This is a genomic window from Pseudomonas sp. W17 (genome assembly GCF_040268305.1).
In the GTDB taxonomy this organism is placed as follows: Bacteria; Pseudomonadota; Gammaproteobacteria; order Pseudomonadales; family Pseudomonadaceae; genus Aquipseudomonas; species Aquipseudomonas protegens.
On the sequence record NZ_CP158490.1, the window covers coordinates 409169 to 524511 of the forward strand.

The 115343-nt window shown below is 63.4% G+C and carries 96 protein-coding genes and 1 pseudogene (2 of these 97 running past the window's edge); 58 read left to right on the forward strand and 39 right to left on the reverse strand.

The genetic code is table 11. The features are described 5' to 3' along the window. Together mutY and ABCR88_RS01875 are read right to left on the reverse strand one after the other, a co-directional pair. Positions 1 to 727, reverse strand: partial view of an A/G-specific adenine glycosylase gene (mutY, locus tag ABCR88_RS01870; protein WP_350404046.1) — the 5' portion only. Its footprint begins 341 nt before the window's first position; only the first 727 of its 1068 coding nucleotides appear in the window; the start codon lies at positions 725 to 727; its stop codon lies off the left edge, out of view. Next, on the reverse strand, positions 724 to 2949 hold the full coding sequence (locus ABCR88_RS01875; RefSeq protein ID WP_325985435.1) for an AsmA family protein: 2226 nt from the start codon (positions 2947 to 2949) through the stop codon (positions 724 to 726). The genes mutY and ABCR88_RS01875 overlap by 4 nt, the downstream gene beginning before the upstream one ends. Before the next feature lie 343 nt (positions 2950 to 3292). Between ABCR88_RS01875 and ABCR88_RS01880 the strand changes: the two genes are divergently transcribed. From ABCR88_RS01880 to ABCR88_RS01910, 7 genes are all read left to right on the forward strand, one after another. Next, positions 3293 to 4954, forward strand: a complete 1662-nt coding sequence (locus ABCR88_RS01880; RefSeq protein WP_350404048.1) for an OFA family MFS transporter — start codon at positions 3293 to 3295, stop codon at positions 4952 to 4954. A gap of 237 nt (positions 4955 to 5191) precedes the next feature. Further along, on the forward strand, positions 5192 to 5785 hold the full coding sequence (gene hisB, locus ABCR88_RS01885) for an imidazoleglycerol-phosphate dehydratase HisB (RefSeq protein WP_011058736.1): 594 nt from the start codon (positions 5192 to 5194) through the stop codon (positions 5783 to 5785). Next, positions 5785 to 6423: an imidazole glycerol phosphate synthase subunit HisH gene (gene hisH, locus ABCR88_RS01890; RefSeq protein WP_019093880.1), complete on the forward strand. Its 639-nt coding sequence runs from the start codon at positions 5785 to 5787 to the stop codon at positions 6421 to 6423. Before hisB ends, hisH begins: the two co-directional genes overlap by 1 nt. Beyond that, positions 6424 to 6684 (forward strand): DUF2164 domain-containing protein, encoded by a 261-nt coding sequence (locus ABCR88_RS01895; RefSeq protein WP_011058738.1) that lies wholly within the window; start codon positions 6424 to 6426, stop codon positions 6682 to 6684. Between the two features lie 42 nt (positions 6685 to 6726). Then, a complete protein-coding gene (gene hisA / locus ABCR88_RS01900; RefSeq protein ID WP_007921811.1) occupies positions 6727 to 7464 on the forward strand; it encodes a 1-(5-phosphoribosyl)-5-[(5-phosphoribosylamino)methylideneamino]imidazole-4-carboxamide isomerase in 738 nt (245 codons plus the stop codon). A gap of 9 nt (positions 7465 to 7473) precedes the next feature. Continuing rightward, positions 7474 to 8244, forward strand: coding sequence for an imidazole glycerol phosphate synthase subunit HisF (hisF, locus tag ABCR88_RS01905; protein WP_011058740.1), 771 nt, complete (start codon positions 7474 to 7476; stop codon positions 8242 to 8244). 63 nt (positions 8245 to 8307) lie between these two features. After that, entirely contained in the window at positions 8308 to 9063 is a 756-nt protein-coding gene (locus ABCR88_RS01910; RefSeq protein ID WP_232643956.1) for an ABC transporter substrate-binding protein, read from the forward strand. Positions 9064 to 9101: 38 nt separating this feature from the next. Here ABCR88_RS01910 and ABCR88_RS01915 read toward each other — a convergent pair whose 3' ends face one another. From ABCR88_RS01915 to gpmI, 5 genes are all read right to left on the reverse strand, one after another. Further along, entirely contained in the window at positions 9102 to 9908 is an 807-nt protein-coding gene (locus ABCR88_RS01915) for a divergent polysaccharide deacetylase family protein (RefSeq protein ID WP_350404049.1), read from the reverse strand. A 115-nt stretch (positions 9909 to 10023) separates the two neighbouring features. Beyond that, positions 10024 to 11334, reverse strand: coding sequence for a S41 family peptidase (locus tag ABCR88_RS01920; RefSeq protein WP_011058743.1), 1311 nt, complete (start codon positions 11332 to 11334; stop codon positions 10024 to 10026). A 31-nt stretch (positions 11335 to 11365) separates the two neighbouring features. Further along, positions 11366 to 12652: a murein hydrolase activator EnvC gene (locus ABCR88_RS01925; RefSeq protein WP_350404050.1), complete on the reverse strand. Its 1287-nt coding sequence runs from the start codon at positions 12650 to 12652 to the stop codon at positions 11366 to 11368. A 174-nt stretch (positions 12653 to 12826) separates the two neighbouring features. Beyond that, a complete protein-coding gene (locus tag ABCR88_RS01930; protein ID WP_350404051.1) occupies positions 12827 to 13741 on the reverse strand; it encodes a DUF1460 domain-containing protein in 915 nt (304 codons plus the stop codon). Positions 13742 to 13906: 165 nt separating this feature from the next. Then, positions 13907 to 15448 (reverse strand): 2,3-bisphosphoglycerate-independent phosphoglycerate mutase, encoded by a 1542-nt coding sequence (gene gpmI, locus ABCR88_RS01935; protein WP_350404052.1) that lies wholly within the window; start codon positions 15446 to 15448, stop codon positions 13907 to 13909. 164 nt (positions 15449 to 15612) lie between these two features. Between gpmI and ABCR88_RS01940 the strand changes: the two genes are divergently transcribed. The 3 genes from ABCR88_RS01940 (at position 15613) to secB (ending at position 16943) form a co-directional block, all read left to right on the forward strand. After that, positions 15613 to 16026: a rhodanese-like domain-containing protein gene (locus tag ABCR88_RS01940; RefSeq protein ID WP_011058747.1), complete on the forward strand. Its 414-nt coding sequence runs from the start codon at positions 15613 to 15615 to the stop codon at positions 16024 to 16026. Then, positions 16026 to 16280, forward strand: a complete 255-nt coding sequence (grxC, locus tag ABCR88_RS01945) for a glutaredoxin 3 (protein WP_011058748.1) — start codon at positions 16026 to 16028, stop codon at positions 16278 to 16280. The genes ABCR88_RS01940 and grxC overlap by 1 nt, the downstream gene beginning before the upstream one ends. A 183-nt stretch (positions 16281 to 16463) precedes the next feature. Next, entirely contained in the window at positions 16464 to 16943 is a 480-nt protein-coding gene (secB, locus tag ABCR88_RS01950; protein ID WP_011058749.1) for a protein-export chaperone SecB, read from the forward strand. A gap of 95 nt (positions 16944 to 17038) precedes the next feature. Here secB and trmL read toward each other — a convergent pair whose 3' ends face one another. Next, positions 17039 to 17494, reverse strand: a complete 456-nt coding sequence (gene trmL / locus ABCR88_RS01955; protein ID WP_350404053.1) for a tRNA (uridine(34)/cytosine(34)/5-carboxymethylaminomethyluridine(34)-2'-O)-methyltransferase TrmL — start codon at positions 17492 to 17494, stop codon at positions 17039 to 17041. Between trmL and ABCR88_RS01960 the strand changes: the two genes are divergently transcribed. Then, positions 17493 to 17933, forward strand: coding sequence for a hypothetical protein (locus ABCR88_RS01960; RefSeq protein ID WP_325985438.1), 441 nt, complete (start codon positions 17493 to 17495; stop codon positions 17931 to 17933). The genes trmL and ABCR88_RS01960 overlap by 2 nt on opposite strands. Positions 17934 to 18698: 765 nt before the next feature. On the opposite strand, the gene ntrC is transcribed toward ABCR88_RS01960, so the two are convergent. Continuing rightward, entirely contained in the window at positions 18699 to 20135 is a 1437-nt protein-coding gene (gene ntrC, locus ABCR88_RS01965; protein WP_047283560.1) for a nitrogen regulation protein NR(I), read from the reverse strand. Next, entirely contained in the window at positions 20132 to 21217 is a 1086-nt protein-coding gene (gene glnL, locus ABCR88_RS01970) for a nitrogen regulation protein NR(II) (RefSeq protein WP_011058753.1), read from the reverse strand. Before glnL ends, ntrC begins: the two co-directional genes overlap by 4 nt. A gap of 371 nt (positions 21218 to 21588) precedes the next feature. On the opposite strand from glnL, the gene ABCR88_RS01975 reads away from it, so the two are divergent. After that, a complete protein-coding gene (locus tag ABCR88_RS01975; protein WP_325985439.1) occupies positions 21589 to 22683 on the forward strand; it encodes a trifunctional transcriptional activator/DNA repair protein Ada/methylated-DNA--[protein]-cysteine S-methyltransferase in 1095 nt (364 codons plus the stop codon). On the opposite strand, the gene ABCR88_RS01980 is transcribed toward ABCR88_RS01975, so the two are convergent. Both ABCR88_RS01980 and ABCR88_RS01985 read right to left on the reverse strand, forming a co-directional pair. Next, positions 22666 to 24078 (reverse strand): MFS transporter, encoded by a 1413-nt coding sequence (locus ABCR88_RS01980; RefSeq protein WP_123577325.1) that lies wholly within the window; start codon positions 24076 to 24078, stop codon positions 22666 to 22668. The genes ABCR88_RS01975 and ABCR88_RS01980 overlap by 18 nt on opposite strands. A gap of 157 nt (positions 24079 to 24235) precedes the next feature. Then, positions 24236 to 25135: a LysR family transcriptional regulator gene (locus ABCR88_RS01985; RefSeq protein WP_011058756.1), complete on the reverse strand. Its 900-nt coding sequence runs from the start codon at positions 25133 to 25135 to the stop codon at positions 24236 to 24238. A gap of 110 nt (positions 25136 to 25245) precedes the next feature. On the opposite strand from ABCR88_RS01985, the gene ABCR88_RS01990 reads away from it, so the two are divergent. Continuing rightward, entirely contained in the window at positions 25246 to 26967 is a 1722-nt protein-coding gene (locus ABCR88_RS01990) for an acyl-CoA dehydrogenase family protein (RefSeq protein ID WP_194237454.1), read from the forward strand. Between the two features lie 35 nt (positions 26968 to 27002). Beyond that, positions 27003 to 28190, forward strand: a complete 1188-nt coding sequence (locus ABCR88_RS01995; RefSeq protein WP_015633836.1) for a CaiB/BaiF CoA-transferase family protein — start codon at positions 27003 to 27005, stop codon at positions 28188 to 28190. A 3-nt stretch (positions 28191 to 28193) separates the two neighbouring features. On the opposite strand, the gene ABCR88_RS02000 is transcribed toward ABCR88_RS01995, so the two are convergent. From ABCR88_RS02000 to glnA, 3 genes are all read right to left on the reverse strand, one after another. Continuing rightward, complete coding sequence (locus ABCR88_RS02000) at positions 28194 to 28700, reverse strand: DUF4124 domain-containing protein (RefSeq protein WP_015633837.1); 507 nt, start codon at positions 28698 to 28700, stop codon at positions 28194 to 28196. Between the two features lie 68 nt (positions 28701 to 28768). Then, complete coding sequence (locus ABCR88_RS02005) at positions 28769 to 29323, reverse strand: chorismate mutase (protein ID WP_041115297.1); 555 nt, start codon at positions 29321 to 29323, stop codon at positions 28769 to 28771. A 136-nt stretch (positions 29324 to 29459) separates the two neighbouring features. Next, positions 29460 to 30866, reverse strand: a complete 1407-nt coding sequence (gene glnA / locus ABCR88_RS02010) for a glutamate--ammonia ligase (RefSeq protein ID WP_011058761.1) — start codon at positions 30864 to 30866, stop codon at positions 29460 to 29462. A gap of 331 nt (positions 30867 to 31197) precedes the next feature. Between glnA and thiI the strand changes: the two genes are divergently transcribed. Next, the gene (gene thiI / locus ABCR88_RS02015; protein ID WP_350404054.1) at positions 31198 to 32652 is read left to right on the forward strand and encodes a tRNA uracil 4-sulfurtransferase ThiI; all 1455 of its coding nucleotides are present in this window, start codon (positions 31198 to 31200) and stop codon (positions 32650 to 32652) included. 139 nt (positions 32653 to 32791) lie between these two features. Then, positions 32792 to 34612, forward strand: a complete 1821-nt coding sequence (gene typA, locus ABCR88_RS02020; protein ID WP_019093868.1) for a translational GTPase TypA — start codon at positions 32792 to 32794, stop codon at positions 34610 to 34612. Positions 34613 to 34881: 269 nt separating this feature from the next. Here typA and ABCR88_RS02025 read toward each other — a convergent pair whose 3' ends face one another. After that, entirely contained in the window at positions 34882 to 35322 is a 441-nt protein-coding gene (locus ABCR88_RS02025) for a YkgJ family cysteine cluster protein (RefSeq protein ID WP_123473150.1), read from the reverse strand. 269 nt (positions 35323 to 35591) lie between these two features. On the opposite strand from ABCR88_RS02025, the gene ABCR88_RS02030 reads away from it, so the two are divergent. From ABCR88_RS02030 to ABCR88_RS02050, 5 genes are all read left to right on the forward strand, one after another. Next, positions 35592 to 38042: a glycogen/starch/alpha-glucan phosphorylase gene (locus ABCR88_RS02030; RefSeq protein ID WP_041115300.1), complete on the forward strand. Its 2451-nt coding sequence runs from the start codon at positions 35592 to 35594 to the stop codon at positions 38040 to 38042. A 205-nt stretch (positions 38043 to 38247) separates the two neighbouring features. Continuing rightward, positions 38248 to 41880, forward strand: coding sequence for a DUF2339 domain-containing protein (locus tag ABCR88_RS02035; protein WP_350404055.1), 3633 nt, complete (start codon positions 38248 to 38250; stop codon positions 41878 to 41880). Continuing rightward, a complete protein-coding gene (locus ABCR88_RS02040) occupies positions 41877 to 43250 on the forward strand; it encodes a DUF3999 domain-containing protein (RefSeq protein WP_350404056.1) in 1374 nt (457 codons plus the stop codon). The genes ABCR88_RS02035 and ABCR88_RS02040 overlap by 4 nt, the downstream gene beginning before the upstream one ends. Before the next feature lie 186 nt (positions 43251 to 43436). Beyond that, positions 43437 to 44447, forward strand: coding sequence for a class 1 fructose-bisphosphatase (locus tag ABCR88_RS02045; protein ID WP_011058768.1), 1011 nt, complete (start codon positions 43437 to 43439; stop codon positions 44445 to 44447). A 3-nt stretch (positions 44448 to 44450) separates the two neighbouring features. Continuing rightward, a complete protein-coding gene (locus tag ABCR88_RS02050) occupies positions 44451 to 45053 on the forward strand; it encodes a DUF924 family protein (protein WP_337154561.1) in 603 nt (200 codons plus the stop codon). 35 nt (positions 45054 to 45088) lie between these two features. Here ABCR88_RS02050 and ABCR88_RS02055 read toward each other — a convergent pair whose 3' ends face one another. Next, entirely contained in the window at positions 45089 to 46981 is a 1893-nt protein-coding gene (locus tag ABCR88_RS02055; RefSeq protein ID WP_026022877.1) for a methyl-accepting chemotaxis protein, read from the reverse strand. A gap of 282 nt (positions 46982 to 47263) precedes the next feature. Between ABCR88_RS02055 and ABCR88_RS02060 the strand changes: the two genes are divergently transcribed. After that, the gene (locus ABCR88_RS02060; RefSeq protein ID WP_011058771.1) at positions 47264 to 47518 is read left to right on the forward strand and encodes a hypothetical protein; all 255 of its coding nucleotides are present in this window, start codon (positions 47264 to 47266) and stop codon (positions 47516 to 47518) included. Positions 47519 to 47553: 35 nt separating this feature from the next. After that, complete coding sequence (locus ABCR88_RS02065; RefSeq protein ID WP_011058772.1) at positions 47554 to 48123, forward strand: lipocalin family protein; 570 nt, start codon at positions 47554 to 47556, stop codon at positions 48121 to 48123. Between the two features lie 81 nt (positions 48124 to 48204). Here ABCR88_RS02065 and ABCR88_RS02070 read toward each other — a convergent pair whose 3' ends face one another. Then, complete coding sequence (locus tag ABCR88_RS02070; protein WP_011058773.1) at positions 48205 to 49569, reverse strand: formimidoylglutamate deiminase; 1365 nt, start codon at positions 49567 to 49569, stop codon at positions 48205 to 48207. A gap of 107 nt (positions 49570 to 49676) precedes the next feature. Between ABCR88_RS02070 and hutC the strand changes: the two genes are divergently transcribed. The 19 genes from hutC to ABCR88_RS02165 all read left to right on the forward strand — a co-directional run bounded on the left by hutC (position 49677) and on the right by ABCR88_RS02165 (position 73500). Next, a complete protein-coding gene (gene hutC, locus ABCR88_RS02075) occupies positions 49677 to 50426 on the forward strand; it encodes a histidine utilization repressor (RefSeq protein ID WP_232643970.1) in 750 nt (249 codons plus the stop codon). Continuing rightward, positions 50423 to 50995, forward strand: coding sequence for a HutD family protein (locus ABCR88_RS02080; RefSeq protein ID WP_011058775.1), 573 nt, complete (start codon positions 50423 to 50425; stop codon positions 50993 to 50995). Before hutC ends, ABCR88_RS02080 begins: the two co-directional genes overlap by 4 nt. Positions 50996 to 51399: 404 nt before the next feature. Beyond that, positions 51400 to 53082: a urocanate hydratase gene (gene hutU, locus ABCR88_RS02085; protein ID WP_350404058.1), complete on the forward strand. Its 1683-nt coding sequence runs from the start codon at positions 51400 to 51402 to the stop codon at positions 53080 to 53082. A gap of 129 nt (positions 53083 to 53211) precedes the next feature. Continuing rightward, on the forward strand, positions 53212 to 54681 hold the full coding sequence (locus ABCR88_RS02090) for a cytosine permease (RefSeq protein ID WP_011058777.1): 1470 nt from the start codon (positions 53212 to 53214) through the stop codon (positions 54679 to 54681). 75 nt (positions 54682 to 54756) lie between these two features. Beyond that, a complete protein-coding gene (locus ABCR88_RS02095; RefSeq protein WP_011058778.1) occupies positions 54757 to 55722 on the forward strand; it encodes an ABC transporter substrate-binding protein in 966 nt (321 codons plus the stop codon). Between the two features lie 71 nt (positions 55723 to 55793). After that, on the forward strand, positions 55794 to 56645 hold the full coding sequence (locus ABCR88_RS02100; RefSeq protein WP_011058779.1) for a proline/glycine betaine ABC transporter permease: 852 nt from the start codon (positions 55794 to 55796) through the stop codon (positions 56643 to 56645). Then, the gene (locus ABCR88_RS02105; RefSeq protein WP_011058780.1) at positions 56642 to 57472 is read left to right on the forward strand and encodes a glycine betaine/L-proline ABC transporter ATP-binding protein; all 831 of its coding nucleotides are present in this window, start codon (positions 56642 to 56644) and stop codon (positions 57470 to 57472) included. Before ABCR88_RS02100 ends, ABCR88_RS02105 begins: the two co-directional genes overlap by 4 nt. Before the next feature lie 80 nt (positions 57473 to 57552). Then, positions 57553 to 59076, forward strand: a complete 1524-nt coding sequence (hutH, locus tag ABCR88_RS02110) for a histidine ammonia-lyase (protein ID WP_350404059.1) — start codon at positions 57553 to 57555, stop codon at positions 59074 to 59076. A gap of 117 nt (positions 59077 to 59193) precedes the next feature. Next, complete coding sequence (hutH, locus tag ABCR88_RS02115) at positions 59194 to 60732, forward strand: histidine ammonia-lyase (RefSeq protein WP_019095429.1); 1539 nt, start codon at positions 59194 to 59196, stop codon at positions 60730 to 60732. Between the two features lie 156 nt (positions 60733 to 60888). Then, positions 60889 to 62301, forward strand: coding sequence for an amino acid permease (locus tag ABCR88_RS02120; protein WP_350404060.1), 1413 nt, complete (start codon positions 60889 to 60891; stop codon positions 62299 to 62301). Between the two features lie 10 nt (positions 62302 to 62311). Further along, positions 62312 to 63517 (forward strand): imidazolonepropionase, encoded by a 1206-nt coding sequence (gene hutI, locus ABCR88_RS02125; RefSeq protein WP_019095428.1) that lies wholly within the window; start codon positions 62312 to 62314, stop codon positions 63515 to 63517. Positions 63518 to 63527: 10 nt separating this feature from the next. Continuing rightward, on the forward strand, positions 63528 to 64328 hold the full coding sequence (gene hutG, locus ABCR88_RS02130; protein ID WP_350404061.1) for an N-formylglutamate deformylase: 801 nt from the start codon (positions 63528 to 63530) through the stop codon (positions 64326 to 64328). A 201-nt stretch (positions 64329 to 64529) separates the two neighbouring features. Further along, positions 64530 to 65501 carry a prolyl aminopeptidase gene (pip, locus tag ABCR88_RS02135; protein ID WP_011058786.1) on the forward strand — a complete coding sequence of 324 codons (972 nt, stop codon included), beginning with the start codon at positions 64530 to 64532 and terminating at the stop codon, positions 65499 to 65501. Continuing rightward, complete coding sequence (gene dtd / locus ABCR88_RS02140) at positions 65498 to 65935, forward strand: D-aminoacyl-tRNA deacylase (RefSeq protein WP_015633852.1); 438 nt, start codon at positions 65498 to 65500, stop codon at positions 65933 to 65935. Before pip ends, dtd begins: the two co-directional genes overlap by 4 nt. A 276-nt stretch (positions 65936 to 66211) precedes the next feature. Next, positions 66212 to 68044, forward strand: a complete 1833-nt coding sequence (locus ABCR88_RS02145; RefSeq protein ID WP_011058788.1) for a glucan biosynthesis protein G — start codon at positions 66212 to 66214, stop codon at positions 68042 to 68044. Next, the gene (gene mdoH / locus ABCR88_RS02150; protein ID WP_350404062.1) at positions 68037 to 70607 is read left to right on the forward strand and encodes a glucans biosynthesis glucosyltransferase MdoH; all 2571 of its coding nucleotides are present in this window, start codon (positions 68037 to 68039) and stop codon (positions 70605 to 70607) included. Before ABCR88_RS02145 ends, mdoH begins: the two co-directional genes overlap by 8 nt. Before the next feature lie 259 nt (positions 70608 to 70866). Next, complete coding sequence (locus ABCR88_RS02155; RefSeq protein WP_019095754.1) at positions 70867 to 71664, forward strand: transporter substrate-binding domain-containing protein; 798 nt, start codon at positions 70867 to 70869, stop codon at positions 71662 to 71664. Between the two features lie 146 nt (positions 71665 to 71810). Continuing rightward, entirely contained in the window at positions 71811 to 72773 is a 963-nt protein-coding gene (locus ABCR88_RS02160; protein ID WP_011058791.1) for an amino acid ABC transporter permease, read from the forward strand. Continuing rightward, positions 72766 to 73500 carry an amino acid ABC transporter ATP-binding protein gene (locus ABCR88_RS02165; protein ID WP_011058792.1) on the forward strand — a complete coding sequence of 245 codons (735 nt, stop codon included), beginning with the start codon at positions 72766 to 72768 and terminating at the stop codon, positions 73498 to 73500. Before ABCR88_RS02160 ends, ABCR88_RS02165 begins: the two co-directional genes overlap by 8 nt. 46 nt (positions 73501 to 73546) lie before the next feature. Here the strand turns inward: ABCR88_RS02165 and ABCR88_RS02170 are convergent, their stop codons facing one another. The 10 genes from ABCR88_RS02170 to ubiE all read right to left on the reverse strand — a co-directional run bounded on the left by ABCR88_RS02170 (position 73547) and on the right by ubiE (position 81673). Beyond that, complete coding sequence (locus ABCR88_RS02170) at positions 73547 to 75463, reverse strand: methyl-accepting chemotaxis protein (protein ID WP_236185270.1); 1917 nt, start codon at positions 75461 to 75463, stop codon at positions 73547 to 73549. A gap of 137 nt (positions 75464 to 75600) precedes the next feature. Beyond that, on the reverse strand, positions 75601 to 76308 hold the full coding sequence (locus ABCR88_RS02175; protein WP_041115318.1) for a 16S rRNA (uracil(1498)-N(3))-methyltransferase: 708 nt from the start codon (positions 76306 to 76308) through the stop codon (positions 75601 to 75603). Further along, positions 76305 to 77099 carry a twin-arginine translocase subunit TatC gene (gene tatC, locus ABCR88_RS02180; protein WP_011058795.1) on the reverse strand — a complete coding sequence of 265 codons (795 nt, stop codon included), beginning with the start codon at positions 77097 to 77099 and terminating at the stop codon, positions 76305 to 76307. The genes ABCR88_RS02175 and tatC overlap by 4 nt, the downstream gene beginning before the upstream one ends. Beyond that, entirely contained in the window at positions 77096 to 77554 is a 459-nt protein-coding gene (gene tatB, locus ABCR88_RS02185; RefSeq protein WP_041115320.1) for a Sec-independent protein translocase protein TatB, read from the reverse strand. The genes tatC and tatB overlap by 4 nt, the downstream gene beginning before the upstream one ends. 10 nt (positions 77555 to 77564) lie before the next feature. Then, entirely contained in the window at positions 77565 to 77846 is a 282-nt protein-coding gene (locus ABCR88_RS02190) for a twin-arginine translocase TatA/TatE family subunit (RefSeq protein WP_011058797.1), read from the reverse strand. A 25-nt stretch (positions 77847 to 77871) separates the two neighbouring features. After that, positions 77872 to 78204, reverse strand: a complete 333-nt coding sequence (locus ABCR88_RS02195; protein ID WP_011058798.1) for a phosphoribosyl-ATP diphosphatase — start codon at positions 78202 to 78204, stop codon at positions 77872 to 77874. Position 78205: 1 nt separating this feature from the next. Continuing rightward, a complete protein-coding gene (gene hisI, locus ABCR88_RS02200) occupies positions 78206 to 78598 on the reverse strand; it encodes a phosphoribosyl-AMP cyclohydrolase (RefSeq protein ID WP_041115322.1) in 393 nt (130 codons plus the stop codon). A gap of 80 nt (positions 78599 to 78678) precedes the next feature. After that, positions 78679 to 80283, reverse strand: coding sequence for a ubiquinone biosynthesis regulatory protein kinase UbiB (gene ubiB, locus ABCR88_RS02205; RefSeq protein ID WP_041115324.1), 1605 nt, complete (start codon positions 80281 to 80283; stop codon positions 78679 to 78681). Next, the gene (locus tag ABCR88_RS02210) at positions 80280 to 80903 is read right to left on the reverse strand and encodes an SCP2 sterol-binding domain-containing protein (protein ID WP_041115326.1); all 624 of its coding nucleotides are present in this window, start codon (positions 80901 to 80903) and stop codon (positions 80280 to 80282) included. The genes ubiB and ABCR88_RS02210 overlap by 4 nt, the downstream gene beginning before the upstream one ends. Continuing rightward, positions 80903 to 81673 (reverse strand): bifunctional demethylmenaquinone methyltransferase/2-methoxy-6-polyprenyl-1,4-benzoquinol methylase UbiE, encoded by a 771-nt coding sequence (gene ubiE, locus ABCR88_RS02215; protein WP_011058802.1) that lies wholly within the window; start codon positions 81671 to 81673, stop codon positions 80903 to 80905. Before ubiE ends, ABCR88_RS02210 begins: the two co-directional genes overlap by 1 nt. 155 nt (positions 81674 to 81828) lie before the next feature. Between ubiE and ABCR88_RS02220 the strand changes: the two genes are divergently transcribed. From ABCR88_RS02220 to ABCR88_RS02230, 3 genes are all read left to right on the forward strand, one after another. Further along, positions 81829 to 82104: a polyhydroxyalkanoic acid system family protein gene (locus ABCR88_RS02220; RefSeq protein ID WP_011058803.1), complete on the forward strand. Its 276-nt coding sequence runs from the start codon at positions 81829 to 81831 to the stop codon at positions 82102 to 82104. A gap of 123 nt (positions 82105 to 82227) precedes the next feature. Then, on the forward strand, positions 82228 to 82650 hold the full coding sequence (locus tag ABCR88_RS02225) for a phasin family protein (RefSeq protein WP_011058804.1): 423 nt from the start codon (positions 82228 to 82230) through the stop codon (positions 82648 to 82650). Positions 82651 to 82660: 10 nt separating this feature from the next. Further along, positions 82661 to 83533 carry a phasin family protein gene (locus ABCR88_RS02230; protein ID WP_041115328.1) on the forward strand — a complete coding sequence of 291 codons (873 nt, stop codon included), beginning with the start codon at positions 82661 to 82663 and terminating at the stop codon, positions 83531 to 83533. Between the two features lie 59 nt (positions 83534 to 83592). On the opposite strand, the gene ABCR88_RS02235 is transcribed toward ABCR88_RS02230, so the two are convergent. The 10 genes from ABCR88_RS02235 to ABCR88_RS02280 form a co-directional block, all read right to left on the reverse strand. Beyond that, positions 83593 to 84213, reverse strand: a complete 621-nt coding sequence (locus ABCR88_RS02235; protein ID WP_011058806.1) for a TetR/AcrR family transcriptional regulator — start codon at positions 84211 to 84213, stop codon at positions 83593 to 83595. Between the two features lie 65 nt (positions 84214 to 84278). Then, positions 84279 to 85961: a class II poly(R)-hydroxyalkanoic acid synthase gene (phaC, locus tag ABCR88_RS02240; RefSeq protein WP_011058807.1), complete on the reverse strand. Its 1683-nt coding sequence runs from the start codon at positions 85959 to 85961 to the stop codon at positions 84279 to 84281. A 108-nt stretch (positions 85962 to 86069) separates the two neighbouring features. Beyond that, on the reverse strand, positions 86070 to 86930 hold the full coding sequence (gene phaZ, locus ABCR88_RS02245) for a poly(3-hydroxyalkanoate) depolymerase (protein WP_011058808.1): 861 nt from the start codon (positions 86928 to 86930) through the stop codon (positions 86070 to 86072). Between the two features lie 130 nt (positions 86931 to 87060). Further along, the gene (gene phaC, locus ABCR88_RS02250) at positions 87061 to 88740 is read right to left on the reverse strand and encodes a class II poly(R)-hydroxyalkanoic acid synthase (protein ID WP_015633859.1); all 1680 of its coding nucleotides are present in this window, start codon (positions 88738 to 88740) and stop codon (positions 87061 to 87063) included. A 257-nt stretch (positions 88741 to 88997) separates the two neighbouring features. Continuing rightward, a complete protein-coding gene (locus ABCR88_RS02255; RefSeq protein WP_011058810.1) occupies positions 88998 to 89375 on the reverse strand; it encodes a DUF971 domain-containing protein in 378 nt (125 codons plus the stop codon). A 91-nt stretch (positions 89376 to 89466) separates the two neighbouring features. Continuing rightward, a complete protein-coding gene (gene hslU / locus ABCR88_RS02260) occupies positions 89467 to 90807 on the reverse strand; it encodes an ATP-dependent protease ATPase subunit HslU (RefSeq protein WP_011058811.1) in 1341 nt (446 codons plus the stop codon). A gap of 57 nt (positions 90808 to 90864) precedes the next feature. Next, positions 90865 to 91395 carry an ATP-dependent protease subunit HslV gene (hslV, locus tag ABCR88_RS02265; RefSeq protein WP_003186641.1) on the reverse strand — a complete coding sequence of 177 codons (531 nt, stop codon included), beginning with the start codon at positions 91393 to 91395 and terminating at the stop codon, positions 90865 to 90867. Positions 91396 to 91594: 199 nt separating this feature from the next. After that, positions 91595 to 92302, reverse strand: a complete 708-nt coding sequence (locus tag ABCR88_RS02270) for an SPOR domain-containing protein (protein ID WP_011058812.1) — start codon at positions 92300 to 92302, stop codon at positions 91595 to 91597. 1 nt (position 92303) lies between these two features. Beyond that, entirely contained in the window at positions 92304 to 94040 is a 1737-nt protein-coding gene (argS, locus tag ABCR88_RS02275; RefSeq protein WP_011058813.1) for an arginine--tRNA ligase, read from the reverse strand. Between the two features lie 255 nt (positions 94041 to 94295). Next, positions 94296 to 96515 (reverse strand): primosomal protein N', encoded by a 2220-nt coding sequence (locus ABCR88_RS02280; protein WP_041115330.1) that lies wholly within the window; start codon positions 96513 to 96515, stop codon positions 94296 to 94298. A gap of 299 nt (positions 96516 to 96814) precedes the next feature. Here ABCR88_RS02280 and rpmE point away from each other — a divergent pair, with 299 nt between their 5' ends. From rpmE to ABCR88_RS02295, 3 genes are all read left to right on the forward strand, one after another. Beyond that, the gene (gene rpmE / locus ABCR88_RS02285) at positions 96815 to 97036 is read left to right on the forward strand and encodes a 50S ribosomal protein L31 (RefSeq protein ID WP_011058815.1); all 222 of its coding nucleotides are present in this window, start codon (positions 96815 to 96817) and stop codon (positions 97034 to 97036) included. Between the two features lie 41 nt (positions 97037 to 97077). Beyond that, the gene (locus ABCR88_RS02290; RefSeq protein ID WP_350404064.1) at positions 97078 to 97857 is read left to right on the forward strand and encodes a thermonuclease family protein; all 780 of its coding nucleotides are present in this window, start codon (positions 97078 to 97080) and stop codon (positions 97855 to 97857) included. A gap of 187 nt (positions 97858 to 98044) precedes the next feature. Continuing rightward, the gene (locus tag ABCR88_RS02295; RefSeq protein ID WP_011058817.1) at positions 98045 to 99313 is read left to right on the forward strand and encodes a malic enzyme-like NAD(P)-binding protein; all 1269 of its coding nucleotides are present in this window, start codon (positions 98045 to 98047) and stop codon (positions 99311 to 99313) included. Positions 99314 to 99434: 121 nt separating this feature from the next. On the opposite strand, the gene ABCR88_RS02300 is transcribed toward ABCR88_RS02295, so the two are convergent. Further along, the gene (locus ABCR88_RS02300) at positions 99435 to 101870 is read right to left on the reverse strand and encodes a penicillin-binding protein 1A (RefSeq protein WP_011058818.1); all 2436 of its coding nucleotides are present in this window, start codon (positions 101868 to 101870) and stop codon (positions 99435 to 99437) included. A 216-nt stretch (positions 101871 to 102086) separates the two neighbouring features. Between ABCR88_RS02300 and pilM the strand changes: the two genes are divergently transcribed. The 10 genes and pseudogenes from pilM to ABCR88_RS02350 all read left to right on the forward strand — a co-directional run. Next, positions 102087 to 103148, forward strand: coding sequence for a type IV pilus assembly protein PilM (pilM, locus tag ABCR88_RS02305; RefSeq protein WP_350404066.1), 1062 nt, complete (start codon positions 102087 to 102089; stop codon positions 103146 to 103148). Next, positions 103148 to 103714: a PilN domain-containing protein gene (locus ABCR88_RS02310; RefSeq protein WP_041115337.1), complete on the forward strand. Its 567-nt coding sequence runs from the start codon at positions 103148 to 103150 to the stop codon at positions 103712 to 103714. The genes pilM and ABCR88_RS02310 overlap by 1 nt, the downstream gene beginning before the upstream one ends. Next, positions 103711 to 104334, forward strand: coding sequence for a type 4a pilus biogenesis protein PilO (gene pilO / locus ABCR88_RS02315; protein WP_041115339.1), 624 nt, complete (start codon positions 103711 to 103713; stop codon positions 104332 to 104334). Before ABCR88_RS02310 ends, pilO begins: the two co-directional genes overlap by 4 nt. Further along, entirely contained in the window at positions 104331 to 104861 is a 531-nt protein-coding gene (locus tag ABCR88_RS02320) for a pilus assembly protein PilP (protein ID WP_041115341.1), read from the forward strand. The genes pilO and ABCR88_RS02320 overlap by 4 nt, the downstream gene beginning before the upstream one ends. 89 nt (positions 104862 to 104950) lie before the next feature. Further along, positions 104951 to 106627: pseudogene (locus ABCR88_RS02325) on the forward strand (type IV pilus secretin PilQ family protein); the annotation flags it as partial. 4 nt (positions 106628 to 106631) lie between these two features. Continuing rightward, the gene (gene aroK, locus ABCR88_RS02330) at positions 106632 to 107150 is read left to right on the forward strand and encodes a shikimate kinase AroK (RefSeq protein WP_011058824.1); all 519 of its coding nucleotides are present in this window, start codon (positions 106632 to 106634) and stop codon (positions 107148 to 107150) included. Positions 107151 to 107295: 145 nt separating this feature from the next. After that, on the forward strand, positions 107296 to 108396 hold the full coding sequence (gene aroB, locus ABCR88_RS02335; protein WP_011058825.1) for a 3-dehydroquinate synthase: 1101 nt from the start codon (positions 107296 to 107298) through the stop codon (positions 108394 to 108396). A gap of 10 nt (positions 108397 to 108406) precedes the next feature. Next, positions 108407 to 109987 (forward strand): AAA family ATPase, encoded by a 1581-nt coding sequence (locus tag ABCR88_RS02340; protein WP_053156027.1) that lies wholly within the window; start codon positions 108407 to 108409, stop codon positions 109985 to 109987. Between the two features lie 348 nt (positions 109988 to 110335). Continuing rightward, the gene (gene gltB / locus ABCR88_RS02345) at positions 110336 to 114784 is read left to right on the forward strand and encodes a glutamate synthase large subunit (protein WP_011058827.1); all 4449 of its coding nucleotides are present in this window, start codon (positions 110336 to 110338) and stop codon (positions 114782 to 114784) included. Positions 114785 to 114817: 33 nt separating this feature from the next. Next, positions 114818 to 115343: the start of an FAD-dependent oxidoreductase gene (locus ABCR88_RS02350; RefSeq protein WP_011058828.1), read on the forward strand. Its footprint extends 893 nt past the window's final position; 526 of the gene's 1419 nt are visible here — the first part of the coding sequence; it begins with the start codon at positions 114818 to 114820; the stop codon falls past the right edge of the window.

Genomic DNA, 115343 nt, shown 5'->3' on the forward strand with positions numbered 1-115343 from the left:
CTTCGCGATTGGCCAGCATCGGCATCAGGGTGCGCTTCTGCGGCACTTCCTTGCGTGGCTTGGGAATCGGGTAGCGAGTCTCCAGGCCGAGCATGTGGGCTTCGCAGCCGCGCTCCAGGGGGCACAGCAGGCAGCTGGGCTTGCTCCGGGTACAGAGGGTCGCGCCCAGGTCCATCATCGCCTGGGTGTAGTGGTTGACCCGGCTGTGGGGGGTGAAGCGCTCGGCGGCGGCCCACAACTGCCTGGCCACCTTGGGTTCGCCGGGGTAGCCCTCCTGGGCGGTGAAGCGTGCCAGCACCCGCTTGACGTTGCCGTCGAGGATCGGCGCCCGCAGGCCCATGCCGATGCTGGCGATGGCGCCAGCGGTGGAGAGGCCGATGCCCGGCAGCTCGGTGAGCTTTTCCACGTCCCTGGGGAACTCGCCGCCGTATTCGGCCATGACGATCTTCGCGGTCTTCTGCAGGTTGCGCGCCCGGGTGTAGTAGCCCAGGCCGGTCCACAGGTGCAGCACTTCGTCTTCCGGGGCTTCGGCCAGGGCCTGCACCGTGGGCAGCGAGGCCATGAAGCGGTCGAAGTAGTTGAGCACGGTGCTGACCTGGGTCTGTTGCAGCATGATCTCCGAGACCCACACCCGATACGGGTTGATGTCCTGCTGCCAGGGCAGGTCATGGCGGCCGTGGCGGTCGTACCAGTCCAGCACCGCCGTTGAAAAGGCCTCGGCTCTCATCGCTTGAACAGCCCCTTGAGCGCGTTCTTCAGTTCCGGGCTGACCTTGTCCCCCAGTTTCTCGTCGATCTTTTGCTGCAGGCGGTCACCGGCCAGCTTGGCTGCTACCTGGCCCAGGCCGTCCTTGTCCAGGCGGCAGGCCTTGGCCCCCAGCTCCAGCGGGCCGCGGCAGCGCAGCGGCAGCTCGATGCCGGTAAAGCGCTCGCCCACCTGGCAGGCCGGGTCCGGGTTATCCCGCAGGTCGCCTTCGACAATGATGCCGACCCGGTAGTCCATGCCCAGCACTCGCAGGTCGATGTCGCCGTTGCCGTTCACCGTCATGCCGGGGATGCGCACTTTCAGGTCCGGGTTGCTGGCCACGCCATTGCGCAGTGTCAGGTTGCCCTTGAGCTCCTGGAAGGGCGTGTCCTTGCCCCGTGGCGTGCTGCTGAGGTTCTTGCGGTTGAGCACGGCGATGCCCTGGCACAGCTGCTGTTCGATATTGGCGTTGAGTAGCACGCCGTTGTTGATGACGAAGCTGGCGGTGCCGTTGAGGCTGTCGATCAATGCCTTCTGGCTGTTGCCGCTGCCGCTGAGGTTGCTGTTCAGGGTCACCAGGCCCTTGACCGGAGGATTCTGGCCCTGGCTTTCGAGGATGCGTTCCACCGGCACCCGGTTGATCTTGGTCTGCAAGCTCAACTGCGGTGTGCTCTGGCGCACATCGAGGTTGCCGCTGGCATCGAAGCTGCCGTTGTACAGCTCGCCGCGCAGGCTGGAAAGCTTGAGCAGGCCACCCTGGCCGGAGGCCTTGAGTGCGGCATTCTGGATCGGCAGCTTGTCCAGGGTCAGTTGGCCGAAGCTCAGGTCGGCATCGACGTCGAGTTTGCTCAGGCGTTCCACCGGCAGCAGGCGGTCGGTGCTCCAGGCGCCCTTGGTCGGTGCGTTGGGCAGCGGGGTGCTGCCGGCTCCGGCCATGGCATCGGCTTCGCTGCTCTGCACTTCGGCCTTGCGTGCCGATGCCGCGCTGTTGGCTTCGGCGGACTTGGGCGGCAGGTAGCGGTCGACATTGAAGGTGTCAGCCTTGAGCTGGGCGCGCAGGGATTGCTTGTCGAAGTCCTCGATGGCCAGGCGGCCGCTGAAGGTGCTGTCGTCGAGCTTCAGGTTCAGGTCTTCCAGTGCCAGGCTGGTGGGCGTGCCTTGCAGGCGGCTGACCAGCTCGACCTTGCTCAGGCTGCCTTCACCCATGGCGGGCAGGGTCTGGCCGATGCTGTCGACGAATCTCGCCAGGTCGAACTGGGCAATGGAGATGCCGCCGCTGATCTGCGGGGTCTTGTCCAGGTCGTTGACCTTGAGCTCACCCAGGGCGCGCAACTGATTGAGAGAGACCTTCAGGCCGGTCCACTGGGCAACGTTGGCGGCCTGGTCCAGCAGCAGCTGGCCCTGGGCTGCGAAGGTCAGGGTCTTGCCTTGCAACGGGTCGCCGGCGGCTTCGCCGGACAGGCGCATGTCTTCGAACTGGTAGCGCTGCAGGGCGCGGTCGAAGCGCAGTTCGCCATTGAGTTCGGTGCGCACGCGCACTGCGGGTTGGCTGCTGGCGAGGAAGGCCGTGAGCTTGACCGGGGTGTTGGTGGCTTCGTGAATCGGCCCGGTACTCAGCTGGATGCTTTCGGCGGTGAACTGCTTGTCGGTCTGTTCATCGTTGTACTCAACCCGGGCGTTGTTCACGGTCAGGCTGTCGATGTCCAGGCGGATCGGCTGCGCGGGTTTGTCCGCGCCGGCTGGTGGTTGGCTGGCTTCGCCGGTGCTGGCGGCCGGAGTCTCGGCCTGCTTGTCGGTCGGTGCGGCCTTGCCAATGTCCTGCCAGTTGCCGTGGCCGTCCTTGTTGCGGGTCAGGCGCAGGTTCAGGCCTTCGACACGCACATCGCTCATCTGCACTTCGCGGCGCAGCAGCGGCAACACCCGGACCGACAGGCCGAGCATCTGCAGGTCGGCGAAAGGTTGGGTCGGGTTGGCCAGGGTGGCCACGCCGGCATCGTGCAGTTCCAGGCCCAGCCAGGGGAACAGGCTCCAGCCGATGTCGCCATTGAGCGTCAGCTCGATGTGGGCCTTGTCGCGGGCAATCTGGCGAATCTCGTCTTTGTAGTCGTTGGGATCAAATAGGTGGGTCAAGGCGAAGCCGAGAGCCACGATGATCAGCAACAGCCCGAGAATTACCAGACCCAGGATTTTGCCGAACGCTTTCATGGGCGAGTCCTTGTATGTCGAATTCAAAATTTAGCGAGGGAGTATAACGCTCTGAACCTGACGACTGGTCACCCATTGCAGTTAGAGGTTTTTTCGTCGTGGCGGCCATTTTTTTGCCGGTGGCCTGGCCTGCGGGCGAAGCAGTTGCGGGAAAAAAGGTAATGTCAGTTTGGTTTTTTAGTTTGTCGCAAATGGTAACCTCTCGCGGTTCGTTCGCCCTTGTGCGACTTAATGTCGCGTCTGCCCAAATGGAGCTTTACTCAATAAAACGACCGCGCCCGCGTGCCAAGGTCGTCGCAGAAGAGTGGCCGATGAACAATTCTAATAATTGGGGGAAACATCCATGAGCACTAGCAAAGCGGCGGCCAGTCCGTCCGCTCAGCCAGCGTTCTTGTCCAAAGAACGCATCATCGCCAAGCCCGGTTTCAACCGCTGGCTGGTTCCACCGGCCGCTCTGGCCATCCACCTGTGCATCGGCATGGCCTATGGCTTTTCGGTGTTCTGGCTGCCGCTGTCCAAGGCCCTGGGCGTCAGTGCGCCCGTGGCTTGCGAGCCCGGCATGGGCTTCATCGCGCAGATCTTTTCGTCCCAGTGTGACTGGCCGATCTCCATGCTCGGCTGGATCTACACCCTGTTCTTCATCTTCCTGGGGTGCTCGGCGGCGATCTGGGGCGGCTGGCTGGAACATGCCGGCCCGCGCAAGGCCGGTGTGGTTTCGGCACTGTGCTGGTGCGGCGGCCTGCTGATCTCGGCGCTGGGGATCTACACCCACCAGATCTGGCTGATGTGGATAGGCTCCGGGGTCATCGGCGGTATTGGCCTGGGCCTGGGCTACATTTCCCCGGTGTCGACCCTGATCAAGTGGTTCCCGGACAAGCGCGGCATGGCCACCGGCATGGCGATCATGGGCTTTGGCGGTGGCGCCATGGTGGGCGCGCCCCTGGCGGCAGCCCTGATGAGCTACTTCGCCACGCCTACCAGCGTCGGCGTGTGGCAGAGCTTTTTGGTGATGGCCGCGATCTACTTCGTGTTCATGATCGGCGGCGCCCTGGCCTATCGGGTTCCGCCGACCGGCTGGAAACCTGAAGGTTGGACTGCGCCGGCGAAGAAAGCCGCCAATGCGATGATCACCCACCGCCATGTGCACGTGAACGTGGCCTGGAAGACTCCGCAGTTCCGCCTGGTCTGGCTGGTGCTGTGCCTCAACGTATCGGCCGGTATCGGCATCCTCGGCATGGCCTCGCCCCTGCTGCAGGAAGTGTTTGCCGGCAAGCTGCTGGGCAATGGCCTGACCTTCAGCCAGCTGGACGCCGGGCAACTGGCGCAGATTGCCGCGATTGCCGCCGGCTTCACCGGTTTGCTGAGCCTGTTCAACATCGGCGGGCGGTTCTTCTGGGCGTCGTTCTCCGACTACCTGGGGCGCAAGAACACCTACTTCGTGTTCTTCGCCCTGGGCTTTGCCCTCTACGCGCTGATTCCGAACCTCGGCCACCTGGGCAACATCGCCCTGTTCGTGGCGGCGTTCTGCATCATCCTGTCGATGTACGGCGGTGGTTTCGCCACAGTTCCGGCCTACCTGGCGGACCTGTTCGGGACACAAATGGTGGGTGCGATCCACGGTCGCCTGCTGACTGCCTGGGCAGCGGCGGGAGTGCTGGGCCCGGTGCTGGTGAACTACCTGCGTGAGTATCAGTTGAACATCGGCGTCGAACGCGCCGCAGCTTATGACATCACCCTGTACATCCTCGCCGGCCTGCTGGTGCTGGGCTTCCTGTGCAACCTGCTGGTGCGCCCGGTGGCCGACAAGTACTTCATGACCGACGAGCAACTGGCGGCCGAGCAGGCCCTGGGCCACGACAAGGGTGCTGACAGCAGTGTCGTGCTGGAGTGGAAAGCTTCGTCCGCCAGCCAGCCGCTGGTGATCGCTGCCTGGCTGGTCGTGGGCATTCCATTGGCCTGGGGGGTTTGGGTGACTCTGCAGAAGACCGCAGTGCTGTTCCATTAAGGGCTTGGCCGGCAAGCCAGCTCCTGCGTAGGAGCCGGCTTGCCGGCGAGCAAGGCGCCTCGGTCTGCAAGGCCTGGCGCCTTCAGCGGTGAGCTGTTTTCTATAGTTGTCATGACAGGTACAGCCCCGCAGCCATTGGCTGGCGCCCGTCAGGATATTGTCCATCGTGTTTCTGTTTAGCCGCCGTGGGGCCTATACTATTCGCCTTTTTCGCCCAATGATTTTGCGGAGCTGGTGATGGCCGAACGTAAGGCATCTGTCGAGCGCGACACTCTGGAAACCCAGATCAAAGCCTCGATCAACCTGGATGGCACCGGAAAGGCCCGATTCGATATCGGCGTGCCCTTCCTTGAGCACATGCTGGACCAGATCGCCCGGCACGGGCTGATCGACCTGGACATCGAAAGCAAGGGCGACCTGCATATCGACGACCACCACACCGTGGAGGATGTCGGTATCACCCTCGGCCAGGCGTTCAGCAAGGCCATCGGCGACAAGAAAGGCATCCGTCGCTACGGCCATGCCTATGTGCCGCTGGATGAAGCCCTGTCCCGCGTGGTGATCGACTTCTCCGGCCGCCCTGGCCTGCAGATGCATGTGCCGTTCACCCGCGCCACCGTCGGTGGTTTCGATGTCGACCTGTTCCAGGAGTTCTTCCAGGGCTTCGTCAACCACGCCAACGTGACCCTGCACATCGACACCCTGCGCGGCACCAACACTCACCACCAGATCGAGACCGTGTTCAAGGCCTTCGGCCGCGCGCTGCGCATGGCGGTGGAGCTGGACGAGCGCATGGCCGGCCAGATGCCGTCGACCAAGGGCGTGCTGTAATGCAGACCGTCGCCGTCATCGACTACGGCATGGGCAACCTGCACTCGGTGGCCAAGGCCCTGGAGCACGTGGGCGCCGGCAAGGTGCTGATCACCAGCGATGCCAGCGTGATTCGAGAGGCCGACCGGGTCGTGTTCCCCGGAGTGGGCGCGATCCGTGACTGCATGGCCGAGATCCGCCGCCTGGGCTTCGATGCCCTGGTGCGCGAGGTCAGCCAGGACCGTCCGTTCCTCGGTATCTGCGTGGGCATGCAGGCGCTGCTCGACCACAGTGAAGAGAACGAAGGCGTGGACTGCATCGGCCTGTTTCCCGGCCAGGTGAAGTTCTTCGGCAAGGGCCTGATCGAGGATGGCGAGCACCTGAAGGTGCCGCACATGGGCTGGAACGAAGTGAAGCAGGCGGTGGATCACCCGCTGTGGCACAACATTGCGGACCTGGCGCGCTTCTACTTCGTGCACAGCTACTACATCAATGCCGGTAACGCGCGGCAGGTGGTGGGCAGCGGTCACTATGGCGTGGATTTCGCCGCGGCGCTGGCCGACGGCTCGCGTTTCGCCGTGCAGTTCCACCCGGAGAAAAGCCATACCCACGGCCTGCAGCTGCTGCAGAATTTCGCCGCCTGGGACGGTCGCTGGTAAATGGCGATCAAGAAACCCAAGCCGCCGATCCTGAGCCTTACTGCCGAGCAGGAGAGCGAGGCGACGCACAAGATCAAGCGTTTCCTGGAGGATCGGTTCGAGCTCGAGCTGGGCTCGTTCGAAGCAGCGGAGGTTCTTGAACTGTTTACCCGCGAAATTGCTCCGCACTATTACAACCGGGCGATTTTCGATGTGCAGGCGCACCTCAAGGAGAGGTTCGAAAGCATCGAAAGCGACCTGTGGGCGCTCGAGAAAAACTGATTTCCGAGTGAAGCTGAACAATCGAACTTGAAGGTTTGCCAGATGCTGATTATTCCCGCTATCGATCTCAAGGACGGCGCCTGTGTGCGTCTGCGCCAAGGCCGCATGGAAGATTCCACGGTGTTCTCCGATGACCCGGTGAGCATGGCCGCCAAATGGGTTGAAGGCGGTTGCCGTCGTCTGCATCTGGTGGACCTGAACGGTGCCTTCGAAGGCCAGCCGGTCAACGGCGAGGTGGTCACCGCAATCGCCAAGCGCTACCCGAACCTGCCGATCCAGATCGGTGGCGGCATCCGTTCCCTGGAAACCATCGAGCACTACGTCAAGGCTGGCGTGAGCTACGTGATCATCGGCACCAAGGCGGTCAAGGAGCCGGAGTTCGTCGCCGAGGCCTGTCGCGCGTTCCCCGGCAAGGTGATTGTCGGCCTGGACGCCAAGGACGGTTTCGTCGCCACCGACGGCTGGGCTGAAGTCAGCAGCGTGCAAGTGATCGACCTGGCCAAGCGTTTCGAAGCCGACGGCGTGTCCGCCATCGTTTATACCGACATCGCCAAAGACGGCATGATGCAGGGCTGCAACGTGCCGTTCACCGCAGCCCTGGCGGCGGCCACCAAGATCCCGGTGATCGCTTCCGGCGGTATCCACAACCTGGGCGACATCAAGGCCCTGCTGGACGCCAAGGCGCCAGGAATCATCGGCGCCATCACTGGCCGCGCGATCTATGAAGGCACCCTCGATGTCGCAGAAGCCCAGGCTTTCTGCGATTCGTACCAAGGCTGAGGATTCGCCATGGCACTGGCCAAACGCATCATCCCTTGCCTGGACGTGGACAACGGCCGGGTGGTCAAGGGCGTCAAGTTCGAGAACATCCGCGACGCCGGTGACCCGGTGGAAATTGCCCGTCGCTACGACGAGCAGGGTGCCGACGAAATCACTTTCCTCGACATCACCGCCAGCGTCGATGGGCGTGATACCACCCTCCATACCGTCGAACGCATGGCCAGCCAGGTGTTCATCCCGCTGACCGTGGGCGGTGGCGTGCGCACCGTGCAGGACATCCGCAACCTGCTCAATGCCGGCGCGGACAAGGTCTCGATCAACACCGCCGCGGTGTTCAATCCGGAGTTCGTCGGCGAGGCCGCGCAGCACTTCGGCTCCCAGTGCATCGTGGTCGCCATCGACGCCAAGAAAGTCTCCGGCCCGGGCGAAGCCCCGCGCTGGGAAATCTTCACCCATGGCGGGCGCAAGCCCACCGGGCTGGACGCAGTGGAATGGGCGAAGAAGATGGAAGGCCTGGGTGCCGGCGAGATCCTGCTCACCAGCATGGATCAGGACGGCATGAAAAACGGCTTCGACCTGGGCGTGACCCGGGCCATCAGCGATGCCCTGGGGATTCCGGTGATCGCCTCCGGCGGTGTCGGCAACCTCCAGCATCTGGCCGACGGCATCATCGAAGGCCATGCCAGCGCGGTGCTGGCGGCGAGTATTTTCCACTTCGGCGAGTACACGGTTCCCGAGGCCAAGGCCTACATGGCCCAGCGCGGGATTGTTGTGCGATAGCCACTGGACAGCATGGCGGGCTCACGGCACTCTTGAGCACGCCATGGATTCCGGTAGCCCGTCATGTTCAAACGTCTTCTAGTGGTTGTCGCCAGCGCTTCGCTTGTTCTTTGCGGCCTCGCCCGCGCTGATGAACCCGCCGACACCTCCCTGGTGTTGCTGACGGAAAACTTCCCTCCCTACAACATGGCCAAGAACGGCAAGAACTTCGCTCAGGGCGAGAATATCGACGGCATCGCCGTGGATATCGTCCGCGAAATGTTCAAGCGTGCCGGAATCAATTACAGCCTGACCCTGCGTTTTCCATGGGAGCGTATCTACAAGATGGCGCTGGAGCAGCCGGGCTATGGTGTGTTCGTCATGGCGCGCCTGCCGGACCGCGAGCCGCTGTTCAAGTGGGTCGGCCCCATTGGCCCGGATGACTGGATCATGCTGGCCAAGGCCGGCAGCACCATCAGCCTCGAATCCCTGGAGCAGGCGCGCAAGTACAAGATCGGCGCCTACAAGGGCGATGCCATTGCCGAGACCCTGACCAAGCAGGGCCTGGCGCCGCAAGTGGTACTGCGTGACCAGGACAACGCCAGGAAGCTGGTGGCGGGGCAGATCGACCTCTGGGCCACTGGCGACCCGGCCGGGCGCTACCTGGCCAAGCAGGAGGGCATCAGCGGCCTCAAGACCGTGCTGCGCTTCAACAGCGCCGAGCTGTACCTGGCCCTGAACAAGGACGTCTCCGATGAGGTGGTGGCCAAGCTTCAGGCGGCCCTGGACCAGATGCGCCAAGAGGGGATGGTGGAGGAGATCATGGGGCGTTACCTGTAGGCGCTTCGCTGGCAAGCCAGTTCCTGTGGCGAAGGCCTCTAGCGATAAACCCCGTTCTTGCCATGCCCGGCCATGGCCTTGTTGCTGCGCAGGCTGATCATCGACTTGATATCGATCCACTCGATGCCCTGGGCCTTGAGCCTGGGCAGCTCACGTTCGAGCACTGCCAGGGTCTGTGGATAAGGGTGGCCGATCATCACCGCCGAACCCTGTTTGCGCGCCAGTTTGATCGCGGTCTGCAACTGTTGGCTGATCGCCGCTTCGGTACGTTCATCATCCAGGAACACATCCCGGGAAACACTGGCCAGGCCGATCTTCTGCGCTTCGGCGGCGGCCACCGTCTGGGCGCTGGTGCGGCTGTCGACAAAGAACTTGTGCCGCCGTTGCAGCTCGCCCATCAGCCAGGCCATGGCCTGGGGCTGGGCGGTCATGCGGCTGCCCATGTGGTTGTTGATGCCGCTGGTGTAGGGCACGGCCTGGAAGGCGGCGTCCAGGCGTTTTTGCAGTTCTTCGACGGGCAGCTCGGGGTGCCAGGCGAACGGCCCTGTGGCCGGGTCCATGGGCATGTGCAGGATGACGATCTTGCCGGCGCGATGGGCTTCACGGGCGAACTCGGCTGCGTGGGGCGTGTTCGGCATGATCGCCGTGGTTACCGGGCCGGGCAGGGCCAGTACCCGGCGGTCCCGGGGCAGGTTCTGGCCCAGGTCGTCGATGATCAGGCTCAGGTAGGCCTTGGGCGCGACGGCTGTGGGTTCGGCGGCTTGGGGCGCGAGGGGCAAGAGGCACAGCAGGGTGAACAGCGGGGCCTGGAGCGAGCGCAACAGCAGTGAGCAGCGGGAAATCATGAGGATCGGGATCAGGCCTTTAGGGGAATGGGCACCCTGGCGGGCGCTTCGCTGGCGAGCCAGCTCCTACGCAAGCCGGCTCCTGTAGGAGCCGGCTTGCCGGCGAAGGGTTCAATCATTTGCCGCGGGTGATGCTCAGCCCCTTGAGCAGGCTCAGGGCCTGGGCCAACTGGTAGTCGTCGTCCTGCGGCATCGGCTTGGCCTTGCTCGCTGCACCACTGGGCTTGTCGGCGCCGCCGTTGCCATTGCCCAGGTGACCCTGCAGGTCGGCTTCCTTGAAGTACTCGCCGTCCTGGGACTCGCTGGTGATCTTGGCGCGGCGCACTTCGATGTCCGGAACGATGCCCTGGGCCTGGATCGAACGCCCGTTGGGGGTGAAGTACAGCGCGGTGGTGATCTTCAGCGCCCGGTCGTTGTTCAGCGGCAGCACGGTCTGCACCGAGCCCTTGCCGAAGCTGGTGGTACCCATCAGTACCGCGCGCTTCTGATCCTGCAGGGCACCGGCGACGATCTCCGAAGCCGAGGCGCTGCCGCCGTTGATCAGCACCACCATCGGCACGGCTTCGCTTTCGTCCTTGCCGGTGGCGGAGAAGCGCAGCTCGGAGTTGGCGATGCGGCCTTTGGTGTAGACGATCAGGCCCTTGGTGATGAAGTGGTCCACCACTTCCACCGCGGCTTGCAGCACGCCGCCCGGGTTGTTGCGCAGGTCGAGGATGATGCCGTTGAGCTTCTTGCCGTTGTCCTTGCGTAGCTTGGCCAGGGCCTTGGAGACTTCCTCGCCGGTCTTGACCTGGAACTGGGTGATGCGGATATAGCCGTAGCCCGACTCCAGCAGCTGGCTCTTCACGCTTTTCACCTGGATGGTGGCGCGGGCCAGGGTCACGTCGAACGGCGTGCCGCCGTCGCGCACCAGGGTCAGGGTGATCTTCTGGCCGATCTTGCCGCGCATCTTGTCCACGGCTTCGGTCATGGTCTGGCCACGGGTCGGCTGGCCGTTGATCTTGACGATCAGGTCGCCGGCCTGGATCCCGGCCTTGGATGCCGGGGTGTCGTCGATGGGCGAGACCACCTTGATGAAGCCGTCCTCGGCGCCGACTTCGATGCCCAGGCCGCCGAATTCGCCGCTGGTGCTTTCCTGCAGTTCGGCGAAGTCTTCCGGGCCCAGATAGGCAGAGTGCGGGTCGAGGTTGCTGAGCATGCCCTTGATGGCATTCTCCAGCAGGGTCTTGTCGTCTACGGGTTCGACATACGCGGCCTTGATGCGGTCCATGACCTCGGCGAAGGTGCGCAGCTCTTCCAGCGGCAAGGGCGCCTTGGTGGTCGCGGCGGTTGCTGCTTGAGCGGTTTCGGCGGCAAACGCCTGAGGCGCTCCGATCACCAGGGCGATCGTCAGGGCCAGCGAGGTAAGGCGGGACAGATGCAGCATGTCGAACGAACTCCTAATTTAGATGCAGCGCTTATCCTTGCGCGTGGCACCACTGAGCCGGGTCGCTGGGGCGGCCCTGCTGACGAATTGCAAAGTACAGCGCAGGAGTGTCCTGTCCGCCACTATTACCGACGGTGGAGATGGACTCTCCGGCCTTGACCACGTCGCCGGCTTCCTTGAGCAGCGTCTGGTTGTGTCCGTAGAGGCTCAGGTAACCGTTGCCGTGATCGAGGATCACCAGCAGGCCGGCGCCGCGCAGCCAGTCGGCGAACACTACCCGGCCACCGTGCACGGCGTGCACCTGGCTGCCGGCGGCGGCGCTGATCATCACGCCGTCCCACTTGGAGCGGGCGTCGTCGCCACGGGTTTCACCAAAGCGTGCCAGTAGTCGACCATCAACGGGCCATGGAAGTTTTCCCCGGGCTGAAGCAAATGCCCCGCCATAGGAAGGACCGGCGCTGGAAACCAGGGCTCCAGGGCTTGATCTTGCGGGTTTGCGCGGCTCATCGCTGGCGTCGGCCTGAGCCTCACGCAAGCGCTTTTTTTCGGCTTCCTGCTGGGCGAACAGCGCTTTCTGCCGCGCTTCCTCTGCCTCGCGAGCCTGGCGCGCCAGGGTTTCCTCGATGGTTTTCAGGACCTTGGCCAGGTCGGCCTGGTCCTGTTCGCGGGCCTTGAGCTTGTCGTCACGGGCCTTCACATCGTTGTTCAGCTTGGCCAGGGCCAGCTGGCGCTCCTTGCGCACCTTGTCGAGTTCTTCGCGCTGGGTGTCGAGGCTGCTTTTCTGCACCAGCAGCTGGGCCTGCTGCAGGGAGATGTCCTTTTCCACATTGGCCAGTTGGCGCAGGGTCTCGTTGAAATTCTTCAACTGCTCCAGGCGGGCCTGGCTCAGGTAGTCGTAATAGGTCAGGGTGCGGGCGAATTTTTCCGGGTTCTGCTGGTTGAGCAGCAGCTTGAGGTACTCCTGACGCCCGTTCTGGTAGGCCGCGCGGGCCTGGATGGCGATCAGTCGCTGCTGTTCAGTGCGCGCGCTCTGAAGTTTTTTTTTCTCCTCATCGAGTCGCTGCAGCTCGGATTCGCTTTTCTTCAGCTCTTTTTGCAGGGCCTCGACCTGCTTTTCCAGCTTGCCCATCTCGGTTTCGGTGCCGCGCAGTTCTTTCTGCACCCCGGACTTCTCTTCCTGCAACTTGCCCAGCAGCTTTTTCAGCTCGGCAATGTCCTGACGCGTGGCGTCCAACTGTTGTTGGGTTTGCGCGCGCTCGTCGGCGAAAGCCGGTTGGAGCAGGCAGATCAGAGCAAGGGTAATCAGGGCGCGAAGCATAGAGGCGGGCGACACCAGGGAAAGGGACGGCCTAGTATGCCCGCCCATCGCTGCAAAAAAAACGCCTCAAAGCCAACTGCTTTGAGGCGTTCGTCATAAAAAGCCGTTTCCGGGCCGTTATTGGGCCATTTGCTATCAGCGTGCCGCCACCGTGGCCTGGGGCGGCGGCGCCGATCAACCTTGTGCGGGCGAGCGAGCCTGATGCTGCAGCGCTTGGGTGCCGGTCTTCGCGGCCGAGGCAGCCTGGCCGGCCTGGCTGTCTTGCCGGGCCCGCAGGACCACGATTCCCGGGACGTTGTGAACGTACTCCATGAAGGGTGAGTCGATCACCGCGCCCTGGTCCTTTTTCGAGGAGGCGTTGCGCAGGACCGGGCCCTGGGCCGTCTGGATGAACAGCCCGGTATGGGTGACGTCCAGGCCCGAGAGGTGGGTATAGATGCCGATGTAGTCGCCGGTTTGCAGGTGGCTGAGTAGATGCTGGTCAATCAATGCGCTGGGAATGTAGGTGATGTCGCGTTCGGCCACGGGCAGGCCGGGCAGGTAGCGGCCGCCATCGGCCTTTTGATTGAGGCGCTTGGCCACGGTCACCGCGTTCGCACTCAGCTGGGCGGTCACATCCTCGGCCATGGGTTGCCCGGCATGGGCCCAATCGGTGAAGAAGTGGCGGCGGTTGAGGAAGTTGATATCGCCGTTCACGTAGCGAATCTGCACCAGGTTGTTGATGAAGCCGGCCTCGTCGCTGGACTGGCGCAAGGCCTCGACGTAATCCAGGTAGGTGAAGCAGTCCAGGCCCCTGAAGTCGACCACCAGCTTCTCGGCCAGGGTTGCAGAGCCGTGCAGCCGGTTCGCCGCGTAAGGGGTGTGCAGGAACTCCCGGGAAATCAGGTCGTTCATCTGGCCTATGTCGTTAGAGCCCCGGGATGGCTGGATCTTCAGCAGTGCTTTCAATTTATTGGCGGTCTGAGCATCCATTTGCACCGGGCTGTGTTGCTGTACGAGGGCATTGGCATCCACCGGCTGTTGAGCAGGAACCTGGCTTGCACAGCCTGACAGGAGGGAGGCCAGAAGCAGCATAGCCGTCTTGTTCATGGAGATTCTCTCTGCTGGTATTGATAACGATAATCATTATTCAATAAAAGCCCGGCGCTTGTCTGGTTGTACTGCCATGGCTCTGATTCGCCCTGTGCAAGGCCACCATGAAAAACGCCCGATGGTTGCATCGGGCGTTTTTGCCTGCGATGGCGAGCTGGGGGATCAGCGCGCCGGGTCCACCAGGATCGACGTGCCGGTCATTTCCGCGGGCTTGGGCAGGCCCAGCAGCTTGAGCATGGTGGGCGCCACGTCCGCCAGAACCCCGCCTTCACGGACGTTCAAGGTGCGTTTGCCGACATAGATGAATGGCACCGGCTCGGTGGTGTGGGCGGTGTGGGCCTGGCCGGTGGATTCGTCGGACATCTGCTCGACGTTGCCGTGGTCGGCGGTGATCAGGGCTTCGCCGCCGACCTTTTCCAGGGCGTCGACGATACGTCCGACGCACAGGTCCAGGCATTCCACGGCTTTGACCGCCGCCTCGAACACGCCGCTGTGGCCGACCATGTCGCCGTTGGCGTAGTTGACGATGATCACGTCATAACGCTGGTGCTCGATGGCGTCGACGATCTTGTCGGTGACTTCAGGGGCGCTCATTTCCGGCTGCAGGTCGTAGGTGGCGACTTTCGGCGATGGGATCAGGATGCGTTCTTCACCCGGGAACGGCTCTTCACGGCCGCCGGAGAAGAAGAAGGTCACGTGAGCGTATTTCTCGGTTTCGGCAATGCGCAGCTGGGTCTTGCCGTTTTTCGCCAAATAGTCGCCCAGCACGTTTTCCAGGCTGCCTGGAGCAAAGGCCGACGGCGCGGGGATGCTGGCGGCGTACTGGGTGAGCATGACGAAGCCGGCCAGCTTAGGCTGGCGTGGGCGTTCGAAGTCCTTGAAGTCGTCTTCGACGAAGACCCGGGTCAGCTCCCGTGCACGGTCGGCGCGGAAGTTCATGAACACCACGGCATCGCCGTCCTCGACCTTGACCGGTTCGCCGATGGTGGTGGCCTTGACGAATTCGTCGCTCTCTTCACGTGCGTAGGCGGCTTGCAGGCCTTCCTGGGCGGTAGCGGCGTTGAACTGGCCCTGGCCGTCGACGATCAGGTTGTAGGCCTGGGCCACACGGTCCCAGCGGTTGTCGCGGTCCATGGCGAAGTAACGGCCGATCAGGCTGGCGATGCGGCCCTTGCCCAGGGTCTTGAAGGTCTCGTCCAGCAGTTCGATGGACGACTGGGCGCTTTTGGGCGGGGTGTCGCGGCCATCGAGGAAGGCATGCAGGTAGATCTTCTCGGCGCCGCGCTTGAAGGCCAGTTCGGCCATGGCGATCAGGTGGTCCTGGTGGCTGTGCACGCCGCCGTCGGACAGCAGGCCGAGGATGTGCACCGCCTTGCCGGCATTCACGGCCTTGTCCACGGCCGCGCAAATGGTCGGGTTCTCGAAGAACTCACCGTCACGGATGGCCTTGGTCACCCGGGTGAAGTCCTGGTACACCACGCGGCCGGCGCCGAGGTTCATGTGGCCGACTTCGGAGTTGCCCATCTGCCCGTCCGGCAGGCCGACATCCATGCCCGAACCCGAGATCAGGCCGTTGGGCATGCTGGCGCACAAGCGGTCCAGGACCGGCTTCTTGGCCGCATAGACGGCGTTGGATTCGTGGCTTTCGCTGTGACCGAAGCCATCCAGAATCATCAGGACCAAAGGTTTAGGCGTGGTAGTCATGGCGTCCACTCGTGGCTGGATAGGAAAGAGATGAAAGGGAGGTGTTGAAAAAGGGAGTGGCAGTTTAAAGCGAAGTTCCGGTGGAGTCACCGCCGGGCGGGGTTTGGTCGACCCGGAGGGCTGTGTATACTGGCCGACATTTTAACGCCCTGGAACCTCCTTAGATGGTTGCTCACCTGATTCAATTCGCCACTGAACACTACTTGCTCGTCGGCGCCTTCGCCATCCTGCTGGCTCTGTTGATCGCTCATGAATTGAGCCGCGGTGGCCGCAGCCTCAGCACCCGTGAACTGACCGCGCTGGTCAACAGCGAGCAGGGCGTCGTGATCGATATCCGTCCATCCAAGGACTATGCCGCCGGCCATATCGTCGGTGCACTGAACATTCCCCAGGACAAGCTGGCCGCCCGTGTCGGCGAGCTGGAGAAGCACAAGTCCAAGACCATCATCCTGGTGGACGCCCAGGGCCAGCACGCCGGCACCCACGCCCGCGAGCTGCTCAAGTCCGGTTTCACCGCGGCCAAGCTGTCCGGCGGCGTGGCCAGCTGGAAGGCCGATAACCTGCCATTGGTGAAGTAATGTCCAAGGTCATCGTCTACTCCAGTGATTACTGCCCTTACTGCTCGCGCGCCAAGCATCTGCTGGCGAGCAAAGGCGTAGCCTTCGAAGAGATCAAGGTCGATGGCAAGCCCCAGGTACGCGCCGAGATGGCCCAGAAGGCCGGGCGTACGTCCGTGCCGCAGATCTGGATCGGCGCCACCCATGTAGGTGGCTGTGATGATTTGTTCGCCCTGGAGCGTGCTGGCAAGCTCGACGCGCTGCTAGCGGCCTGAAATTCCTAGGCTCGTATGGAAACTCGCCGAGCGAAGATCAGGCAAGGCAAAACAGGCGAGGAAGCGGAGTGTCGGGGCCTACATGAGCATTCCGAGCCTGTTTTTAACGCAGCATGGTCGAAGCGCAGGCAGTTTGCGTACAGAACCTAACCCTATAGACCCAAGATCAAGAAGGATCATGAGATGACTGACCAACAGAACACCGTTGCCGACGACGAAAGCGCACCGCAATTCTCCCTGCAGCGTATCTACGTGCGTGACCTGTCCTTCGAAGCGCCGAAAAGCCCGGCGATCTTCCGTCAGCAATGGGAACCTAGCGTCGGCCTGGACCTCAATACCCGCCAGACAGCGTTGGAAGCCGACTTCCACGAAGTGGTGCTGACCCTGTCCGTGACCGTGAAGAACGGCGACGAAGTGGCCTTCATCGCTGAAGTTCAGCAGGCCGGTATCTTCCTGATCAAGAACCTGGATGAGGCTTCCATGAGCCACACCCTGGGTGCTTTCTGCCCGAACATCCTGTTCCCTTACGCTCGTGAAGCGCTGGACAGCCTGGTGACCCGCGGTTCGTTCCCGGCGCTGATGCTGGCCCCGGTGAACTTCGATGCGCTGTATGCCCAAGAGCTGCAACGCCTGCAGTCCGCTGGCGAAAACACCGTTCAGTAAGTGCTGGTTGTGGTACGAAAAAAGCGCCTGTAACGGCGCTTTTTTCATGCTCGGGCAAAACCTGTGGGAGCGGGCTTGCCCGCGAACCCCTGGCCCTACTTGAACCCCAACTGTCTCCAGCCTTCATAGACCGCCACGGCCACGGTGTTGGACAGGTTCAGGCTGCGGCAGCCTTCGCGCATGGGCAGGCGCAGGCGCTGTTCGCCGGGCAGGGCGTCCAGCACGTCTGCCGGCAGGCCCCGGCTCTCGGGGCCGAACAGGAAGGCGTCGCCCTCCTGGAAGCTGGCGTCATGGAAGGGGCGCGAGCCCTTGGTGGTGAAGGCGAACAGGCGCGGTTGGCCGAGGCTCTCCAGGCAACTGGCAAGGTTCGCATGGCGTTGCAGGGTGGCGTATTCGTGATAGTCGAGGCCGGCGCGGCGCAGGCGCTTGTCGTCCATTTCGAAACCCAGCGGCTCGATCAAATGCAGGTGGCAGCCGCTGTTGGCGCACAGCCTGATAACGTTGCCGGTATTCGGCGGAATTTCTGGTTGAAAGAGGATGACGTGAAACATGCACGGCTCCGAAGAGAAAGACAGGCTGCATTCTACGCCTGAAGCGTACTCGCGACCGAAGCTAATGCTGCGGGTGTTCGGCTCCCTGGCGATTGTCGGGGTGATGGTAGGGCTGATGATCGGCCGCCTGACCCAGCCTGATCCGGTGGCGTTGCAGCAGGTCGAGGTGGCGCCCGATGGGCTGGTGCTGTGGTTCAACCATGAGCCCAAGCTCCATGGGGAACACATCGATGGCACCGTGGCGCTGCTGTTCGATGCCCAGGGGCAGGCACAGAAGGGCCAGTTGCAGGTCAATCAGCGCAATGTGAACTGGCGGGTGCGCCGGGCGGACCAGGGCCTGCTGCTGAACCTGGTGGCCGCGCGGCCGCTGCGGGGCCAGTGGGACGGGAGCGAGGTGGAGGGGCGCTGGCGCCTGGCGATCCACCTGCAGGAGGAATAAAAGAGGGAAACCCCGGCCTGCCTGTACCAAGGCCCCCAAAAGCGGGAGGGGCTGAGCGCCACGAGGGCGATGAGTCCCGGTGTAAAGAAGGGGATTCCCGGCCTGCCTGTACCAGGGTCCCCAAAAGCGTGGCCCGTCGCTGTGAGCGGGGTGGGCCTGGTGTTAAAGAGGGAAGTCCCGGCCTGCCTGTACCGGGGTTCCCGAAAGCCTGGCCCGTCGCTGTGAGCGGGATGGGCCGGGTATTAAAGAGGGAAGTCCCGGCCTGCCTGTACCGGGGTTCCCGAAAGCCTGGCCCGTCGCTGTGAGCGGGGTGGGCCTGGTGTTAAAGAGGGAAGTCCCAGCCTGCCTGTACTGGGGTTCCCGAAACCATTGGCCGTCGCGATGTGCGTGCCGAGCCTGGTGTTAAAGAGGGGAATCCCCGGCCTGCCTGTACCAAGGTCCCCGAAACTGGGTAGTGACTGGGTTATTGCAGGTGGCGTGCCAGTTTTGGCTGCAGAGGCGTTGATTGCTGGGATAAAAAGCCGAAAGCCCCGTAATCCGGGGCTTTTGCGTTTTCGACGGAGGGCTTTTCAGAGCTGAGGCGCGGGTTGTACCCGGGCTGGATGGCACAGCAGTGCGCCTTCGGGCAGTGCATGCACCCCATACTGGTGCACGCACATCCTCATCGTAGGAGCCGGCTTGCCGGCGAAAGCGCCTGTGGGCGCACTGCAAGGTTCAAGGGCCTCTTCGCTGGCAAGCCAGCGCCTACATGCCGCGGCCGGGGCTTCAGCCTTCCTCGCCTTCATCCTCGTCGCCACCGTCGACCTTCATCCCCAGCTCCTTGATCTTGCGGGTCAGGGTATTGCGCCCCCAGCCCAACAGGACCGCGGCATCGCGGCGGCGGCCGGCGGTGTGCTTGAGGGCGGTCTCGATCATGATCCGCTCGAAACTCGGTACCGCGCTGTCCAGCAGGTTCGATTGCCCGCGGGCCAGGGCCTGGTCGGCCCATTGGCGCAGGGCCTGTTCCCAGTTGGTGACCGGCGCCGAATCCTGGGGCAGGCTCAGCAACTCCGGTGGCAGGTCGCTGATATGCACCTCGCGACCCGAGGCCATGACCGTGATCCAGCGGCAGGTGTTCTCCAGCTGGCGTACGTTGCCCGGCCACGGCAGGTTCTTCAGGTATTCCTCGGTTTCGTTTTTTAGCAACTTGGGTTCCACCGCCAGCTCCTGGGCGGCGCGGCTGAGGAAATGCCTGGCCAGGGTCGGGATGTCTTCGCGACGGTCCGACAGGCGCGGGATATGGATGCGGATCACGTTGAGGCGGTGGAACAGGTCCTCACGGAACTTGCCGGCGTGCACCAGGGTTTCCAGGTTCTGGTGGGTCGCGGCGATGATGCGTACATCGACCTTGACCGGGGTATGGCCACCGACCCGATAGAACTCGCCATCGGCCAGGACCCGCAGCAGGCGGGTCTGGGTGTCGGCTGGCATGTCGCCGATCTCGTCGAGGAACAGGGTACCGCCGTCGGCCTGCTCGAAGCGCCCGCGCCGCAGGTTGGCCGCGCCGGTGAAGGCGCCCTTTTCATGGCCGAACAGCTCGGATTCCATCAGATCCTTGGGGATCGCCGCCATGTTCAGGGCGATGAACGGCGAAGCCGCCCGCGGGCTGTGGCGATGCAGGGCATGGGCTACCAGTTCCTTACCGGTACCGGATTCGCCGTTGATCAGCACTGTGATGTTGGAATGGCTCAGGCGCCCGATGGCTCGGAACACCTCCTGCATGGCCGGCGCCTCACCGATGATTTCCGGAGTGCGAGTCAGGGTCGGCGGCACTTCCAGGCCTTGCTGTTCCTGGGCGTGCTGATTGGCGCGCTTGACCAGCGACACCGCTTCATCGACATCGAACGGCTTGGGCAGGTATTCGAAGGCGCCGCCCTGGTAGGAAGCGACAGCGCTATCCAGGTCCGAATGCGCGGTCATGATGATCACCGGCAGGCGCGGGTGCTGCTCGCGAATCCGTGCCAGCAGGTCCAGGCCACTGGCGCCGGGCATGCGAATGTCGGAAATGATCACGTCCGGGGCCTGGCGGGCCAGGCGGCTCATCACCCCATCGGCGCTGTCGAAGCTCTGGGTGGTCATCCCTTCCTGCTGCAAGGCTTTTTCCAGGACCCAACGGATAGAACGGTCGTCATCGACGATCCACACGGTTTCACTACGGCTCATGTCGATGGGGCTCCTTGTTCCAGTGGCAGAAAGATCGAGAACGTGGTGTGGCCGGGATGGCTGTCACATTCGATCAGACCCTGGTGCTGGCTGATGATGTTCTGGGTGATGGCCAGGCCCAGCCCGGTACCGTCCGGGCGGCCGCTGACCATGGGGAAGAAGAGGGTGTCCTGCAGTTCCGCGGGGATGCCCGGGCCGTTGTCGATGATCTCGATCTTGCTCACCAGGCGATGGCGCACGTGGCCGATGGTGAACTGGCGCATGGTGCGGCTGCGCAGGGTGATGCGCCCCAGGCGCATTTCATTCTGGCTGCTGATGGCCTGCATGGCGTTGCGCACGATGTTGAGCACCGCCTGGATCATCTGTTCGCGGTCGATCAGCACGTCGGGAATGCTCGGGTCGTAATCGCGCACCAGGGTGATACAGCCCTGGCTTTCGGCTTCCACCAGGCTGCTGACCCGCTCCAGCACTTCATGGATGTTGGTCAGGGCCAGGGATGGCAGTTTGTTCGAGCCGAGCATGCGATCCACCAGGTTCCGCAGGCGGTCGGCTTCTTCGATGATGACGTTGGTGTAGTCCTTGAGGCTTTCTTCGGGCAGCTCCCGGGCCAGCAATTGTGCGGCGCCGCGAATCCCTCCCAGAGGGTTCTTGATTTCATGGGCCAGGCCGCGCACCAGCATCTTGCTGGTTTCCTGCTTGGACAGCTGGGCCTCTTCCTTGGTGATGCGCAGCAACCGATCCCGGGGGTGGACCTCCAGCAGCAACAGGGTGTCGCCATTGCTGAGGATCGGCGTCACCGCGTAGTCGACGGTCAGGGTCTGGCCGGTCAGTGCGGTGAGCATGGCTTCGCGCTTGGTGAAGGGGTGCGCCTGCTCCACCGCCTGGCGCAGGGAGCTCAAGGCTTCGGCGGATTCGGTGAACAGCTCGCTGATGAATTGCCCATGGCTGCGCTGGCCGCTGATGGCCAGGAGCATTTCCGCCGCCGGGTTCATGTACTCAAGGCGCAGGTCGGCATTGAGCAGGATGGTGGCGGTGGTCAGGTTGTCCAGAAGCAGGCGGTGCAGTGGGTCGCTGATGGTCATGGGTAGATGGTGACCTCTTTTGAAGCAAGACAATCCGGGGCCGGTCCCGAAGTTCGCGCGCGGCTAAGGCGCTGTGGTGGAGAAAATGCAAAAACCAAACCAAGGCTCCGAAAAGAAGCGCGCATGCCCTGAAACAGGCGTTTGAAGCCTGGTTCTGTGGCGTTTTGCCAGCTCTGGCGGGTATTTTCGAACCAAAATGGGCTGGTATTGGCACCTGAGTGCAAGGCATTGCACCAATATAGTGCATGAATCTGAACGGCGCTCGATGGGCGCGCCTTGATAGAAGAATCAACGCCCGTTTTTCAGCGGCGCGGGGCAAAGGGCGGGTTTAGAGTGCTCGAACCCGATGCTTCAAGGTTTAGGATGCGGCCATGGAAAATGCCCCTCTGCTGTTCCAGCTTCCCGATGACGACACCCTGTACCAGGCGCTGCTGGCGCGGGACCCGGCCTATGAAGGCTTTGCCTTTGTCGGGGTGAAGAGCACCGGCGTGTTCTGCCGCCTGACCTGCGCTGCACGCAAGCCCAAGCGCGAGAACACGGTGTTCTTCGGCTCCATCAAGGGTTGTGTCGAAGCTGGGTTCCGCGCCTGCCTGCGCTGTCGTCCGCTGGAGCGGGCCGGGGTCCAGGAGCCCTGGGTGCAGACCTTGCTCGAGCAGTTGGGCAGCGACCCGGAACGCCGTTGGTACGAGGACGACCTGGTCGCCCAGGGGCTGGACCCATCCACCGTGCGCCGTGCGTTCAAGCGCTATTTCGGCGTCACCTTCCTGGAAATGGCGCGCCTGCGTCGCATGGGCCAGGGCATGCAGCAACTGGCCTCGGGAGAGCCGGTGATCGAGGCGCAGATCAGCGCCGGCTTCGACTCCGACAGCGGCTTTCGCCATGCCTTCAGCCGCCTGGCGGGCCAGCCGCCGTCCAACCTGCGGGGGCGGGAACTGCTCAAGGTCGATTGGTTGCAGACCCCGATCGGCGTGATGCTGGCGGTGGCCGACGCCCAGGTCCTGCATCTGCTGGAGTTCTTCGACCGCCCGGCACTGGCCAATGAGTTGCAGAACCTGCAGAAGAGCAGTGGTTCGAGCATAGGTTTCGGGCGTTTTGCCCCCATCGACCAGATCGAGGCCGAACTGCAGCGTTACTTCGCCGGCGAGGCGGTGCACTTCGCCACACCGCTGGCGATGAGCGCCTCGCCCTTTACCCGTACCGTCTGGCAGGCGCTGCGGGCCATTCCCCTGGGTACCACCTGCAGCTACGCCGAGGTGGCGCGGCAGGTCGGCTCGCCCTCAGCGGTGCGGGCGGTGGCCCGGGCCAATGCCGCCAACCAGATTTCCATTGTCATTGCCTGCCACCGGGTGATTGGCGCCGATGGCTCTCTGACCGGCTATGGCGGTGGCCTGTGGCGCAAGCGCTGGCTGCTGGAACATGAGCGGCGCCTGCACCACTTGGAGGGGGCATCAGCGAGCGGGCTGTAGCTCGCTGCCAGGCACCGGGTCGGGCCGGGAAACCTTATCCACAGGTGGCTGGGCGCCAGTCTGGCGCGCCAGTTCGTCGGCATCCGCCTGTTCCGCCGTGGACAGTTCGGCGGCGTTATGGCCGATGCGCTTGAGCAGGGCCAGCATGCATGCCAGCGAGACCAGGGCGTAGCAGGCCGAGGCTATGGCTACGCCGATGATGCTGCCGGTGCCATTGAGGATGCTCTGGGCCAGCACCGGCGTGGCGCCGCCCACCAGCAGTGAACACAGCTGATAGGAGATCGACAGCCCGCTGTAGCGCACCCGGGTCGGGAAGGCCCGCGCCAGGATGCCGCCCACCGCGCCATAGAACATCGAGTGCGGCACCGTGGCCAGGCACATGCCCAGCACCGCGATCCAGTAGTGACCGGTCTCCACGGCGAAGAACATCGCCGGCATCAGCAGCAGCTCGGGCACCACCATCAGCACCATGGCCTTGCGCATGTCCATGCGTGAAACCAGCACCGCACCCAGGGGCTGGGTGATGAACTGCACTACCAGGGCGATGACGATCACGCTGAGGAAGCTGCTCTGGCTGTAGCCCAGCTCCTTGGTGGCCCAGGACAGGGCGAAGGTGCTCTTGAAATAGGTGACGTGGATGATCGGCAGCACCCCGGCCCCCAGCAGCACCAGGCGCCAGTGGTCGCGCAGGACTTCGAGAATCGGTAGCTTGACGGTCTTTTTCTGCTCCATCAGGCGCTTCATGTCATCGGATTCTTCCAGCTTGAGGCGGATGACCATGCCGATGATCACCAGCACCGCCGACAGCAGGAACGGAATGCGCCAGCCCCAGAGCAGAAAGTCCGGAGTCGGCAGGGCGCTGAGGCCGAAGAACACCAGGGTTGCCAGCAGGTTGCCGGCCGGCGAACCCTGCTGGGCGAAGGCAGCATAGAGAATGCCCTTGCCCTTGGGCGCGCTTTCGCTGGCGATGAGGATCGCCCCGCCCCATTCGCCGCCCACCGCGATGCCCTGGATGATGCGCAGGGTCACCAGGGCAATGGGGGCCCAGACGCCGATCTGCAGGTAGCTGGGCAGCAGGCCGATGCAGGTGGTGGCCAGGCCCATCATGATCAGGGTGATCACCAGGGTGGTCTTGCGACCGATCTTGTCGCCCATGTGGCCGAAGATGATGCCGCCGACGGGGCGGGCGATGAACCCGGCCCACAGGGTCAGGAAGGACAGCAGGGTGGCCGTGCCGGGGGGCAGGTCGGCGGGAAAGAACACCTTGCCGAACACCAGGGCGGCGGCGATGCCATAGGCGTAGAAGTCATACCACTCGATGGTGGTGCCGATGAATGAGGCGATACCCGCCTTGCGGGCTTTCTTGTGGGCAGCGGCATCCTGGGCAGCGTTCATGTTCAATTCCTGCGTTTTTATTGTTATATGCGCCCCTGATCGGGCGCATGGACTTCTGGCAAGGTCCGACCGCTGGGAGCCTATACAGGCAGGAATCGAAAAATATAATGATTAAATCTTATGGTTTGATACGTGATTGCGTATCGCGCCCCACCGCTCAGCGCCCTCCGGCGGCCGGTTTGATCAGGGACTTGAGCAGCCCGAGAAAGCTTTCGGCCGCCGCCGAAGGCTTGTCCTCCAGGCGGATCGCCTGGATCTGCGAAGGCGCGCCGGAGCCTTCGAGCTCGCCGTAATGCACGCCCGGCTGGCCGAGCATGGCCAGGGTCTGGGGCACCAGCGCCACGCCCATCTCGTGGGCCACCATTGCCACCACCGTTTGCCATAGCCGCGTCTCGTGGCGAATGCGCGGGCTGAACCCGGCCGCCACGCAGCGGGAAATGATCAGGTCGTGGTAGTGCGGCGAGACCGCCCGCGGAAACAGGATGAAATCGTCATTGGCCAGTTGCGCCAGGTCGATCCGCGCCTGGGTGGCCAGCGAGTGGCTCTGGGGCAGGCAGCAGAGGAACGGCTCGGCCAGCAGCGGTTCGCTGTGGATGCCGGCGGCGAAGGTGCTGCCATGGACGAAACCGATGTCGATCTGGCCGCGTTGCAGGGCCTGGGTCTGGTCGGCACTGTTCATTTCCATCAGCACCACTTCGGTTTCCGGGTATTGCTGTTCGAAGGCCTTGACCGCCTCGGGCAGCCCGCGGTGCAGGATCGAGTTGACGAAACCCAGGCTCAGGCGCCCGGCAAAGCCTTCTGCCGAGCGCTGGGTCAGGTGCCGCGCCTGGTCGGCACGCAGCAGCAGGTAGCGGGCCTCGTCCAGCAGCACCTGGCCGGCGTTGGTCAGGCTCACGGATTTGTTGTTGCGATTGAGCAGTTGGACTTCCAGTTGCCCCTCAAGCTTCTTGATGTCGAAACTCAGGGCCGGCTGGGAAATGCACAGACGGTTCGCGGCCCGCCCGAAATGCAGTTCTTCGGCTACCGCGACGAAGTAGCGCAACTGTTTGAGGTCCATGGCGACTCCGGTTCTACGATATGGATTTCTTATCGTATTTGATTGATTTTGTATTAGATACTTATCGATGGCGGCTCTAGTCTCGGCCTACAAAAAACAGGAGACGCGCCATGACCGCCGAGCCCCGCCCCATTGAAGACAGCCTCAACATCCCCGACAGCCGCGGCATCAACCTGTTCGAGTGTGACGCCGGCCTGGCCGCGCTGCTCCAGGTCTACCTGCCCTCGGCGGTCTACCAGCAGTGGTTGCCCACCTTGCAGCACCTGGGCGCCCGGGCCGGTGGCGAGCTGGATGTGCTGGCCCTGAGCGCCGACAAGAATCCCCCGGTGCTGCAACCGCGTACCCGCCGCGGCGAGAACCTGCAAAGCATCGCCAAGCATCCGGACTACGTCACCCTGGAACGGGTGGCCTTTGCCGAACTGGGGCTGGCTGCCATGAGCCACCAGCCTGGTGGTCCGCCGCCGCTGATCAAGTACGCCCTGACCTACCTGTTCGTCCAGGCCGAGTTCGGCCTGTGCTGCCCGGTGAGCATGACCGACTCCCTGACCCGCACCCTGTGCAAGTTCGGTACGCCGGAACTGGTGGCGCGCTACCTGCCGCAGTTGCAGTCCCAGGAGTTCGAGACGCTGTTCCAGGGGGCGATGTTCATGACCGAACAGGCCGCCGGTTCCGACGTTTCACGCACCGAAACCCGGGCCCGGCTGGAAGATGGCCAATGGCGCCTGTTCGGTGAGAAGTGGTTCTGCTCCAACCCGGATGCCGACCTGGCCATGGTCTTGGCGCGCCCGGAAGACGCACCACCGGGCATGGCCGGGGTGACCCTGTTCCTGTTGCCCAAGGTGCTGCCCGACGGCTCGCGCAACCACTATCGGATCCAGCGCCTGAAGGACAAGCTGGGCAGCCGCTCGATGGCCAGTGGCGAGATCACCCTGGAAGGCGCCACGGCCTACCTGATCGGTGAGGTCGGCCGCGGTTTTCAGCAGATGGCCGACATGATCAACATGTCGCGCCTGTCCAATGGCGTGCGCGCGGCGGGGCTGATGCGCCGGGGGCTGAGCGAGGCGTTGTACATCGCCCGCCAGCGCCGGGCCTTCGGCAAGCACCTGATCGAAATGCCGCTGATGCAGCGCCAGTTGCTGAAGATGATGCTGCCCGCCGAACAGGCGCGCTCGATGTTCATGCAGATCGCCAGCTTGCTGCCCCGGGCCGATGGCGGCGATGAGACGGCGCGCAAGTGCGTGCGGATCCTTACGCCGCTGATCAAGTTCCGCGCCTGCCGTGATGCCCGCCGGGTGACCGGCGATGCCATGGAAGTGCGCGGCGGGGTTGGCTATATCGAGGAGTGGAGCGATGCCCGGCTGGTGCGCGATGCGCACCTGGGGTCGATCTGGGAGGGCACCAGCAACATCGTCGCCCTGGACATTGCCCGGGCGGTGACTCGGGAGCAGGCGCTGGAGCCGTTGCAGGGCTATCTGGCCGGGCTGCTGGCCGAGGCCGATTTGCCACCGGCGAGCCGCCGGCTGTTCGATTCGGCCCTGTTGCGCACCGTGACCGGCTTCCATGCCGTGGCGCAGCAGCGCCGGGACGAGCAGGTGCGGCAGGTGGGCAGCGTTCTCTATCACCTGGCCAGCGCCATCTTCATGGCCTGGGAGGCCGCGCGCCAGGGTGCGGACCATCGGCGCCTGGCCCTGGCTCACCTGGTGCTGGTGCACAAGGTGTTGCCGCGCGATCCGTTGGGCCTTGAGCCGGTGATCGATGCCGAGCTGCTGGTGCGCCTGGCCAATGAAAGCCCGCTGTCCCAGGCCCAGGCCATGCAATTGCTGCCGGCCTGAATGGCCGTCCTTGTCCGATCTGCCGGAGTACATCCATGACGTTTGCCCAAGGCGCCCTGGCGGGCGTGAAAATCATCGATCTCAGCCGTGTGCTGGGCGGCCCCTACTGCTCCCAGGCCCTGGCCGACCACGGCGCCGACGTGATCAAGCTGGAACCTTTGAGCGGTGATGAGACCCGGGGCTGGGGGCCGCCTTTCGAAGGTGATGACGCGGCGTATTTTCGCGGCATCAACCGTAACAAGCAGGGGATCGCCGTCGACCTGTCGCGCCCCGAAGGCTTGGAACTGCTGATGCAGTTGCTGGAAGGCGCCGACGTGCTGATCGAGAACTTCAAGCCGGGCACCCTGCAGCGTTGGGGCATCGGTTACCAGGAGGTGCTGAGCCAGCGTTTTCCGGCGTTGATCCACTGCGGGATTTCCGGCTTTGGCGCCGATGGCCCGCTGGGCGGGCTACCGGGTTACGACGCGGTGATCCAGGCCATGGCCGGGCTGATGAGCGTCAACGGCGAAGGCGACGGCGGGCCGTTGCGCATCGGCCTGCCGATTGTCGATATGGTCACCGGCCTGAATGCCCTGGCGGGGATTCTCCTGGCCCTCAACGAGCGCCAGCGCAGCGGCCTCGGGCAGTCACTGGACATCTCCCTGTACGACTGCGGCGTGTCCCTGCTGCACCCGCACCTGCCGAACTACTTCGCCGCCGGCCAGACGCCCAAACGCACGGGCAACGCCCATCCCAACATTGCTCCCTACGACAGCTACCGCACCGCTGGCGAGCCGATTTTCCTGGCGGTGGGCAACGACCGCCAGTTCGCCCGGCTGTGCCAGGAACTGGGGGCCGGCGCGTTGCTGGAGGACCCGCGCTTTACCGACAACGGCCAGCGCTCGGTCAATCGCGAGGCCTTGAAGCAGCAACTGGAGCATTACCTGTCGGCACACGACGGCGCGTTGCTGGCCCCGCGGCTGATCGGCCTGGGGGTGCCTTGTGGTTCGATCGCCACCGTCGACCAGGTGGTGGCTCATCCCCACACCCGGCATCGCGGGCTGCTGGTGGAACTCGATGGCTACCGGGGCATAGGTTCGCCGGTGAAGTTGTCGCGCACGCCGGCCAGCTACCGTACGGCGCCGCCGAGCCTGGGGCAGGACACCCGGGCGGTATTGCAGGGGCTGGGCCTGGATGAATCGACCATCGCCGCACTGCTGGCCAGCGGCGTGGTGCACGGTTGAGGCTCAGGGGCGGCGGGCCCGCAGCAGAGTGAAGCTGATGGCCGGGCTCTGTTGCAGGACCTTGTCGCCAGCCAGCACCTGCACCGCCAACCGGTGCTGGCCACGGTCGATATTCACCAGTTGCAGCTCGGGCCCCTGGCCGGCCTGGCCATAGGGCTGGCCATCCAGCAGCAGGCGCAGACGGTGGCCGGGCCGCAGGCTGGGCTGCAACTCCACCTGCACGCTGAAACTGCCGTTGTTGGCGCGCAAGGCACCGTGCTCCGGTACGCCGCTCAGTTGCAGCCGTTCGTAGGCCAGAAGGGTGCTGGCAGGTTGTGCTGCCGGCGTATGTGGCGCCGGGGTGGCCGGGCTGGGGAGGCGATTCGGCGCGGGCGTTTCAATCTGCCGGTACGAGGTTCCCGGCGGCTGGTCGCTATAGGCGCGATTACCGGCCGAGTCGGTGTACTGGTAGATCTGCGCGCCGGCTGGCAATGCGCTGATCCACAGCAGGCAAGCAATGACGAGGTGCATCTCGCTGATCCTGGCGGGTGCCTGAAAGGCTCCAGCATAGGGTGCTGCTGCGCGTGGCACAGGCGTGGTTAACCTTTGAACACACATAACTCTGCCGTGGCACGAACCATCGCCAGTCGTCGCAGTGGGTCGCTGCTGCTGGCCTGATTGGCCCGGGCCAGCCATTGCGGGCATTGGCGGTCGGTGCGCTGCGGGCTGAAGTCGGCCAGTTGCTGCAGCAGGCGTTTTTGTAACTGATCAAGTTGGGGGCGGATCTGCCCGGCCAGGTCCTGGCGCGGAGTGTCCGGTGCCCGGCCTTGCAAGTGCCAGGTCGAGAGTCGGGCGTATTGCACCAGCTTGTTGGCTTCGATCTGGGCGGCGAAGAACTGCCCAACCGTTTCTTCGCTCAAGTGATAGGTTGCGGCCTGGGCGGTTGCCCCGGCGATCACCTGTTGTTCCCGCGGGCGGTCTTCCACGGCCTTGTGGCTGTCCCATTTGCTCAGGACCACCTGATCGGCAATCGCCAGGCGTTCGCCGATGCTCTGCAGCAGCGGGGCGAGGGCGGGCGGGGCGTCACTGGCGCAGGCGGCGGTGGCGAACAGGCTGCAAGTCAGGGCGAGGCACAGGTTGAGGCGCGAAGTCATGGGCGGGCTCGGCTGCTGATGGGGAGACGGTGCCCATGATGCACGCAACCACCCCGGGCAGGGCAAATGCGCGGGCATAAAAAAGGCCTCCCGAAGGAGGCCTCTTGATCACGCGGCTTGCGCCGGTGCTACCGGATCAGCAGCTGTAGTACAGCTCGTATTCCAGTGGGTGTACGAAGGTACGTACCTTGATTTCTTCTTCGCTTTTCAGGGCGATGTAGGCGTCGATGAAGTCGTCGCTGAAAACGCCGCCTTTGGTCAGGAACGCACGACCTTTGTCCAGCTCTTCCAGGGCTTCCTTCAGGCTGCCGCAAACTTGTGGGATCTCTTTGGCCTCTTCAGGCGGCAGGTCGTACAGGTTTTTGTCAGCAGCGTCGCCAGGGTGGATCTTGTTCTGGATGCCGTCCAGGCCGGCCATCAGCAGGGCAGCGAAGGCCAGGTACGGGTTGGCAGCCGGGTCCGGGAAACGGGCTTCGATACGGCGGGCCTTAGGGCTCGACACGTAAGGAATACGGATCGAAGCGGAACGGTTGCGCGCCGAGTAGGCCAGCATGACCGGGGCTTCGAAGCCTGGCACCAGACGCTTGTAGGAGTTGGTCGCCGGGTTGGTGAAGCCGTTCAGGGCCTTACCGTGCTTGATGATGCCGCCGATGAAGTACAGGGCGGTATCGGACAGGCCGGCATAGCCTTCACCTGCGAAGGTGTTCTTGCCGTCTTTCCAGATCGACATGTGGACGTGCATGCCCGAGCCGTTGTCGCCGTACAGAGGCTTGGGCATGAAGGTGGCAGTGCGGCCGTAGGCGTCAGCCACGTTGTGCACCACGTACTTCAGGGTCTGGGTTTCGTCGGCCTTCTTCACCAGGGTGTTGAACTTGACGCCGATTTCGTTCTGGCCGGCAGTCGCCACTTCGTGGTGGTGAACTTCGACGGTCAGGCCCATTTCTTCCAGTGCGTTGCACATGGAGGTACGGATTTCGTGGTCGTGGTCGAACGGTGGAACCGGGAAGTAGCCGCCCTTGACGCCTGGACGGTGGCCCTTGTTACCGCCTTCGATGTCCTGGTCGGACATCCACGAACCTTGTTCGGAGTAGATCTTGAACATGGAGCCGGAGATGTCGGACTTGAATTTCACCTGGTCGAAGATGAAGAACTCTGGCTCTGGGCCGGCGAATACGGTGTCGCCGATACCGGTGGCTTTCAGGTGCTCTTCGGCGCGCTTGGCGATGGCACGTGGGTCACGATCGTAACCCTGCATGCTCGAAGGTTCGATGATGTCGCACACCAGGATCAGGGTCGGTTCTTCGGTGAACGGGTCCAGTACGGCGGTTTCGTCGTCCGGCATCAGGATCATGTCGGAGGCTTCGATGCCTTTCCAGCCAGCGATGGAGGAGCCGTCGAACATCTTGCCAGCTTCGAAGAAGTCTTCATCCAGCGCATCACGAGCCGGCATGGTCACGTGATGTTGAGTGCCCTTGGTGTCAGTGAAGCGCAGATCAATCCATTTGACGTCATGATCTTTGATGAGTTGAACCGACTTCGACATAGTGTCCTCCGGGTGGCTTCGGGCTTGGTGTTGGAGTGCCCTTAGAATGTGGGTGATGCCGGCGCGAATACTCTGCCATGGCAACCTGCCTCACAAGGGAGCAAATTGCATGCCAGTGCCCCGAGATGGGTTTTCTGCCCCAAAATCACGCTTTCTGCGACGTATTGGTTTGAATGCCGGCATTCGGCGCACTGCAATGTAGCGTCTTTGCCAATAAATGACCCGTTTTGGTGCATCGAAAACCTTCTGCACATAAACTGGTTAAACCTTGAGCAATTTCCGCTATAATCCGCGCCCCCCTTTTTCGGCTGGCCCAGCGCGCGCTGTTTTCATGAAACTAATCGTTAAAGTTTTCCCGGAAATCACCATCAAGAGCCGCCCGGTTCGGACGCGTTTCATCCGTCAGTTGGCGAAGAACATCCGTGCCGTGCTCCGCGACCTGGACCCGGCCGTGGTGGTCAATGGTGTGTGGGACAACCTCGAGCTGGAAACCGCCGTCAGCGAGCCCAAGGCCCTGAAGGACATGACCGAGCGCCTGAGCTGCATGCCCGGCATCGCGCATTTCCTGCAGGTCGACGAGTACCCTCTGGGCGACTTCGACGACATCGTCGCCAAGTGCAAGCAGCACTTTGGCGAAGCCCTCCCGGGGAAGGTTTTTGCCGTGCGCTGCAAGCGTGCCGGCAAGCATGAATTCAGCTCCATGGACGTGGAAAAATACGTCGGCAGCCAACTGCGTCGGCAGTGCGGCGCCGCCGGAATTTCCCTGAAAGAGCCTGAAATCGAAGTGCGGATGGAAATTCGCGACCAACGGTTGTTCGTGATCCACAGCCAGCACAATGGCATCGGCGGCTACCCGCTGGGCGCCCTGGAACAGACCCTGGTCCTGATGTCCGGCGGTTTCGATTCCACGGTGGCGGCCTACCAGATCATGCGCCGCGGCCTGATGGGGCATTTCTGCTTCTTCAACCTGGGCGGGCGTGCTCATGAACTGGGCGTGATGGAAGTCGCGCACTATATATGGAAGAAGTACGGCAGCTCCCAGCGCGTGCTGTTCGTCAGCGTGCCGTTCGAGGAAGTGCTCGGGGAAATCCTCGGCAAAGTCGACAACAGTCATATGGGCGTCATTTTGAAGCGTATGATGTTGCGTGCCGCGTCGAGCATCGCCGACCGCCTGCACATCGATGCGCTGGTGACCGGCGAGGCGATTTCCCAGGTGTCCAGCCAGACCCTGCCGAACCTGTCGGTGATCGACTGCGTGACCGAGAAGCTGGTACTGCGTCCGCTGATCGCCAGCCACAAGCAGGACATCATCGACCTGGCCGTCGAAATCGGTACCGCCGACTTCGCCAAGCACATGCCGGAGTACTGCGGGGTCATCTCGGTGAACCCCAAGACCCATGCCAAGCGTTATCGCGTCGAGCATGAAGAGAAAGAATTCGATATGGCGGTGCTCGAGCGTGCGATCGAGCGGGCCAAACTGGTGCCGATCGACCGAGTGATCGACGAGTTGGGCCAGGATTTGCAGATTGAAGAAGTCAGTGAAGCGCTGGCCGGTCAGATCGTCATCGACATCCGTCACCCGGATGCCGAGGAAGATGACCCGCTGCAGCTGCCTGGCGTCGAAGTAAAAGCGCTGCCGTTCTATGCATTGAACGCCCGCTTCAAGGAACTGGACCCTACGCGCCAGTACCTGCTGTATTGCGACAAAGGCGTCATGAGTCGCCTGCATGCTCACCATCTGCTCAGTGAGGGACATGCCAATGTGCGCGTTTATAGACCGAGCTAAGTGCCCGGGGATGTTCGCCTGTGGCTTGCGTCACCGGCCCCCCGACGCCGCCGTCCAGCTGTAACGGCCAGGCCTGAATCTATTGTTAATCGCTGCCAGCATTTGTCAGCACACCGAATCCTCTGATCGAGATACACAAGTGATCGAAAATCTACGCAACATCGCCATCATTGCCCACGTTGACCATGGTAAGACCACCCTGGTAGACAAACTCCTGCGTCAATCCGGCACCCTGGAGCGCAACGAGCTCAACGACGAGCGCGTGATGGACTCCAACGACCAGGAAAAAGAGCGCGGCATTACCATCCTGGCGAAAAACACCGCCATCAACTGGAACGGCTACCACATCAACATCGTGGACACCCCGGGCCACGCCGACTTCGGCGGCGAAGTTGAGCGCGTAATGTCCATGGTCGACTCCGTGCTGCTGCTGGTCGACGCTCAAGACGGCCCTATGCCGCAAACCCGTTTCGTGACCAAGAAGGCTTTCGAAGCCGGCCTGCGTCCAATCGTGGTGATCAACAAGGTCGACCGTCCGGGTGCGCGTCCTGACTGGGTTCTGGACCAGATCTTCGACCTGTTCGACAACCTGGGCGCCACCGAAGAACAGCTGGACTTCAAAGTCGTCTATGCCTCGGCCCTGAACGGCATTGCCGGTCTGGACCACACCGAAATGGCCGAAGACATGACCCCGCTGTACCAGTCGATCGTCGACAACGTGCCAGCGCCAAGCGTTGACCGTGACGGTCCGTTCCAGATGCAGATCTCCGCTCTGGACTACAACAGCTTCCTGGGTGTGATCGGCGTTGGCCGTATCGCTCGCGGTCGCGTCAAGCCCAACACCCCGGTAGTGGCCATCGACGTCGACGGCAAGCGCCGCAACGGTCGTATCCTCAAGCTGATGGGCCACCACGGTCTGCACCGCGTAGACGTTGAAGAAGCCGCTGCCGGCGACATCGTCTGCATCAGCGGTTTCGACGAGCTGTTCATCTCCGACACCCTGTGCGACCCGACCGCTGTTGAAGCGATGAAGCCGCTGACCGTCGACGAGCCAACCGTTTCCATGACCTTCCAGGTCAACGACTCGCCATTCTGCGGTAAAGAAGGCAAGTTCGTGACCTCCCGTAACATCAAGGAGCGTCTGGACAAGGAGCTGCTGTACAACGTTGCTCTGCGTGTCGAAGAAGGTGACTCGGCCGACAAGTTCAAGGTTTCCGGCCGTGGTGAGCTGCACCTGTCGGTACTGATCGAAACCATGCGTCGCGAAGGTTTCGAAATGGGCGTTGGCCGTCCTGAAGTGATCATCCGTGAAGTTGACGGCGTGAAGCAGGAACCGTTCGAAAACGTCACCATCGACATCCCTGAAGATTCCCAGGGCAAGGTCATGGAAGAAATGGGCCTGCGTAAGGGTGACCTGAGCAACATGGTTCCGGATGGCAAGGGCCGTGTACGCCTGGAATACAACATTCCAGCCCGTGGTCTGATCGGTTTCCGTAACCAGTTCCTGACCCTGACCAACGGTGCAGGCATCCTGACCTCGATCTTCGATCGCTACGCTCCGATGAAGTCCGGCCACATGTCCGGCCGTCAGAACGGCGTACTGGTATCGGTAGAAACCGGCAAGGCCCTGACCTACTCCCTGGAAACCCTGCAGGCGCGCGGCAAGCTGTTCGTCGAGCACGGCCAGGAAATCTACAACGGTCAGATCGTTGGTCTGAACAGCCGTGACAACGACCTGGGTGTGAACCCAACCAAAGGCAAGAAGCTCGACAACATGCGTGCTTCGGGCAAGGACGAAACCATCGCCCTGGTTCCGCCGGTCCGTTTCACCCTGGAACAGGCTCTGGAATTCATCCAGGACGACGAGCTGTGTGAAGTGACTCCTAAGTCCATCCGTCTTCGCAAGAAGATCCTGGACGAAGGCGAGCGTACTCGCGCTGCCAAGAAAGCCAAGAACTGAGTCTTTAGTTCCGGCTGAATGAAAACGCCCCCGGCCTTGCGGCCGGGGGCGTTTTTTTTGATCTGTGAAAAAGCTCGGGTCCTGTAGCCGCTGCCGAGCCTGCAAGGCTGCGATCGACCGCGTAGCGGTCGTAAAACGGTGTATCTGAAACTCTGCAGTGGCCCGTGCTGCGGCTGCTTTGCAGCCGTTCGCAGCCTCGCCAAGGCTCGGCAGCGGCTACAGGGCGGCAGGGTTACATGGGGAACGGGGTTGCAGGCGCAGGCCGGGGCTCAGAAACGTTCCAGGGTCCGGCTGCTGGTGTTGGTCGGGCGTTCCACCGGCTTGGGCTTGTAGGCGCAGTAACCCGGGCGCGGGCCGATCTTCGGATGGTTGCGGCAGGTGTCCGGGCGCTTGTCATAAATGGTGCACAGGCGGCTTTTACGATCCAGATACAGGCAGTCGTTGTTGCTCATGCGCTGCAGGGTGAAGATTTCCGACTTCTGGTTGTAGCGCTCGACGATGCCTTCCTTCTGCAGGCGCTTGGCGATGTTCTTCGCCGGCTCGCCGCGTTCGAATTCATCGACGATGCCGATGCGGATCAGGTCCTTGATCTTCACTTCCACCGGCAGTGTGCAGCAGCTGGACATGCAGGAGCCGCACATAGGGGCGGTGTACTTGGCCCAGGTATCGAGACGATCGATTTCCGCGGCGGCGATCAGGTTGGACTTCATCAAGGTCATTTCCGGCAGGTGTTCCAGGGCGCGCGATCATACCGGGACTGGTGGATTTTTGAACGACTTTAGGTCGGATTTTTCTTCATGTGGCGCCGAACAATACCTGGCGGCACGGCAACTGCATCCTTTTCTCCCGCTGGCGCAGAAGACTCCCTGTTTAGCCGAGCCATTTGAAATAGCGCCGAACCAGAGCCTTCGCCTCGTGTCAGACCGACTAGGCTCAGACAATTCCATGCTCACTGTGTATCTCGTCAGAGGTCGTATCGATGACTCAGGAACCCCTTGTTCGCGACGCTGAGGTGGCCGCTTTTCGCGAAGCCGTCTTGACCAAACTCACCTACGCGGTAGGCAAAGACCCGGATCACGCCTTCGACCACGACTGGTTCGAAGCCATTGCCCTGGCCGCGCGGGACCACATGGTCGACCACTGGATGGATCACACGCGGCAGATCTACCGCAAGGGCCAGAAGCGGGTGTACTACCTGTCCCTGGAGTTCCTTATCGGCCGCCTGCTGTTCGACAGCCTGAGCAACCTCGGGCTGCTGGAGGTGGCCCGCGAGGCCCTCACCGACCTGGGGGTGGACCTGGAGCGCATCCGCCTGCTGGAGCCCGATGCGGCTTTGGGCAACGGTGGCCTGGGGCGCCTGGCGGCATGCTTCATGGAAAGCATGTCGACGCTGGGTATCGCCGGCCACGGCTACGGCATCCGCTACGAACACGGGCTGTTCCGCCAGGCCATCGTCGATGGCTGGCAGCAGGAGCAGACCGAGCACTGGCTGGATTTCGGCAACCCCTGGGAGTTCGAGCGCCCCGAGGTGATCTACTCCATCGGCTTTGGCGGCAGTGTCGACACCGTGACCGACGAGGCGGGCAACACCCGGCAGGTCTGGTGGCCGGCGGAAACGGTGCGCGCGGTGGCCTACGACACCCCGGTGGTGGGCTGGCGCGGGGCCAGCGTCAACACCTTGCGCTTGTGGCGGGCACGGGCCATGGAAGACCTGCACCTGGAGCGCTTCAATGCCGGTGACCACCTGGGCGCGGTAGCCGAAGTGGCCCGGGCCGAGAGTATTTCCCGGGTGCTGTACCCGGCCGACAGCACCGAGGCCGGCCAGGAGCTGCGCCTGCGCCAGGAATATTTCTTCGTCTCGGCGTCGCTGCAGGACCTGCTGCGCCGCCACAAGAACATGCACGACTCGGTGCTCAGCCTCGGCGAGCACGCGGCGATCCAGCTCAATGACACCCACCCGTCGATCGCCGTGGCCGAGCTGATGCGCCAATTGGTCGACCTGCACGGCATCGCCTGGGACGCGGCGTGGCAGATCACCGTGGAAACCCTCTCCTACACCAACCACACCTTGCTGCCCGAAGCCCTGGAAACCTGGCCGGTGGGCCTGATGGAGCGCATGCTGCCGCGGCACATGCAGATCATCTACCTGATCAACGCCCAGCACATCGACTCGCTGCGGGCCAAGGGCCTGCACGATTTCGACGTGCTGCGGGCGGTGTCGCTGATCGAGGAAGACAACGGCCGCCGGGTGCGCATGGGCAACCTGGCGTTTCTCGGCTCCCACAGCGTCAACGGCGTGTCCGGGCTGCACACCCAGTTGATGCGCAGCACGGTGTTCTCCGAGCTGCACAAGCTGTACCCCGAGCGCATCAACAACAAGACCAACGGCATCACCTTCCGCCGCTGGCTGTACCAGGCCAACCCGCAACTCACTGAAATGCTGGTGGAGGCCCTGGGCCCCGAGCTGCTGGACAGCCCCGAGGAACTGCTCAGGGGGCTCGAACCCTTTGCCGAGAAACCGGCCTTTCGCAAACAGTTCGCCGAGCAGCGCCTGCACAGCAAGCGCGCCCTCGCGGCGATCATCCATGAGCGCCTGGGAATCGCGATCAACCCGGCGGCAATGTTCGATGTGCAGGTCAAGCGCATCCACGAATACAAGCGCCAGTTGCTCAACCTGTTGCACACCGTGGCGTTGTACCAGGCGATCCGCGCCGAGCCGGAAACCGACTGGGTGCCGCGGGTGAAGATCTTCGCCGGCAAGGCTGCCGCCAGCTATCACCAGGCCAAGCTGATCATCAAGCTGACCAACGACATCGCCCGTACGGTGAACAATGACCCCACGGTGCGCGGTTTGCTCAAGGTGGTGTTCTTGCCCAACTACAACGTCAGCCTGGCGGAAAGCATCATTCCTGCCGCCGACCTGTCGGAGCAGATCTCCACCGCCGGGTTCGAGGCCTCGGGCACCAGCAACATGAAGTTCGGCCTCAATGGCGCGTTGACCATCGGCACCCTGGACGGCGCCAACGTCGAGATGTGCGAGCAGGTCGGCGCGGAGCACATGTTCATCTTCGGCCTCAGTGCCCAGCAGGTGGAGGCGCGCAAACGCAATGGCGAGTTCAGCGCGGTGCCGGACATCGCCGCCTCCCATCGGCTGAACGACGTGCTGCAGGCGATTCGCGGCGGGGTGTTCTCCCCGGACGATCCGTCGCGCTATACCGCGCTGATCGATTCGCTGATCGATTACGACCGGTTCCTGGTCTGCGCCGATTTCGACGCTTACTGGAACGCCCAGGCCCGGGTCGAGGAGCGCTGGCACGACTCCAAGGAATGGTGGCGTTCGGCGGTGCTCAACACTGCGCGCATGGGCTGGTTCTCTTCGGACCGGACCATCCGTGAATACGCTACGGAGATCTGGAAGGCCCTGGAATGAGGCCCCTGAGAAAATTCTAGAAGTGTGTACAAGGCCCAGCGTTTGTTGGGCCTTGCCGATATACTGGGCAGCGTTTTGCCTCCCCGGCGGTGTCTTTTGGCTGGTGTCCGGCTTCCAAGCGGGGAGGGGCCTTTACCGGTTTACCGGCGCGGGCACCCATACGGTTGCACCCGTCCGTCAATGGACTGCTTAGGGATATCGACACATGCAATGGATATTCATGCTGCTGGGAGGGGGACTGGGCTGGCTCCTTGACGAGTCCTTTAGCGACGCCCTGATTGGCGCGATCTCGGGCTTGGCCATCGGCCTGGCGATTCGTTCCGACGCCTTGCATCGACAAGTTGTCGACCAGCATCGTGAGCTGGAGAAGGCAAAGAAGGCCCTCGCTACCCTGGGCCAGCGCCTTGCCCTGCTGGAAAGCACCGGCGGCCCCGCTGCCGAACCCGCCTCAGAACCCCAGGCCAGCGCCCCGCTGGCCGAGGCAGGTAGCGGCATGAGCGCCGCGCCGGAACTTGCAGACCTTCCCGAATTCATTCTTGAGGAAGTCCAGCCCGTGGAGCCGGCGCCGGTTGCCCCCGAGCTGGTCTGGGAATTGCCCGCGGCAGCGAGCCCTGCCGCCTCCGTGGAGGCCAGCCAGCCGGTGCCGGAGTCGGTATGGCAACCCCAGCCCCAGGCGCCGGCCCGTGAATCCGTAGCTACGCCTCGGGAACCCAACCTGATCGAGCGCGCCCTGAGCGGCGCGCGCAACTGGCTGTTTGGCGGCAACACTGTGCTGCGGGTCGGCGTGGTGCTGTTGTTCCTTGGCCTGGCTTTCCTTCTGCGCTACGCCACCGAAGGCATGGTGGTGCCGCTGGAGCTGCGCTACGCCGGGGTTGCGGCCTGCTCCCTGGGCCTGCTGGGCCTGGGCTGGTGGTTGCGGCGGCGCAACAGCAACTACGCCCTGATGCTCCAGGGCACCGGTATCGCGGTGCTGTACCTGACGGTGTTCGCGGCGATGCGCCTGCATCCGTTGCTCGACCCTTCCGCGGCCCTTGGCCTGTTGGTGGCGGTCACGGTGTTTTCGGCGATCCTGGCCATTACCCAGGACGCCCTCAGTCTGGCGGCCGCTGCAGCCCTGGGCGGCTTTGCCGCACCGATCCTGACGTCCACCGGCGCCGGCAGCCATGTGGCACTGTTCAGTTACTTCGCCCTGCTCAATGCCGGCATCCTGGCCATTGCCTGGTTCAAGGCCTGGCGCCTGCTGAACCTGATCGGCTTTGTCGGCACCTTCGGTATCGGCTTTGCCTGGGGCCTGCGCTCCTACACGCCGGAGCTGCTGTGGAGCACCGAGCCCTTCCTGATCCTGTTCTTTGTCATGTACCTGGCCATCGGCCTGCTGTTCACCCGGCGCAAGCTGCTGGAAATGCCCGACGCACCGGCGGATGACAGCCGCCAGGCGCTGCTGCACTGGTCTGCGCGCAAGGGTGACTACGTCGACGGCAGCATGCTCTTCGGCCCGCCCCTGGTGGGCTTCGGCCTGCAACTGGCGTTGGTCCAGCACCTGGAGTTCGCCGCTTCCTTCAGTGCCCTGGCCCTGGGCCTGACCTACATGGTCCTGGCCCGGCTACTGATGGGCGGCCGCGCCCTGTTGCTGGGTGAAACCTGCCTGGCCCTGGGCGTGATCTTCGCCAGCCTGGCGATCCCTCTAGGCCTGGATGCGCGCTGGACCTGCGCTGCCTGGGCCGTGGAAGGGGCGGGAATCTTCTGGCTCGGCCTGCGTCAGCAACGGCCGCTGGCCCGGGCGTTCGCCCTGCTGCTGCAACTGGGGTCGGCCCTGGCCTTCCTCAGTAAGCTGCAGCCTGGCACTACCAGCCTGCTGGACGGCGCGCCGCTGGGGGCGTTGCTGCTGGGCGTCGCGCTGCTGTTCAGCTTCGACCAGTTGCGGCGGGCGCAGAAGACCCAGGTAGCGAGCTGGGAGCAGGGCATTGCGCCGATCCTGGCGGTGGCCGGGCTGGCTTTCCTGTACCTGCTGGCGCCGTTGTTCCTGTTCACCCAGGGCACCGCCATCAGCTGGGCGGTGGCCGGGTTGGCGACGCTGTTTGTCGGCCTGCGCCTGCAATCGCGGACGTTCCTGTTCACCGCCTTCGCCGTGCAGCTGTTGGGCGGTGCGCTGTTCCTGATGCGCCTGCAAGGTGCGGACGGCGATGCCGGTGCGGTGTTCAACGCCGGCTGGAGCGGGCTGATGAGCGCTTCGCTGATTGGCCTGGCGCTGATCGGCGGCATGCTCCTGGCAGCCCGCAATGACATGGTGCGCAGTGATCCGCGGCTGCTGCGGGGCTTGTCCCTGGTACTGCTGGCCGGCCTGATGATGATCAACCTGGCGGTGCTGTTCGTCCTGCCCTGGAGCACGGCCAGTGGCGTCTGGGCCGCCAGTGGCCTGCTGATCATCTGGCTCAGCCTGTATCTGCAGCAGCGGGCCAGCTTTGTCTTCGGCCTGGTGCTCCAGGTGATTGGCGGCAGCACTTTCCTGCTGGCCGGTTCGGGTTGGTATTTCGTCGCGGCGGACGCTGCGCGGCCTCTGGCCAATGGCGATTTCTGGACGCCGATGGTTCTGGCCCTGGCGGCCCTGGTGGGCGCCTGGCGCCTGCAGCGGGGCAACCATGGTTCGGCCTTCGATACCTTGAGCCTGGGCCATCTGTCCGATCTGTTGCTGGCCTGGGGCGCCTGCTGGTGGGCCTTTACCTGGCTCAAGGAAGTGCTGCGCTTCGCCCCGGCCCATTGGCAGGCCAGCCTGCTGTTGCTGATCAGCGCGGCTAGCGTGTTGCTCTGGGCGCTGCTGGCGGTACGTTTGAAATGGTCGTCCCTGGGCCTGTTGTGCAGCCTGTTGATACCGGCCGCGGGTCTGGTGCTGCTGGCTTCCTGGGGTCCGCGCTATCACCCGGCTGCGGATTTCGGCTGGCTGGCCTGGACCCTGTTGTTCGCCGTGCACTTCTTCAGCCAGCGGCGCCTGGCGTCGCAGCTGCCGGCACGGGTGGCGAGCATCGCCCATGTGCTGGGCTGCTGGTTGCTGATCGGCGTGCTGGCGCTGGAGCTGCGTTATGGCCTGCTGCTGTTGTCCGAGCAGTACAACGCCTGGCGCTGGTTGGGTTGGGCGATCCTGCCGAGCCTGTACCTGGTGGCGATGGCCGCGCCGCGCACCTGGCCGTGGCCGGTTTCTGCCCACTCCCGCGAGTACCGCCTGTATGCCGCGCTGCCCCTGGCGGTGCTGATGCTCGGCTGGTTCTGGCTGGCGAATATCTTCAGCGATGGCCGGGCCGAACCACTGCCTTACCTGCCGCTGCTCAACCCGTTGGAACTGGGGCTGCTGTTCGCGCTGTTCGGCGTCTATGTCTGGTCGCGCAGCGCGGTGCGGGAACTGGCGATCCGTGCCGACTACGCCGAGCGTGCCACGCAACTGGTGGCGGGGCTGTCGCTGTTCGCCTTCTTCACCGTGCTGGTGATGCGGGCGGCCCACCATTGGAGCGGCGTGCCGTTCCAGGCGGATGCGTTGCTGGAATCGATGATGGTCCAGGCCGGGCTGTCCATCGTCTGGACCCTGATTGCCCTGAGCCTGATGATCGGCGGCCACCTGCGTCATCGCCGTGAAGTCTGGCTGATCGGCGCAGTGCTGATTGCCGTGGTGGTGGCCAAGCTGTTCCTGGTGGAGTTGAGCAACCGTGGCGGACTGGCGCGGATCGTCTCGTTCATCGGGGTGGGAGTATTGCTGCTGGTGGTGGGCTATTTCGCCCCATTGCCGCCCAAGCGTGCCGAGGCGCAAGCCGAGCCCGGCAAACCGTTGAATGAAGGAGTGTCATCGTGAGTGCGAAGCTGAGCCTGGGCTGGTTGGGGGCTGTGGGCCTGTGTGTGGCGTTGTCCGCCGTGGCCCAGGACAAACCGGCGGACTTCAAGTCCCTGGCACCCCTGAGCCTGAGCGGCGAGGGGCCCTGGTATCGCCTGGAATTGCCGTTGGCGGTGCAACTGCACGCCAGCCAGACCGACCTGCGGGATATCCGTGTGTTCAACGCCGCCGGTGAGCCCCAGGCCTATGCCCTGGCGCGCCAGCAAGCGCAGACCACCGAGCAGCACACGCTCAGCGATGTGAAGTGGTTCCCGTTGTACAGCTCGGCAGATGCCGCCGACAGCACCCCCAGCGTGCGGGTGCAATCCACCACCAATGGCACGCTGGTGGAGGTTCAGCCCTCCACTCATCTGGAGGCCGGCGAGGAGGTCCTGCGTGGCTGGTTGCTGGATGCCAGCGCAATCAAGGCACCGTTGCAGCAACTGGTGCTGGACTGGACCAGCGAACGCGACGGCTTCCAGCGGTTCAGCATCGAAGCCAGCGACGACCTGCAACACTGGCAGCCCTGGGGCGAAGGCCAGGTGGCGCGCCTGTCGTTCGCCGACGAGCGGGTCGAACAGCATGAAGTGGCCTTGCCCGGGCAGACGGCGCGCTACCTGCGCCTCTTGTGGAACACCCCGCAAATGGCGCCGGTGCTGACTTCGGCGCAATTGCAAAGCAGTACCACCAGCAGCCTGCCCTCGCCGCTGGTGTGGTCGCAGCCCCTGGGAGGCAGCAGTGCCAAGGCCGGCGAGTACACCTGGCAGTTGCCCATGGGTTTGAACCTGGAGCGAGTGCGCATTGCCCTGACCCAGGCCAACAGCCTGGCTCCGGCCACGCTTTATGGGCGCCGAGAAAGCAGCCTGCCGTGGCAGCCCCTGGGCAATGGCCTGCTGTACCGCCTGACCCAGAATGGCCAGGACGTACAGCAGAACGAACTGCAACTGCCGGGGCAGACCGTGCAGCAACTCAGGCTGGTGGTGGATGAACGTGGTGGCGGCCTGGGCGCCGAGGCCCCGAGCCTGGAGTTCGCCGTGCGTGGCACCCAACTGGTGTTCCTGGCTCGGGGAGCCGGCCCTTACACCCTGGCCCTGGGCAACCCCACCGCGAGCGCGGCCAACCTGCCGCTGGCGACCCTGATCCCCGACTACAGTGCGCAACGCCTCAAGCAGTTGGGCCAAGCCAAGGTCGAGGGCGCGGCGCAACTGGCCTCGGCCACTGTCGCTCCTGCCGCTGCCGTGGCGGCAGGCGGGCCGGACTGGAAGAAGATCGGCCTGTGGGCCGTATTGCTTCTCGGGGTGCTGGCCCTGGCCGGCATGGCCTTCAGCATGTTGCGCAAACCCGCGGCCTGAGGCGGGCAGGTGTGGCGAGGGACCAAGCTCCCTCGCCACCAAGGTCCATCGTGCCCGGGGTTTTTGACTACGCTGAAACCGGCGCCTGAACTCTAACTGGCGGTTCCCTGTCTGAGAGGAGGAAATGCGCCTCGACTCGCGTTAAACTGCGCGGGTTTTTAGCCCCCCATTCCTCCGGAGCCTTCCATGTCCCGCGTTACCCTGAGTCGCTATTTGATTGAGCAGACCCGCAGCAACAACACTCCTGCCGATCTGCGCTTCCTGATCGAAGTGGTGGCGCGTGCTTGCAAGGAGATCAGCCACGCCGTTTCCAAGGGCGCCCTGGGCGGTGTCCTGGGCAGCATGGGCACGGAAAACGTGCAGGGCGAAGTGCAGAAGAAGCTCGACGTGATCTCCAACGAGATCCTGCTCGAAGCCAACGAATGGGGCGGCCACCTGGCCGGCATGGCGTCCGAGGAAATGGACAATGCCTACCAGATCCCGGGCAAGTACCCCAAAGGCGCCTACCTGCTGGTATTCGACCCGCTGGACGGCTCCTCGAACATCGATATCAACGCACCGGTCGGCACCATTTTCTCGGTACTGCGCTGCCCGAACGAGTACCTGAGCCAGAACGAAGCCCTGAATGAAAAGGCCTTCCTGCAGCCGGGCACCCAGCAGGTCGCCGCCGGTTACGCCATCTACGGCCCGCAGACCATGCTGGTGCTGACCCTGGGCGACGGCGTCAAAGGCTTCACCCTGGACCGCGAAATGGGCAGCTTCGTCCTGACCCACGAAGACATCAAGATTCCGGAATCCACCCAGGAATTCGCCATCAACATGTCCAACGAGCGTCACTGGGAAGCCCCGGTCAAGCGCTACGTGGAAGAACTGCTGGCGGGCGACACCGGCCCGCTGAAAAAGAACTACAACATGCGCTGGGTCGCAGCGATGGTGGCTGACGTGCACCGTATCCTGACCCGTGGCGGCCTGTTCATGTACCCACGGGACAGCCGCGAGCCGGAAAAGCCGGGCAAGCTGCGCCTGATGTACGAAGCCAATCCGATGTCGTTCCTGGTGGAGCAGGCCGGCGGCGCGTCCACCGATGGTCACAAGCGCATTCTCGACATTCAGCCTGAAGGCCTGCACCAGCGTGTGGCGGTGTTCCTCGGCTCGAAGGAAGAAGTGGCCCGCGTGACCGGCTACCACAAGGAGTAAATCATGAGCGCGCCCTGGCAGCCTCTGCTTGATTGGTGGTTCGGTTCAGCCGAAAGGCCGGCGGAGATTGTCGCTGCCAAGGGCCGGTTGTGGTTCGGCAAGCGCGACAGCCAGGACCTCGAAGCGCGTCAGCGTTTCGCCGGCCTGGTGGAGCAGGCCCTGGCTGGCGGTTTGACCGAATGGGCGCAAAGCCCCCAAGGTTGGCTGGCCATGGTGCTGTTGCTCGACCAACTGCCACGGATGATCTATCGCGACACTCCCAAGGCATTTGCCGGCGACCTGCGTGCCCAGGCACTGGTGGCCCAGGGTATCGCCGCGGATTTTGACCGGCGCCTGCCGGCCATCCAGCGCTGCTTCATCTACCTGGTGTTCGAGCACTGCGAAAACCTGGCGGTGCAGAACGAGAGCGTTTCACGCTTTACCGCCCTGCACGATGAACAGCCAGCGGACGAGCGTGCAGTGTTTGCCGACAACCTGGACTACGCCGAACGGCACCAGAAAGTCATTGCCCGCTTTGGGCGCTTCCCCCATCGCAATGCCATCCTGGACCGCGAATCCACGGCCGAGGAACTGGCTTTCCTGCGCGAGCCCGGTTCGCGTTTTTAAGGGCACTTTCGCCGGCAGGCCGGCGAAGCTGTTACTCAGATACGGAAACTGCCCACCAGATGCTGCAGGCGCTTGGCCTGCTGCTCCAGGTCGGCGCAGGCGCGCAAGGTGGCCTGGAGGTTTTCCACGCCTTCCTGGTTGAGGGTGTTGATCTCGGTGATGTCGACGTTGATCGACTCCACCACGGCGGTCTGCTCCTCGGTGGCGGTGGCCACCGACTGGTTCATGCCGTCGATCTCGCCGATGCGCTGGGTCACGCTGCCCAGGCGCTCGCCGGCCTGGTTGGCAATGCCCACGCTGTTCTCGCTCTCGCGCTGGCTTTCGGTCATGGTGCCCACCGCTTCACGGGCGCCTACCTGCAGTTCCTCGATCATCTTCTGCACTTGCTGCGCCGAATCCTGGGTGCGGTGGGCGAGGTTGCGCACTTCGTCCGCTACCACTGCGAAGCCGCGCCCGGCCTCACCGGCGCGGGCGGCTTCGATGGCGGCGTTGAGGGCCAGCAGGTTGGTCTGCTGGGAGATGCTGGTGATCACTTCCAGAATTTGCCCGATGTTCACCGTGCTGCTGTTGAGGGTTTCGATGTTGTCGCAGGAACTGCTGATCTTGGCCGACAGCTGGTGCATCGCGGCGATGGTCTTGTCCACTACCTGCTGGCCGTCTTCCGCCAGGCTGCGGGCGTCGCTGGAGTGCTGCGAGGCCAGGGCTGCGTTCTGGGCGATTTCCTGGGCGGCGGCGCCCAGCTGGTTGATGGCTGCGGCCACGCTGCTGGTGCGCGAGGCCTGCTGGTCGGAGTTGAACATCGACGAATTGGAGGCAGCCACGACCCGCAGGGCCACTTCGTTGACCTGGCCGGTGGCCGAGGACACTTCGCGGATCGAGCTGTGGATGCGTTCGACGAAACGGTTGAACGACACTCCCAGGGTGCCGAATTCGTCGTGGCCGTGGATCACCAGGCGTTTGGTCAGGTCGCCTTCACCTTCGGCGATATCGTGCATGGCCCGGCCCATCAGGTGCAGGGGCTGCATCAGCATGCGGATCAGCATGCCCAGCAGGCTGATGATGATCACCACGGCAATGGCCATGGCGATGATGGCCGAGGTGCGGAACTCGCTGAGCATGGCGAAGGCGGTGTCCTGGTCCAGGACCAGGGCCACGTACCAGTCGGCCGAGGGCACGCCATTGACGTGGGTGAAGGAAATGAACTGGGTCTTGCCGCCCTGCTGCACTTCTTTCAGCCCTGGGCTGACGTTCGGCGCTGCGTTGGGGTAGGCCTCGCTCAGGTTCTTGAGCACCAGCTTGCTGTCAGGGTGGATGAGGATCTTGCCCTCGGCACTGACGATGAAGGCATGGCCGTGGCCGCCGAAGTTCAGTGAGTTGATGATGGCGCTGACGCTCGACAGGTCGATGTCGGCACCGGCCACGCCGATCATCTGGTTCTGGTGCTGTACCGGGGTGGCGACGGTGATCACCAGCTTGCCCGACGAGGCGGCGATGTAGGGTTCGGTGACGATGGTCCGCTGGGCGCCGGTGGCTGCCTTGTACCAGCCGCGGGCACGGGGGTCGTAATCGGCGGCGCGGTTGCCGGCCGGTACCGAGAACATCACGCCGTCCTGGCCTCCGAAGTAGCTGAGCTGGAAGTTGCCGGTGTAGGCGGGCAGGCCGACGCTGCGTTTCAGGCTATCGGCGCCGCTGCCGTCCACGGCGATCTGCTGGGCCAGGGATTGCAGGAGCTGGATGCGGCTCTCCAGCCAGGTCTGGATGTTGCTGGTGGTCAGGCTGCCCAGTTCCTGCATCGAGGCTTCGGTGCTGCTGCGCAGGGCCTCTCGCTGTCGATAGTCGTTGAACAGAATAAAACAGGCGAACGCAACGGCAACCACAAGGGCGGCGGCGAGCAGGATCTTGTGGCTGAACTTCATATTTCTGGTCATTAAATGAACTACCGCGAGGGGCTGGTCAACGAGGGGCGTCAATTTGCCACAGTGGAGGGCTTTGCGCTGCATCTTATGTCGACTGGCCACCACTGAAAATGAGGGGCAGATACACAAAGCCGACGAACTGTCAGGTGCGGCAAAAAGGTCCTTGATTTACGAGGCAATTGCCCGGTTTGCCAGGCAAGAAATACCCGTCTCCCCGGGGAACCAGAAGGGGGTTTTCTCTTCTAAGCTTCTGGTTGGCTGACAGGCCTTCCCCCTTTTGTTCAGGAGTTCACCATGTCCCTGCGTTCTCTCGCTCTGTTGTCGTTCTGCGTGCTGCTGGCCGCGTGCAGCAAGGTCAATCAGGAAAACTATTCCAAGCTGTCGGCGGGTATGCCCAAGGCCGAGGTCGAACAACTCCTGGGCAAGCCGACTGACTGTTCGGGCGCGCTGGGCATGTCCAGCTGCACCTGGGGTGACAAGAACAGCTTTATCAGCGTGCAGTACGCCGGTGACAAGGTTCTGATGTTTTCCGGGCAAGGCCTGAAGTAAAAAAACCGGGGCTTCGGGCCCACGGGAGAAAAATAATGATGCGTTTTGCTGTCACTCTTCTGGTCGGCCTGCTCTTGGCCGGCTGCGCCACGTCCCGGGACGATTCGCTGGCGCCCAAGACCGTCAACCACGTCGATCTCAAGCGTTATCAGGGCACCTGGTACGAGCTGGCGCGGTTGCCCATGTACTTCCAGCGCAACTGTGCGCAATCCGAGGCTCGTTATACCCTGCTGCCGGAGGGCAACGTGGCGGTGCTCAATCGCTGCCTGACGCCGGAATGGAAATGGGAAGAGGCCCGTGGTACGGCCACGCCTCAAGTGCCGGGCAAGACCGACAAGCTGTGGGTGGAGTTCGATAACTGGTTCTCGCGGCTGCTGCCGGGCGCTACCAAGGGCGACTACTGGGTGTTGTACGTCAGCGATGACTACAAGACCGCGATTGTCGGCAACCCGAACCGCCGTTACCTGTGGCTGCTGTCGCGGACCAAGGAGGTCAACGAAACGGTGCGCGAGGAACTGCTGAGCAAGGCTCGCCAGCAGGGGTATGACACCACGCGGCTGATCTGGCGGGTGTCGGACTCGGCCATGGCCAAGACCTCGAAATAAGCTCATCCGCAGGAGCCGGCTGGCCGGCGAAGGCGCTCGTGAGAATGCTTTCGCCGGCCAGCAGGCTCCTACAGGTCGGGGTTAGTTGAGCAGGTCACGCAGGACCTGGGTGAAGGCCCGGCTGCTGTCTTCTTCGGCGGCGTGACGCCCGTCGCGCACGACCCACTGCCCACCCACCATCACATCGCGCACCTGACGGTCGCCGCCGGCGAACAGCCAGCGGTTGAGAATCCCGTCGCCGTCGGCGGTGGCCAGGTAGGGGTCGTTGCCATCCAGCACCAGCCAGTCGGCGCGGGTACCCACGGCCAGGGCGCCAATGCCTTGTCCCAGGGCCTGGGCACCGCCATCCAGCGCGGCGTCGTACAGGGTCCGGCCGACCATGGGCTGGTCGGCGCGGTACAGGCGGTTGCGGCGCTGGTCCCGCAGGCGCTGGCCGTACTCCAGCCAGCGCAGCTCTTCCACCACGCTCAAGGACACATGGCTGTCGGAGCCGATGCCCAGGCGCCCGCCCTGGGCCAGGAAGTCCACCGCCGGGAAAATACCGTCGCCCAGGTTGGCCTCGGTGGTCAGGCACAGGCCGGCGATGGCCCGGCTTCTGGCCATGAGGCTGACTTCCTCGGGGTTGGCGTGGGTGGCGTGGACCAGGCACCAGCGCTGATCCACCGCGACGTTTTCATACAGCCACTGCAATGGACGCCGGCCGCTCCAGCTCAGGCAGTCGTCGACTTCCTTCTGCTGCTCGGCGATGTGGATATGCACCGGGCAATGGCGATCACTGGCAGCCAGCACTTCGCTGATCTGCTGTGGCGTGACCGCTCGCAACGAGTGAAAGCACAGGCCCAGTTGCTGGTTGGCCTGCTGCGCCAGCAGCGGCTGCAAGTGCTGTTGCAGCTTGAGGTAGTTTTCCGTGCTGTTGATGAAGCGGCGCTGGCCGTCATTCGGTGCCTGGCCACCAAAGCCTGCGTGGCTGTAGAGCACTGGCAGCAGGGTCAGGCCGATACCGCTGCCGGCGGCGGCCTGGCTGATGCGTCGGGACAGTTCGGCGGGGTCGGCGTAGGGCTTGCCGTCGCTGTCGTGATGCACGTAGTGGAATTCAGCTACCGAGGTGTAGCCGGCCTTGAGCATTTCGATATACAGCTGCCGGGCGATGACTTCCAACTGCTCGGGATTGATCTTGCCCACCAGGCGGTACATCAGGTCGCGCCAGGTCCAGAAGCTGTCATTGGGGTTGCCGGCCACTTCCGCCAGCCCGGCCATGGCCCGCTGGAATGCATGGGAGTGCAGGTTGGGCATGCCCGGCAGCAGCGGGCCCTTGAGCCGTTCCGCGCCGTCTGCGCTGGCGTTGGCCTGGATCTGTGTCAGTTGGCCGTTAGCGCTGACTTCAAGGCGTACATGGTTGGCCCAGCCATCAGGCAGCAGTGCACGTTCGGCGAAAAAGGCGGACATGGTTCAAGCACCCTATCGTTTGTTATTTGTATATACATATACAGACGTTTGCCTGCCCGGTAAACTCCGGCAAGCTAGCCACCTTTATCGATCAACAAGGATTTCCTGTGCCGACTCCGCCTGCCAAATCGCCGCTGGCTGCCCACTTGGGCGATAGTCCGGCGCCCTTGTACGCCCGCGTCAAACAGATGATCACCCAGCAGATCGAGAGCGGAAACTGGCCGCCGCACTACCGTGTTCCCTCGGAAAGCGAGCTGGTCAATCAGCTGGGTTTCAGCCGCATGACCATCAACCGCGCGCTGCGCGAGATGACGGCCGAAGGCATGCTGGTGCGGATGCAGGGCGTGGGCACTTTCGTCGCCGAACCCAAGAGCCAGTCCGCCCTGTTCGAAGTGCACAACATTGCCGACGAGATCGCGTCCCGCGGTCATCGCCACACCTGCCAGGTGATCACCCTGAGCGAGGAGGCCGCCGGTTCCGAGCGTGCCCTGGCCCTGGACATGCGTGAAGGGCAGAAGGTCTTCCACTCGCTGATCGTGCATTTCGAAAACGACATCCCGGTGCAGATCGAGGACCGTTTCGTCAACGCCCTGGTGGCGCCGGAGTACCTCAAGCAGGACTTCACCCTGCAGACTCCCTACGCCTATCTGTCCCAGGTCGCGCCCCTGACCGAGGGCGAGCATGTGGTGGAGGCGATTCTCGCCGAAGCCGAAGAATGCCGGCTGCTGCAGATCGAGCGGGGCGAGCCTTGCCTGCTGATTCGCCGTCGTACCTGGTCCGGGCGCCAGCCGGTGACCGCCGCGCGGCTGATCCACCCCGGTTCCCGTCATCGTCTGGAAGGGCGCTTTCACAAATGATCCAGCTCACCCATCTGCGTGCCGCCGACTACCCACGCATGCCTTGGAAAAACGGTGGAGGCAGCACCGAAGAGATTGCCCGGGATACCGGTGACGGCCTGGACGGTTTCGGCTGGCGCCTGTCGATTGCCGATATCGCCGAGTCCGGCGGGTTTTCCAGTTTTGCCGGTTACCAGCGGGTCATCACCGTGCTCCAGGGCGCGGGCATGCAACTGACCATCGATGGCGAGGATGTGCGGCCGCTGTTGCCTCTGGACGCCTTTGCCTTCAGCGGCGCCAGCCAGGTCGATTGCACATTGCTGGAGGGGGCGATCCGCGACTTCAACCTGATCTATTGCCCACAGCGCTACGTCGCCCGTTTGCAGTGGCTCGATGGCCAGCAGCGGTTTTTCACCCAGGCGCACACCTTGTTGCTGTTCAGCGCTGCCGAGCAAGCCTGGGTGGATACCGGTAGCGCACCGGTGCAAGCACTGGGGCGTTATGACTGTCTGCGCCTGGAAGGCAATCGTGGGCTGCTGGAAGTCGCCCTGGACGGGCTGTGCTGCGTGATCGAACTCACCGCCCGCTGATTCATCACATCTTGCCGCAGGCCGGGATACGGCCTGCGGATGCTGCAAACCTCCTTTCTTTATTCGTGCTTGGCTGCCCTCGGCTTCGTGCGGGGTTCTGCGTGCCGGCGCCGGCGCGCCTGCTGTTTCTTGTGCGCACTCATTTGTTACCGAACGCCCCAGCTCGGCGCAAAAGCCCATCCTGGTAACAGCCGCGCGCGTGGCAAAAAACCTTCGCTGAAAATTTATCTTTGGTTGAAAGCCCCGTTCTACAAGGCCTGCGATGTGTCCGTCAGGTTTATGAGAATAATCTCAAGGGAGTTGGCCGCTTGATTGCATATGCTTGTATGTACAAGTAAATATGTGTGCGTAAGAGTCGATGGAATCCTCTTCGCACCTTGGACTCATCGCCGAGGAGTTTTTCCGTGACCGACAGCAAGCCAACTAAATACCGTAACGTCGAAATCCGTGCTGCACGCGGCAACAAGCTGACCGCCAAGAGCTGGCTGACCGAAGCGCCGCTGCGCATGCTGATGAACAACCTCGACCCGGAAGTTGCCGAGAACCCCAAGGAGCTGGTGGTGTACGGCGGCATCGGCCGCGCGGCGCGCAACTGGGAGTGCTACGACAAGATCGTCGAGGCCCTGACCCGTCTGAATGACGACGAAACCCTGCTGGTGCAGTCCGGCAAGCCGGTGGGCGTGTTCAAGACCCACAGCAACGCCCCGCGGGTACTGATCGCCAACTCCAACCTGGTGCCGCACTGGGCCAGCTGGGAACACTTCAACGAACTGGATGCCAAGGGCCTGGCGATGTACGGCCAGATGACCGCCGGCAGCTGGATCTACATCGGCAGCCAGGGCATCGTCCAGGGCACCTATGAAACCTTCGTCGAAGCCGGCCGCCAGCATTACGATTCCAACCTCAAGGGCCGTTGGGTGCTGACTGCCGGTCTGGGCGGCATGGGCGGTGCCCAGCCACTGGCCGCGACCCTGGCCGGAGCCTGCTCGCTGAACATCGAGTGCCAGCAGACCAGCATCGACTTCCGCCTCAAGACCCGCTACGTCGACGAGCAGGCCACCGACCTGGACGACGCTCTGGCGCGGATCAAGAAATACACCGCCGAAGGCCGTGCCATCTCCATTGCCCTGTGCGGCAACGCTGCCGAGATCCTGCCGGAACTGGTACGCCGCGGTGTGCGCCCGGACATGGTCACCGACCAGACCAGCGCCCACGACCCGCTGAACGGCTACCTGCCCAAGGGCTGGACCTGGGAGCAGTACCGTGACCGCGCCCAGACCGAGCCGGCGGCGGTGATCAAGGCGGCCAAGCAGTCCATGGCCGTGCACGTCCAAGCCATGCTGGACTTCCAGAAAATGGGGGTTCCGACCTTCGACTACGGCAACAACATCCGCCAGATGGCCCAGGAAGAGGGCGTGGAAAACGCTTTCGACTTCCCAGGTTTCGTCCCGGCCTATATCCGTCCGCTGTTCTGCCGTGGCATCGGCCCGTTCCGCTGGGCGGCGCTGTCCGGCGATCCGCAGGACATCTACAAGACCGACGCCAAGGTCAAGGAACTGATCCCCGACGACGCCCACCTGCACAACTGGCTGGACATGGCGCGCGAGCGCATCAGCTTCCAGGGCTTGCCGGCACGGATCTGCTGGGTTGGCCTGGGCCTGCGCGCCAAGCTCGGCCTGGCCTTCAACGAAATGGTCCGCAGCGGCGAGCTGTCGGCACCGATCGTCATCGGTCGCGACCACCTGGACTCCGGTTCCGTGGCCAGCCCGAACCGTGAAACCGAATCCATGCAGGACGGTTCCGATGCCGTATCCGACTGGCCGCTGCTCAATGCCCTGTTGAACACCGCCAGTGGCGCGACCTGGGTTTCCCTGCACCACGGCGGCGGCGTCGGCATGGGCTTCTCCCAGCATTCGGGGATGGTGATCGTCTGCGACGGCACCGATGAAGCGGCCGAGCGTATTGCCCGGGTGCTGCACAACGACCCGGCCACCGGGGTGATGCGTCACGCCGATGCCGGCTACCAGATCGCCATCGATTGCGCCAAGGAACAGGGCCTGAATCTGCCGATGATCACCGGCAAGTAACCACCGCTCTCTGTAGGAGCCAGCTTGCTGGCCAAGCATGCACCGCGGTGCATCAGGCACACCGCCTCGCAAGCCCGCTCGCTCCTACAGGGGAAATCGTCTGCAGTGCCCACTAGAGGTTCGACGTCCATGGCTTTAGCGAATGATCGTGCAAGCAACAAACCGTTGATCGAAAGGCGTTCGATCGACTACATCCCGGAAGCGGAAAGACACGGTCGTCTCTTGAGTCAATTCACCCTGTGGTTGGGCGCCAACCTGCAGATCACCGCCATTGTCACCGGCGCCCTGGCAGTGGTCCTGGGCGGTGATGTGTTCTGGTCGCTGATCGGCTTGCTGGTCGGTCAGTTGCTGGGGGGCGGGGTCATGGCCCTGCATGCCGCCCAGGGCCCGCAACTGGGGCTGCCGCAGATGATCTCCAGCCGCGTGCAGTTCGGCGTGTACGGTGCGGTGATTCCCCTGGTGCTGGTGTGCCTGATGTACGTCGGCTTTTCCGCCAGCGGTTCGCTGCTGGCGGGGCAGGCTGTGGCGCAACTGCTGCACGTCGAAGACTGGGCCGGCATCTTGCTGTTCGCCGGCTCGATCATGGTCTTCACCATTTTCGGCTACCGGGTCATCCACGGCATCGGGCGGATCGCCAGCGTGCTTGGCGTGGTGGCCTTCATCTACCTGTTCTACAAGCTGCTGGCAGGCAACGACATCGCGGCCCTGCTCGGCAACAAGCATTTTTCCCTGGCCAGCTTCCTGCTGGCGGTATCGCTGTCGGCCTCCTGGCAGATCGCCTTCGGCCCTTATGTGGCGGACTACTCGCGCTACCTGCCGCGCAGCACCTCGGCGGCGAAAACCTTCTGGGCCGTAGGCCTGGGTTCGGTGATCGGGGCCCAGGCCGCGATGGTCTTCGGGGTCTTCGCGGCGGCCCTGGCCGGGTCCCAGTTCGCCCACCACGAGGTGTCGTTCATCGTCAGCCTCGGCGGTACCGGTATCGTCGCCGGCCTGCTGTATTTCGCCGTGGCCTTCGGCAAGGTCACGGTGACCACGCTGAATGCCTACGGCAGCTTCATGTCGATCGCCACCATCATCAGCGGCTTTCGCGGCAGCCGGCATATCGGCAGCGGTGTGCGCCTGTTCTACATCTTCATCATGGTCTCGCTTGCCGCCACCCTGGCACTGTTGGGCAAGGATTCGTTCCTCAAGGATTTCTCCGCCTTCATCCTGTTCCTACTGGCGTTCTTCACGCCCTGGAGTGCGATCAACCTGGTGGATTTCTACTGCATTACCAAGGAGCGCTATGACATCCCCGCGCTGTCCAATCCGGACGGTCGCTACGGCCGCTGGAATGTCATGGGCATCAGTATCTATGTGTTCGGCGTGCTGATTCAGATGCCGTTCATTTCCACCCACTTCTACACTGGCCCCCTGGTGGCGAGCCTCGGAGATACCGACATCTCCTGGATCATCGGCCTGGTGGTGCCCGCGGCGTTGTACTACGCCTGTGCGAAGAAGTGGCATGGCGCGGTGCCCGAGCACCTGATCCTGCCAGTAGAGCAGGGCGCGCCCACCGAACAAAAAACGAGTGGGACCACCCGCGCTGCAGCGGTATGAGTCTTGATTGGACGTGGACAGGGCTGGATGCCTCTTAACTGCCGTAAGCCAACTCATGATTAGGAGCGTCACACAATGAAAATGCATAAGACCCTGCTGACCACGTTGCTGTCCATGGGCCTGCTGGCCGCTTCCGGCGCTCAGGCCGCGGGCTGGTGCGAGTCGGGCAAGGCGGTGAAGTTCGCCGGCCTGAACTGGGAAAGCGGCATGTTGCTGACCGACGTGCTGCAACTGGTCCTGGAGAAGGGCTACGGCTGCAAGACCGACAGCCTGCCGGGCAACTCCATCACCATGGAAAACGCCCTGGGCAGCAATGACATCCAGATCTTCGCCGAAGAGTGGGTGGGCCGCAGCGAGGTGTGGAACAAGGCCGAGAAGGCCGGCAAGGTGGTGGGCGTCGGCGCGCCGGTGGTGGGTGCTGTCGAAGGCTGGTACGTCCCGCGCTACGTGATCGAAGGCGACGCCAAGCGCAAGCTCGAAGCCAAGGCCCCGGACCTGAAGAACATTGCCGACCTGGGCAAGTACGCCAGCGTGTTCAAGGACCCGGAAGAACCGAGCAAGGGGCGTTTCTACAACTGCCCGGCGGGCTGGACCTGCGAGCTGGACAACAGCGAGATGCTCAAGAGCTACGGCCTGGAAAGCAGCTACACCAACTTCCGCCCGGGCACCGGCCCGGCCCTGGATGCGGCGGTACTGTCGAGCTACAAGCGCGGCGAGCCGATCCTCTTCTACTACTGGTCGCCGACCCCGCTGATGGGCCAGGTGGACCTGGTCAAGCTCGATGAGAAACCTGGCGTCGACAAGAGCGTGAGCATCAAGGTCGGCTTGTCCAGAGTCTTCCACGACGAGGCCCCGGAGCTGGTGGCGGTACTGGAAAAGGTCAACCTGCCGATCGACCTGCTCAACCAGAATCTGGCGCGCATGAGCCGCGAGCGCATCGAGTCGCCGAAACTGGCGAAACTCTTTCTCAAGGAACATCCTGAAGTCTGGCACCCATGGGTCAGTGAAGAGGCCGCCGGGAAAATCGACGCGGCCCTGTAGCCCGGGCTTTTCCGGCGGCTCCAAGGGCCGTCGGGAACCGGACAGCAACCTCCTTTGAGCGAGAGTTTCCTATGTTTCCAGAAAGCTTCACGTTTTCCATCGCCGATTGGGTCAACGGCTGGGTCGACGCCCTGGTGACCCATTATGGCGATGTGTTCCGGCACATTTCCGACACCCTGCTGTGGGCCATCGTCAACCTCGAAGGCCTGCTGCGCATGGCGCCCTGGTGGCTGATGCTGGCGATTGTCGGCGGTATCGCCTGGCACGCCACCCGCAAGCTGCTGACCACCGCGGTGATCGTCGGCCTGCTGTTCCTGGTGGGCGCGGTGGGGCTGTGGGACAAGCTGATGCAGACCCTGGCGCTGATGCTGGTGGCCACCCTGATCTCGGTGCTGATCGGCATCCCCCTGGGGATCCTCTCGGCCCGCAGCAACCGCCTGCGCTCAGTGCTGATGCCGCTCTTGGACATCATGCAGACCATGCCCAGCTTCGTGTACCTGATCCCGGTGCTGATGCTGTTCGGCCTGGGCAAGGTGCCGGCGATCTTCGCTACGGTGATCTACGCCGCGCCGCCCTTGATCCGCCTCACCGACCTGGGGATCCGCCAGGTGGACGGCGAGGTGATGGAGGCGATCAACGCCTTCGGCGCCAACCGCTGGCAGCAGCTGTTCGGTGTGCAACTGCCCCTGGCCCTGCCGAGCATCATGGCCGGGATCAACCAGACCACGATGATGGCCCTGTCGATGGTGGTGATCGCCTCGATGATCGGTGCCCGTGGCCTGGGCGAGGATGTGCTGGTGGGGATCCAGACCCTCAACGTCGGGCGCGGCCTGGAAGCGGGGCTGGCGATCGTGATTCTGGCGGTGGTGATCGACCGCATTACCCAGGCCTACGGTCGTCCGCGCCATGAGGTGAGCAAATGAGCAGCGCTGCCATCAGCAAGATCGAAGTGAGGAACGTCTTCAAGATTTTCGGCAGTCGCCCTGCCGATGCCCTGGCGATGATCCGCCAAGGCAAGGGCAAGGACCAGGTGCTGGCCGAGACCGGCTGTGTGGTCGGGGTCAACGACCTGTCCCTGAGCATCGGCACCGGCGAGATCTTCGTCATCATGGGCCTGTCCGGCTCTGGCAAGTCGACCCTGGTGCGCCACTTCAACCGCCTGATCGACCCCACCAGCGGCGCGATCCTGGTGGACGGCGAGGACATCCTGCAATACGACATGGAGGCCCTGCGCCAGTTTCGCCGGCACAAGATCAGCATGGTGTTCCAGAGCTTCGGCCTGCTGCCCCACCGCAACGTGCAGGACAATGTTGCCTACGGCCTCAAGGTGCGCGGCGAGAGCAAGGCACTGTGTGCCGAGCGTGCCTTGCACTGGATCAACACCGTGGGCCTCAAGGGCTACGAGAACAAGTACCCGCACCAGCTGTCCGGCGGCATGCGCCAGCGGGTCGGCCTGGCCCGGGCCCTGGCGGCGGACACCGACATCATTCTCATGGACGAGGCCTTCAGCGCCCTCGACCCGCTGATCCGCGCAGAAATGCAGGACCAGTTGCTGGAGCTGCAGAAGACGCTGCACAAGACCATTGTCTTCATCACCCATGACCTGGACGAGGCCGTGCGCATCGGCAACCGCATCGCGATCCTCAAGGACGGCCGCCTGATCCAGGTGGGCACGCCCAGGGAGATCCTGCATTCACCGGCGGATGAGTACGTCGACCGCTTCGTCCAGCGTCGTGCCGCGACGGTGTAGTTCAACAGCCCACAAGCCCCGGGCCCGTAGGAGCTGGCTTGCCAGCGAAGAGGCCCCCGGATTTCACCACGAGGTTAACGATGTTCCAGGCTGAAAAGATCGTAATCGCCGACGCCCCCCTGGGTTGGCAGGATGTTGTCGCCGTCGCCCGCCACGGTGCTGAGCTCGAACTCTCGGAGCAGGCCTGGGCGCGGATCGACAATGCCCAGGCCATCGTGCGCAAAGTGGTGGACAGCGGCGAGCGCGCCTATGGCATCAGCACCGGCCTTGGGGCCTTGTGCAATGTGTTGCTGGCCGGCGAGCAGCTCAGCCAGCTGTCACGCAATACCCTGCTCAGCCATGCCTGCGGAGTTGGCCCGGTGCTGGCCGACGAACAGACCCGGGCGATCATCTGTGCGGCCATCATCAACTACAGCCACGGCAAGTCCGGGATCCACCGGCAGGTGGTCCAGGCGCTGCTGGCGCTGCTCAATCGCGGGATCACCCCGCAGGTGCCGTCGCAGGGTTCGGTGGGCTACCTGACCCACATGGCCCATATCGGCGTGGCGCTGCTCGGCGTCGGTCAGGTCAGCTATCGCGGGCACATCGTCAGCGCCGAGCAGGCCCTGGCCGAGGAAGGGCTGCAAGCGGTGCAACTGGGGGCCAAGGATGGTCTGTGCCTGGTCAACGGCACGCCGTGCATGACCGGCCTCGGTTGCCTGGCCCTGGCCGATGCCAGCCGCCTGTTGCAGTGGGCCGACGTGATCGGCGCCATGAGCTTCGAGGCCCTGCGCGGCCAGATCGCCGCCTTTGATGCCGAGATCATCGCCCTCAAGGCGCACCCCGGCATGCAGGTGGTGGGCAGCAACCTGCGGGCCTTGCTCGACCGCAGCGAGGTGATCGCTTCCAGCAAGGGCATCCGTACCCAGGACGCCCTGAGCATCCGCTCGATTCCCCAGGTGCACGGTGCTGCCCGGGATCAACTGGCCCACGCGGCCAGGCAGGTGGAAACCGAGCTCAATGCCGCTACCGACAATCCGTTGCTGCTGGGCACCCCGGACAACTATCGGGTGGTGTCCCAGGCCAACCCCCACGGCCAATCGGTGGCCCTGGCGGCGGACGTGCTGGCGATTGCCATGGCCGAGATCGGCTCCATCGCCGAGCGCCGCCTGGACCGCCTGATCAACCCCCATGTCAGTGGCCTGCCGGCGTTCCTGGTGGCCGAGCCCGGGGTCAACTCCGGGATGATGATCGTGCAGTACGTGGCGGCCTCGCTGTGCGCGCAGAACCGCCAGCTGGCACAGCCGGCGGTGCTCGACAATTTCGTCACCTCGGGCCTGCAGGAAGACCACCTGAGCCTGGGCACCAACGCCGCCCTGAAGCTGCTGCAGGTGCTGGACAACTGCACCCAGATCCTCGCCATCGAGTACCTGCTGGCGGCTCAGGCATTCGAATTTCTCAAGGAGCAGCGCTTCGGCACCGGCACCGGCATTGCCTGGTGCCTGCTGCGCGAGCGGGTTCCGGCCTACGACCAGGACCGCTGGCTGGCCCCGGATATCGCCAGCGTGGCGGCCTTGCTCAAGGACCCGCGATTGCTCAACAAACGCTTTTCCAAGGTGCAATAAAACGGATTTCCCCATCGCCAGCGTGCCAAGGCGCCACCTGCTCAAGCTGCGGGTGGCGACGGACAACGGAAGCTTCCGGAGCGACTGGCTAGTTATTACAAAACTCTCAAAAGGAGCATGAATGTGACTGCGCTAAACCTGATTCCCGGCCAACTGACCCTGGCCCAACTGCGGGCCATCTATCAGCAGCCGCTGACCCTGACCCTGGATGGCAGCGCCTCGGCGCAGATCGACGCCAGCGTCGCCTGTGTCGAGCAGATCCTCGCCGAGAATCGTACTGCCTATGGCATCAACACCGGTTTTGGCCTGCTGGCCTCGACTCGCATTGCCAGCGCCGACCTGGAAAACCTCCAGCGCTCGCTGGTGCTGTCCCACGCCGCCGGTGTTGGCGAGCCTATCAGCGATGACCTGGTACGCCTGATCATGGTGCTCAAGGTCAACAGCCTGAGCCGTGGCTTCTCCGGGATCCGCCGCCAGGTGATCGACGCCTTGATCGCCCTGATCAACGCCGAGGTCTACCCGCACATCCCGCTCAAGGGCTCGGTGGGTGCTTCCGGCGACCTGGCGCCTTTGGCCCACATGTCCCTGGTGCTGCTGGGCGAGGGCAAGGCGCGCTACAAGGGGCAGTGGCTGGAAGCGACAGCGGCCCTGGAAGTGGCCGGCCTCAAGCCGTTGACCCTGGCCGCCAAGGAAGGCCTGGCGCTGCTCAACGGCACCCAGGTTTCCACCGCATACGCCTTGCGCGGTCTGTTCGAGGGCGAAGACCTGTTCGCCGGCGCCCTGGTGTGCGGCGGCCTGACCGTGGAAGCGGTGCTGGGTTCGCGCTCGCCATTCGACCCGCGGATTCACGCCGCTCGTGGTCAGCGCGGGCAGATCGATACCGCCGCGGCCTATCGCGCGTTGCTGGGGGACAGCACCGAGGTATCCGCGTCGCACAAGAATTGCGACAAGGTCCAGGACCCGTATTCCCTGCGTTGCCAGCCACAAGTGATGGGCGCCTGCCTGACCCAGTTGCGCCAGGCTGCCGAAGTGCTGGTGGTGGAAGCCAACGCCGTGTCGGACAACCCGCTGGTGTTCGCCGCCGAAGGTGACGTGATTTCCGGTGGCAACTTCCACGCCGAGCCGGTGGCCATGGCCGCCGACAACATGGCCCTGGCCATCGCCGAGATCGCCTCCCTGAGCGAACGGCGGATCTCGCTGATGATGGACAAGCACATGTCCCAGCTGCCGCCGTTCCTGGTGGCCAATGGTGGGGTCAACTCCGGCTTCATGATCGCCCAGGTCACCGCCGCGGCCCTGGCCAGCGAGAACAAGGCCCTGGCCCACCCGCACTCGGTGGACAGCATCCCTACCTCTGCCAACCAGGAAGACCACGTCTCCATGGCCCCGGCCGCCGGCAAGCGCTTGTGGGAAATGGCCGAGAACACCCGTGGTGTCCTGGCTGTGGAATGGCTGGCGGCCTGCCAGGGGCTGGACCTGCGCGAAGGCCTGAAAACCTCGCCGACCCTGGAAAAGGCCCGTGCCACCTTGCGCGAGAAAGTGGCGTACTACGAGAAGGACCGCTTCTTTGCACCGGACATCAACGCCGCCAGTGAGTTGCTGGCTTCGCGTTGCCTGAACGGGCTGCTGCCAGCCCGGTTGTTGCCGAGCCTGTAATGCACGCCGGGCCGCCAGGCAGCTTCGCGCTCGGCGTGGAGCTGCGGCCCGTGCTGGTTGGCTTTACCTGCAAGACAGGCGCGGAGCGTCTGCTTCCTCCGCCCCGCACCCCTGCGCGGGGCGGACTTGTCCGATAACAATAAAAGGGACGATGACATGCAATCGCAAGACAGTGGACTACGCCGAGGGCTGACAGCCCGCCATATACGCTTCATGGCCTTGGGGTCGGCCATCGGTACAGGATTGTTCTACGGTTCGGCCTCGGCCATCCAGATGGCCGGGCCCGCCGTGTTGCTGGCCTACCTGATCGGTGGCGCGGCGGTTTTCATGGTGATGCGCGCCCTCGGGGAGATGGCCGTGCACAACCCGGTGTCCGGTTCGTTCGGGCATTACGCCAGCCAGTACCTGGGGCCGTTGCCGGGCTTCATCCTGGGGTGGACCTACGCCTTCGAGATGTTGATCGTGTGCCTGGCGGACGTGACTGCCTTTGGCATCTACATGGGCTTCTGGTTTCCCGAAGTGGCGCGCTGGATCTGGGTGCTGGGCATCGTGCTGTTCATCGGTGGCCTGAACCTGTGCAACGTCAAGGTGTTCGGCGAGATGGAGTTCTGGCTGTCGCTGCTCAAGGTCGGGGCGATCGTCGCGATGATCCTGGGGGGCTTGGGCATCATGCTCTTCGGTATCAGCAGCGCCGCGCAGGACCAGGCCACTGGCGCCGCCAACCTCTGGGCCCACGGAGGCTTCATGCCCAATGGCATCAGTGGGGTGATCGCCTCGTTTGCCGTGGTGATGTTTGCCTTTGGCGGCATCGAGATCATCGGGGTCACTGCGGGCGAGGCCCTGGACCCGAAGCGGGTCATTCCCAAGGCGATCAATGCCGTGCCGCTGCGTATCCTGCTGTTCTACGTGCTGACCCTGTTCGTGCTGATGTCGATTTTCCCCTGGCCGCAGATCGGTACCCAGGGCAGCCCGTTCGTGCAGATCTTTGACAGCCTGGGCATCAGCTCGGCCGCCACTATCCTCAATATCGTGGTGATTTCGGCGGCGGTATCGGCCATCAACAGCGACATCTTCGGCGCCGGCCGGATGATGTATGGCCTGGCCCGGCAAGGGCAGGCGCCCAAGGGCTTTGCCCAGGTGTCCAAGCACGGGGTGCCGTGGATGACCGTGGTGGTGATGGCCGTGACTCTGTTGATCGGGGTGGTGCTGAACTACCTGATCCCGGAAAACATCTTCCTGCTGATCGCTTCCCTGGCCACGTTCGCCACGGTCTGGGTGTGGCTGATGATTCTCCTGACTCACGTGGCCATGCGCCGTTCGATGACCGCCGAGCAGGTGGCCCAGTTGCAGTTCAAGGTGCCATTCTGGCCTTGGGCCCCGGCGGCGGCCATTGCCTTCATGCTGTTCATCTTCGGCGTGCTGGGCTATTTCCCGAAAACCCAGGGAGCGCTGATCGTCGGCGTAGTGTGGATCGCTCTACTGATCGTGGCCTATATGCTGTGGGTCAAGCCCATGGCGGGGCAGGCCCAGGCGATCATGAGCGACGCTCCTTTACCTACTGACCATTAATGGAGGTTGGATGAAAACTCTTTGGCAACACTGCAACGTCGCCAGCATGGCCTCGGGTGTTTACTCGATCATCGAGGATGCGGCCATGGTGACGTCAGGGGCGCACATCGAGTGGATCGGCCGGCGCTCGGAGGCGCTGGCCGGCGACTACGCCCAGGTCAATGACCTGGCTGGAGCCTGGGTAACCCCGGGCTTTATCGATTGCCACACCCACACGGTATTTGGCGGCAACCGCAGTGGTGAGTTCGAGCAGCGCCTGCAAGGGGTGAGCTATGCCGAGATCGCCGCTGCCGGCGGTGGTATCGCCAGTACCGTACGGGCTACTCGGGCCGCCACCGAGGAGGAACTGTTCGGCAGCGCCCGCAAGCGTCTGCTGAGCCTGTTGCGCGATGGCGTGACCAGCGTCGAGATCAAGTCCGGCTACGGCCTGGACCTGGCCAGCGAGCGCAAGATCCTGCGGGTGATCCGTCGCCTGGGCGAAGAGTTGCCGGTCAGCGTGCGCAGCACCTGCCTGGCGGCCCACGCCCTGCCGCCGGAATACGCCGAGCGCAGCGATGCCTACATCGAGCATATCTGCAGCGAGATGCTCCCGGCCCTGGCGGCCGAGGGGCTGGTGGACGCGGTGGATGCCTTCTGTGAATACCTGGCGTTCTCCCCGGAGCAGGTGGAGCGGGTGTTCATTGCCGCGCAACAGCTCGGCCTGCCGGTCAAGCTGCACGCCGAGCAACTGTCGTCGCTGCATGGTTCGAGCCTGGCGGCCCGCTACCATGCGCTGTCCGCCGATCACCTGGAGTTCATGACCGAGGAGGATGCAATAGCCATGGCGGCGTCCGGGACCGTGGCGGTGTTGCTGCCGGGGGCCTTCTATTTCCTCCGGGAAACCCAGCTGCCGCCAATGGAAGCCCTGCGCAAGCACGGGGTGAAGATCGCCGTGGCCAGCGACCTCAATCCCGGTACGTCACCGGCGTTGTCGCTGCGGCTGATGCTGAACATGGCCTGTACCTGTTTCCGTATGACCCCCGAGGAGGCCCTGGCCGGGGTTACCCTGCATGCGGCCCAGGCCCTGGGCATGGAAAAGACCCATGGTTCGCTGGAGGTGGGCAAGGTGGCGGACTTCGTCGCCTGGCAGATCGATCGTCCTGCCGACCTGGCCTACTGGCTGGGCGGCGATCTGGAAAAGCGCGTCGTGCGACACGGCGTTGAAGTGACTGTGTAGGAGAAGGGTTGTGGATAAGGTTCTGAATTTCAAACAAGGCCGGGTGCCGCTGCTGATCAGCATGCCCCACGCCGGTACGCGCCTGACCCCGGCGGTGGCGGCCGGGCTGGTGCCCCAGGCGCAGAGCCTGCCGGACACCGACTGGCACATTCCACGGCTGTACCAGTTCGCCCAGGAGCTGGGGGCCAGTACCCTGGCGGCCGAATATTCGCGTTTTGTCATCGACCTGAACCGCCCGTCCGATGACAAGCCCCTGTACGTGGGGGCCACCACTGGCCTGTACCCGGCCACCCTGTTCGACGGCGAGCCCTTGTTCGTCGAAGGTCAGGCGCCGTCCAGTGAGGAGCGCGAGCAGTACCTGCATGAGGTGTGGGGGCCTTACCACCGCACCCTCCAGCAAGAGCTGGCGCGGCTGAAGGCCGAATTCGGCTATGCCCTGCTGTTCGATGCCCACTCCATCCGCTCGCTGATCCCGCACCTGTTCGAAGGCAAGCTGCCGGACTTCAACCTCGGCACTTTCAATGGCGCCAGCTGCGATCCGCAACTGGCCAGCCGGCTGGAGGCGATCTGCGCCGGCCACGGCGACTACACCCATGTGCTCAACGGGCGCTTCAAGGGCGGGCATATCACCCGCCACTACGGCAACCCGGCCGAGCATATCCATGCCGTGCAACTGGAGCTGGCACAGAGCGCCTACATGGAAGAGTTCGAACCGTTCCGCTATCGCGAGGACCTGGCAGCACCGACCCAGGTGGTGCTCAAGGAATTGCTCCAGGGGCTGCTGGCCTGGGGGCAGGAACGTTACGCCTGACAGCAGGCGCTCCTACAACGGATACACGCTTTTTGTAGGAGCGCGCTTGCTCGCGAAGCGCCTTCGACCCCCGCGCAAAACCTGCAAACAACCCTGTTTTCTCCAAGGACATGCTCATTGCGTAATTCGGGTTTATGATGCCGGACGGCAGAATAAATGTAGTCCCCGCCAGGGATGAACCCGACCTCCACGGAGCGCGTAATGCAGACTTTGTACCCGCAGATCAAACCCTATGCCCGGCACGATCTGGCCGTCGACGAGCCGCACGTGCTGTATGTCGACGAAAGTGGTTCACCGGAAGGTTTGCCGGTGGTGTTCATTCATGGCGGGCCGGGGGCGGGCTGCGATGGGGCCAGCCGCTGCTACTTCGACCCGAATCTGTATCGCATCGTCACCTTCGACCAGCGCGGTTGCGGGCGTTCCACCCCCCACGCCAGCCTGGAAAACAATACCACCTGGGACCTGGTGGCGGACCTTGAGCGCATTCGCCAGCACCTGGGCATCGACAAGTGGGTGCTGTTTGGCGGCTCCTGGGGTTCGACCCTGGCCCTGGCCTATGCCCAGACCCACCCGGAGCGCGTGCTCGGCCTCATCGTGCGGGGCATCTTCCTTGCCCGGCCCCAGGAGATCCAGTGGTACTACCAGTGTGGCGCCAGCCGCCTGTTCCCCGATTACTGGCAGGACTATGTGGCGCCGATTCCCTTGGAAGAGCGGCATGACCTGGTCAGCGCCTTCCACAAGCGCCTGACCGGCACCGACCAGATCGCCCAGATGCATGCGGCCAAGGCCTGGTCGGGCTGGGAAGGGCGCACCGCGACCCTGCGACCCAACCCGTTGGTGGTGGACCGTTTCTCCGAGCCGCAGCGGGCGCTGTCGATTGCCCGGATCGAATGCCATTACTTCACCAACAACGCCTTCCTCGAACCTGACCAGCTGATCCGCGACATGGGCAAGATCGCCCATCTGCCCGGGGTCATCGTCCATGGCCGCTACGATGTGATCTGCCCGCTGGACAACGCCTGGGAGCTGCATCAGGCCTGGCCCAACAGCGAGCTGCAGGTGATCCGCGACGCTGGCCACGCCGCCTCCGAGCCGGGCATCACCGATGCTCTGGTACGCGCCACCGACCAGATGGCGCGCCGTCTGCTCGACCTGCCGCCCGAAGAAGCATGAAGGGCCTCTTGCAGCGCGTGCGTGGCGCGCGGGTGGAAGTCGCCGGGGAAATAGTCGGCGCGGTGGACCAGGGATTGCTGGTACTGGTGGCGGTGGAGCCCGAGGACACCCGGGCCAGTGCCGACAAACTCCTGCATAAGCTGCTTAACTATCGGGTGTTCAGTGATGCCGAGGGCAAGATGAACCTGTCCCTGGCGGATGTGCAGGGCGGCTTGCTGCTGGTGTCGCAATTCACCCTGGCGGCGGACACCAAGAGCGGGCTGCGCCCGAGCTTTTCCACAGCCGCGCCGCCGGCCCTTGGCGAAGAGCTTTTTGACTACCTGGTAGTGAAGGCGCAACAGTTGCATGGCAAAGTGGCATCAGGGCGTTTTGGCGCGGACATGCAGGTGCATCTGGTCAATGATGGCCCGGTAACCTTCCTGTTACAGACCTGAAAACGCCTGAAACAGCTTTTTCCACCGATTTGGGCCGGAAACTGCTGTTTTTCGCGATAAATACTTTGTTACCCCTGATGCGTTGTAACGCGGGCTACTAGATAATCGCGCGCTACGGGGATCAGCGTTCGTTGGTCCATTTTGACTTAAGTAGAGACTTGTCCACGGCCGTTTGGGGAATCATTTAGCCCCATCGGAGTCGGAACAATGCTCGCCAACCTGGCATATAGATAGCTGGCCGTTGGTTTTTTGATCTGTTTTCGGCGAGGGTTGCTCGTGATTGTTAGTCCCTGTAATGCACCAAACTTGTTTGCCAAACGGTTACGAAACGCACTGGTGACGGGCTCTGCGCTGGTCTGCCTGCTCGGCGCCGGTCAACTCATGGCATTCAATCTGGATGATGTATCGGTCAAGGCCAAGGACCTGGCCGGGCAGAAGTACGAGGCCCCGCGCAGTAACCTGCCGAACGAGTTCCGTGAGATGAAGTTCGCGGATTACCAAAAAATCCGCTTCCTCACCGAAAAAGCCGAATGGGCTGACCAGAAGACCCCGTTCAAGCTGTCGTTCTACCACCAGGGCATGCACTTCGACACGCCGGTGAAGATCAACGAGATCAGCGCCAACACCGTTACCGAGATCAAGTACGACCCGAACCGTTTCGATTTCGGCGACGTGAAGTTCGACCCCAAGGCCACCGAGAAGCTCGGCTACGCCGGTTTCCGCGTGCTGTACCCGATCAACAAGGCTGACAAGCAAGACGAGATCATGACCATGCTCGGCGCGAGCTATTTCCGCGTCGTTGGCAAGGGCCATACTTATGGCCTGTCCGCCCGGGGCCTGGCAATCGACACCGCCCTGCCATCCGGCGAGGAATTCCCGCGTTTCAGCGAGTTCTGGATCCAGCAGCCCAAGGCTACCGACAAGCACCTGGTGATCTACGCCCTGCTGGATTCGCCACGGGCCACTGGCGCTTATCGCCTGACCCTGCGGCCGGGCGCCGACACCATTGTCGACGTCAAGGCCCGGGTGTTCCTGCGTGACAAGGTCGGCAAGCTGGGCCTGGCCCCGCTGACCAGCATGTACCTGTTCGGCGCCAACCAGCCGTCGAAGGTCCTCAACTACCGTCGCGAACTGCACGACTCCAGCGGCCTGTCGATCCACGCCGGCAATGGCGAGTGGATCTGGCGCCCGCTGAACAACCCGAAACATCTGGCCGTGAGCAACTTCTCGGTGGAGAACCCGCGTGGTTTCGGCCTGCTCCAGCGTGGCCGCGACTTCAGCCACTATGAAGACCTCGACGACCGCTACGACAAGCGCCCAAGCGCCTGGATCGAGCCCAAGGGCGACTGGGGCAAGGGCACCGTCGACCTGGTAGAGATCCCGACCGCGGACGAAACCAACGACAACATCGTGGCGTTCTGGAACCCGGAAAAGCAGCCTGAGCCAGGCCAGCCGCTGGATTTCGCCTATCGCCTGCACTGGACCATCGACGAAGCCGCCCTGCATTCCCCTGACAGCGCCTGGGTACAGCAGACCCTGCGCTCCACCGGTGACGTCAAGCAGTCCAACCTGATCCGTCAGCCCGACGGCAGCGTGGCCTACCTGGTGGACTTCGAAGGCCCGTCCCTGGCGGCATTGCCGGAAAACGCCGACGTTCGCAGCCAGGTCAGCGTGGGTGACAACGCCGAGCTGGTGGAAAACAGCGTTCGCTACAACCCGGAAACCAAGGGCTGGCGCCTGACCCTGCGGATGAAGATCAAGGACGCGAGCAAGTCCACCGAGATGCGTGCCGCTCTGGTCCGCGACATTGCGCAGCCCGAGCCGGCAAAGGCCTCGACGCCGAACTCCAACTCCTCCATCGCCAAGGCCGACAAGATCGCCGCCAAGCAGCAGGAGAAGAAAGAGAAGGAAGCCGCAGCGGCAGCCGCCAAGCAGGCGCAAGCCCAGCCGGGCAAAGAGGCTAAAGACGCCAAGAACGCCAAGGACAAGGACCACAAAGACGCCAAGCAGCCTGCTGCTGCGGACGCGGCCCCAGCCACACCGGAACCGGTTAAAACGGAGCAAGTCCTGACCGAGACCTGGAGCTATCAGTTGCCTGCCGATGAGTAACTCTCAACTACAGCCAGCGTCTCTTGCCGAGTACCTGGCGCATTTGCCGATGTCGGACCAGCAGCGCGCGGAACTCGCGGGCTGCCAGTCCTTCAGCGAATTGCACCAACGCCTGTCGTCCAGCACCTTCGATGGCCCCACCGATGCCGCCCAGGCCTCGGTGGGCCAGCGCCTGACCCTGAGCACCGCCGCTGAGCTGGTAGAAGCGGAAATGCTCGCGGTGGACGCCGAGGGCCGGGTCTGCCTCAAGGCCACGCCACCGATCCGCCGCACCAAGGTGGTCCCGGAGCCGTGGCGCACCAATATCCTGGTGCGCGGCTGGCGGCGCCTGACCGGGCGTACCAACCCGCCAGCGCCGAAGAAGGACGAACGGGTACTGCCGGCCGCTCGCTGGCGTACCGTCGGTTCTATCCGCCGCTACATCCTGCTGGTGCTGATGCTCGGCCAGACCATCGTCGCCGGCTGGTACATGAAAGGCATCATGCCGTACCAGGGCTGGTCCTTCGTCGACCTGGAAGAGGTCATGCACCAGCCGCTGATGCAGACCGCCCAGCAAGTGCTGCCTTATGCCCTGCAGACCAGCATCCTGATTCTATTCGGGATCCTGTTCTGCTGGGTCTCGGCAGGTTTCTGGACCGCCCTGATGGGCTTCCTGGAACTGCTGACCGGCCACGACAAGTACCGCATCTCCGGGGCCAGCGCCGGCAACGAGCCGATTCCCAAGGATGCGCGCACCGCACTGGTGATGCCGATCTGCAACGAAGACGTGCCCCGGGTGTTTGCCGGCCTGCGCGCGACCTTCGAGTCGGTGGCGGCCACCGGTGACCTGGACCGCTTCGACTTCTTCGTCCTCAGCGACAGCAACGACAGCGATATCTGCGTGGCCGAGCAGCAGGCCTGGCTTGATGTCTGCCGCGAAGCCAAGGGCTTCGGCAAGATCTTCTATCGCCGCCGTCGCCGCCGAGTGAAGCGCAAGAGCGGCAACCTCGACGACTTCTGCCGTCGCTGGGGCGGTGACTACAAGTACATGGTGGTACTGGACGCCGACAGCGTGATGAGCGGCGAATGCCTGACCAGCCTGGTACGCCTGATGGAAGCCACGCCGGATGCGGGGATCATCCAGACCGCGCCACGGGCCTCGGGCATGGACACCCTGTATGCGCGCATGCAGCAGTTCGCCACCCGGGTCTACGGCCCGCTGTTCACCGCCGGCCTGCACTTCTGGCAGTTGGGGGAATCCCACTACTGGGGGCACAACGCGATCATCCGCATGCAGCCGTTCATCGAGCACTGTGCCCTGGCGCCGTTGCCGGGCAAGGGTGCCTTCGCGGGTGCGATTCTCTCCCACGACTTCGTCGAAGCCGCGCTGATGCGCCGTGCCGGCTGGGGCGTGTGGATTGCCTACGACCTGCCGGGCAGCTACGAAGAGCTGCCGCCGAACCTGCTGGACGAACTCAAGCGTGACCGGCGCTGGTGCCACGGCAACCTGATGAACTTCCGCCTGTTCCTGGTCAAGGGCATGCACCCGGTGCACCGCGCGGTGTTCCTCACCGGGGTGATGTCCTATCTATCGGCGCCGCTGTGGTTCTTCTTCCTGGTGCTGTCCACGGCCCTGCTGGCGGTCAACACCCTGATGGAGCCGCAGTACTTCCTCGAGCCGCGGCAGCTGTATCCGCTGTGGCCGCAGTGGCATCCGGACAAGGCCATCGCGCTGTTCTCCACCACCATCGTGCTGCTGTTCCTACCCAAGCTCTTGAGCATCATCCTGATCTGGGCCAAGGGTGCGAAAGAGTTCGGTGGCAAGTTCAAGGTGACCCTGTCGATGCTCCTGGAGATGCTGTTCTCCATGCTGCTGGCGCCGGTGCGGATGATTTTCCACACCCGTTTCGTACTGGCCGCGTTCCTGGGCTGGGCCGCGACCTGGAACTCGCCACAGCGTGACGACGACTCCACGCCGTGGAGCGAAGCGGTCAAGCGCCACGGTCCGCAGACCCTGCTGGGCTTCTGCTGGGCGCTGCTGGTGATCTGGTTGAATCCGAGCTTCCTCTGGTGGCTGGTACCGATCGTCGGTTCGTTGATGCTGTCGATCCCGGTGTCGGTGATCTCCAGCCGCGTGGGCCTGGGCCTGAAGTCCCGTGACGAAAGCCTGTTCCTGATCCCCGAGGAATACGCTCCGCCACAGGCGCTGCTGGCAACCGACCAGTACACCCATGAAAACCGCTGGCATGCGCTCAACGACGGCTTTGTCCGGGCCGTGGTAGATCCGCAGCAGAACGCCCTGGCCTGTGCCCTGGCGACCTCGCGCCACACCCAGGCCGAGCCCATCGAGTGGCTGCGCCAGGAGCGTGTACGCCATGCCCTGAAAGTCGGCCCGGCGGCCCTGAACAACAGCGAGCGGCTGGCGCTATTGAGCGACCCGGTAGCCCTGGGGCGCCTGCACGAGCAGGTCTGGAGCGAGGGGCACAGCGAATGGCTGAGCGCCTGGCGCCAGTCGGTGGATGCCGATCCCCATGCACCGCTGCTGCCGTTGCAGCCGTTGAACGCGGCGCCGCAACCGGCCTGAAGCCAACGCCCTTGAGCTCTTGCTCAAGGGCGTTTTGCTTTATGGCGCCAATGGCCGCCTACGCCTTGTCGGAGGCTGTGGCAGCGGCCACCGGTCGCTCCCCCTGAAACAACAAAAATCCTTGTGCAAATGGCCGAGTGCGTTAGCATCGCACCCGCAAATTTCTGCGCGCAATCGACAACGGCCTGCCATTCGAAGCACTCAAGCAGATGACCGCCGTGCGCAGACACCACAATAAAATGGCTTCAGGGGACTTGAGATGAAGAAGTATCTTTCGCTGCTGCTGGCGGGTGCCGCAGCCCTGCTGGCGGTCAACACGGCCCAGGCCGGTGCTATCGACGACGCGGTCAAGCGCGGCACGCTGAAAGTCGGCATGGACCCGACCTACATGCCGTTCGAGATGACCAACAAGCGTGGCGAAATCATCGGTTTCGAAGTCGACCTGCTCAAGGCCATGGCCAAGTCCATGGGGGTCAAGCTGGAGATGGTTTCCACTGGCTACGACGGCATCATCCCGGCCCTGCTGACCGACAAGTTCGACATGATCGGCAGCGGCATGACCCTGACCCAGGAACGCAACCTGCGCCTGAACTTCAGCGAACCCTTCATCGTGGTCGGCCAGACCCTGCTGATCCGCAAGGACCTGGAAGGCACCATCAAGTCCTACAAGGACCTGAACAGCGCCGACTACCGCATCACCTCCAAGCTGGGCACCACCGGTGAGATGGTCGCCAAGAAGCTGATCGCCAAGGCCAAGTACCACGGCTACGACAACGAGCAGGAAGCGGTGCTGGACGTGGTCAACGGCAAGGCCGACGCCTTCATCTACGACGCTCCGTACAACGTGGTGGCCGTCAACAAAGTGGGCAATGGCAAGCTGGTATTCCTCGACAAGCCGTTCACCTACGAGCCCCTGGCCTTCGGTTTGAAGAAGGGCGATTACGACAGCATCAACTTCATCAACAACTTCCTGCACCAGATCCACGAAGACGGCACCTACGATCGCATCCATGACAAGTGGTTCAAGAGCACAGAGTGGCTCAAGGACATGGAATAGGTGTCAGGCAACTGACTTCTGGTTGATCGCGAGCAAGCTCGCTCCTACAGGGCGCATAGCGTTTTTGTAGGCGCGAGCCTGCTCGCGACGATGCCCACCCGGGCTCTGCCGAACCTCCCCCGCTGCAAACCGCTGGAACCTGCAAAGTGAACAAACACAAGAAAGCCCAATGGCCCTGGCACGTGCTGACCGTGCTGGTGTTGATCGGTCTGGCTGGCGCGCTGTACTACGCCACCTCGTTGATGTCCTACGAGTGGCGCTGGAACCGTGTCCCCCAGTACTTCGCCTATCAGGCCGAAGAGTCCCAGCGGGCGGCGGAAATCTCCACCGTCGCCGAGGTGGTGCGCCAGGGCGGCAAGGCACAAGTCACGCTGCGTGGTGACTCGGGTGCCGAGCAGCATCTGAGTGTCGATGAAAGCAGCTTGCAGGTGGCTAGCGGCGATGACGTGGCCGAAGGCGATGTCATCGGCGTGACCCGGCACTGGGCCGCGGGCCCTCTGTTGTGGGGCCTATGGACCACCTTGTGGCTGTCGGTGGTGTCCGGCGTGCTGGGGCTGCTGATCGGCCTGGGTACCGGCCTGTGCCGGTTGTCCAGCAACCCGACCCTGCGCGACCTGTCGACGATCTATGTCGAACTGGTGCGGGGCACGCCGCTGCTGGTGCAGATATTCATCTTCTATTTCTTTATTGGCACGGTGCTCAATCTGTCCCGGGAGTTCGCCGGGATCGCCGCGCTGTCGCTGTTTACCGGGGCCTATGTGGCGGAAATCGTTCGCGCCGGGGTGCAGTCCATCGCCCGCGGGCAGAACGAAGCCGCCCGCTCCCTGGGGCTCAGCGCCGGCCAGTCGATGCGCCATGTGGTGCTGCCCCAGGCCTTCAAGCGGGTGCTGCCGCCGCTGGCCGGGCAGTTCATCAGCCTGGTCAAGGACACCTCCCTGGTGTCGGTGATTGCCATAACCGAACTGCTCAAGAGCGGCCGGGAAGTCATCACCACGTCGTTCTCGCCATTCGAGATCCTGTTCTGCGTGGCGGGCCTGTATTTGTTGATCAACCTGCCGCTGTCGAAGATGGCCAGCCGGCTTGAACGGAGGCTCGCGCAAAGTGATTGAAGTCCGCGATCTGGTAAAAGTCTTCGACACCCGCGGCCAGGTGGTGCGCGCCGTGGATAACGTCACCACCCAGGTGGCCAAGGGCGAGGTGCTGGTGGTGATCGGCCCGTCCGGCTCCGGCAAGTCGACCTTCCTGCGTTGCCTCAATGGCCTTGAAGAGTTCGATTCCGGCTCGGTGAGCATCGACGGCCTGCAACTGGCCGACCCGAGGACCGATGTGAACGCCTACCGCCGGGAAGTCGGCATGGTGTTCCAGCACTTCAACCTGTTCCCGCACATGACCGTGCTGGAAAACCTCTGCCTGGCGCAGAAGGTGGTACGCAAGCGCGGCAAGCAGGAGCGCGAGGCCAAGGCCCTGGCGTTGCTGGAAAAGGTCGGGATCGCCCAGAAGGCCCACGAGTTTCCTTCGCGGCTTTCCGGTGGCCAGCAGCAGCGTGTGGCCATCGCCCGAGCCCTGGCCATGGAACCCAAGGTGATGCTGTTCGACGAGCCAACCTCGGCCCTGGATCCGGAAATGGTCGGCGAGGTGCTGGATGTGATGAAGACCCTGGCCCTGGAAGGCATGACCATGGTCTGCGTGACCCACGAGATGGGCTTTGCCCGGGAAGTGGCGGATCGGGTGCTGTTCTTCGATCACGGCAAACTGCTGGAAGACGCGGCGCCGCAGGTGTTCTTCGATGCGCCGCAAGACCCACGGGCCCAGGCTTTCCTGCGCCAGGTGCTGTAAGGCCGGCTCCTGCATTTCCCGGTAGGAGCCGGCTTGCCGAAGCGGCTCAGACCCGGAAACGCCCCACCAGGCTTTGCAGGTGAATCCCCAGCCGCGCCAGCTCGGCGCTGGACGCGGCGGTTTCCTCGCTGGCCGATGACGTCTGTTCAGACACATCCCGCACATTCAACACGCTGCGGTTGATCTCTTCCGCCACCGCGCTCTGCTGCTCTGCTGCCGCGGCGATCTGCTGGTTCATCGCCTGGATCGCCGACACGGTACGGGTGATGTTTTCCAGGGAACCACCAGCCCGGCGTGTCAGCTCGACACTGCTGTCGGTCAGGCTGCGGCTGGTATCCAGGGTGCTGGCCACCTGCTGGGTGCCGCTTTGTAGGCCAACGATGAGCTCAGCGATTTCCTCGGTGGATTGCTGGGTACGTTGCGCCAGGCTGCGTACTTCATCCGCCACCACGGCAAAACCCCGCCCGGCTTCACCGGCCCGGGCGGCCTCGATGGCGGCGTTCAGGGCCAGCAGGTTGGTCTGCTGGGCCACCGACTTGATCACATCCAGGACGCTGCCGATCTTGTCGCTTTCCTGCTTGAGATGGCCCATGGCCTCGGTGGAATGGCCCACCTCGCTGGCCAGGCGCTCGATCTGGGCGATGGCTTCGTTCACCACCCGGTCACCCTCGCGGGCCTGCTGATCGGCGGCTACAGCGGCCTCTGAGGCTTCTTCGGCATTGCGCGCCACTTCCTGCACGGTGGCGGCCATTTCGTTCATGGCCGTGGCCACCTGGTCGGTCTCGACTTTCTGGCTGTTGACCCCGGCGCTGGTCTGTTCGGTCACCGCGGACAGTTGCTCGGCGGCGCTGGCGATCTGGGTCACGCCGTCGCTGATGCCGCCGATCAGTTCCCGCAAGCTCACCGTCATGCGCTGCATGGCTTTCTGCAGTTGGCCCAGTTCATCGCGGCGCTCTACGGCGAGGTTCTGGCTCAGGTCCCCGGAAGCCACGCGCTCGGCGGCCTTGAGGGTCTGCTGCAGCGGCTGGGTGATCTGCCGGGTGATGGCCCAGGCGGCGATCAGGCCGAACAGCATGGCCAGCAAGGTGGCGATCAGCAGGGTGCTCTTGGCCTGCGCGGCGTCGCTGTCACGCTTGGTGGTCTGGGCCACGGTCAGCTGCTTGCTCAGGTCCATCAGCCGGTCGCCCTGGGCGGCCATGCGCTTGAGCGCAGCCGCGCTGGCTTCTTCGGCGTCGCTGTAGGCGCTGACGGCCATCCGGTAGGCCTTCAGCGAGTCGCTGGCCTGTTGCAGGTTGGCAACGTGCTGCTCGGGCAGGCGCGAAGGCAGGCTGGTGAGGTTGTTCAGGGCGTTGTCGATGGCGTCCAGCGCCGGCTGCTTGGCCTCGGGCTTGGCGCTGTAGGTGTAGCCGCGTACCTGGAAGCGTGCCTGCTGGATCAGCTTGGACAGGTCGATCACGCTATTGAACTGCGCCACGCTGTCGCCTTGCAGCAGTGAGTTCTCAACCTCCGCGACCCGGGCCACGGCATTGTCCGCGGTGGCGCCAAGCTGGGACCTCGCGGCCTCGCGGCTGGCGGTGGCGCGAGTCATGTCGGCAAAGGCCTTCTGGTATTCGGCCACGGCGTCCAGTTGCTGGTCGACCATGGTGATGCTTTCCGGTTGCTGCAGTTGCGCGCGAGCGTCCTGCAGGCCGTCGTTGAGTTGCTTGAGGAAGTCGTTGACCGCGGCCGGGCCGTGTTCACCGCGGCTCATCTCGTAGTTGAGGCGGGCGATGCGCAGGTCCTTGGTCAGGGCGTAGATAACGGAAATATTGCCCAATTTGTCGCCCCGGTCGATCACCCGGCTCAGGCCGGTCCAGCCGGTGGCGGTGATCAGCAGGGTCAGGAGCAGTACCAGGCCGAAGCCGATACCCAGCTTGAGGCTGACGCTTACGTTTCCCAGGTTTCTGGCTAGCCAACGGTACATTCTGCGAACTCCCTTTTAGCAATGTGCGCTTAACCATAGGCTATCGGCGGGAGTGGGGGATTCTGTAGCTTGACTGGCTAGTTGCCATTACGACCGTGAGGTCCGGCTGGCCACTTGGCCAGCACGCACATGGGGGCTCAGAACAGGCGCGAAAGCAGGGCGGTGACCGCGGTTTCGACCCGCAGGATGCGTTCGCCCAGTTGCACCGGTTGCAGGCCGGCCTTGTCCAGAAGATCGATCTCGTAGGGAATCCAGCCGCCTTCCGGGCCAATGGCCAGGGTGACGGCCTGGTCCAGCCCGCGAGGGCAGGGCGGATATGGGCCAGGGTGGCCCACCAGCCCCAGGGTGCCAGCGCTGAGGGCCGGCAGGCGGTCTTCGACGAAGGGCTTGAAGCGTTTTTCGATCAGGACGTCGGGCAGCACGGTGTCACGGGCCTGTTCCAGGCCGAGCACCAGGTGTTCGCGAATCGTTTCGGGCTCCAGGAACGGGGTCTGCCAGAAGCTCTTTTCTACCCGGTAGCTGTTCACCAGCACCAGCCGCGGCACGCCCATGGTCGCTATGGTCTGGAACACCCGGCGAAGCATTTTCGGGCGCGGCAGGGCCAGCACCAGGGTCAACGGTAGCTTGGCCGGTGGCGGCTGATCGAGGGTCACTTGCAGTTCGGCTTCAGCAGGCTCCAGGCGCAGTACCTGGGCACTGCCCATCAAGCCGCCAATGCGCCCGACCCGCAGGCTGTCGCCGACCGCCACCCGATGCACGTCCTGCATGTGGGTCAGGCGTCGGTCGCGCAGCACTACCCGGTCGGCCGCAATGAAATCGGCTTCTTCCAGAAGCAGCAGGTTCACGCTTGGGTCGCTGGCGGCTGGTCGTTGTGGTCGTCGGCCGGTTCATCGTCCGGGTGCTCGCCACGTTTGCTGATCAGCCCGCCGAACAGCACGCCGATCTCGAACAGCAGCCACATGGGCACGGCCAGCAGGGTCTGGGAGAAAATGTCCGGCGGGGTGAGGATCATGCCCACCACGAAGCAGCCGATGATCACGTAAGGGCGGATCTTGCGCAGGTACGCCACGTTGACCACGCCTATCCACACCAGCAGGACCACGGCCACCGGGATCTCGAAGGCCACGCCGAAGGCGAAGAACAGGGTCATGACGAAATCGAGGTAGCTGGTGATATCGGTCATCATCTCCACGCCGGCCGGGGTGGCGGCGGCGAAGAACTTGAAGATCAGCGGGAACACCAGGAAGTAGGCGAACGCCATGCCGATGTAGAACAGCAGGATGCTCGACACCAGCAAGGGCACGGCAATGCGCTTTTCATGCTTGTACAGGCCGGGGGCGATAAAGCCCCAGATCTGGTGCAGGATCACCGGGATCGCCAGGAACAGCGAGACCATCATGGTCAGCTTCAGCGGCGTGAGGAACGGCGAGGCGACGTCGGTGGCGATCATCGTCGCGCCGACCGGCAGGTACTGGCGCAGCGGTGTGGAGACGATGGTGTAGATCTGCTGGGTGAAGGCGAACAGCCCGGCGAAGATGATGAAGATCGCCGCTACGCAGCGCAGCAGGCGGGTGCGCAGCTCGGTGAGGTGCGACACCAGCGGCATGTGTTGGTCGTTCTCTGGGATATCGCTCATGGTGCTCGCGGCGGCAAGGTGGAGTCGTGGGGGGCCGTGGTGGCGGGTGTTGCCACTGGGGCTGCGGGCGCTGCGGTCGGTGCCGGTGCTGGTGTCGATGGCAGAGGCGCGGGCACTTCGCTGGCTGGCGGCGCTTCGGCGACCGTAGCGGCGCCTGGCGCGTGAATCGTCTGCTCGGCCACAGGCTCTACCGGAGTCGGTTGCTGCTGGGTCGGGGCGAGGATTTTCCGCGCTTCCTGCTCCAGGGACAGAATGTGCTCGTTGTGCAGTTGCCGGCGGATTTCGTCGGCACCGATTTCACGTTCAACTTCCTGTTTTATCGCGTTGAAGCTGCGCTTGAGGCGCCCGACCCACAGGCCGGCGGTGCGCGCAGCGCCGGGCAGGCGCTCGGGGCCGAGCACCAGCAGGGCCACCAGGCCCACCAGCAGCAGTTCAGAGAAGCTGATACCAAACATTAGTCAGTGCTCACGAGTCTTTGCGGGTCGGCTCTTCGACTTTCTGCGCCTGCACATCGATGGTGTGCGGCTGGTTCAACGGCGCGCTCTGCTGCGGCTGAACCGGTGGCACAGGCTGCGCCGCTGGCGGGACCACGGGTTCGGCAGGCTTTTCGTCGTCATTCATGGCCTTGCGAAAGCCCTTGATCGATTCGCCGACGTCGGTGCCCAGGTTCTTGAGCTTCTTGGTGCCGAATACCAGTACCACGACCACCAGGATGACGATCCAGTGTTTCCAGTCAAAAATGCCCATGCTGCGTTTCCTCTTAGAAAGTTGTTCAGGCGGACGGACGCGAGGCTTTCTCGGCGTGTCCGGACAAACCGAAGCGGCGGTCCAGCTCATCGAGCACGGCCTGGGGATGCTGCCCCAGCTGCGCCAGCATGACCAGGGTGTGGAACCACAGGTCCGCGGTTTCGTAGATCACATCGCTGCAGTCGCCGCTGATGGCAGCGTCCTTGGCGGCGATGATGGTTTCCACCGATTCTTCGCCGACTTTTTCCAGAATCTTGTTCAGGCCCTTGTGGTACAGGCTGGCAACGTAGGAGCTGTCGGCTGCGGCGTCTTTACGCTCTTCCAGCACCTGGGCCAGACGGGTGAGGGTATCGCTCATGTCAGTGTCCTGCAGAATAGATCGCGTGCGGGTCCTTGAGGACCGGTTCGACGGTTTTCCACTCGCCATCTTCATAGACGCGGTAGAAACAGCTATGGCGGCCGGTATGGCAGGCGATGTCGCCGATCTGCTCAACCATCAGGATGATCACATCGGCGTCGCAGTCCAGGCGCATTTCATGAAGCTTCTGCACGTGCCCGGATTCTTCGCCCTTGCGCCACAGCTTGCCACGGGAACGTGACCAGTAGATGGCGCGATTCTCGGCAGCGGTCAGGCTCAGGGCCTCGCGGTTCATCCAGGCCATCATCAGTACGCGCCCGGTCTTGTGATCCTGGGCGATGGCCGGCACCAGGCCGTCCGCACCCCATTTGATCTGGTCCAGCCAATCTTTCATTTTCGACTCCGACAACCGGGCTCTACCCGCTGGTGACGCCTCGGCGATTTCGACAGTTTGCCAGCAGGTCGCGCCACTGGCTATCGGCGAACGATCAGATACAAACCGACCGCAATCATGATGCCAGCAGGCCAGTGCCCCAGCTCATGCAATGGACCGCCGGCGGCCAGGACCGCGCCACCGCCCAGGTGGGCAGTGCCCAGCAGGCGCAGGAACCAGTCGTCCTTGCGCTTGTGCCAGGGCGCCGGCGGATCGGCGGCATGGGGCTGCGACATGCGCTCCAGCAGGTCGCGGGTCATGTTGGCCAGGTGCGGCAACTGTTCGATCTGGCTGTGGATATTGCCGAGCACGGTCTTGGGGCTGACCCGTTCGCGCATCCAGCGTTCGAGGAAGGGTTGCGCGGTGTTCCACAGGTCCAGGTCCGGGTACAGCTGGCGGCCCAGGCCCTCGATGTTGAGCAGGGTCTTCTGCAACAGCACCAGCTGCGGCTGAACTTCCATGTTGAAGCGCCGAGCGGTCTGGAACAGGCGCATCAGCACCTGGCCGAAGGAAATGTCCTTCAGCGGTTTTTCGAAGATTGGCTCGCACACGGTGCGGATCGCCGCCTCGAATTCGTTGAGCTTGGTTTCCGCCGGGACCCAGCCGGAATCAATGTGCAACTGGGCCACGCGGCGGTAGTCGCGCTTGAAGAAGGCAAACAGGTTGCGGGCCAGGTAGTCCTGGTCTTCCGGGGTCAGGCTGCCGACGATGCCGCAGTCGATGGCGATGTACTGCGGGCTCCAGGGCTGCACGGTGCTGACGAAGATGTTGCCCGGGTGCATGTCGGCGTGGAAGAAGCTGTCGCGGAACACCTGGGTGAAGAAGATCTCCACGCCACGCTCGGCGAGCATCTTCATGTCGGTACGCTGGTCGGCCAGGGTGGCCAGGTCGGTGACCTGAATGCCGTAGATGCGCTCCATCACCAGCACTTTGGGCCGGCACCAGTCCCAGTAGACCTGGGGTACATAGAGCAGCGGCGAGCCTTCGAAGTTGCGCTTTAGCTGGCTGGCGTTGGCCGCCTCGCGCAGCAGGTCGAGCTCGTCGTAGATGGTTTTCTCGTAGTCGCTGACCACGTCCACCGGGTGCAGCAGGCGCGCGTCGGCGGAGAGCTTTTCCGCGGCACGGGCTAGGATGAACAGCCACGCCAGGTCCTGGGCGATGATCGGCTTGAGCCCGGGGCGGATCACCTTGACCACCACTTCTTCGCCGGTCTTGAGCTTGGCGGCGTGCACCTGGGCCACCGACGCCGACGCCAGGGGCTCGATGTCGAAGCGGCTGAACACGTCGCTGATCTTCTTGCCCAGCTGCGCTTCGATCAGGGCCACGGACTTTTGCGAGTCGAACGGCGGCACCCGGTCCTGCAGCAGCATCAGCTCGTCGGCGATGTCTTCCGGCAGCAGGTCGCGGCGGGTCGAGAGGATCTGCCCGAACTTGATGAAGATCGGCCCCAGGTCCTGCAACGCCAGGCGCAGGCGTGCACCGCGGCTCAGGTCCAGTGGCTTGCGCGGGAACCAGCGCCAGGGCAGGGCGAAGCGCAGGGCCAGGAGGAACCAGGGCAGGGGCAGGTCGAACAGCAGGTCATCGAGGCGGTAGCGGATCACGACGCGCTGGATGCGCAACAGACGGCGGACGGCAAGCAGCTTCATGCGTTATCGCTTGGGTCAAGGGATCGGGAAAGGCGCTCCAAGCGCGCCTCGAGACGTTCCAGGTCGAGTTTGGCCTGATCCAGCTCGCGAAAGCGCGCTTCGGCTTCGCGTTGACCCACCAGGGTCCGCGATTCTTCGGCGAGGAATTCGGCGAGGTTCTGGTTGAGGCTGGCAAATCCTTGCTGATACCAGCGGGCGCGGCTGCGCACATGGCCACTGAACAGCTGGGTGGCCACGGGGCCCAGCCAGCGCGAGAGTTCGTATTCCCAGTCCAGCTTCAGGTCCTGAAGGGTTGCTGCCAGGTCCAGCAGCACGCCGCTATCGCCTTCCAGCTCCACTTCGGGGCCGTGCAGGACCGCGGTCTTGTCCTTGCTCAGGGCCAGGCGCAGCAGGCTCGAGGCCGGTGCGCGCAGGGTGCAGTCCGGGTCCGCGGCCCACTGGCTGGCGAGCATCAGGCCTTCATCGCTGGGCAGGATGAACAGCTGCAGCGCCGGGTTGCGGCATTCCACGGCGATCACCTTGCCATTGAGGTGCTGCAGGCGCGGCAGCGCCGTGCTGTCCAGACGCAGCACCCGATTGATGCCGGTCTCGACGCTGGCGAGCAGGCCGCTGAGCAACATCAGGGCTTGATGCCGCGGTGCAGGGCGACGATGCCTGCGGTCATGTTGTGATAGGTCACGCGGTCGAAGCCGGCCTCGACCATCATCGACTTCAGGGTTTCCTGGTTGGGGTGCATGCGGATCGATTCGGCCAGGTAGCGATAGCTTTCCGAGTCGTTGGTGATCAGCTTGCCGGCTAGGGGCATGAAGGCGAACGAATAGGCGTCGTAGACCTTGGACATCAGGGCGTTGGTGGGCTTGGAGAACTCCAGCACCAGCAACCGGCCGCCGGGCTTGAGCACCCGCAACATGGAGCGCAGGGCGTCTTCTTTATGGGTGACGTTACGCAGGCCGAAGGCAATGGTCACGCAGTCGAAATGGTTGTCCGGGAAGGGCAGTTTTTCCGCGTCGGCCTGGACGAATTCGACGTTGCCGGCCACACCCAGGTCCAGCAGGCGGTCGCGACCGACCTTGAGCATGGACTCGTTAATGTCAGCCAGTACCACTTGGCCGGTCGGGCCTACCAGGTGGGAGAAGCGCTTGGTCAGGTCGCCGGTACCGCCGGCGATGTCCAGTACGCGATTGCCGGCGCGCACGCCGGACAGCTCGATCGTGAAGCGTTTCCACAGGCGGTGCATGCCACCGGACAGCACGTCGTTCATCAAGTCGTACTTGGCCGCTACCGAGTGGAACACCTCAGCGACTTTTTCCGCTTTCTGGCTTTCAGGAACATTCTTGAAGCCGAAGTGAGTGGTGGGTTCGGCATCGCTGCCTTTGCGCTGATCAGTCATATCGCTGTCACCAAAAGAGAATGCGGGACATTCTAATGCCGGTGGCGGTCTTTGTCTTGGCAAGGCTGAATGTAAGATAGCGATCCGCCGGGACGTTTTGACGCACGCAGGGTCAAGATGCTTCAGGCAAGTCCCGAAACAGCAGGAGACCTTCAATGGCCCGTATTAGTGTTGAACGTGCCCATGGCCTGGGCAAGCAGGCAGCCCGTGAAAAGGCCGACAAACTGGCGCAGAAACTCGCCGATCAATATGGCCTGGAGCCGCAGTGGGCAGGCGATACCCTGAACCTCAAGCGCTCGGGCGTCAAAGGCGCGGTGCATGTGGGTGAAGAATCGATCCGCATCGACGTGGAACTGGGGATGTTGATGTCGGCCATGAGCGGCACCATCAAGTCGGAAATCGAAAAGGCTCTGGACAAGGCTCTGGTCTGAACCGGCTCCTACATGAATTCATGACAGTCGTTAGGGTGCCGATTCTAATTTTTCTCTCTAGGTTGTGCCTCAGGTCCTCTTTCCGAGGGCAGTTCCTCAAACCTTCTGCGCGTGAGGTGCACCATGGCCAAAGTAATTCTGAAGAAAAAAGTTGATGCCCAATCGACTGCCCTGAGTGAAGTCAAATCCTATGCCCGCAAGATCTGGCTGGCAGGCCTGGGGGCCTACGCCAAAGTCGGTCAGGAAGGCAGCGAGTACTTTCAGGAGTTGATCAAGGCTGGTCAATCCGTTGAAAAGAAAGGCAAAAAAGTTGTCACTGAACAACTTGAAGCAGCCAACAGTCAGATAGATGGCGTTAAAGGGGATGTCAGCACTCTTAAAGGCAAAGTCGAAGTGCAGCTGGACAAGGTCGAGAAGGCTTTTGACACGCGCGTCGCCAGTGCCTTGAATCGTATCGGCATTCCGTCTAAACATGACGTTGAGACACTCTCTGCTAAGCTCGATGAGCTGACGGCGTTGCTCGAACGTGTCGCGCGTAAACATTAAGGAGAACGGGATGGCTGGTAAAAAGAATACTGAAAAAGAAGGCAGCTCGTGGATCGGGAAAGTCGAAGAGTACTCCCGTAAAATTTGGCTTGCTGGTTTAGGCGTGTACTCGAAAATCGACTCTGACGGCAGCAAGCTTTTCGAGACATTGGTCAAAGATGGTGAGAAAGCCGAGAAACTGACTAAGAGCGTAGTCGGCAAGAAAGTTGATGCGGCCAAAGATTCCGCAACTTCGGCCAAGTCGCGTATCAGCGACGTCAAGGATCGCGCCCTGGGTAAGTGGGATGAACTGGAGGGCGCTTTCGACAAGCGCTTGAACAGCGCCATCTCGCGTCTGGGCGTGCCTAGCCGCAACGAAGTCAAGGCCCTGCACGACAAGGTCGATACCCTGACCAAGCAGATTGAAAAACTCACAGGTGCCAAGGTTGCGCCGGTTGCAGCCAAAACTGCAGCTGCCAAGCCTGCTGCAAAACCCGCAGCCAAGCCTCTGGCCAAGCCTGCCGCTAAGCCTGTCGTCAAGGCCGCCGCTAAACCCGCAGCCAAGCCGGCCGCGAAAACCGCAGCGGCCAAACCAGCCGCCAAACCGGCTGCCAAGCCTGTAGCGGCCAAGCCCGCTGCCAAGCCAGCAGCCAAGCCCGCGGCGAAAACCGCAGCGGCCAAGCCAGCGGCCAAACCGGCCGCCAAGCCTGCAGTGGCGAAAAAGCCTGTGGCCAAGAAGCCTGTGGCTGCCAAGCCAGCGGCCAAACCAGCAGCCAAGCCCGCTGTCGCGGCCAAGCCTGCAGCCCCGGCCCCGGCCAGCTCGGCGAACTCCGCCGCAGCCCCGAGCCCGGCTGCAACCCCGACTGCCGCGCCAGCTCCAGCGACGCCAAGCAGCCAGTCCTGATCCCATCAGGAACAAAAAAACGCCCGGCCTGGGAAGGCCGGGCGTTTTTTTTGAGGCTTCTAGCCCTGCTCATCCAGGTAGCGCAGCGCCATCTGTTCGGTGGCCATCTTTGCCGGCGGCAGCAGGTGTGGCGCCACCAGCATCATGATCTGGTAGACCACCAGCCGGACTTCGCCTTCGCGATCGAGAATCCGCTGGTAATCCAGAGAGAACAGCAGGGTCATGGTGATCTGTTCCACCAGCTGCCCCAGGGCCTGGGTGCCGCTGACCAGTTGCCCCTGAGCCTTGAGCCGGGCCAGCAAGGAGGCCAGGGTGCGTTTCAAGGCATTGAGCAGATTGCGAATGCCCTTGGCCAGTTTTGGCAGGCGCCCGGCCAGGTTGGACAGGTCCTGAAACAGAAAGCGGTAGTGGGCCAGGCGCTCGACGATCAGGTGCAGGAACAGCCAGTAGTCTTCCGCCGCCAGCTGGACGTCGGACGGTGGGTCCAGCAATGGCGTCAGTTCGTTCTGAAAGCGCTCGAACAGGCCGAGCACCAGCGGCTCCTTGCCATGGAAGTGGTAGTAGAGGTTGCCGGGGCTGATCCCCATTTCATTGGCCACCTCCATGGTGGAGACATTGGGCTCGCCCTTTTGATTGAACAGTTGCAGGGCACATTCGAGTATCCGGTCGCGGGTCTTCATCCTGACTTCTTGTCGGTCCATTGAAGGGGCACGGCTCCGGCGTGGAACCGTGGTGCAAAGTGTCTTCAGCGCACGCGCACGTAGGTGCCGGGCGCAGCCTCCATCGGTGGATAGTTCTGGTTGCCCAGGGTGGTGAGGGTTTCCCGCTGCGCCCCTGAACGCTCCTGGACCCAGGTCAGCCACTGGCTCCACCAGCTGCCGTCCACATGCTCGGCATCGTAGTACCAGGCCCGCGGGTCGCTGCTGAGCTTGCGGTTCTCCACGTAGTTGGCCTTGGGATTGCTCGGCGGGTTGAGGATGCTCTGCACGTGGCCGCTGTTGGACAGCACGAAGCGCCGTTCGCCGCCCAGCAGCAGGGTCGAACGGTAGACCGCGTCCCAGGGCGTGATGTGGTCGTTGATCCCGGCCACGCTGAAGCTGTCCACCGTGACCTTCTGCAAGTCGATCGGTGTGCCGCAGACTTCCAGCCCGCCGACATGGCTCAGGGGGTTGTGCTTGAAGAAGTCCAGCAGATCGCCGTGCAGCGCGGCCGGCAACCGGGTGCTGTCGTTGTTCCAGTAGAGAATGTCGAAGACCGGCGGCTCCTTGCCCAGCAGGTAGTTGTTGACCCAGTAGTTCCAGATCAGGTCGTTGGGGCGCATCCAGGCGAACACCTTGGCCATGTCGCGACCGTCCAGTACCCCTTGCTGATAGGAGCGACGCTTGGCCGCTTCGAGGGTCTTCTCGTCGGCGAACAGCGTTGCCGGGCTGTCCATCTGGCTGTCCAGCAGGCTCACCATGTAGGTCGCGCTGGATACCCGGCGCAGCTGGCGCTTGGCCTGCAGGTGGCCTTGCAGGGCGGCGATGGTCAGCCCTCCGGCACAGGCTCCCACCAGGTTGACTTCGCGACTGCCGGTAATCGCCCGGGTGACGTTCAGCGCTTCTTCGGCCGCCTCGACGTAGGTCGACAGGCCCCACTCGCGGTGCCGCACATCCGGGTTGCGCCAGCTGACCATGAACACCTGCAGGCCGTTTTTCAGCGCGTACTGGACGAAGCTGTTGGTCGGGCTCAGGTCGAAAATGTAGTACTTGTTGATTTGTGGCGGCACGATCAGCAGCGGCTTGGCGTACTGTTTTTCGCTCATGGGGCTGTACTGGATCAGCTCCAGCAATTCATTGCGAAACACCACTGAGCCCGGGGTGACCGCCAGGTTCTTGCCCACTTCGAAGGCGTGCTTGGTCACCTGGCTGGGCAACCCGTTGTTGTGCAGCAGGTCATCCAGCAGGTTGCCGATGCCCCGCACCACGCTGTTGCCTCCGGTGTTGAAGATCTCCTTGAGGGCCAGGGGGTTGAGCAGGGTATTGGAAGGCGCAACGGCATCATTGAGCAGGGAAAAGGCAAAGTGTGCCCGGGCCCGGTCGTCCTCGCTCATGCCGCTGTCGTCGATCCAGTGGCGCACCTGCTTCTGCCAGCTCAGGTAGGCCTGCAGGCCGCGCCGGTAGAAGGGGTTGAGGCTCCAGGCCGGGTCGGCGAAGCGGTTGTCCTTGGGGTTGGTCTTGTGCAGGGTTTCCCCCAGCAGCACACGCCCCAGCTGGCCGCCCAGGGCCAGGGTATGCCGGGCACTGTGCAACGGATTGCGCAGGCTGTGGGCCGCCAGGCTGCGCAAGGTGGAGAACAGGTCCCGGCCGCGCAGGCCGGTGATCGCGCTCTGCGCATTGATATACGCGGCGGGTGACGGCAATGAGCCCGTCGCAGGTTTGTCTTGCATGAGTCAACACTCCTTCGTCAAACCACTAACAAGCAGACCAATCCAAGACAGACAACATAGTCGGTCCTGGCCCTTCTTGCGCGCGACGATCCTGTCGACAGGTATCTTTTACTTGGTAGGGCGCACAGGTTCGGGATGCGGGTGCATCACCGCCCTTTGGCGTTCTTCCTGGAGGAACTTCATGATGATCGGGGCGACGGCCTCGGCCCGGGTGATCAGGAACAGGTGGCCATCATCGATGATGTGCAACTGGGCATTGGGTATGCGCCAGGCCAGCATGCGCATGTTGATCAGGGGAATCAGCGGGTCGTCATCGCCGGCCAGCACCAGGGTCGGCTGATGGATCTTGTGCAGCCAGTGAATGCTGGTCCAGCCCAGGCCCGCGAATAGCTGCCAGTAGTAGCCGAGCTTGCCGGCCGAGCGCACCTTGGCTGCGTGTTCCGCTGCCAGGCTCGGGTCGCGGCGGAAGGAGCCGCCATAGATCAGCGGCGCGATGCGCATCACATGGGAGGGCTGCACGTAGCGCCGTGGACTGGCCATCATCCACAGCACCTTGGGTTTGCCCGGGACCATGAACGCCCCGGCCGCGGTGGCGGCCAGCACCAGCTTCTTGCAGCGCTCGGGGTAGTCGTAGGCGAACTGCTGGGCCAGCGCGCCGCCCCAGGACACACCCACTGCATTGACCTGGCCGTAGTCCAGATAGTCGAGCATCCGCGCGGTCAGCTTGGCCAGCCCGGGAAAGCGGTAGGGCCGGCTCGGCGTGGAGGAGCCGCCGACACCGGGGACATCGAAGGCGATCACCTCTAGGTCCGGATCCAGGGCCTGGACAAAGGGAAACACCAGCTCCAGGTTGGCGCCGATGCCGTTGAAGATCAGCAGCGGCGTCAAGTGCGGCTTGCCTGGGCGTACCGCGGTGCGGATGGTCTGGCCATCCAGGTCGACGGTGCGGAATATGAATGAGTGTGGCATGCCGTAGCCCTGTGAATTAAACCGTCGCAGCCGCCATCCCGGGCGTCCTGCGGATTTCCTGAGGCCGAGCCTCTTGTCAAGAATAGGGCTTGGCGGAACCTCCTGGCGCCGCCGTGTCGATGGCCGGGGCTCAGCGCTCGTGGACGTAGGTCCCGGGCGCCGCCTCGGCGGCTGCGAACTTCTTGTTACCCAGGCTGGTGGGCGCCGGCTTCAGGTCACCTGAGCGTTCCGCCTGCCAGGCCTGCCAATGCAGCCACCAGGAATCGGTGTGCTTGATCGAGTTTTCCTGCCACTGGTCGGGGCAGGCCGGAATGTCGGTGCTGGTCATGTAGCGCGCCTTGGGGTTGCCAGGCGGGTTGAGGATGCTCTGGATATGGCCGCTGCTGGAGAGCACGAACTCGACGTTGCCGCCAAACAGCTGCGCCGACTTGTAGCAGGACTTCCACGGGGTGATGTGGTCGTTGGTGCCGGCCAGGGAGAAGATATCGGCGGTCACCTGCTTGAGGTCGATCGGCGTGCCGCACACTTCCAGTGCATTGGCGCGCACCAGCGGGTTGTTCTTGAACATTTCGATCAGGTCGCCATGGAAGGCGGCGGGCAGGCGGGTGGTGTCGTTGTTCCAGAACAGGATGTCGAACACCGGCGGCTCGTTGCCCAGCAGGTAGTTGTTGACCCAGTAGTTCCAGATCAGGTCGTTGGGGCGCATCCAGGCGAACACCTTGGCCATGTCGCGGCCTTCCAGGACTCCGGCCTGATAGGAGTGGCGCTTGGCCGCTTCCAGGGTCTGCTCGTCGACGAACAGCGCTACCTGGGTGTCCAGGGTGGTGTCCAGTACGCTGACCAGCAGGGTCAGGGCGTTGACCTTCTTCTGCCCCAGCGCCGCGTAGTGGCCCAGCAGCGCGGTGCAGGTGATGCCGCCGGAGCAGGCACCGAGCATGTTCACGTCCTTGCTGCCGGTGATCGCGGTCACTACGTCGACCGCTTCTTTCAGGGCTTCGATGTAGGTGGACAGGCCCCATTCGCGCTGGGCCTTGGTGGGGTTGCGCCAGCTGACGATAAAGGTCTGCACGTTGTTGCGCAGGCAGAAGCGCGCCAGGCTCTTGTCCGGGCTGAGGTCGAAGACATAGAACTTGTTGATCTGCGGTGGCACCACCAGCAGCGGGCGCTCATGCACCTGCTCGGTGATCGGCCGGTACTGGATCAGCTCCAGCACGTCATTGCGAAACACCACCGCGCCTTCACTGGTGCCCAGGTTCTTGCCCACTTCGAAGGCGTCCATGTTGACCTGGCTGGGCATGCCGCCGTTGTGCACCAGGTCCTTGGCCAGATGGGACAGGCCGTCCAGCAGGCTCTTGCCGCCGGTTTCGAAGAAGCGCTTGACCGCTGCTGGGTTGGCCGCGCTGTTGGTCGGGGCCATGGCTTCGGTCATCAGGTTGATCACGAAGTGGCCGCGGCTGATGTCCTGCTCGGACAGGCTGCTGTCGTCGATCCAGTCGTGGAGCTCCTTGCGCCACGCCAGGTAGGTTTGCAGGTAGCGTTTGTACAACGGGTTCTGGCTCCACGCGGGGTCGTTGAAGCGACGGTCGTCGCTCTCCGGCTGCAGGGTGGATTTGCCGAACATCACGTTCTTAAGTTCGATGCCGAAATGGGCGACGTGCTTGACGCTGTGGATGGGTTGTTTGATGGCCTGGGCAAGCACCATTCGAGCGGAAGTAAGCAGGTCCTTTCTACGCAAGCCAATGACCGGATTGAGCCCCAGGGTATTTTCCGAGGCTTGGCGTTTCAGGTCATCGTTATTCTTGTTACTCATCTACGACGCTCCATTGTCCTGAGACGAGTACCGGACCTGCTGTGCAGTCACACAGCACGATGCCAGGTACTACTGCTCGGGTGACCGTTGATTGCGCACCGCTGCTTTTTTGTTCCGAAAGCTCTGCAGGGAACTTGCCAGCTCCATTGGTTACCCGAGTTTAATTTTTTCCGCAAGCAGGCCATTCATTGGCCATACAGCCAAGCATTCAAACAGATGAAATTAGAAAATGCCCTCTAAACCATCGGAGCCTTGAGCTAGAGCATCAGCTTGACGATGGACTCGTTCGGATCGCGGGATTTTCCGGCAGCCTTGAGCTCCGCCAGATAGTCGTTCCACAGCTCGTCCTGGCGCAGCGCCAGTTGGTAGAGGTAGTCCCAGGTGAACAATCCGCTGTCATGACCGTCGTCGAAGGTCAATTTCAGTGCGTACTGGCCCGCCGGTTCAACCTTGGTCAGGCCGACGCCGAGCTTGCCGAATTGCAGGATGGGTTTGCCGTGGCCCTGGACCTCGGCGGAGGGAGAATGCACCCGCAGGAGTTCTGCAGGCAGGTGATAGACCTCGTCCGGCCCGTAAGTCAGGGTCAGGGTTTTCGAGGCTTTGTGCAGGTTGATACCGGTGGGAAGTTTGCTCATGACCTGTAGTCCTTCCGGCAGGAGCCGGCTTGCCGGCGATCGGGGGAGGCCCTATCGCTGGCAAGCCAGTCCCTGCATGGGTGGCGAAGGTTTACAGGATATAACGGGAAAGGTCTTCGTTCTGCGCCAATTCGCCCAGGTGGCTGTTGACGTAGGCGGCGTCGATGCGGATCGGCTCTTCGCTGTGGGCGCTGGCCAGGTCACCGGCACTGAACGACACCTCTTCCAGCAGGCGCTCGAGCAGGGTGTGCAGGCGACGGGCACCGATGTTCTCGGTCTTCTCGTTGACCTGCCAGGCGATTTCCGCCAGGCGCTTGATGCCTTCGGGCAGGAACTCGATGTTCAGGCCTTCGGTCTTCAGCAGCTCGCGATATTGCTCGGTCAGCGAAGCGTGCGGCTCGCTGAGGATGCGCTCGAAGTCTTGCGGCGACAGCGCCTTGAGTTCCACGCGGATCGGCAGACGGCCTTGCAGCTCCGGTACCAGGTCGCTGGGCTTGCTCAGGTGGAAGGCACCGGAGGCAATGAACAGGATGTGGTCGGTCTTGACCATGCCCAGCTTGGTGTTGACGGTGCAGCCTTCAATCAGCGGCAGCAGGTCACGCTGCACGCCCTCGCGGGAGACGTCCACACCGCCGGCGTTGCCGCGTTTGGCCACCTTGTCGATCTCGTCGATGAACACGATGCCGTGCTGCTCGACGGCTTCCAGGGCCTTGGCCTTGAGTTCTTCGTCGTTGACCAGGCGGCTGGCTTCTTCGTCGCGTACCAGTTTCAGCGCTTCCTTGACCTTAAGCTTGCGGTTCTTGCGCTTGCCCTTGCCCATGTTGGCGAACAGGCTCTGCAGCTGGTTGGTCATTTCTTCCATGCCCGGTGGCGCGGAAATGTCGACGCCTGCAGCTTCCGCCACTTCGATCTCGATTTCCTTGTCATCCAGCTGGCCTTCGCGCAGGCGCTTGCGGAACAGCTGGCGGGTGTTGGAGTCCTGGGCCGGAGCCGCGTCGTCGCTGTTGAAGCCGGTGCGTGCCTGGGGCAGCAGGGCATCGAGGATGCGTTCTTCGGCGGCGTCTTCAGCGCGATGGCGAACCCGGATCATTTCCTGTTCGCGGAACATCTTGATCGCCGCGTCGGCCAGGTCGCGGATGATGGATTCAACGTCGCGGCCCACATAGCCGACTTCGGTGAACTTGGTGGCCTCGACCTTGATGAAGGGCGCATTGGCCAGCTTGGCCAGGCGGCGGGCGATCTCGGTCTTGCCGACACCGGTCGGGCCGATCATCAGGATGTTCTTGGGGGTCACTTCAACGCGCAGCTCGGCCGGCAGTTGCATGCGGCGCCAGCGGTTGCGCAGGGCGATAGCGACGGCGCGCTTGGCATCGTCCTGGCCGATGATATGGCGGTTGAGTTCGTGGACGATTTCGCGGGGTGTCATGGACATAGTAGTTGGCGGTCCTCAAGCAAGAATGAATGCCGTGGCGCAAGCGCCGCAACAGGCTTATTCCGCGAGATCCTGCTCCTCGATGGTTTGAGTGTGGTTGGTGAATACACAGATGTCGCCGGCGATGCCGAGTGCGGTCTCGACGATTTCACGGGCCGACAGGTCGGTCTTTTTCAGCAGGGCGCTGGCAGCGGCCTGGGCGTAGGCGCCACCGGAGCCCATGGCGATCAGCCCGTCCTCGGGTTCAACCACGTCGCCATTGCCGGTGATGATCAAGGAGGCATCCTTGTTGGCCACGGCCAGCATGGCTTCTAGGCGGCTCAGGGAACGATCGGTGCGCCATTCCTTGGCCAGCTCTACGGCGGCACGGACCAGATGGCCCTGGTGTTTCTCCAGTTGGCCTTCAAAGCGCTCGAACAAGGTGAAGGCGTCGGCGGTGGCCCCGGCAAAGCCGGCGATGACCTGGCCGTGATAGAGGCGGCGGACTTTTTTCGCGTTGCCTTTCATCACGGTGTTGCCGAGAGAAACCTGGCCGTCGCCGCCCATGACGACTTTGCCGTGGCGGCGGACTGAAACGATGGTGGTCAAGGGGGGAGTCTCCACACAGCGGGGCGAAAGTGCCCTGATGGAAACTCATATGGGGGTGGCCGGGCGTTTTTCAACCGGAGGTTGCAGCGAGGGACCGGCGGTCATTGTTGCATGCTGCAAGCGCTGCGCGGGCAGGCCCGCTCCTACGGGGGGCCATGTAGGAGTGGGCTTGCCCGCGATCAATCGCGTAGCGGTCGGCTTAGCGGCTCTGGCGCTGTTGTAACAGCAGGTTGCTGAAGCCGGCGCCGGCCAGTTGTTTCTGCGCCACGGTCAGCTGTTCGCGGTTGCTGAACGGGCCTACCAATACCCGGTACCAGGTTTCATCCTTCACCGTGCCGGATTCCACCGAGACCGACTGGCCCAGCAGGATGATCTGCGCCCGGACCTTGTCGGCATCGGCTTCCTTGCGGAACGAACCGGCCTGGAGGAAGAACTTGGTCACCGGCGCCGCCTTGGCCACGGGTGGCGCTGGTGGCGGGGTGATCCCGGCCAGGGCTGCCTGGGCACGGGCGGTGTCGATCTTGGCCGCTTCCGCCGGGGTTACCGGGGTGGTGGGCACTGGTGGCACCTGTGGCGTTGGCAGGGTTTTTTCCGGCACCGCTTCCGGCGGCACGATGACCTCCGATTCCGGCAGCAGGGTGTAGAAGTCGTATTTCGGCTTCACCGGTTGCTGGGGGCTCGGCGGGGTTTTGTTGGCCTCGGCGATCTTGGTGGCTTTCTGCTGTTCGATCTTCTCGCGCTTGACGCTGTCGCCGCCCTTGCCGGGCTCGAGCTTCATCAGGAACACGATGAAGGCACCGATGGTCAGGCCGATGGCCAGCCACAACCAGCCCGGAATCGGCTTTTTGGCCGGGGCCTGGTAACGGCTGGCGCCACGCTTGGGTGCAGGTTTTTTCTTGGCAGCCAACTTACATTTGCTCCAGGACTTTGAGGCCCAGCAGTTCCAGACCTTGCTTGAGGGTGCGCCGGGTCAGCTCGGTGAGGCGCAGACGGCTGTGCATCTGGGTCGGCGTCTCGGCTGCCAGGATCGGGCAGTTTTCATAGAAGCTGGAGAACAGCCCGGCCACGTCGTACAGGTAGGTGCAGAGGATGTGTGGCGTGCCCTTCTCGGCGACGTTGTTGAGAATCTCGCCGAACTGCGCCAGCTTGGCTGCCAGCTCCAGTTCCTGGGCCGCGTGCAGTTCGATCTGCCCGCCGACTTCGCTGAAGTCCTTGCCCAGCTTGCGGAACACACCGGCGGCGCGGGTGTAGGCGTACAGCAGGTACGGCGCGGTGTTGCCTTCGAAGTTGAGCATCAGGTCGAAGTTGAAGCTGTAGTCGCTGGTGCGGTGCTTGGACAGGTCGGCGTACTTCACCGAGTCGATGCCCACCACCTTGGCGATGCTGCGCAGGTCGGCTTCCGGCAGTTGCGGGTTCTTTTCCTTCACCAGGGCGTAGGCACGCTCTTCGGCTTCGGTCAGCAGGTCGATGAGCTTCACGGTGCCGCCGTCGCGGGTCTTGAACGGACGGCCGTCGGCGCCGTTCATGGTGCCGAAGCCCATGTGCTCCATTTCCATCGGATGGGTCACGAAACCGGCCTTGCGGGCCACGGCGAACACTTGCTGGAAGTGCAGGGCCTGGCGCTGGTCGACGAAGTACAGGGCGCGATCGGCCTTGAGCTTGCCGCTGCGGTAGCGCACGGCCGCCAGGTCGGTGGTGGCGTACAGGTAGCCGCCGTCAGCCTTGACGATGATCACCGGCAGCGGCTCGCCTTCGGCGTTCTTGAACTCGTCGAGGAACACGCACTGGGCGCCGTTGCTCTCCACCAGCAGGCCCTGGGCCTTGAGGTCGTTGACCACGTTGATCAGGTCGTCGTTGTAGGCGCTCTCGCCCATCACGTCGGCCATGGTCAGCTTGACGTTGAGCAGCTCGTAGATCTTCTGGCAGTGGGACAGGGAGATGTCCTTGAACTTGGTCCACAGCTCCAGGCAGTCCGGGTCGCCGGCCTGCAGCTTGACCACCAGGCCGCGGGCGCGGTCGGCGAAGGCTTCGGACTCGTCGAAGCGCTGCTTGGCGGCGCGGTAGAAGTTCTCCAGGTCCGACAGCTCGTCACTGGTGATGGGGTTTTCTTCCAGGTAGGCCATCAGCATGCCGAACTGGGTGCCCCAGTCGCCCACGTGGTTCTGGCGGATCACGGTGTCGCCGAGGAACTCCAGGACCCGGGCCACGCCGTCGCCAATGATGGTGGAGCGCAGGTGGCCAACGTGCATTTCCTTGGCCAGGTTGGGTGCCGACATGTCGATCACGGTGCGCTGAGCCGGGCCGGCCTTGCGTACGCCCAGGTGGTCGTCGCCAAGAGCGGCGTCCAGGCGCGCGGCCAGGGCCTGGGTGTTCTGGAAGAAGTTGATGAAGCCGGGGCCGGCGATTTCCGCCTTGCTCAGGTCTTCATGGGCCGGCAGGGCGGCGATGATTTTCTCCGCCAGGTCGCGCGGCTTCATGCCGGCCGGCTTGGCCAGCATCATGGCGATGTTGCTGGCGAAGTCGCCGTGGGTCTTATCGCGGGTGTTTTCGACCTGGATCGCCGGCGTCAGGCCTTCTGGCAACACACCTTCGGTGACGAGTTGGGTGATGGCTTGCTGGATGAGCTGGCGAATGGTGTCTTTCATGGTCTTCTCTTTCGACCGCTGGCGCGGCGGCGCTTCGGTGCGCAGGTGGAAAAACTGGGCATTATCCGTTGCTGGAACGGGCTTGCCAACTATAGAGGACTGCTTGGGGATCGATGGCGGCATTCGATTGCCTTCGCCGGCAAGCCCGCTCTTGCGGGTTTGATGCTGCCCATTGTAGGAGCGGGCTTGCCCGCTCTTGCGGGTTTGATGCTGCCCATTGTAGGAGCGGGCTTGCCCGCGAAAGCACGACCTCGATCAATACAGATCCACGGGATCCACATCCAGCGACCAGCGGACCTGCCGCCCGCTGGGCATCTGTTCCAGCACCAGCAGCCAACTGCTGAGCAACCGATGCAAGGGCGCTCGGGCATTGGCCTGCAGCAGCAATTGCGCGCGATAACGTCCGGCGCGCCGCTCCATCGGAGCCGGCACCGGGCCCAATAGTTCGATGCCCCCCAGGTTCTGTTCCGCCAGCAGGCGCTCGGCCTCGCTGCAGGCTTCATCGAGGAACCCCTCGGCCTGGCCCGGTTTGTGGGCTTCGGCCCGCAGCAGCGCCAGGTGGGCGAAAGGTGGCAGGCCGGCGGCGCGGCGCTCGCTCAGGGCCTGTTCGGCGAAGGCGAAGTAGCCCTGCTCGGTCAACTGCACCAGCAACGGGTGGTCGGCGAGGTGGGTCTGGATGATCACCTTGCCCGGCTCTTCGGCCCGGCCGGCCCGCCCGGCGACCTGGACGATCAGTTGCGCCATGCGCTCGCTGGCGCGGAAGTCGCCGGAGAACAGGCCGCCATCGGCATCGAGGATCGACACCAGGGTCACCCGGGGAAAGTGATGCCCCTTGGCCAGCATCTGGGTGCCCACGAGGATGCACGGCTGGCCTTTTTGGATGGTGGCGAACAGCTGGTTCATCGCGTCCTTGCGCGAGGTGCTGTCGCGGTCCACCCGCAGCACCGGGTAGTCGGGAAACAAGATGCCCAGGCGCTCTTCCGCCCGCTCGGTGCCGGCGCCCACGGGGCGCAGGTCGACCTTGCCGCATTGCGGGCAATGGCGCGGAACCCGCTCCACATGGCCGCAGTGGTGGCAGCGCAGCTCGCCGGAACGCTGGTGCACGGTCATGCGTGCATCGCAGCGCTGGCATTCGGACATCCAGCCGCAGTCGTGGCAGAGCAGGGTCGGGGCGAAGCCGCGGCGGTTGAGGAACACCAGGACCTGCTGGCCGGCGGCCAGGGTCTGGCCGATGGCTTGCTGCATGGGGCCGGAAATACCGCTGTCCAGCGGGCGGCTCTTCACGTCCAGGCGCAGGAAACGCGGCTGCTTGGCGCCGCCGGCCCGCTCGTTCAGGCGCAGCAGGCCGTAGCGGCCGGTGTAGGCGTTGTGCAGGCTTTCCAGGGACGGCGTGGCCGAGCCCAGGACGATGGGAATGTTTTCTTGGCGCGCACGTACCAGAGCCAGGTCGCGGGCGTGGTAACGCAAGCCTTCCTGCTGTTTATAGGACCCGTCGTGCTCCTCGTCGATGATGATCAGGCCAGGGTTCTTCATCGGCGTGAACAGGGCCGAGCGGGTGCCGATGATGATGTCGGCCTCGCCGTCCCGGGCAGCCAGCCAGGCGTCCAGGCGTTCGCGGTCATTGACCGCCGAGTGCAGCAGGGCGATGCGGGCGTTGAAGCGTTGCTCGAAGCGCGCCAGGGTCTGCGGGCCGAGGTTGATCTCCGGAATCAGCACCAGGGCCTGCTTGCCGGCTTCCAGGGTTTCGCGGATCAGTTGCAGGTAGACCTCGGTCTTGCCGCTCCCGGTGACCCCGGCCAGGAGAAACGCGTGATAGCTGTCGAACCCGGCGCGGATGGCTTCATAGGCGGCGCGCTGCTCGCTGTTGAGCGGCAGTTCGGGCTGGGCCAGCCAGTGTTCGTGGCGCACGCCCGGCGCGTGCTTGCGCACCTCCACCTGCACCAGGTCCTTGGCCCGCAGCAGGTCGAGGCTGTCCTTGCTCAGCATCAACTTGCTCAGCAGGGTATGGGGCACGCCGTGTGGGTGCTGGGCCAGGGTTGCCAGGGCTTCGCGCTGGCGTGGGGCGCGAGCGATGCGCGGGTCGTCGAGCCGGGCCCCGGGGGCTATCGACCAGAAGCGCTCCTGGCGGGCCTCGGCCAGCTCGCCCTGGCGCAACAGCACTGGCAATGCCCAGCTCAAGGTGTCTCCCAGGCTGTGCTGGTAGTACTGGGCGGTCCACAGGCACAGCTTGAACAGGGCCGGCGGTAGCGGAGGCGTGGGATCCAGCAGGGCCAGGGCCGGCTTGAGTTTTTCCGCCGGGACCTCGCTGTGATCCGCCACCTCCACAAGGATGCCGATCATTTCCCGGCGGCCGAATGGCACCCGCAGGCGCATGCCGGGGTGCAACTGGGCACGCAGCACCCCGGCCGGAGCACGGTAGTCGAACAGGCGGCGCAGGGGCGAGGGCAGGGCGAGGCGCAGGATGGCGTCGGGCACGCGGGACAATCTCGTTGAGCAGAGGGTAAATAGGCCCCGGAGCCTAACAGAGCAGCGGTGGAGTGTCCTGTATAAGCGTGCGTGGCACCTGTACCTGCGGGGTCTGCCTGGGCATGGAGCCGGTTTTTCAGTTCAGGGGGTGGCAAAGCCTGGGCTGTCAAGGTTGCACCGGCTTTTTCTGATGGGCTGCACTCAGGATCGCTTGCGCGTTTGACGCGGTCTGGTAGAATTCGCGCCCTAATTCGTGCGGTATTCAACAATAGTGTTGGGTGGCGGCACGCTAGCCTGAGGAATACACCATGAAAGCCGATATCCATCCAGTATACGAAGCCATTACCGCTACCTGCAGCTGCGGTAACGTCATCGAAACTCGCTCCACCCTGGCCAAGCCTCTGAGCCTGGACGTGTGCAACGAGTGCCACCCGTTCTACACCGGCAAGCAAAAGACTCTGGACGTTGGCGGTCGTGTCGACAAGTTCAAGTCGCGCTTCGGTGCTTTCGGCGCAACGAAGAAGGCCTGAGGCTGATCGTTCTGGAAAGCCGATACCGACTTTCCTCGCTGATGAAAAAGGCGTCCCTAGTGGGCGCCTTTTTTGTGGGCGCGATTTGGCTGACAGCGGCCGAGGCGTTTTGCCCGGCGCCCAAAGGGCTGTTGCCGGCAACGGTGCTGCGGGTGGTGGATGGCGACACTCTGCACCTCAAGGATGGCCGCAGGTTACGCATGATCGGCCTCAATGCCCCGGAGCTGGCGGGCAAGGGGCTCCCTGCCGAGCCCTTCGCCGAGGCGGCGCGGCAGCGCCTGCGACAGCTGGTGGCACAGAGTGGTGGGCGGGTCGGCCTGCTGCCGGGGCGTGAAAGGCAGGATCGTTACGGTCGTGTCCTGGCCCATGTCTATGGCGTCACTGGTATCAACTTCGAAGCCCGGTTGATCGCGGAAGGCTTGGCCTATCGGATTGCCGTGCTGCCAAACGTCGCCCTGGCGAGCTGCCAAAAGGCTGCCGAGAACCATGCGCGCCGAGCCGGGCTGGGGCTTTGGCGACGTTCACCTGTACTCACGGCGCAGCAGATCCATCGCGCGGGCTTTGCTCTGTTCGAAGGGCGAGTGAGCAGGGTGCAGCGCAATCGCGGTGGTCTTTGGATCACATTGCAGGGGCAGGTTGTATTGCGCATTGCACCCAATGTTCTGCGGCGCTTCGATCGCCGGCTGCTCAGTGGCCTTTCGGGGCGCCGGATCGAGGCTCGCGGCTGGGTTGTCGATCGCTCGCGTCAGCCTGGCCGGCAATCTGCACATCCGCGCTGGATGTTGTCCGTGACAGACCCTTCCATGCTCGGACTTATCTGATAAAGAAAAATTGTAGACATTTTTTTAATAGATTGTGAACAGTTGAAAGCCTTGTACCCCGCGGCTCTTGGCCCAAAGTCGTACGCTAGGGGCCTTGACAGGGGTGACCGGGCAGTCTTGTGGGGACTATGCGACACGAGTATCCTCGGCGGTCCGTCTGTCCAACAGCAAAAAGCGGAATGCCCACATGTCTGATTTGAAAACTGCCGCTCTCGAATACCATGCCAATCCTCGTCCAGGAAAGCTGAGTGTCGAGCTCACCAAGGCCACTGCTACCGCTCGTGATCTGGCGTTGGCCTACAGCCCCGGCGTAGCCGAGCCGGTACGCGAAATCGCTCGCGATCCGGAACTGGCCTACAAGTACACCGGCAAAGGCAACCTGGTTGCCGTCATTTCCGATGGCACCGCGATTCTCGGCCTGGGTAACCTCGGCCCACTGGCCTCCAAGCCAGTGATGGAAGGCAAGGGCGTGCTGTTCAAGCGTTTCGCCGGCATCGATGTATTCGACATCGAAGTCGACTCCGAAAGCCCGCAGGCTTTCATCGACACCGTCAAGCGCATTTCCATCACCTTCGGTGGCATCAACCTGGAAGACATCAAGGCACCCGAGTGCTTTGAGATCGAGCGCGCTCTGATCGAGCAGTGCGACATTCCGGTGTTCCACGATGACCAGCACGGCACCGCGATCGTTACCGCCGCCGGCATGATCAACGCCCTGGAAATCGCTGGCAAAACCCTGGCCGACGCCAAGATCGTCTGCCTGGGTGCCGGTGCTGCCGCCATCTCCTGCATGAAGTTGCTGGTGAGCATGGGTGCACAGATCGAAAACATTTTCATGGTCGACCGTACCGGCGTGATCCACTCCGGCCGTGATGACCTGAACCAGTACAAGGCGGTGTTCGCCCACGCCACCGACAAGCGCACCCTGGCCGACGCCCTGCAAGGCGCCGACGTGTTCGTCGGTCTGTCCGGCCCGAACCTGCTGAGTGCTGAAGGCCTGAAATCCATGGCGCCGAACCCGATCGTGTTCGCCTGCTCCAACCCTGATCCAGAAATCGCCCCGGAACTGGCGCACGCCACCCGCGACGACGTGATCATGGCTACCGGCCGTTCGGACTACCCGAACCAGGTGAACAACGTCCTGGGCTTCCCGTTCATCTTCCGTGGTGCCCTGGACGTACGCGCCAAGCGCATCAACGAAGAAATGAAGATCGCCGCGGCCAACGCCCTGCGTGACCTGGCCAAGCTGCCGGTTCCTCAGGAAGTGTGCGACGCCTACGGTGGCATCAAGCTGGAATTCGGCCGTGAGTACATCATTCCCAAGCCAATGGATGCCCGCCTGATCACCGTGATCTCCGATGCCGTGGCCAAGGCCGCCATCGAGACCGGCGTGGCTACCCTGCCGTACCCGAAGAACTACCCGCTCAAGAGCGTGGATGATGTGTTCAACGGTTAAGCGTTCGTAGCGTCATGTAAAAAGCCCCTGCTCGCGAGAGCCGGGGCTTTTTTGTGGGCGCTTGCCCGCTGTAGGAGCGGGCACGCCGGCGAGGGTTGCCGCGTTCACGGCTCCCCTGGCGCTAGAACAGATCGATCGGCGCCGCTTCGTCCGCCGGCAGCGGGCTGCCTGGTACGGCGCCATTGCCCAGTTCATTGACCGAAGGCGGAGTGTCTTCGCTCTTGAACAGTTCGAAGTAGGCATTGGGCGTGCCGGGTGTGGCGGCGCGGCCGCTGACCGGGTCTACCCGCAGGCTGAGAATGCCTTCCGGCTCCGGCTGGGTGTGTGGCGGCTTGTCCTTGAGGGCGGCGCCCATGAAGCTCATCCAGATCGGCAGTGCCACGGTGCCGCCGTATTCGCGGCGCCCCAGGCTTTCCGGCTGGTCGAAACCGGTCCATACGGTGGTCACGTAGTCGGCGTTGTAGCCGGAGAACCAGGCATCCTTGGACTCGTTGGTGGTACCGGTCTTGCCCGCCAGGTCGGTACGGCCCAAGGCCAGTGCGCGGCGTCCGGTACCCAGCTTGATCACGTCCTGGAGCATGCTGTTGAGGATGTAGGTGGTACGGCCATCGATGATCCGCTCGGCAACCGCCGGGGCTTGCGTCGCTGCCGGAGCTGAGGTTTCACCGGCCACGTTGTTGATCGTGAAGTTGTGCTCCGGGGCGGCGATGCCGCTGGTGGCCGTATTGCCGGTGGGGGCGCTTGGCGGGTTGGCGCTGAACAGCAGCTCGCCGTTGCGGCTTTCGATCTTGTCGATGATGTACGGGGTGATCTTGTAGCCGCCGTTGGCAAAGGTGCTCCAGCCGGTGGCGATCTCCATCGGCGTCAGGGTTGCGGTACCCAGGGCCAGGGACAGGTTGCGCGGCAGGTCCTGCTTGTTGAAGCCGAACTTGCTGATGTAGTCGATGGTGCGGTCCACGCCCATGCTCTGCAGCAGGCGGATCGACACCAGGTTGCGCGACTTGTACAGCGCCTCGCGCATGCGGATCGGGCCGAGGAAGGTGTTTGTGTCGTTCTTCGGGCGCCAGACCTTGTCCAGGTATTCGTCGACGAACACGATAGGTGCGTCGTTCACCAGGCTGGCCGGGGTGTAGCCGTTATCCAGGGCGGCGCTATAGATGAACGGCTTGAAGCTGGAGCCGGGCTGGCGCTTGGCCTGCATCGCACGGTTGTAGTTGCTCTGCTCGAAGGCGAAGCCGCCCACCAGGGCGCGGATCGCACCGTTCTGCGGGTCCAGCGTCACCAGGGCGCCCTGGGCGACCGGGATCTGGCTGAACTTCAACGAGTTGTCCGCCTGGCGCTGCACGCGGATCAGGTCGCCGACCTGGGCCACGTCCGCCGGTTGGCGCGGGACCGGGCCCATGCTGTTGGTATTGAGGAACGGCCGGGCCCATTTCATGCTGTCCCAGGCCACATGTTCTTCGCCGTTGCGGGTCAGCACCTGGAGGCCATTCTTCTCTACCAGGGTGACGATCGCCGGTTCCAGGCCGCTGATGGTCCGCTGCTTGGTCAGTTCGCTGGCCCAGGCCGCCTGGGTCTTGCCTGGCAGGCGCGATTCCGGGCCGCGATAGCCGTGGCGCTGGTCATAGGTCATCAGGCCTTCATGGACCGCGGTGTTGGCCATTTCCTGCAGATCGCTGGGCACCGTGGTGGTGACCCGGAAACCTTCGGTGTAGGCATCGCTGCCATAGCGGCCGACCATTTCGGCCCGGGCCATCTCGGCGATGTACGGGGCGTTCACTTCCGGAGTCGGTACGTGATAGCTGGCGTTCAACGGTTCATTGATTGCCTCGGTGTAGGCCGCTTCGGTGATCTTGCCGAGCTTGTACATGCGCCCCAGGATCCAGTCGCGACGTTCCTTGCTGCGTGCCGGGTTGGCCAGGGGGTTGAAGCGCGAAGGCGCCTTGGGCAGGCCGGCGATCATCGCCATCTGCGCCAGGCTCACGTCACGGATGGACTTGCCGTAATACACCTGGGCCGCTGCCTCGATCCCGTAGGCACGGTTGCCCAGGTAGATCTTGTTGACGTACAGCTCGAGGATCTCGTCCTTGGTCAGCTGCCGTTCGATCTGCAGAGCCAGGAGGATCTCGGTGGTCTTGCGCGAGAAGCTGCGCTCGCTGGTCAGGAAGAAGTTTTTCGCCACTTGCATGGTGATGGTGCTGCCGCCGGACTGGATGTGTCCGCTCTTGACCAGCTGGGTTGCGGCACGCATCAGGCTGCTGGGGTCAACCCCGTAATGGTTAGCGAAGTTGTCGTCTTCAGCACTTAGTAACGCATTGATGAAGTTGGGCGGAATGTCGGCGAAACGTATGGGGGTACGGCGCATTTCACCGAATTCAGCGATCAGTTTGCCGTCGCTGCTGTACACCCGCAGGGGAATCTGCAACTGGATGCTTCTCAGGGCCTCAACCGACGGCAAGCCGGGACTAAGATAGAGAAACGCACCGGAGAGGGCGAGGAGGAGCCCGCAGAACACCGCGACGATGGACCACCCGAAAAACTTCAGCAGACGAATCAAGGCTTTTGGATTTCCAGAGAAAGGAATGAATTAGGCGTCAGGGCATTCACGGACATCAGGGGCCGGCCCACGCAGCAGGTAAAAGCGGAAAAAAACGCTGGGCATTATAAGCATTTTCCGCCGAGAGCGTCATTTGCCCGTCTGTCAAGACGTGACCATTGAACGCAATGCAGCTTAAGCAGTCCGTAAGTCACGGATAGTCATAGGGAATTGGTCGTGCTTGGACTCTTCAGCAAAAAGCCGAGTTCCCTTATGGGGATCGATATCAATGCGACATCGGTCACGCTTCTGGCCCTGGGGCGCCAGGGACAGGGGTACCAGGTCGAGGCCTACGCCAGGGAGCCCCTGGCGCCCAATACTGTGCTTGACCAGCACATTGCCGACCCCGAGGCCCTGGCCGCAGCCCTGTCCCGCGCCTGGCTCAAGACGGGCAGCCGGCTCAAGGGGGCGGCGGTAGCGGTGGCGGGCGAGGCGGTGATCAGCAAACTGATCGAGATGCCGGCGGGCCTGCACACCGACGAACTGGAGCAGCAGGTCCGGCTGGAAGCCGGCCAGTACATTCCCTATCCCCTGGAAGACGTGGCCCTGGATTTTGAAGTGCAGGGGCCGGTGCCCGGTAATCCGCAGCGGGTTCAGGTGCTGCTGGTAGCCTGTCGCAACGAGCGGGTAGAAGCCCTGGAAACGGTATTGGGCCTGGCCGGCCTGACAGCCCGGGTGGTGGATACCCAGCCCCTGGCTCTGGAGCGTTGCCTGTTGCTGCTGGCGGCGCACCTGCCGCTGGCGACTCCTGGCGCCGTGGCGTTGCTGGATATAGGCCAGGCCCTTAGCCGTTTCAGCGTCCTGCACGGCCAGCGAGTGATCTATAGCCGTGAGCAGCTTTTCGGTAGCGGGCTGCTGCTGGAAGCGCTCCAGCGTCGATACGGGCTGACACTGGAGCAGGCATTGCTGGCGCAGAGCCAGGGCCGTTTGCCACAGGGCTGCGCTGAAGAGTTGCTGCAACCCTTCGAGCAGGAGGTGCTGCAACAAGTCAGCCGTTCCCTGCAGCAGTTTGCCACCTCGCCTCAGCAACAGCCCCTGGTGCAACTGCTGCTGGCCGGAGACGGTAGCGGCCTGGCCGGCCTGGAGCGGCGGGTAGAGGGCGAGACAGGCATCGATACGTCGCTGGCCAATCCTTTCCGGGCCATGCCGATGGGGCCTCGAGTCGACCCCCAGGTATTGAATGAACAGGCGCCGAACCTGCTCCTGGCCTGTGGCCTGGCCCTGCGAGGGTTCGACTGATGGCGCGGATCAACCTGTTGCCCTGGCGCGAGGCCTCGCGCGAACTGAGGCGTCGGCGTTTCCTGCAGATGCTGGCGATGATGGTCGTGCTCGGGGCTGGGGTCATTCTGTTGGCCGACGCTTATATAAGCCGGGTGATCGAGCGCCAGCATTTACGCAACCAGTATCTGGGCCAGGCGACGGCACGTCTGGATGAGCAGATCGCCAGCATCCAGGGACTCAAGGCACAGCGACAGCAGTTGCTCGAACGCATGGGCATCATCGAAGAGCTGCAGGGCAACCGCTCGAACAGTGTGCGGATTTTTCAACAGTTGGCCCGCAGCCTGCCTGATGGCGTGTACTTCACCGAGGTGGATCTGCAGGGGCAGAACCTTGGAATCAGCGGTGCCGCCGAGTCAAACAACAGGGTGTCCGACCTGATGCGCAATCTGCAGGCTGCCGAGGGTTTTGCTGCCCCCAGCCTGACCGAGGTGAAGAACGCGGTGGACGCCCAGCAAGGGCTGAACAACCTGTTCCGGCTGAATGTCGGGCAGACGTCCGGGCCAACCGGGGAGCTTCGGCAATGACCCCCCGACAATGGTTGGCAGAGTTGCGGCGTGTCGATCTGCGGGAGCTGGAGCTGGCCAACCTGGGCTCCTGGCCCGGGCCGGCCAGGAGTCTGGTGGCGGCCCTGCTTCTGCTGCTGGTTCTGCTAGGGGGCTACGGCTTTTACCTGAGCCCGCACCTGGAGCAACTGGAGCGCCAGCGCCAGGAGGAAACTCGTCTCAGGCAGGAGTTTGCCGGCAAGGCGCGCCAGGGAGCCAATTTGTCGCGCTACCAGGAGCAGTTGGCCGTCATACGCAACAGCTTTGACCTGCTGTTGCGTCAGTTGCCCAGCGACACCGAGGTCCCTGGCCTGCTGGAGGACATCAGTCGCGTGGGGCTGGGCAGTGGCCTGGCCTTCGAGGAAATCAGGCTGCAACCGGAGGTGGCCAGGCAGTTCTACGTCGAGTTGCCGATCCAGATTACTGTCACCGGGGCCTATCACGACCTGGCGAGCTTCGTCAGTGGCGTCGCCGGCCTGCCGCGCATCGTCACCTTGCATGATTTTCGCATTCAGCCTGTGGCGGCGGGCAATCCGGCGCTGTTGCGCATGAGCATCGAGGCGCGCACCTACAGGTACGACGCTCCGGAGCCGCACTCATGAGGCGCCTGCGCTGGGCGGTGCTTGGCTGCCTTTGTACCGGGCTGTGGGGGTGTGGTGGCGCCGATGACGACTTTGCCGACCTGGACGCCTACATGAACCAGATGCGCCTGCAAGCGCCCGGGCCGATTGAACCAATGCCGGTAATCCGGTCTTACCCCTCGTTCACCTATGACGCCAGTGCATTGCGCAGTCCGTTCCAGCCGCCGCAAAGGCTTGACCTGGCGGCCCGTCGGCAAGGGGGCAGTGCGGTCCGGCCCGACCCGCAGCGACCCCGGCAATACCTGGAGGGGTTCGATATCGAGCAGTTGCAAATGGTCGGGACCCTGTCCAACGCCTCCGGGAGCTTTGCCCTGTTGCGCGGCGCAGGTGGCATCCACCGCTTGCAGGTAGGCGACTACCTGGGGCGCAACGAAGGCCGGGTTGTGACCATCAGCGAATCGCAGATCGAGGTGGTGGAAATTGTTCCCGATGGAGCGGGAGCCTGGCTGGAGCGGCCGCGAACACTGGCGCTGAAAAAACACTCTTAAGTGGAATCTGGAAAATGAACAGGACTGTTTCAGCCCTCGGTGTAGCGCTATGGATAGCGCTGCTGGCACCGCTGGTCGGCGCCGCCGAGCCCAAGCCCGCAGCTCCGGGGACGGCAGCTCGGGCGCCTGCAAAGCCGCAGGCAGTGGCCGGGTCGATACGCGGCGTGGATTTTCAACGCGGCGAGGAGGGCGAAGGCAATGTGCTGATCGACCTGTCCGACCCGCGCATCACTGTCGATGTCCAGCGGCGCGAGGGCCGGATCGTGCTCGATTTCGCCCGTACCCAATTGCCCGAGGCGCTGCGGGTTCGCCTGGACGTCAAGGATTTCGCCACCCCGGTGCAGTACATCACTGCGGATACGGCTGCCGGGCGTACCACCGTCACCCTGGAGCCCAAGGGCGCCTTCGACTATTCCACCTTCCAGACCGACAACCGCCTGACGATCAGTGTCCGCCCCCTGGTCGAGACCAGCAGCAGGGCGGTTGCGGCCCGACCTGCCTACAAGGGGGAAAAGCTCTCGCTGAACTTTCAGGACATCGAGGTGCGCTCGGTGCTGCAATTGATCGCCGATTTCACGGGCCTCAACCTGGTGGCCAGCGACACGGTGCAGGGCGGCATCACCCTGCGCCTGCAGAACGTGCCCTGGGATCAGGCCCTGGATCTGGTGCTACGGACCAAGGGCCTTGATTCGCGCAAGATCGGCAATGTGCTGCTGGTGGCTCCGGCGGATGAGATTGCCGCCCGCGAGCGTCAGGAGCTGGAGTCGCAGAAGCAGCTGGAGGACCTGGCGCCGTTGCGTCGGGAGCTGCTTCAGGTCAACTACGCCAAGGCGGCGGACATCGCCAAGCTGTTCCAGTCGGTGACCCGCGCCGAGGAAAAAGCCGATGAGCGTGGCTCGATCACCGTGGACGAACGCACCAACAGCATCATTGCCTACCAGAGCCAGGAGCGCCTCGACGAACTTCGGCGCATCGTCGCCCAGCTGGATGTTCCCGTGCGCCAGGTGATGATCGAAGCGCGCATCGTCGAGGCCAACGTTGACTACGACAAGAGCCTGGGCGTGCGCTGGGGCGGCTCGGTGCAGAACCAGGGCAACTGGAGCGCCGGCGGGGTGCAGAACGCTGCCAGCGGTTCCAGCAGCATCGGCGCTCCGGGCAGCGGCGGCAGCAACTCGCCCTTTGTCGATCTGGGGGCTAGCGCCCATACCTCGGGCATCGGTATCGCCTACATCACCGACAACGTGCTGCTGGACCTGGAGTTGACCGCCATGGAGAAGACCGGCAACGGCGAGATCGTTTCCCAGCCCAAGGTGGTCACCTCCGACAAGGAAACCGCAAAGATCCTCAAGGGCACCGAGATCCCCTACCAGGAAGCCAGCTCCAGCGGCGCTACCTCGGTGTCCTTCAAGGAGGCGTCGCTGTCGCTTGAAGTGACGCCGCAGATCACCCCGGACAACCGCATCATCATGGAGGTCAAGGTCACCAAGGATGAGCCGGACTACCTGAACAAGGTCCAGGATGTACCGCCGATCAAGAAGAACGAGGTCAATGCCAAGGTACTGGTCAACGACGGGGCGACCATCGTCATCGGCGGGGTTTTCTCCAATACCCAGAGCAAGGTTGTAGATAAAGTGCCATTTCTTGGCGATGTGCCGTATCTTGGCCGCCTTTTCCGGCGTGACGTGGTGTCGGAGAAAAAATCCGAGCTGCTGGTATTTCTCACTCCGCGTATCATGAACAACCAGGCGATTGCTGTGAGTCGTTGATTCTGTGCGAAATTTGATTCTTGTTGGGCCGATGGGGGCTGGAAAAAGCACCATCGGTCGCTTACTGGCCAAAGAGCTGCGCCTGCCATTCAAAGATTCCGATAAGGAAATTGAACTGCGTACAGGGGCGAATATCCCGTGGATCTTCGATAAGGAAGGCGAACCGGGCTTTCGTGATCGCGAACAGGCGATGATCGCCGAGCTCTGTGGCACTGACGGCGTGGTCCTGGCCACTGGCGGTGGTGCAGTGATGCGCGAGGCCAATCGTCGGGCGCTGCACGCTGGCGGACGAGTGGTCTATCTGCACGCCTCGGTCGAGCAACAGGTGGGGCGCACCGCCCGGGACCGCAATCGTCCCCTGCTGCGCACCGCCGATCCGGCCAAGACCCTGCGCGACCTGCTGGAAATCCGCGACCCGCTTTATCGGGAAATTGCCGATCTGGTGGTGGAAACCGATGAGCGGCCGCCACGAATGGTGGTGCTGGACATACTGGAGCGCCTGCAGCAGCTGCCACCCCGTTAATGCGTCGAGCGAAATGCGCTATTCTCGGCGTCGCGCCAGACCGCCAAGGTGTGGCGCAGAGCTATCGGGCTGCGTCAGAAGACCAGACGAGGCCCATCGTCAATGCAGGGCACAATGCCTGCTTCCATCTTCACTGTGGGGACACATGCAGACACTTAAGGTCGATCTAGGCGAGCGCAGCTACCCGATTCACATTGGTGAAGGTCTGTTGGACCAGCCCGAGCTGCTGGTGCCGCATATCGCCGGGCGGCAAGTGGCGATCATTTCCAATGAGACCGTCGCGCCGCTTTACCTTGAGCGCCTGACCCGCAGCCTGGGGCAGTTCTCGGTGATCTCGGTGGTCCTGCCCGATGGCGAGGCCTACAAGAACTGGGAAACCCTGCAGTTGATCTTCGATGGCCTGCTCACTGCGCGCCACGATCGACGCACTACCATCATCGCCCTCGGTGGCGGCGTGATCGGTGATATGGCCGGCTTTGCCGCGGCCTGCTACCAGCGGGGCGTGGATTTCATCCAGATTCCTACCACCCTCCTGTCCCAGGTGGACTCTTCGGTGGGTGGCAAGACCGGTATCAACCACCCGCTGGGCAAGAACATGGTCGGCGCCTTCTACCAGCCGAACGTGGTGCTGATCGATACCACCAGCCTTAACACCCTGCCCAGCCGCGAGCTGTCGGCTGGTCTGGCGGAAGTGATCAAGTACGGCCTGATCTGCGACGAGCCCTTCCTCACCTGGCTGGAAGAGAACGTCGACCGCCTGCGGGCCCTGGACCAGCAGGCGCTGACTTACGCCATCGAGCGCTCCTGTGCGGCCAAGGCCGCGGTGGTGGGTGCCGACGAACGTGAATCGGGAGTGCGGGCCACCCTCAACCTGGGGCATACCTTCGGCCACGCCATCGAAACCCACATGGGGTACGGTGTGTGGCTGCACGGCGAGGCGGTGGCTGCTGGCACCGTAATGGCCCTGGAAATGTCCGCGCGCCTGGGCTGGATCACCAGCCAGGAGCGTGACCGCGGTATTCGCCTGTTCCAGCGCGCGGGCTTGCCGGTCATCCCGCCAGAGGAAATGAGCGAAGCGGATTTTCTCGAACACATGGCAATTGACAAGAAAGTGATCGACGGTCGTTTGCGTCTGGTGCTGTTGCGCCGCATGGGCGAAGCCGTAGTGACCGACGATTATCCGAAAGAGGTTTTACAGGCCACGCTGGGAGCGGACTACCGCGCCCTGGCTCAGCTTAAAGGTTAATAAGATCCCGATGACTAGTTTGCACGCCGACGAGGCTTTCCTCGGCCATTACCAGTTGAGCCACGATCCTTTCGCTCCCCGGGTCCCTGGCTTCAAGTTCTTTCCTGCCCAGCGCAAGCCCGTGCTGGGGCAACTGCATCACCTGGCCCGCTACAGCCAGTTGCTGCTGGTGGTCACCGGGCCTCAGGGCAGCGGCAAGACCCTGCTGCGCCAGGCGCTGGTAGCCAGTACCAACAAGCAATCGGTGCAGAGCGTGGTGGTGTCGGCCCGCGGCGCCGGCGACGCTGCCGGCGTGCTGCGCCAGGTGGCCCAGGCGCTGAACGTGGCCGAGGCTGAAATCGGCGCGATCCTCGCCCAGATAGTGCAGCTGGCCCTGACCGGTCAGGAAGTCTATCTGCTGGTGGATGACGCCGAGCAGCTCGACGAGTCCGCCCTCGAGGCCCTGCTGGCCCTGGCGGCCGGTGCTCCGGAGGGGCGCCCCCATGTGTTCCTGTTCGGCGAGTCGTCGCTGATCGCCGCACTGGACCAGCTCAATACCGAGGAAGAGCGCTTCCACGTCATCGAGTTGCAGCCTTATACCGAAGAGGAAACCCGCGAATATCTGGCCCAGCGGCTTGAAGGTGCGGGGCAGGGCATCGAACTTTTCTCCGCAGATCAGATCAGTGATATTCACGAAAGCTCCGATGGCTGGCCGGGCAACATCAACCAGGTCGCCAGGGATGCAATGATCGAAGCAATGATCGCCAGCCGCTCTGCGGTCAAGCGTCCAAGTATGGGGTTCAACATGCCGAAGAAACACGTATTGGCCATCTCCGCTGTCGTGGTGGTGGCCGTGGCCGCGGCCTGGTTGATGCCGGGCCGCAGCAAGGCTCCAACCACCGGCGCTCCGGCCAATGAGCAAGCGCAACTGCCTTTGGGGCAAACACCGACACCCAATGCCAATGGCAGCCCGTCAGTGGAGTTCGCCGGTTCGTCACAGCCAATGCCGCTGCCGTTGGTCGGCCAGTCGCAGCCCGTGATGCGCGGTCCTCTGGCCGAAGCCGCAGGGGGTATCAGTGAGGGTGACGACGGGGTACCGGTTGAAGGCTCCAGCGCCGTTCCACCGACCGTGACCACCACCGCGCCGCCTGCTGGGGCTACGGCTGGCCCGACGCCGACTCCGGCAGCGCGTCCAACCCCGGCACCGACCCAGGTGGCCACGGCCAAGCCTGCGCCTGCCGCCAAGCCGGCAGAGAAACCAGTGGCAGCCAAGCCTGCTCCGGCCAAGCCGGCCGAGAAGCCGGTCACCGTGGCCAAGGCCGCCGGTGGCAGCTGGTACGCTGGCCAGGCGCCAGGCAACTACGTGGTGCAGATCCTCGGCACCAGCTCGGAAGCCACCGCGCAGAACTTCGTCAAGGAACAGGGCGGCGAATACCGCTACTTCAAGAAAGTCCTCAACGGCAAGCCGCTGTATGTGATCACCTACGGCAACTTCGCAAGCCGCGATGCAGCGGTCAGCGCCATCAAATCCTTGCCAGCGAAGGTTCAGGCTGGTAAACCTTGGCCTCGCACTGTCGCTAGCGTTCAACAAGAACTGGCAACAACTCGCTGAAGATTCGGCGGCCTTACCCAGGCCGCCTCTCCCGGCAACCTCAAATTTCCGCATCGGCATGCTGCCTTACAGGCCGCGTGCCTTGTGGTGTCTGCGTCACAGTAGTTTTTGAGTCGCGGCAGTCAAAAGCAAAACTTTTTGACTAGCACAGCATATCGCTTTAAAACGTTCATAAATGCGACATGAATTTACGACAGATCGTCGCTAAATTTGTGGGGCTTTGTGTCGGTGTGTACAATGACCTCCCTTTTGCCCCCGCAAAGCTGGCGTACGTTCGGCGCGGAATGCAAGTGGTTGAATTGAAAAGAAATTTGCCTCTAAAAGAGGCAGCCTGGTGAGAAAGTGTCTATGAAAGCAGGTCTGTACCAACCAGATGAATTTAAGGATAACTGTGGTTTCGGCCTGATAGCCCACATGCAGGGCGAACCCAGTCATACCCTGTTGAAAACGGCCATTGAGGCCCTTACCTGCATGACCCACCGCGGTGGGATCAACGCGGACGGCAAGACCGGCGACGGTTGCGGTCTGCTGATGCAAAAGCCCGACCTGTTCCTGCGCGCAGTCGCCACGGAGCACTTCGGCATCGAGCTGCCCAAGCAATATGCGGTGGGCATGGTGTTCTTCAACCAGGACCCGGTGAAAGCCGAAGCCGCTCGCGAAAACATGAACCGCGAGATCCTCGCCGCCGGCCTGCAACTGGTGGGCTGGCGCAAAGTACCGATCGATACCAGTGTGCTCGGGCGTCTGGCCCTGGAGCGCCTGCCACAGATCGAACAAGTGTTCATCGGCGGCCAGGGTCTGAGCGACCAGGATTTCGCCATCAAGCTGTTCAGTTCCCGTCGCCGCTCCTCGGTGGCCAACGCCGCCGACACCGACCACTACATCTGCAGCTTTTCCCACAAGACCATCATCTATAAGGGCCTGATGATGCCGGCGGACCTCGCCGCCTTCTATCCGGACCTGGGTGACGAGCGCCTGCAAACCGCGATCTGCGTGTTTCACCAGCGCTTCTCCACCAACACCCTGCCGAAATGGCCGCTGGCCCAGCCATTCCGCTTCCTCGCCCACAACGGCGAGATCAACACCATCACCGGCAACCGCAACTGGGCCGTGGCCCGGCGCACCAAGTTCGCCAACGACCTGATCCCGGACCTGGAAGAGCTCGGCCCGCTGGTCAACCGTGTGGGTTCCGACTCCTCGAGCATGGACAACATGCTGGAGTTGATGGTCACCGGCGGCATCGACCTGTTCCGCGGCGTGCGCATGATCATTCCGCCAGCGTGGCAGAACGTCGAGACCATGGACGCCGACCTGCGCGCGTTCTACGAATACAACTCGATGCACATGGAGCCGTGGGACGGCCCGGCCGGCGTGGTCATGACCGACGGCCGCTACGCCGTCTGCCTGCTGGACCGCAACGGCCTGCGCCCGGCGCGCTGGGTCACCACCCAGAACGGCTTCATCACCCTGGCTTCGGAAATCGGCGTGTGGAACTACCAGCCCGAGGACGTGATCGCCAAGGGCCGGGTCGGCCCGGGCCAGATCTTTGCCGTGGACACCGAGACCGGGCAGATCCTCGACACCGACGCCATCGACAACCGTCTGAAGTCCCGTCATCCGTACAAGCAATGGCTGCGCAAGAATGCCCTGCGCATCCAGGCCACCATGGAAGACAACGACCACGGTTCGGCCTTCTACGACGTCGACCAGCTCAAGCAGTACATGAAGATGTACCAGGTCACCTTCGAAGAGCGTGACCAGGTGCTGCGCCCGCTGGGCGAGCAGGGCTACGAAGCGGTGGGTTCGATGGGCGACGACACGCCGATGGCGGTGCTGTCCCAGCGCGTGCGTACCCCCTACGACTATTTCCGCCAGCAGTTCGCCCAGGTCACCAACCCGCCGATCGACCCGCTGCGCGAAGCCATCGTCATGTCCCTGGAGATCTGCCTCGGTGCCGAGCGCAACATCTTCCAGGAGTCGCCCGAGCACGCTTCGCGAGTGATCCTCAGCTCGCCAGTGATCTCCCCGGCCAAGTGGCGTTCGCTGATGAACCTCGACCGCCCGGGTTTCGAGCGCCAGGTCATCGACCTCAACTACGACGAGAGCGTCGGTCTGGAAGCCGCGATCCGCAACGTCGCCGACCAGGCTGAAGAAGCCGCTCGCGCCGGCCGCACCCAGATCGTCCTCAGCGACCGTCATATTGCGCCGGGCAAGTTGCCGATCCACGCCTCCCTGGCCACCGGCGCGGTGCACCACCGCCTGACTGAAAAGGGCCTGCGCTGCGACTCCAACATACTCGTGGAAACTGCCACCGCCCGCGATCCGCACCACTTCGCGGTGCTGATCGGGTTCGGCGCCTCGGCGGTCTATCCGTTCCTGGCCTACGAAGTGCTGGGCGACCTGATCCGTACCGGTGAAGTGCTGGGCGACCTCTACGAGGTGTTCAAGAACTACCGCAAGGGCATCACCAAGGGCCTGCTGAAGATCCTGTCGAAGATGGGCATCTCCACCATCGCCTCTTACCGTGGCGCGCAGCTGTTCGAAGCCATCGGCCTGTCCGAGGAGGTCTGCAACCTGAGCTTCCGTGGCGTGCCGAGCCGGATCAAGGGCGCACGTTTCGTCGACATCGAAGCCGAACAGAAAGCCCTGGCGACCGAAGCCTGGAGCCCGCGCAAGCCGATCCAGCAAGGCGGCCTGCTGAAGTTCGTCCACGGTGGCGAATACCACGCCTACAACCCGGACGTGGTCAACACCCTGCAAGCCGCCGTGCAGCAGGGCGACTACGCCAAGTTCAAGGAATACACCGCGCTGGTGGACAACCGCCCGGTGTCGATGATCCGCGACCTGTTCCAGGTGAAGACCCTGGACACGCCGATGGACATCAGCGAAGTCGAGCCCCTGGAATCGATCCTCAAGCGCTTCGACTCCGCCGGTATCTCCCTGGGCGCCCTGTCGCCGGAGGCTCACGAAGCCCTGGCCGAAGCCATGAACCGCCTCGGCGCGCGTTCCAACTCCGGTGAAGGCGGCGAAGACCCGGCGCGCTACGGCACCATCAAGAGCTCGAAGATCAAGCAAGTGGCCACTGGCCGTTTCGGCGTGACCCCGGAGTACCTGGTCAACGCCGAAGTGCTGCAGATCAAGGTGGCCCAGGGCGCCAAGCCCGGCGAGGGCGGCCAGCTGCCTGGTGGCAAGGTCAACGGCCTGATCGCCAAGCTGCGCTACGCAGTCCCCGGCGTGACCTTGATTTCGCCTCCGCCGCACCACGACATCTATTCGATCGAAGACTTGTCGCAGCTGATCTTCGACCTCAAGCAGGTCAACCCTCAGGCGTTGGTGTCGGTGAAGCTGGTGGCCGAAGCCGGCGTCGGCACCATCGCCGCCGGCGTGGCCAAGGCCTATGCCGACCTGATCACCATCTCCGGCTACGACGGCGGTACCGGCGCTTCGCCGCTGACCTCGATCAAGTACGCCGGTGCGCCGTGGGAACTGGGCCTGGCGGAAACCCACCAGACCCTGCGCGGCAACGACCTGCGCGGCAAGGTCCGGGTGCAGACCGACGGCGGCCTGAAAACCGGCCTCGACGTGATCAAGGCAGCCATCCTCGGCGCCGAGAGCTTCGGCTTCGGCACCGCGCCGATGATCGCCCTGGGCTGCAAGTACCTGCGCATCTGCCACCTGAACAACTGCGCCACCGGTGTGGCGACCCAGAACGAGAAACTGCGCAAGGATCACTACATCGGCACCGTCGACATGGTGGTGAACTTCTTCACCTACGTCGCCGAGGAAACCCGTGAGTGGCTGGCCAAGCTTGGCGTGCGTTCCCTGGAGCAACTGATCGGCCGGACCGACCTGCTGGAGGTGCTGGAAGGCCAGACCGCCAAGCAGCATCACCTGGACCTGACCCCGTTGCTGGGCAGTGACCACATTCCGGCGGACAAGCCGCAGTTCTGCCAGGTGGACCGCAACCCGCCGTTCGACAAGGGCCTGCTGGCCGAGAAAATGGTCGAGATGGCCCGCTCGGCGATCAATGACAAGAGCGGCGCCGATTTCGCCCTGGATATCTGCAACTGCGACCGCTCCATCGGCGCACGGATCTCCGGCGAGATCGCCAGGCTCCACGGCAACCAGGGCATGGCCCAGGCGCCTATCACGTTCCGCTTCAAGGGCACTGCGGGGCAGAGCTTCGGCGTGTGGAACGCCGGCGGCCTGAACCTCTACCTGGAAGGCGACGCCAACGACTACGTGGGCAAGGGCATGACCGGCGGCAAGCTGGTGATCGTTCCGCCCAAGGGCAGCGTCTACAAGACCCAGGACAGCGCCATTATCGGCAACACCTGCCTGTACGGCGCCACCGGCGGCAAGCTGTTCGCCGCTGGCACCGCGGGTGAGCGTTTCGCCGTGCGCAACTCCGGTGCCCACACCGTGGTGGAAGGCACTGGCGATCACTGCTGCGAGTACATGACCGGTGGTTTCGTCTGCGTCCTGGGCAAGACCGGTTACAACTTCGGCTCAGGCATGACCGGCGGTTTCGCCTATGTGCTGGACCAGGACAACACCTTCGTTGACCGGGTCAACCACGAACTGGTGGAAATCCAACGGATCAGCGGCGAAGCGATGGAAGCCTATCGCAGCCACCTGCAGCGCGTGCTGAACGAGTACGTCGAGGAAACCGACAGCGAATGGGGCCGTAACCTCGCCGAGAACCTCGACGACTACCTGCGCCGTTTCTGGCTGGTCAAGCCCAAGGCTGCCAGCTTGAAGTCGTTGCTTTCCAGCACCCGTGCCAACCCGCAGTGATATGCGCCTGAAGAGTGTGATGAGGTTTTGATAATGGCTGAACGTCTGAATAACGACTTCCAGTTCATCGATGTCGGGCGCAAGGATCCGAAGAAGAAACTGTTGCGTCAACGCAAGAAAGAGTTCGTGGAAATCTACGAACCCTTCAAACCCCAGCAGTCGGCCGACCAGGCCCACCGCTGCCTGGGTTGCGGTAACCCATACTGTGAATGGAAGTGCCCGGTGCACAACTTCATTCCCAACTGGCTCAAGCTGGTGGCCGAGGGCAACATCCTCGCCGCCGCCGAGCTGTCGCACCAGACCAACACCCTGCCGGAAGTCTGTGGCCGGGTGTGCCCGCAGGATCGCCTGTGCGAGGGTGCCTGCACCCTCAACGACGGGTTTGGCGCGGTGACCATCGGTTCGGTGGAGAAGTACATCACCGACACCGCTTTCGCCATGGGCTGGCGCCCTGACATGTCCAAGGTCAAGCCCACCGGCAAACGCGTGGCGATCATTGGCGCGGGCCCGGCAGGCCTGGGCTGTGCCGATGTGCTGGTGCGTGGCGGCGTGACCCCGG

Excerpts from the sequence above, each read along its gene's own strand:
- tatB (WP_041115320.1), bottom strand. The coding sequence starts at position 77,554 with ATGTTTGGTATCAGCTTCTCTGAACTGCTGCTGGTGGGCCTGGTGGCC.
- grxC (WP_011058748.1), top strand. The coding sequence starts at position 16,026 with ATGTCCAAGGTCATCGTCTACTCCAGTGATTACTGCCCTTACTGCTCG.
- ABCR88_RS02120 (WP_350404060.1), top strand. The coding sequence starts at position 60,889 with ATGCAATCGCAAGACAGTGGACTACGCCGAGGGCTGACAGCCCGCCAT.
- gpmI (WP_350404052.1), bottom strand. The coding sequence starts at position 15,448 with ATGACTACCACGCCTAAACCTTTGGTCCTGATGATTCTGGATGGCTTC.
- ABCR88_RS02090 (WP_011058777.1), top strand. The coding sequence starts at position 53,212 with ATGGCTTTAGCGAATGATCGTGCAAGCAACAAACCGTTGATCGAAAGG.
- ABCR88_RS02105 (WP_011058780.1), top strand. The coding sequence starts at position 56,642 with ATGAGCAGCGCTGCCATCAGCAAGATCGAAGTGAGGAACGTCTTCAAG.
- ABCR88_RS02065 (WP_011058772.1), top strand. The coding sequence starts at position 47,554 with ATGATGCGTTTTGCTGTCACTCTTCTGGTCGGCCTGCTCTTGGCCGGC.
- ABCR88_RS01980 (WP_123577325.1), bottom strand. The coding sequence starts at position 24,078 with ATGAACGCTGCCCAGGATGCCGCTGCCCACAAGAAAGCCCGCAAGGCG.
- ABCR88_RS02095 (WP_011058778.1), top strand. The coding sequence starts at position 54,757 with ATGAAAATGCATAAGACCCTGCTGACCACGTTGCTGTCCATGGGCCTG.
- ABCR88_RS02320 (WP_041115341.1), top strand. The coding sequence starts at position 104,331 with ATGAGGCGCCTGCGCTGGGCGGTGCTTGGCTGCCTTTGTACCGGGCTG.
- hutH (WP_350404059.1), top strand. The coding sequence starts at position 57,553 with ATGTTCCAGGCTGAAAAGATCGTAATCGCCGACGCCCCCCTGGGTTGG.
- tatC (WP_011058795.1), bottom strand. The coding sequence starts at position 77,099 with ATGAGCGATATCCCAGAGAACGACCAACACATGCCGCTGGTGTCGCAC.
- trmL (WP_350404053.1), bottom strand. The coding sequence starts at position 17,494 with ATGTTTCACGTCATCCTCTTTCAACCAGAAATTCCGCCGAATACCGGC.
- hisI (WP_041115322.1), bottom strand. The coding sequence starts at position 78,598 with ATGAAAGATTGGCTGGACCAGATCAAATGGGGTGCGGACGGCCTGGTG.
- glnL (WP_011058753.1), bottom strand. The coding sequence starts at position 21,217 with ATGACCATCAGCGACCCACTGCACCGCCTGCTTCTGGACAACCTGACC.
- ABCR88_RS02220 (WP_011058803.1), top strand. The coding sequence starts at position 81,829 with ATGGCCCGTATTAGTGTTGAACGTGCCCATGGCCTGGGCAAGCAGGCA.
- ABCR88_RS02290 (WP_350404064.1), top strand. The coding sequence starts at position 97,078 with ATGAAAAAGGCGTCCCTAGTGGGCGCCTTTTTTGTGGGCGCGATTTGG.
- pip (WP_011058786.1), top strand. The coding sequence starts at position 64,530 with ATGCAGACTTTGTACCCGCAGATCAAACCCTATGCCCGGCACGATCTG.
- ubiB (WP_041115324.1), bottom strand. The coding sequence starts at position 80,283 with ATGAAGCTGCTTGCCGTCCGCCGTCTGTTGCGCATCCAGCGCGTCGTG.
- ABCR88_RS02230 (WP_041115328.1), top strand. The coding sequence starts at position 82,661 with ATGGCTGGTAAAAAGAATACTGAAAAAGAAGGCAGCTCGTGGATCGGG.
- secB (WP_011058749.1), top strand. The coding sequence starts at position 16,464 with ATGACTGACCAACAGAACACCGTTGCCGACGACGAAAGCGCACCGCAA.
- thiI (WP_350404054.1), top strand. The coding sequence starts at position 31,198 with ATGAAACTAATCGTTAAAGTTTTCCCGGAAATCACCATCAAGAGCCGC.
- ABCR88_RS02190 (WP_011058797.1), bottom strand. The coding sequence starts at position 77,846 with ATGGGCATTTTTGACTGGAAACACTGGATCGTCATCCTGGTGGTCGTG.
- argS (WP_011058813.1), bottom strand. The coding sequence starts at position 94,040 with ATGAAAGACACCATTCGCCAGCTCATCCAGCAAGCCATCACCCAACTC.
- ABCR88_RS02045 (WP_011058768.1), top strand. The coding sequence starts at position 43,437 with ATGTCCCGCGTTACCCTGAGTCGCTATTTGATTGAGCAGACCCGCAGC.
- ABCR88_RS01940 (WP_011058747.1), top strand. The coding sequence starts at position 15,613 with ATGGTTGCTCACCTGATTCAATTCGCCACTGAACACTACTTGCTCGTC.
- ABCR88_RS02070 (WP_011058773.1), bottom strand. The coding sequence starts at position 49,569 with ATGTCCGCCTTTTTCGCCGAACGTGCACTGCTGCCTGATGGCTGGGCC.
- phaC (WP_011058807.1), bottom strand. The coding sequence starts at position 85,961 with ATGCAAGACAAACCTGCGACGGGCTCATTGCCGTCACCCGCCGCGTAT.
- ABCR88_RS02340 (WP_053156027.1), top strand. The coding sequence starts at position 108,407 with ATGACTAGTTTGCACGCCGACGAGGCTTTCCTCGGCCATTACCAGTTG.
- pilO (WP_041115339.1), top strand. The coding sequence starts at position 103,711 with ATGACCCCCCGACAATGGTTGGCAGAGTTGCGGCGTGTCGATCTGCGG.
- ABCR88_RS02155 (WP_019095754.1), top strand. The coding sequence starts at position 70,867 with ATGAAGAAGTATCTTTCGCTGCTGCTGGCGGGTGCCGCAGCCCTGCTG.
- ubiE (WP_011058802.1), bottom strand. The coding sequence starts at position 81,673 with ATGACTGATCAGCGCAAAGGCAGCGATGCCGAACCCACCACTCACTTC.
- hisH (WP_019093880.1), top strand. The coding sequence starts at position 5,785 with ATGCAGACCGTCGCCGTCATCGACTACGGCATGGGCAACCTGCACTCG.
- ABCR88_RS01960 (WP_325985438.1), top strand. The coding sequence starts at position 17,493 with ATGCACGGCTCCGAAGAGAAAGACAGGCTGCATTCTACGCCTGAAGCG.
- rpmE (WP_011058815.1), top strand. The coding sequence starts at position 96,815 with ATGAAAGCCGATATCCATCCAGTATACGAAGCCATTACCGCTACCTGC.
- hslU (WP_011058811.1), bottom strand. The coding sequence starts at position 90,807 with ATGTCCATGACACCCCGCGAAATCGTCCACGAACTCAACCGCCATATC.
- ABCR88_RS02310 (WP_041115337.1), top strand. The coding sequence starts at position 103,148 with ATGGCGCGGATCAACCTGTTGCCCTGGCGCGAGGCCTCGCGCGAACTG.
- ABCR88_RS02235 (WP_011058806.1), bottom strand. The coding sequence starts at position 84,213 with ATGAAGACCCGCGACCGGATACTCGAATGTGCCCTGCAACTGTTCAAT.
- ABCR88_RS02225 (WP_011058804.1), top strand. The coding sequence starts at position 82,228 with ATGGCCAAAGTAATTCTGAAGAAAAAAGTTGATGCCCAATCGACTGCC.
- ABCR88_RS01975 (WP_325985439.1), top strand. The coding sequence starts at position 21,589 with ATGGAAAATGCCCCTCTGCTGTTCCAGCTTCCCGATGACGACACCCTG.
- ABCR88_RS02080 (WP_011058775.1), top strand. The coding sequence starts at position 50,423 with ATGATCCAGCTCACCCATCTGCGTGCCGCCGACTACCCACGCATGCCT.
- ABCR88_RS01910 (WP_232643956.1), top strand. The coding sequence starts at position 8,308 with ATGTTCAAACGTCTTCTAGTGGTTGTCGCCAGCGCTTCGCTTGTTCTT.
- ABCR88_RS02050 (WP_337154561.1), top strand. The coding sequence starts at position 44,451 with ATGAGCGCGCCCTGGCAGCCTCTGCTTGATTGGTGGTTCGGTTCAGCC.
- hutI (WP_019095428.1), top strand. The coding sequence starts at position 62,312 with ATGAAAACTCTTTGGCAACACTGCAACGTCGCCAGCATGGCCTCGGGT.
- ABCR88_RS02055 (WP_026022877.1), bottom strand. The coding sequence starts at position 46,981 with ATGACCAGAAATATGAAGTTCAGCCACAAGATCCTGCTCGCCGCCGCC.
- ABCR88_RS02100 (WP_011058779.1), top strand. The coding sequence starts at position 55,794 with ATGTTTCCAGAAAGCTTCACGTTTTCCATCGCCGATTGGGTCAACGGC.
- ABCR88_RS02060 (WP_011058771.1), top strand. The coding sequence starts at position 47,264 with ATGTCCCTGCGTTCTCTCGCTCTGTTGTCGTTCTGCGTGCTGCTGGCC.
- ABCR88_RS02035 (WP_350404055.1), top strand. The coding sequence starts at position 38,248 with ATGCAATGGATATTCATGCTGCTGGGAGGGGGACTGGGCTGGCTCCTT.
- ABCR88_RS02005 (WP_041115297.1), bottom strand. The coding sequence starts at position 29,323 with ATGACTTCGCGCCTCAACCTGTGCCTCGCCCTGACTTGCAGCCTGTTC.
- phaC (WP_015633859.1), bottom strand. The coding sequence starts at position 88,740 with ATGAGTAACAAGAATAACGATGACCTGAAACGCCAAGCCTCGGAAAAT.
- ABCR88_RS01925 (WP_350404050.1), bottom strand. The coding sequence starts at position 12,652 with ATGCTTCGCGCCCTGATTACCCTTGCTCTGATCTGCCTGCTCCAACCG.
- ABCR88_RS02255 (WP_011058810.1), bottom strand. The coding sequence starts at position 89,375 with ATGAGCAAACTTCCCACCGGTATCAACCTGCACAAAGCCTCGAAAACC.
- ABCR88_RS02195 (WP_011058798.1), bottom strand. The coding sequence starts at position 78,204 with ATGAGCGATACCCTCACCCGTCTGGCCCAGGTGCTGGAAGAGCGTAAA.
- ABCR88_RS02000 (WP_015633837.1), bottom strand. The coding sequence starts at position 28,700 with ATGCACCTCGTCATTGCTTGCCTGCTGTGGATCAGCGCATTGCCAGCC.
- ABCR88_RS01895 (WP_011058738.1), top strand. The coding sequence starts at position 6,424 with ATGGCGATCAAGAAACCCAAGCCGCCGATCCTGAGCCTTACTGCCGAG.
- ABCR88_RS01930 (WP_350404051.1), bottom strand. The coding sequence starts at position 13,741 with ATGAACAAGACGGCTATGCTGCTTCTGGCCTCCCTCCTGTCAGGCTGT.
- ABCR88_RS02170 (WP_236185270.1), bottom strand. The coding sequence starts at position 75,463 with ATGTACCGTTGGCTAGCCAGAAACCTGGGAAACGTAAGCGTCAGCCTC.
- ABCR88_RS01985 (WP_011058756.1), bottom strand. The coding sequence starts at position 25,135 with ATGGACCTCAAACAGTTGCGCTACTTCGTCGCGGTAGCCGAAGAACTG.
- ABCR88_RS01880 (WP_350404048.1), top strand. The coding sequence starts at position 3,293 with ATGAGCACTAGCAAAGCGGCGGCCAGTCCGTCCGCTCAGCCAGCGTTC.
- hisB (WP_011058736.1), top strand. The coding sequence starts at position 5,192 with ATGGCCGAACGTAAGGCATCTGTCGAGCGCGACACTCTGGAAACCCAG.
- hisF (WP_011058740.1), top strand. The coding sequence starts at position 7,474 with ATGGCACTGGCCAAACGCATCATCCCTTGCCTGGACGTGGACAACGGC.
- ABCR88_RS01990 (WP_194237454.1), top strand. The coding sequence starts at position 25,246 with ATGACCGCCGAGCCCCGCCCCATTGAAGACAGCCTCAACATCCCCGAC.
- ABCR88_RS02025 (WP_123473150.1), bottom strand. The coding sequence starts at position 35,322 with ATGAAGTCCAACCTGATCGCCGCCGCGGAAATCGATCGTCTCGATACC.
- hisA (WP_007921811.1), top strand. The coding sequence starts at position 6,727 with ATGCTGATTATTCCCGCTATCGATCTCAAGGACGGCGCCTGTGTGCGT.
- glnA (WP_011058761.1), bottom strand. The coding sequence starts at position 30,866 with ATGTCGAAGTCGGTTCAACTCATCAAAGATCATGACGTCAAATGGATT.
- aroB (WP_011058825.1), top strand. The coding sequence starts at position 107,296 with ATGCAGACACTTAAGGTCGATCTAGGCGAGCGCAGCTACCCGATTCAC.
- gltB (WP_011058827.1), top strand. The coding sequence starts at position 110,336 with ATGAAAGCAGGTCTGTACCAACCAGATGAATTTAAGGATAACTGTGGT.
- ABCR88_RS02295 (WP_011058817.1), top strand. The coding sequence starts at position 98,045 with ATGTCTGATTTGAAAACTGCCGCTCTCGAATACCATGCCAATCCTCGT.
- ntrC (WP_047283560.1), bottom strand. The coding sequence starts at position 20,135 with ATGAGCCGTAGTGAAACCGTGTGGATCGTCGATGACGACCGTTCTATC.
- ABCR88_RS01875 (WP_325985435.1), bottom strand. The coding sequence starts at position 2,949 with ATGAAAGCGTTCGGCAAAATCCTGGGTCTGGTAATTCTCGGGCTGTTG.
- ABCR88_RS01995 (WP_015633836.1), top strand. The coding sequence starts at position 27,003 with ATGACGTTTGCCCAAGGCGCCCTGGCGGGCGTGAAAATCATCGATCTC.
- ABCR88_RS02030 (WP_041115300.1), top strand. The coding sequence starts at position 35,592 with ATGACTCAGGAACCCCTTGTTCGCGACGCTGAGGTGGCCGCTTTTCGC.
- ABCR88_RS01920 (WP_011058743.1), bottom strand. The coding sequence starts at position 11,334 with ATGCTGCATCTGTCCCGCCTTACCTCGCTGGCCCTGACGATCGCCCTG.
- dtd (WP_015633852.1), top strand. The coding sequence starts at position 65,498 with ATGAAGGGCCTCTTGCAGCGCGTGCGTGGCGCGCGGGTGGAAGTCGCC.
- ABCR88_RS01915 (WP_350404049.1), bottom strand. The coding sequence starts at position 9,908 with ATGATTTCCCGCTGCTCACTGCTGTTGCGCTCGCTCCAGGCCCCGCTG.
- ABCR88_RS02210 (WP_041115326.1), bottom strand. The coding sequence starts at position 80,903 with ATGTTGCTCAGCGGCCTGCTCGCCAGCGTCGAGACCGGCATCAATCGG.
- hutH (WP_019095429.1), top strand. The coding sequence starts at position 59,194 with ATGAATGTGACTGCGCTAAACCTGATTCCCGGCCAACTGACCCTGGCC.
- phaZ (WP_011058808.1), bottom strand. The coding sequence starts at position 86,930 with ATGCCACACTCATTCATATTCCGCACCGTCGACCTGGATGGCCAGACC.
- mdoH (WP_350404062.1), top strand. The coding sequence starts at position 68,037 with ATGAGTAACTCTCAACTACAGCCAGCGTCTCTTGCCGAGTACCTGGCG.